The sequence below is a fragment of the Saccharothrix ecbatanensis genome (genome assembly GCF_014205015.1).
Taxonomy (GTDB): Bacteria; Actinomycetota; Actinomycetes; order Mycobacteriales; family Pseudonocardiaceae; genus Actinosynnema; species Actinosynnema ecbatanense.
Genome location: NZ_JACHMO010000001.1, coordinates 3,274,763 through 3,390,105 on the forward strand (window position 1 = coordinate 3,274,763; position 115,343 = coordinate 3,390,105).

The 115,343-nt window shown below is 69.9% G+C and carries 89 protein-coding genes and 3 pseudogenes (2 of these 92 running past the window's edge); 46 read left to right on the plus strand and 46 right to left on the minus strand.

All coding sequences use genetic code 11. The features are described 5' to 3' along the window. Positions 1 to 475, plus strand: partial view of an NPCBM/NEW2 domain-containing protein gene (locus F4560_RS13990; RefSeq protein WP_246478406.1) — the 3' portion only. The gene continues 338 nt to the left of window position 1, outside the view; only the last 475 of its 813 coding nucleotides appear in the window; the start codon falls outside the window, past its left edge; it ends in the stop codon at positions 473 to 475. 207 nt (positions 476 to 682) lie between these two features. Here the strand turns inward: F4560_RS13990 and F4560_RS13995 are convergent, their stop codons facing one another. The 4 genes from F4560_RS13995 to F4560_RS14010 are packed head-to-tail and all read right to left on the minus strand — an operon-like array spanning position 683 to position 4,092. After that, positions 683 to 1,405 carry an ABC transporter permease gene (locus F4560_RS13995; RefSeq protein ID WP_184920203.1) on the minus strand — a complete coding sequence of 241 codons (723 nt, stop codon included), beginning with the start codon at positions 1,403 to 1,405 and terminating at the stop codon, positions 683 to 685. Beyond that, entirely contained in the window at positions 1,402 to 2,313 is a 912-nt protein-coding gene (locus F4560_RS14000; protein WP_184920205.1) for an ABC transporter ATP-binding protein, read from the minus strand. Before F4560_RS14000 ends, F4560_RS13995 begins: the two co-directional genes overlap by 4 nt. Beyond that, the gene (locus tag F4560_RS14005) at positions 2,310 to 3,170 is read right to left on the minus strand and encodes an ABC transporter permease (RefSeq protein ID WP_184920208.1); all 861 of its coding nucleotides are present in this window, start codon (positions 3,168 to 3,170) and stop codon (positions 2,310 to 2,312) included. Before F4560_RS14005 ends, F4560_RS14000 begins: the two co-directional genes overlap by 4 nt. Then, entirely contained in the window at positions 3,163 to 4,092 is a 930-nt protein-coding gene (locus F4560_RS14010) for an ABC transporter ATP-binding protein (protein WP_221483485.1), read from the minus strand. The genes F4560_RS14005 and F4560_RS14010 overlap by 8 nt, the downstream gene beginning before the upstream one ends. Before the next feature lie 156 nt (positions 4,093 to 4,248). Here F4560_RS14010 and F4560_RS14015 point away from each other — a divergent pair, with 156 nt between their 5' ends. Beyond that, a complete protein-coding gene (locus tag F4560_RS14015; protein WP_184920210.1) occupies positions 4,249 to 5,703 on the plus strand; it encodes a protein adenylyltransferase SelO in 1,455 nt (484 codons plus the stop codon). 108 nt (positions 5,704 to 5,811) lie between these two features. Here F4560_RS14015 and F4560_RS14020 read toward each other — a convergent pair whose 3' ends face one another. Then, complete coding sequence (locus F4560_RS14020) at positions 5,812 to 6,522, minus strand: TetR/AcrR family transcriptional regulator C-terminal domain-containing protein (RefSeq protein WP_184920212.1); 711 nt, start codon at positions 6,520 to 6,522, stop codon at positions 5,812 to 5,814. Between the two features lie 269 nt (positions 6,523 to 6,791). On the opposite strand from F4560_RS14020, the gene F4560_RS14025 reads away from it, so the two are divergent. After that, positions 6,792 to 8,435 carry an ATP-binding cassette domain-containing protein gene (locus tag F4560_RS14025; RefSeq protein ID WP_184920214.1) on the plus strand — a complete coding sequence of 548 codons (1,644 nt, stop codon included), beginning with the start codon at positions 6,792 to 6,794 and terminating at the stop codon, positions 8,433 to 8,435. Positions 8,436 to 8,818: 383 nt separating this feature from the next. Here the strand turns inward: F4560_RS14025 and F4560_RS14030 are convergent, their stop codons facing one another. The 3 genes from F4560_RS14030 to F4560_RS14040 all read right to left on the minus strand — a co-directional run bounded on the left by F4560_RS14030 (position 8,819) and on the right by F4560_RS14040 (position 14,272). Then, the gene (locus tag F4560_RS14030) at positions 8,819 to 10,417 is read right to left on the minus strand and encodes an MFS transporter (protein WP_221483486.1); all 1,599 of its coding nucleotides are present in this window, start codon (positions 10,415 to 10,417) and stop codon (positions 8,819 to 8,821) included. Positions 10,418 to 10,643: 226 nt separating this feature from the next. Then, positions 10,644 to 12,458 carry an ABC transporter ATP-binding protein gene (locus F4560_RS14035; RefSeq protein WP_312869302.1) on the minus strand — a complete coding sequence of 605 codons (1,815 nt, stop codon included), beginning with the start codon at positions 12,456 to 12,458 and terminating at the stop codon, positions 10,644 to 10,646. Next, positions 12,455 to 14,272, minus strand: a complete 1,818-nt coding sequence (locus F4560_RS14040; RefSeq protein WP_312869303.1) for an ABC transporter ATP-binding protein — start codon at positions 14,270 to 14,272, stop codon at positions 12,455 to 12,457. Before F4560_RS14040 ends, F4560_RS14035 begins: the two co-directional genes overlap by 4 nt. 189 nt (positions 14,273 to 14,461) lie before the next feature. Between F4560_RS14040 and F4560_RS46545 the strand changes: the two genes are divergently transcribed. The 3 genes from F4560_RS46545 (at position 14,462) to F4560_RS14055 (ending at position 16,202) form a co-directional block, all read left to right on the plus strand. Continuing rightward, positions 14,462 to 14,986: a hypothetical protein gene (locus F4560_RS46545; protein ID WP_221483487.1), complete on the plus strand. Its 525-nt coding sequence runs from the start codon at positions 14,462 to 14,464 to the stop codon at positions 14,984 to 14,986. Between the two features lie 372 nt (positions 14,987 to 15,358). After that, positions 15,359 to 15,775 carry a hypothetical protein gene (locus tag F4560_RS14050; protein WP_184920216.1) on the plus strand — a complete coding sequence of 139 codons (417 nt, stop codon included), beginning with the start codon at positions 15,359 to 15,361 and terminating at the stop codon, positions 15,773 to 15,775. 115 nt (positions 15,776 to 15,890) lie between these two features. After that, on the plus strand, positions 15,891 to 16,202 hold the full coding sequence (locus F4560_RS14055) for a hypothetical protein (RefSeq protein WP_184920218.1): 312 nt from the start codon (positions 15,891 to 15,893) through the stop codon (positions 16,200 to 16,202). 148 nt (positions 16,203 to 16,350) lie between these two features. On the opposite strand, the gene F4560_RS14060 is transcribed toward F4560_RS14055, so the two are convergent. The 3 genes and pseudogenes from F4560_RS14060 to F4560_RS14070 form a co-directional block, all read right to left on the minus strand. After that, positions 16,351 to 17,580 carry an FAD-dependent monooxygenase gene (locus F4560_RS14060; RefSeq protein ID WP_184920220.1) on the minus strand — a complete coding sequence of 410 codons (1,230 nt, stop codon included), beginning with the start codon at positions 17,578 to 17,580 and terminating at the stop codon, positions 16,351 to 16,353. A gap of 267 nt (positions 17,581 to 17,847) precedes the next feature. Next, complete coding sequence (locus F4560_RS14065) at positions 17,848 to 18,264, minus strand: DUF6892 domain-containing protein (protein ID WP_184920222.1); 417 nt, start codon at positions 18,262 to 18,264, stop codon at positions 17,848 to 17,850. Between the two features lie 247 nt (positions 18,265 to 18,511). Beyond that, positions 18,512 to 18,859 (minus strand): annotated as a pseudogene (locus tag F4560_RS14070) (TatD family hydrolase); the annotation flags it as partial. A 202-nt stretch (positions 18,860 to 19,061) separates the two neighbouring features. Between F4560_RS14070 and F4560_RS14075 the strand changes: the two are divergent. Then, positions 19,062 to 19,622, plus strand: a complete 561-nt coding sequence (locus tag F4560_RS14075) for a zeta toxin family protein (protein ID WP_184920224.1) — start codon at positions 19,062 to 19,064, stop codon at positions 19,620 to 19,622. 144 nt (positions 19,623 to 19,766) lie between these two features. Here the strand turns inward: F4560_RS14075 and F4560_RS14080 are convergent, their stop codons facing one another. Next, entirely contained in the window at positions 19,767 to 21,407 is a 1,641-nt protein-coding gene (locus tag F4560_RS14080) for a cellulose-binding domain-containing protein (protein WP_246477795.1), read from the minus strand. Positions 21,408 to 22,398: 991 nt separating this feature from the next. Here F4560_RS14080 and F4560_RS14085 point away from each other — a divergent pair. Further along, positions 22,399 to 23,439 (plus strand): calcium:cation antiporter, encoded by a 1,041-nt coding sequence (locus tag F4560_RS14085; RefSeq protein WP_246478407.1) that lies wholly within the window; start codon positions 22,399 to 22,401, stop codon positions 23,437 to 23,439. Positions 23,440 to 23,453: 14 nt separating this feature from the next. Here F4560_RS14085 and F4560_RS14090 read toward each other — a convergent pair whose 3' ends face one another. Further along, entirely contained in the window at positions 23,454 to 24,308 is an 855-nt protein-coding gene (locus F4560_RS14090) for a DUF3592 domain-containing protein (RefSeq protein WP_184920228.1), read from the minus strand. Positions 24,309 to 24,406: 98 nt separating this feature from the next. On the opposite strand from F4560_RS14090, the gene F4560_RS14095 reads away from it, so the two are divergent. Together F4560_RS14095 and F4560_RS46145 are read left to right on the plus strand one after the other, a co-directional pair. Further along, positions 24,407 to 25,351, plus strand: a complete 945-nt coding sequence (locus tag F4560_RS14095; RefSeq protein ID WP_184920230.1) for an acyltransferase domain-containing protein — start codon at positions 24,407 to 24,409, stop codon at positions 25,349 to 25,351. An 88-nt stretch (positions 25,352 to 25,439) separates the two neighbouring features. Then, positions 25,440 to 26,390 carry a sensor histidine kinase gene (locus F4560_RS46145; protein ID WP_184920233.1) on the plus strand — a complete coding sequence of 317 codons (951 nt, stop codon included), beginning with the start codon at positions 25,440 to 25,442 and terminating at the stop codon, positions 26,388 to 26,390. A gap of 31 nt (positions 26,391 to 26,421) precedes the next feature. Here F4560_RS46145 and F4560_RS14105 read toward each other — a convergent pair whose 3' ends face one another. Genes F4560_RS14105 through F4560_RS14115 form a run of 3 tightly spaced genes read right to left on the minus strand, consistent with a single transcriptional unit; the run spans position 26,422 to position 29,401 of the window. After that, positions 26,422 to 28,212, minus strand: coding sequence for a hypothetical protein (locus tag F4560_RS14105; protein WP_184920235.1), 1,791 nt, complete (start codon positions 28,210 to 28,212; stop codon positions 26,422 to 26,424). Further along, positions 28,209 to 28,883, minus strand: a complete 675-nt coding sequence (locus F4560_RS14110) for a response regulator transcription factor (RefSeq protein WP_184920237.1) — start codon at positions 28,881 to 28,883, stop codon at positions 28,209 to 28,211. The genes F4560_RS14105 and F4560_RS14110 overlap by 4 nt, the downstream gene beginning before the upstream one ends. After that, the gene (locus F4560_RS14115; protein ID WP_184920239.1) at positions 28,874 to 29,401 is read right to left on the minus strand and encodes a histidine kinase; all 528 of its coding nucleotides are present in this window, start codon (positions 29,399 to 29,401) and stop codon (positions 28,874 to 28,876) included. The genes F4560_RS14110 and F4560_RS14115 overlap by 10 nt, the downstream gene beginning before the upstream one ends. Positions 29,402 to 29,673: 272 nt before the next feature. On the opposite strand from F4560_RS14115, the gene tnpB reads away from it, so the two are divergent. The 14 genes from tnpB to F4560_RS14185 all read left to right on the plus strand — a co-directional run bounded on the left by tnpB (position 29,674) and on the right by F4560_RS14185 (position 44,158). Further along, on the plus strand, positions 29,674 to 31,038 hold the full coding sequence (tnpB, locus tag F4560_RS14120) for an IS607 family element RNA-guided endonuclease TnpB (RefSeq protein ID WP_184920240.1): 1,365 nt from the start codon (positions 29,674 to 29,676) through the stop codon (positions 31,036 to 31,038). A 43-nt stretch (positions 31,039 to 31,081) separates the two neighbouring features. Further along, positions 31,082 to 33,010, plus strand: a complete 1,929-nt coding sequence (locus tag F4560_RS14125) for an Hsp70 family protein (RefSeq protein ID WP_184920242.1) — start codon at positions 31,082 to 31,084, stop codon at positions 33,008 to 33,010. A gap of 177 nt (positions 33,011 to 33,187) precedes the next feature. After that, positions 33,188 to 33,712: a hypothetical protein gene (locus tag F4560_RS14130; RefSeq protein ID WP_184920244.1), complete on the plus strand. Its 525-nt coding sequence runs from the start codon at positions 33,188 to 33,190 to the stop codon at positions 33,710 to 33,712. Between the two features lie 14 nt (positions 33,713 to 33,726). After that, entirely contained in the window at positions 33,727 to 35,373 is a 1,647-nt protein-coding gene (locus tag F4560_RS14135) for a hypothetical protein (RefSeq protein WP_184920246.1), read from the plus strand. Then, positions 35,370 to 36,140: an ESX secretion-associated protein EspG gene (locus F4560_RS14140; protein WP_184920248.1), complete on the plus strand. Its 771-nt coding sequence runs from the start codon at positions 35,370 to 35,372 to the stop codon at positions 36,138 to 36,140. The genes F4560_RS14135 and F4560_RS14140 overlap by 4 nt, the downstream gene beginning before the upstream one ends. After that, positions 36,137 to 36,673 carry a YbaB/EbfC family nucleoid-associated protein gene (locus F4560_RS14145; RefSeq protein WP_184920250.1) on the plus strand — a complete coding sequence of 179 codons (537 nt, stop codon included), beginning with the start codon at positions 36,137 to 36,139 and terminating at the stop codon, positions 36,671 to 36,673. The genes F4560_RS14140 and F4560_RS14145 overlap by 4 nt, the downstream gene beginning before the upstream one ends. After that, entirely contained in the window at positions 36,667 to 37,668 is a 1,002-nt protein-coding gene (locus F4560_RS14150; RefSeq protein WP_184920252.1) for a hypothetical protein, read from the plus strand. The genes F4560_RS14145 and F4560_RS14150 overlap by 7 nt, the downstream gene beginning before the upstream one ends. Positions 37,669 to 37,714: 46 nt before the next feature. Continuing rightward, a complete protein-coding gene (locus F4560_RS14155; protein WP_184920254.1) occupies positions 37,715 to 39,238 on the plus strand; it encodes a hypothetical protein in 1,524 nt (507 codons plus the stop codon). 24 nt (positions 39,239 to 39,262) lie between these two features. Beyond that, positions 39,263 to 39,610, plus strand: coding sequence for a hypothetical protein (locus F4560_RS14160; protein ID WP_184920256.1), 348 nt, complete (start codon positions 39,263 to 39,265; stop codon positions 39,608 to 39,610). Further along, complete coding sequence (locus tag F4560_RS14165; protein WP_184920258.1) at positions 39,610 to 40,245, plus strand: WXG100 family type VII secretion target; 636 nt, start codon at positions 39,610 to 39,612, stop codon at positions 40,243 to 40,245. Before F4560_RS14160 ends, F4560_RS14165 begins: the two co-directional genes overlap by 1 nt. A 149-nt stretch (positions 40,246 to 40,394) precedes the next feature. Beyond that, the gene (locus F4560_RS14170; protein ID WP_184920260.1) at positions 40,395 to 41,255 is read left to right on the plus strand and encodes a hypothetical protein; all 861 of its coding nucleotides are present in this window, start codon (positions 40,395 to 40,397) and stop codon (positions 41,253 to 41,255) included. A 56-nt stretch (positions 41,256 to 41,311) separates the two neighbouring features. Continuing rightward, positions 41,312 to 41,854: a type VII secretion system-associated protein gene (locus F4560_RS14175; protein ID WP_184920262.1), complete on the plus strand. Its 543-nt coding sequence runs from the start codon at positions 41,312 to 41,314 to the stop codon at positions 41,852 to 41,854. 179 nt (positions 41,855 to 42,033) lie between these two features. After that, on the plus strand, positions 42,034 to 42,615 hold the full coding sequence (locus F4560_RS14180; protein WP_184920264.1) for a hypothetical protein: 582 nt from the start codon (positions 42,034 to 42,036) through the stop codon (positions 42,613 to 42,615). A 124-nt stretch (positions 42,616 to 42,739) separates the two neighbouring features. Further along, positions 42,740 to 44,158, plus strand: coding sequence for a DUF6924 domain-containing protein (locus F4560_RS14185; protein WP_184920266.1), 1,419 nt, complete (start codon positions 42,740 to 42,742; stop codon positions 44,156 to 44,158). Positions 44,159 to 44,242: 84 nt separating this feature from the next. Here the strand turns inward: F4560_RS14185 and F4560_RS14190 are convergent, their stop codons facing one another. The 4 genes from F4560_RS14190 to F4560_RS14205 all read right to left on the minus strand — a co-directional run bounded on the left by F4560_RS14190 (position 44,243) and on the right by F4560_RS14205 (position 48,484). Further along, a complete protein-coding gene (locus tag F4560_RS14190) occupies positions 44,243 to 45,259 on the minus strand; it encodes a hydroxyacid dehydrogenase (RefSeq protein ID WP_312869304.1) in 1,017 nt (338 codons plus the stop codon). A gap of 9 nt (positions 45,260 to 45,268) precedes the next feature. Further along, a complete protein-coding gene (locus F4560_RS14195) occupies positions 45,269 to 46,165 on the minus strand; it encodes a carbohydrate ABC transporter permease (protein ID WP_184920268.1) in 897 nt (298 codons plus the stop codon). Then, entirely contained in the window at positions 46,162 to 47,013 is an 852-nt protein-coding gene (locus tag F4560_RS14200; protein WP_221483488.1) for a carbohydrate ABC transporter permease, read from the minus strand. The genes F4560_RS14195 and F4560_RS14200 overlap by 4 nt, the downstream gene beginning before the upstream one ends. A 169-nt stretch (positions 47,014 to 47,182) precedes the next feature. After that, entirely contained in the window at positions 47,183 to 48,484 is a 1,302-nt protein-coding gene (locus tag F4560_RS14205; RefSeq protein ID WP_184920272.1) for an ABC transporter substrate-binding protein, read from the minus strand. Positions 48,485 to 48,737: 253 nt separating this feature from the next. Between F4560_RS14205 and F4560_RS14210 the strand changes: the two genes are divergently transcribed. Further along, complete coding sequence (locus tag F4560_RS14210; RefSeq protein WP_184920274.1) at positions 48,738 to 49,808, plus strand: LacI family DNA-binding transcriptional regulator; 1,071 nt, start codon at positions 48,738 to 48,740, stop codon at positions 49,806 to 49,808. Between the two features lies 1 nt (position 49,809). On the opposite strand, the gene F4560_RS14215 is transcribed toward F4560_RS14210, so the two are convergent. Further along, positions 49,810 to 51,564 carry a glycoside hydrolase family 35 protein gene (locus F4560_RS14215; RefSeq protein ID WP_184920276.1) on the minus strand — a complete coding sequence of 585 codons (1,755 nt, stop codon included), beginning with the start codon at positions 51,562 to 51,564 and terminating at the stop codon, positions 49,810 to 49,812. A 279-nt stretch (positions 51,565 to 51,843) separates the two neighbouring features. Between F4560_RS14215 and F4560_RS14220 the strand changes: the two genes are divergently transcribed. Together F4560_RS14220 and F4560_RS14225 are read left to right on the plus strand one after the other, a co-directional pair. Then, positions 51,844 to 53,031, plus strand: a complete 1,188-nt coding sequence (locus F4560_RS14220) for a cytochrome P450 (protein WP_184920278.1) — start codon at positions 51,844 to 51,846, stop codon at positions 53,029 to 53,031. A gap of 76 nt (positions 53,032 to 53,107) precedes the next feature. Next, positions 53,108 to 53,467, plus strand: coding sequence for a hypothetical protein (locus tag F4560_RS14225; protein ID WP_184920280.1), 360 nt, complete (start codon positions 53,108 to 53,110; stop codon positions 53,465 to 53,467). Between the two features lie 243 nt (positions 53,468 to 53,710). On the opposite strand, the gene F4560_RS14230 is transcribed toward F4560_RS14225, so the two are convergent. After that, positions 53,711 to 54,043 (minus strand): hypothetical protein, encoded by a 333-nt coding sequence (locus tag F4560_RS14230; protein WP_184920283.1) that lies wholly within the window; start codon positions 54,041 to 54,043, stop codon positions 53,711 to 53,713. A 590-nt stretch (positions 54,044 to 54,633) separates the two neighbouring features. On the opposite strand from F4560_RS14230, the gene F4560_RS14235 reads away from it, so the two are divergent. After that, positions 54,634 to 55,578: a hypothetical protein gene (locus tag F4560_RS14235; RefSeq protein WP_184920284.1), complete on the plus strand. Its 945-nt coding sequence runs from the start codon at positions 54,634 to 54,636 to the stop codon at positions 55,576 to 55,578. Positions 55,579 to 56,223: 645 nt separating this feature from the next. After that, positions 56,224 to 57,486: an MFS transporter gene (locus tag F4560_RS14240; protein ID WP_184920286.1), complete on the plus strand. Its 1,263-nt coding sequence runs from the start codon at positions 56,224 to 56,226 to the stop codon at positions 57,484 to 57,486. Positions 57,487 to 57,496: 10 nt separating this feature from the next. On the opposite strand, the gene F4560_RS14245 is transcribed toward F4560_RS14240, so the two are convergent. After that, positions 57,497 to 58,741 (minus strand): ATP-grasp domain-containing protein, encoded by a 1,245-nt coding sequence (locus F4560_RS14245; protein WP_184920288.1) that lies wholly within the window; start codon positions 58,739 to 58,741, stop codon positions 57,497 to 57,499. Positions 58,742 to 58,835: 94 nt separating this feature from the next. Here F4560_RS14245 and F4560_RS14250 point away from each other — a divergent pair, with 94 nt between their 5' ends. The 9 genes from F4560_RS14250 (at position 58,836) to F4560_RS14290 (ending at position 68,909) form a co-directional block, all read left to right on the plus strand. Then, positions 58,836 to 60,044: a stearoyl-CoA 9-desaturase gene (locus F4560_RS14250; protein WP_184920289.1), complete on the plus strand. Its 1,209-nt coding sequence runs from the start codon at positions 58,836 to 58,838 to the stop codon at positions 60,042 to 60,044. 26 nt (positions 60,045 to 60,070) lie between these two features. After that, the gene (locus F4560_RS14255) at positions 60,071 to 60,496 is read left to right on the plus strand and encodes a methylaspartate mutase (RefSeq protein WP_221483489.1); all 426 of its coding nucleotides are present in this window, start codon (positions 60,071 to 60,073) and stop codon (positions 60,494 to 60,496) included. After that, positions 60,493 to 61,851, plus strand: a complete 1,359-nt coding sequence (locus tag F4560_RS14260) for a methylaspartate mutase (protein WP_184920291.1) — start codon at positions 60,493 to 60,495, stop codon at positions 61,849 to 61,851. The genes F4560_RS14255 and F4560_RS14260 overlap by 4 nt, the downstream gene beginning before the upstream one ends. Positions 61,852 to 61,905: 54 nt before the next feature. Further along, positions 61,906 to 63,147 (plus strand): ATP-grasp domain-containing protein, encoded by a 1,242-nt coding sequence (locus tag F4560_RS14265; protein ID WP_184920293.1) that lies wholly within the window; start codon positions 61,906 to 61,908, stop codon positions 63,145 to 63,147. Between the two features lie 23 nt (positions 63,148 to 63,170). Beyond that, entirely contained in the window at positions 63,171 to 64,139 is a 969-nt protein-coding gene (locus tag F4560_RS14270; protein WP_184920295.1) for a TauD/TfdA family dioxygenase, read from the plus strand. After that, positions 64,136 to 65,224, plus strand: coding sequence for a mandelate racemase/muconate lactonizing enzyme family protein (locus F4560_RS14275; protein WP_184920297.1), 1,089 nt, complete (start codon positions 64,136 to 64,138; stop codon positions 65,222 to 65,224). The genes F4560_RS14270 and F4560_RS14275 overlap by 4 nt, the downstream gene beginning before the upstream one ends. Further along, positions 65,221 to 66,402, plus strand: a complete 1,182-nt coding sequence (locus F4560_RS14280; protein ID WP_184920299.1) for an ATP-grasp domain-containing protein — start codon at positions 65,221 to 65,223, stop codon at positions 66,400 to 66,402. Before F4560_RS14275 ends, F4560_RS14280 begins: the two co-directional genes overlap by 4 nt. Positions 66,403 to 66,411: 9 nt before the next feature. Then, a complete protein-coding gene (locus F4560_RS14285) occupies positions 66,412 to 67,656 on the plus strand; it encodes an ATP-grasp domain-containing protein (RefSeq protein ID WP_184920301.1) in 1,245 nt (414 codons plus the stop codon). Between the two features lie 104 nt (positions 67,657 to 67,760). Next, positions 67,761 to 68,909 carry an MFS transporter gene (locus F4560_RS14290; protein ID WP_184920303.1) on the plus strand — a complete coding sequence of 383 codons (1,149 nt, stop codon included), beginning with the start codon at positions 67,761 to 67,763 and terminating at the stop codon, positions 68,907 to 68,909. A gap of 36 nt (positions 68,910 to 68,945) precedes the next feature. Here F4560_RS14290 and F4560_RS14295 read toward each other — a convergent pair whose 3' ends face one another. From F4560_RS14295 to F4560_RS14310, 4 genes and pseudogenes are all read right to left on the minus strand, one after another. Further along, positions 68,946 to 69,596, minus strand: a complete 651-nt coding sequence (locus F4560_RS14295; protein WP_184920305.1) for an HAD-IA family hydrolase — start codon at positions 69,594 to 69,596, stop codon at positions 68,946 to 68,948. Between the two features lie 7 nt (positions 69,597 to 69,603). After that, positions 69,604 to 70,560, minus strand: coding sequence for a YdcF family protein (locus F4560_RS44460; protein ID WP_184920307.1), 957 nt, complete (start codon positions 70,558 to 70,560; stop codon positions 69,604 to 69,606). Further along, positions 70,557 to 71,378 carry an NAD-dependent epimerase/dehydratase family protein gene (locus F4560_RS14305; protein ID WP_221483490.1) on the minus strand — a complete coding sequence of 274 codons (822 nt, stop codon included), beginning with the start codon at positions 71,376 to 71,378 and terminating at the stop codon, positions 70,557 to 70,559. Before F4560_RS14305 ends, F4560_RS44460 begins: the two co-directional genes overlap by 4 nt. A gap of 322 nt (positions 71,379 to 71,700) precedes the next feature. Continuing rightward, positions 71,701 to 72,169: pseudogene (locus tag F4560_RS14310) on the minus strand (transposase); the annotation flags it as partial. Between the two features lie 497 nt (positions 72,170 to 72,666). On the opposite strand from F4560_RS14310, the gene F4560_RS14315 reads away from it, so the two are divergent. From F4560_RS14315 to F4560_RS14320, 3 genes are read left to right on the plus strand one after another with little or no spacing between them, the layout of a single operon-like run. Then, entirely contained in the window at positions 72,667 to 73,554 is an 888-nt protein-coding gene (locus F4560_RS14315) for a hypothetical protein (RefSeq protein WP_221483491.1), read from the plus strand. After that, entirely contained in the window at positions 73,518 to 73,853 is a 336-nt protein-coding gene (locus F4560_RS43510; protein ID WP_221483492.1) for a CHAT domain-containing protein, read from the plus strand. Before F4560_RS14315 ends, F4560_RS43510 begins: the two co-directional genes overlap by 37 nt. After that, positions 73,850 to 75,115, plus strand: coding sequence for a hypothetical protein (locus tag F4560_RS14320; RefSeq protein ID WP_184920311.1), 1,266 nt, complete (start codon positions 73,850 to 73,852; stop codon positions 75,113 to 75,115). The genes F4560_RS43510 and F4560_RS14320 overlap by 4 nt, the downstream gene beginning before the upstream one ends. A gap of 6 nt (positions 75,116 to 75,121) precedes the next feature. Here the strand turns inward: F4560_RS14320 and F4560_RS14325 are convergent, their stop codons facing one another. The 4 genes from F4560_RS14325 to F4560_RS14340 form a co-directional block, all read right to left on the minus strand. Further along, a complete protein-coding gene (locus F4560_RS14325) occupies positions 75,122 to 78,862 on the minus strand; it encodes a CHAT domain-containing protein (RefSeq protein WP_184920313.1) in 3,741 nt (1,246 codons plus the stop codon). Beyond that, positions 78,862 to 79,986, minus strand: a complete 1,125-nt coding sequence (locus F4560_RS14330; protein ID WP_184920315.1) for a hypothetical protein — start codon at positions 79,984 to 79,986, stop codon at positions 78,862 to 78,864. Before F4560_RS14330 ends, F4560_RS14325 begins: the two co-directional genes overlap by 1 nt. Continuing rightward, positions 79,983 to 80,630: an SMODS-associated NUDIX domain-containing protein gene (locus tag F4560_RS14335; RefSeq protein ID WP_221483493.1), complete on the minus strand. Its 648-nt coding sequence runs from the start codon at positions 80,628 to 80,630 to the stop codon at positions 79,983 to 79,985. Before F4560_RS14335 ends, F4560_RS14330 begins: the two co-directional genes overlap by 4 nt. 65 nt (positions 80,631 to 80,695) lie before the next feature. Then, positions 80,696 to 81,082, minus strand: coding sequence for a hypothetical protein (locus tag F4560_RS14340; protein WP_184920320.1), 387 nt, complete (start codon positions 81,080 to 81,082; stop codon positions 80,696 to 80,698). Between the two features lie 54 nt (positions 81,083 to 81,136). Here F4560_RS14340 and F4560_RS45570 point away from each other — a divergent pair, with 54 nt between their 5' ends. Next, positions 81,137 to 85,456, plus strand: coding sequence for a hypothetical protein (locus F4560_RS45570; protein WP_184920321.1), 4,320 nt, complete (start codon positions 81,137 to 81,139; stop codon positions 85,454 to 85,456). A gap of 3 nt (positions 85,457 to 85,459) precedes the next feature. Here F4560_RS45570 and F4560_RS14350 read toward each other — a convergent pair whose 3' ends face one another. The 4 genes and pseudogenes from F4560_RS14350 to F4560_RS46550 form a co-directional block, all read right to left on the minus strand. Then, positions 85,460 to 87,418, minus strand: coding sequence for a caspase family protein (locus tag F4560_RS14350; RefSeq protein ID WP_312869305.1), 1,959 nt, complete (start codon positions 87,416 to 87,418; stop codon positions 85,460 to 85,462). Beyond that, on the minus strand, positions 87,387 to 91,970 hold the full coding sequence (locus F4560_RS14355; protein WP_184920323.1) for a CHAT domain-containing protein: 4,584 nt from the start codon (positions 91,968 to 91,970) through the stop codon (positions 87,387 to 87,389). The genes F4560_RS14350 and F4560_RS14355 overlap by 32 nt, the downstream gene beginning before the upstream one ends. Positions 91,971 to 92,655: 685 nt before the next feature. Beyond that, positions 92,656 to 93,042, minus strand: a complete 387-nt coding sequence (locus tag F4560_RS44470) for a hypothetical protein (RefSeq protein ID WP_246477797.1) — start codon at positions 93,040 to 93,042, stop codon at positions 92,656 to 92,658. A gap of 121 nt (positions 93,043 to 93,163) precedes the next feature. After that, a pseudogene (locus F4560_RS46550) lies at positions 93,164 to 93,394 on the minus strand (helix-turn-helix domain-containing protein); the annotation flags it as partial. Positions 93,395 to 94,035: 641 nt separating this feature from the next. On the opposite strand from F4560_RS46550, the gene F4560_RS14365 reads away from it, so the two are divergent. Beyond that, a complete protein-coding gene (locus F4560_RS14365) occupies positions 94,036 to 95,526 on the plus strand; it encodes a PKD domain-containing protein (RefSeq protein ID WP_184920325.1) in 1,491 nt (496 codons plus the stop codon). A gap of 30 nt (positions 95,527 to 95,556) precedes the next feature. Continuing rightward, positions 95,557 to 96,987 (plus strand): PKD domain-containing protein, encoded by a 1,431-nt coding sequence (locus F4560_RS14370; RefSeq protein ID WP_184920326.1) that lies wholly within the window; start codon positions 95,557 to 95,559, stop codon positions 96,985 to 96,987. Positions 96,988 to 97,077: 90 nt separating this feature from the next. Here the strand turns inward: F4560_RS14370 and F4560_RS14375 are convergent, their stop codons facing one another. The 4 genes from F4560_RS14375 to F4560_RS14390 form a co-directional block, all read right to left on the minus strand. Further along, positions 97,078 to 99,192 (minus strand): NACHT domain-containing protein, encoded by a 2,115-nt coding sequence (locus tag F4560_RS14375; protein ID WP_184920327.1) that lies wholly within the window; start codon positions 99,190 to 99,192, stop codon positions 97,078 to 97,080. A gap of 230 nt (positions 99,193 to 99,422) precedes the next feature. Continuing rightward, on the minus strand, positions 99,423 to 102,074 hold the full coding sequence (locus F4560_RS14380; RefSeq protein ID WP_184920329.1) for an LppU/SCO3897 family protein: 2,652 nt from the start codon (positions 102,072 to 102,074) through the stop codon (positions 99,423 to 99,425). Next, entirely contained in the window at positions 102,071 to 102,571 is a 501-nt protein-coding gene (locus F4560_RS14385) for an SUKH-4 family immunity protein (protein ID WP_184920331.1), read from the minus strand. Before F4560_RS14385 ends, F4560_RS14380 begins: the two co-directional genes overlap by 4 nt. A 149-nt stretch (positions 102,572 to 102,720) precedes the next feature. After that, positions 102,721 to 103,704 carry a DUF6492 family protein gene (locus F4560_RS14390; protein WP_184920333.1) on the minus strand — a complete coding sequence of 328 codons (984 nt, stop codon included), beginning with the start codon at positions 103,702 to 103,704 and terminating at the stop codon, positions 102,721 to 102,723. Between the two features lie 289 nt (positions 103,705 to 103,993). On the opposite strand from F4560_RS14390, the gene F4560_RS14395 reads away from it, so the two are divergent. Then, complete coding sequence (locus F4560_RS14395; protein ID WP_184920335.1) at positions 103,994 to 104,521, plus strand: hypothetical protein; 528 nt, start codon at positions 103,994 to 103,996, stop codon at positions 104,519 to 104,521. A gap of 28 nt (positions 104,522 to 104,549) precedes the next feature. On the opposite strand, the gene F4560_RS14400 is transcribed toward F4560_RS14395, so the two are convergent. The 6 genes from F4560_RS14400 to F4560_RS14425 all read right to left on the minus strand — a co-directional run bounded on the left by F4560_RS14400 (position 104,550) and on the right by F4560_RS14425 (position 114,264). After that, positions 104,550 to 104,930 carry a hypothetical protein gene (locus F4560_RS14400; protein ID WP_184920337.1) on the minus strand — a complete coding sequence of 127 codons (381 nt, stop codon included), beginning with the start codon at positions 104,928 to 104,930 and terminating at the stop codon, positions 104,550 to 104,552. Between the two features lie 80 nt (positions 104,931 to 105,010). Further along, entirely contained in the window at positions 105,011 to 105,406 is a 396-nt protein-coding gene (locus F4560_RS14405; RefSeq protein WP_221483494.1) for a hypothetical protein, read from the minus strand. 37 nt (positions 105,407 to 105,443) lie between these two features. Continuing rightward, positions 105,444 to 109,208, minus strand: coding sequence for a GDSL-type esterase/lipase family protein (locus tag F4560_RS46150; RefSeq protein WP_184920341.1), 3,765 nt, complete (start codon positions 109,206 to 109,208; stop codon positions 105,444 to 105,446). A gap of 226 nt (positions 109,209 to 109,434) precedes the next feature. Further along, entirely contained in the window at positions 109,435 to 112,212 is a 2,778-nt protein-coding gene (locus F4560_RS14415; protein ID WP_184920343.1) for an AfsR/SARP family transcriptional regulator, read from the minus strand. Between the two features lie 243 nt (positions 112,213 to 112,455). Continuing rightward, entirely contained in the window at positions 112,456 to 113,076 is a 621-nt protein-coding gene (locus tag F4560_RS14420) for a cysteine hydrolase family protein (protein WP_184920345.1), read from the minus strand. Between the two features lie 150 nt (positions 113,077 to 113,226). Beyond that, positions 113,227 to 114,264 (minus strand): Gfo/Idh/MocA family protein, encoded by a 1,038-nt coding sequence (locus F4560_RS14425; protein WP_184920347.1) that lies wholly within the window; start codon positions 114,262 to 114,264, stop codon positions 113,227 to 113,229. A 73-nt stretch (positions 114,265 to 114,337) separates the two neighbouring features. Between F4560_RS14425 and F4560_RS14430 the strand changes: the two genes are divergently transcribed. Continuing rightward, positions 114,338 to 115,246 carry a LysR family transcriptional regulator gene (locus tag F4560_RS14430; protein ID WP_221483495.1) on the plus strand — a complete coding sequence of 303 codons (909 nt, stop codon included), beginning with the start codon at positions 114,338 to 114,340 and terminating at the stop codon, positions 115,244 to 115,246. Between the two features lie 67 nt (positions 115,247 to 115,313). Here F4560_RS14430 and F4560_RS14435 read toward each other — a convergent pair whose 3' ends face one another. Further along, positions 115,314 to 115,343: the final stretch of a sensor histidine kinase gene (locus F4560_RS14435; RefSeq protein WP_184920351.1), read on the minus strand. Its footprint extends 1,113 nt past the window's final position; 30 of the gene's 1,143 nt are visible here — the last part of the coding sequence; its start codon lies beyond the right edge, outside the window; its stop codon occupies positions 115,314 to 115,316.

Consider the following 115,343-nt stretch of genomic DNA (forward strand, 5'->3'; position numbering starts at 1 on the left):
CAAAGACCACGACCACGCGAACTGGGCCGACGCCAGGGTTTCCTGCGTCGGCACGGCATCCGGCGGCGCGTTCGTCAGCGACCGCGACTTCGAGCCCACCAACGGATGGGGCCCGGTCGAGCGGGACACGAGCAACGGCGAAGTCCAGGCGCTCGACGGCACTGTCCTGACCACCGGCGGCGTCCGCTACACCAAGGGTCTCGGCGTCCACGCCCCGGCGACGGTGACCATCCCTGTCGACGGCGCCTGCCACGGCCTCGACACCGAGATCGGCTCCAACGGCTCGGTCACGTTCGAGGTGATCGCCGACGGTCGGACCGTCCACACCACCCCGGTGTTGCGGGGCGGCCAAACGGCGAACATCGCCGTCGGCCTCAGCCGTCCGGCGTCGCTGACCCTCAAGGTCAACGACGCCGGCGACGGCAAGTCCTACGACCACGCCAACTGGGCGGCCGCACGCCTGTCGTGCGACTGACCCGCAGGTGAGACCTCACGGGCCCGGAACACCACGAACCGGGCCCGTGAGCGCACACCCGAACCGGGTGCCGCCGATGTAGCTGTGGCGCTGTGTGACGGCGGTCGCCCGCGGTGGTCGGTGCGGTCAGGTAGAGCGGGATCGTGCAGCTGTCGTAGATCCGCGCGGCGCGGTCGCCGGCTCGTCCCGATCGACTGACCCGCGGGTCTAGTTCGCCTCGCCCGTCAGCGCGAACGACCGCAGCCGCCGGGTGGCCCCGACCGTGCCCGCCACGACGAACACCGACACCGTGATCAACGCGGTCGACACCGACATCGTCGAGGCGATCAGCGGGGTGTCGCCGATCGCGTCCGCGATGGCCGTCGCGTGCTGGCGGATGCTGAACACGCGGGCGCCGTCGACGAACGACACCAGCAGGTTCTCCCACAGCACGATGTAGACGAGGCCGACCGCGACCGGGCGCTTGGTCATCACGCTCAGGGCGAGGAACAGGGCGCTGTACGCCAGCGCGCCGAGTGCCGTGCCGACGATCAAGCCGACCGCCAGCGTGCCGGAGCCCGCGATCAAGGCCGCGATGGCCAGCGGCAGGGCGGTGGCCGCGGTGGTCACCAGCCAGGCGACCAGGAGCTTGGACAGGATGATCTCCGAGCGCGGCAGCGGCTTGGTGATCAGGTGGGTGATGGTGCCGTCGTCGATCTCGAGGCCGAGCACGCTGCTGCCGACGATCAGCGCGGTCAGCGGCAGGATGACCGCGAGTCCGAGGTTGGAGAAGACCAGCGGGCCCCAGTCGGACGGGGTCACGTACTCGTCCTCCTCGGTGACGGCCAGCAGGGTCAGCCCGATCAGGATGATCGGCATGGGGAGCAGCAACAGCACGCGCCTGCGCCCGAGGAGGGCCCTGGCCGTGAGGCCGATGATCGTCGGGTTCATGTGGTCACCAGGTAGGAGAAGACCTTCTCGAGGGACTCGTCCGAAGGCAGGATCGTGGTCAACCGGATGCCCTGGGCCTTGGCGAGCTTGGCCAGGACGCGGGTGAAGGCGCCGTAGTCACTGGTGTGCACCTGGATGCCCGCCGCGGCGATGCTCACCCCGGAGACCGACGGCTCGCCCATCAGCGCTGTCGCGAGGAGACGGTCGTCGGAGGAGGCGATGGTGAACACGTGCGGGCGGGTGGTCATCAGCCGCCGGATGTGCCGGTAGTCGCCGGAAGCGGCGAGCCTGCCCGACACGATCACCTGCACGGTGCCGGAGAGCTGCTCGACCTCCTCGAGGATGTGGGAGCTGAACACGATGGTCCGCCCCTCCGCGGCCATGCCGTCGAGCAGCTCCATCATGTGCATCCGCTGCCGGGGGTCCATGCCGTTGAACGGCTCGTCCAGCAGCAGCACCCCCGGATCGTGCACCAGCGCGGCGGCGACCCGGCTCCGCTGGCGCATCCCCTTGGAGTAGGTGGAGATCCGGCGGTCCTGCGCGTCACGCAGGTCCACGGTGTCCAGCGCGGCGCGGGCGGCGGCCGTCGGGTCGGGGAGCTTGTGCAGCTTGGCGCTCGCCAGGACGAACTCCCACGCGGTGAGGAAACCCGGCACGCTCTCGCGCTCGGTCACCAGGCCGAGCTTGCGGTACATGGCGGGGTTGGCCCACGCGGGCTCGCCGCCGATCGTGACGGTGCCCTGCGACGGTGCCAGCAGGCCCGCCATCAGGTGCAGCACGGTGGTCTTGCCCGCGCCGTTGGGCCCGAGGAGGCCGGTCAGGCCGGGGCCGATCGACAGGGTCACGTCGTTGACCGCGACCACGTTGCCGTACCAGCGGGACACGCCTGCGAGTTCGACGGTGTTCATGACTTCATCCCCTTGTACCGCCACACCGCGGCCGTCGTGCCGAGCGCGGCCAGTGCGACCGTGACCAGGCCGTACACCGGTCCGTACGAGCCGATCGAGACGAAGCTGACGTCCGCTCCGAACAGCCACTGGTCCACGCCGTTGAGCAGGCTCGTCGGGTCGAGCAGCCCCGCGAGCCGGCCGACCGTCCCGGAGCCCAGCTCGCTCAGGACGGCCGAGATCGGGGCGGTGAGCAGGAAGACGCCGATGATCATGCCGGTGGCGAACACCCGGCGCCCGGACAGGGACGCGATCGGCAGCCCCAGCGCCGCCAGCAGCACGGCGTGGACGGCCGCGGCGACGAGGCCGACGAGCAGCCCGCCGAACTCCTCCAGCACCCCCGCGACGCCGTCGTCGGTGCCGAACGCCATGCCGATGAACATGATCAGCATGGGTGCCGCGAGCAGCAGGAACGTCGCGGTGGCCAGCGCGGCGACCTTGGTCAGCGCGTAGCCCGACCGGCTCAGCGGGCGGGACAGGTACAGCTGCAACAGGTTCGTGCGCAGGTCCACCGACACCAGCTCGGGCGCGACCACGGCGACGAACACCGTCGCGGCGAAGGTGAAGGTGGAGGCGATGCCGACGTAGTCGAGCACCGGCTCGGGCGCCTGGTTGTTGATGAGCACGATGATCAGCGAGGCGATGCCGGCCAGGCCGATCAGCCCGAACGGCAGCACTTTCGCCCACGGGCTGCGGCCGAGGCCGTAGGCGCTGCGGACACTGTGGACGTACAGCGAGCGGGCCGCGTAGCTGGGGCCGAGCCTCGGGCCGGTGTAGCGCTGGTAGCCGATGTCGTGGATGACGCCGGACTCAGACATGGGACACCTCCTCGGCCGGACGGTCGCGGAACAGGTCGGCGACCTGGTGCCGCTGGCGTTCGAGCCGGTGCAGGCAGAGGTCGAGGTCCGCGACGGCGTCCCGGATGAGGTCGTACACCGCGCCGTCCTCCTCGCCGAAGCGGACGGTCAGCACGCGGTTCTCACGGCGCACGTCCAGTCCTCCGGCGGTGAGCGCGGCGGCCAACCGCTCGGCGCCCTCGTCGATCTCGACGACGAGCAGGTCGTTGTGCTCGGTCATCGACGACAGCGTCGCCGAGCGCAGCAGAGTGCCCGCGTCGATGGCGACCAGCGACGTGCAGATCCGCTCGATCTCGCCGAGCAGGTGGGAGCAGACCACCACCGAGATGCCGAACTCGGTGCCGATGCGGTGCACCAGGTCGAGCATCGCCCGCCGGCCCGCCGGGTCGAGCCCGTTGGTGGGTTCGTCGAGCAGCAGCAGTTCGGGGTCGTGGACCAGCGCTTGGGCCAGCTTGACCCGCTGCTTCATGCCGGTGGAGTACCCCCCGATCCGGCGGTAGCGCTCCTCGTAAAGCCCCACGTGCCGCAACGTCTCCGACGCCCGCTCCCGCGCCGCCGCGGCGGGCAGGCCGCTGACCCGCGCCATGTGCGTCACGAACTCCGCGGCGATCATGTCCGGCGGCAGGCAGTCGTGCTCGGGCATGTAGCCGACCTTCGCCCGAACCTGCTCCCCATCGGCGATCGGGTCGAGTCCGAGCACGCGAATCCGCCCGCTGGTGGGCGTGAGCAGCCCCAGCGCGAGCTTGATCAGCGTGGTCTTCCCCGCGCCGTTGACCCCGACCAGGCCGACGACACCCGCCTCGATGTCCAACGTCAAGTCCGCCAGCGCGGTCACCTTGCCGTCGTAGCGCATTCCCAGCGCTGTGGTCTCGATGAGTGGCACACGAGGACCCTACGACCGCTCGATCATCGACACATCCGGCTGACCCCCTGAGTCTGGCGGTCTTCCGACCCCTAGGGGTCGACGGCGCGACGATGTGCCGACACACGGTTCCCTCCGCACCGAGACAGGCCAACGGCACGACGTACCGTGGACCGGGTGAGCACCGCACCGACCGTCACCCTTGGCGACCGCTTCGCCCGGGAATTCCCGGAGATGGCTCTCGCCTGGCAGGCCGAGCAGGCTCCCGCGCCGCGCCTGCTCGTGCTCAACGAGCGGCTGGCCGCGGAGCTCGGGCTGGACGTCGCGTGGCTGCGTGGCGCCGAGGGCCTCCGCCTGCTCGTCGGCGAGCACGTCCCCGATGGCGCGACTCCGGTGGCGCAGGCCTACGCCGGGCACCAGTTCGGGCACTACGCCCCGCGGCTCGGCGACGGCCGGGCCCTGCTGCTCGGCGAGGTCGTCCACGCCGACGGCGAGCCGCGCGACCTGCACCTCAAGGGCTCCGGGCGCACGCCGTTCTCCCGTGGTGGCGACGGCTTGGCCGCGGTCGGTCCGATGCTGCGCGAGCACGTCGTCAGCGAGGCGATGCACGCCCTCGGGATTCCGACGACCCGCGCACTGGCCGTGGTGGCGACCGGCCGTCCGGTCCGCCGCGAGACCGTGCTGCCGGGAGCCGTGCTCGCCCGCGTCGCCCGCAGCCACCTGCGCGTGGGCAGCTTCCAGTACGCCAGGGCCACCGACGACGTGGACCTGCTGCGCCGCCTGGCCGACCACGCGATCGCCCGCCACCACCCCCGCGCCGCGCTGGCCGAGCGCCCTTACGTCGCGCTGTTCGAGGCGGTGGTCGCGGCCCAGGCCGCGCTGGTGGCGCGGTGGATGCTCGTGGGGTTCGTCCACGGTGTCATGAACACCGACAACATGACGATCTCGGGCGAGACGATCGACTACGGGCCGTGCGCGTTCATGGAGGCGTTCGACCCGGCCACCGTGTACAGCTCCATCGACCACGGCGGGCGTTACGCCTACGGCAACCAGCCGCGGGTGGCCGAGTGGAACCTCGCGCGGCTCGCCGAGGCCCTCCTCCCCCTGTTCGCCGACGACGAGGAGCAGGCGATCGCCCTGGCGGTCGAGGCGCTCGGCACGTTCCGCGGGCGGTACGACGACTCCTGGTCGGCCGGCATGCGGGCCAAGCTCGGCCTGCCCGACGACCTCGACCACGCGGTTACCGGGCCCTTGGTCGAGGAGCTGCTCACCCTCCTCCAGGACAACCGCGTCGACCACACGTCGTTCTACCGCCGCCTGGGCACGGCGGGCAGCGGGCCACCCGCGCGTGAGCTGTTCCTCGACCTCGCCGCGATCGACGGCTGGCTGACCCGCTGGCGGGCCCTCGAACCGGACGTCGCCGCGATGAGCCGGGTCAACCCCGTCTACATCCCCCGCAACCACCTCGTGGAAGAAGCCCTCGACGCCGCGACCGAGGGCGACCCGCGTCCGCTCGAACGACTCATGGACGCGGTGACCGCCCCCTACGACGAGCGTCCCGGCCTCGACCGCTACACCGAACCCGCCCCGAACGCCTTCGGCGCCGCTTACCAGACCTACTGCGGCACCTGAGGTCCGCGCGCAAGGCACTCAAAGCCTCGTTCGGTGAAGAGGCCGCGGGCCGCAGCTCGCGTGTCCACACCTCCACCGCGCCTGCCCCAGCGCTTCTGCCCGTTGTGCTCACTCACCCAGTTCCCCCTCGCGCCTCCCCCTGAGGCCGTCCAGCATGTAGTCCAGACCTCGGCGGAACAGGTCGTCCCAGTCGGGCGAGTCGAGGTGGTCGTTGACCGCCAACGTCGGGTACGCGTCAGCGTGTGCGCGGATGTGCGCGTGCGCCGCCGACTGGAGGCCGGGATCACCGTTGCGCTGCCATGTCGACTGGGTCAACGCCGAACCGATGACGAAGTTGGCCAAGCCGTGCGTCGCCGCAGCCAACGCCGCGCCGGTGAAGCCCGCGCGGGCGAGCGTCGCCTGGAGGAATTCCGTGCGCGCCAACACGTTCGGCCCCAGCATGGGCCGACCGAGCAGCGCAGGCGACCAGGGGTGGTGCAGCATCGTCGCGCGCCAGTCCAGGATCAACGCCCGCGTGGCGTCGACCCAGTGGGCGGTGGCCGAGGGCAGCGGCACGTCGGCGAAGATCTCGTCGACGGCGAGGTCGAGGACGTCGTCCTTGGTCTTCACGTGCCAGTAGAGCGTCGGCGGCGCCACCTCCAGGCGTTCCGCCAGCTTCCGCATCGTCAGCTTCCCCTCGCCCGCGGCGTCGAGGATGGCGATGGCCGCCTCGATGATCCGGTCGCGGGACAGCGGTGGCGTGTCCCGGTACGTCCGAGGGGCGCGGAGCCACACCTCCCCCGGCGCACGCCCCGGTTGATCCGGGTTGTTCGTGTCCATGCCGCAACCCTAGTATGTTGATCGGGCTCTCGAACAACGTTCGGGAGGACTAACAAAGTTCAACCGGGATGGGACGCATGCGCACAGCAGACCGGTTCACCCCCGGACCGAACCGGTGGTGGGTACTCGCCACCGTCGGCCTGGCCCAGTTGACCCGCACCCGGGCACTAGCGGTCGCGGTGTTGGCAGCCTGCGCGGTCGTCGTGTGGTTCGTCCTCGCCCCGGGTCGCATGGTCGCGGTTCTCCCTGAGGGTGCGGAGGTTCGATAAGTGGCACACGTGGAAGCGTCGGAGCTCACCTACACCCTGGGTGACGGCCGGACCCTCCTGGACGGCGTCTCGTTCCGGATCGGTGACGGGGCCACCGCCGGCCTCGTCGGCCCCAACGGGGCGGGAAAGACCACGCTGCTGCGACTCGTCAGCGGCGAGTTGCGCCCGACGTCGGGTCAGCTCGCGACCAGCGGCGGCATCGCCTTCATGCACCAGTTCATCGGCACCGTCAACGACCGCTCGACCGTGCGCGACCTGCTGCTCGGCGTCGCGCCTGACCGCGTCAAGCAGAGCACGGCCGCGTTGGCCGACGCCGAGGCCGCCGTCGCGGAATACGACGAAGAAGCCACCCAGATGGCCCTGGCACAGGCCATCGCCGAACACATCGACGCGGGCGGCTACGACATCGAGGTCGTCTGGGACACGTGCACGATGGCCGCGCTTGGCCTGCCCTTCGAGGAAGCGGCCTGCCGCAACGTGAACACCCTGTCCGGTGGCGAGCAGAAGCGACTGGTGCTCGAAGCGCTCCTGCGGGGTCCCGACGACCTGCTTCTGCTCGACGAGCCGGACAACTACTTGGACGTCCCGGGCAAGGAGTGGCTGGAGGACAAGCTCCGCACGAGCACCAAGACGATCCTCCTGGTCTCCCACGACCGGCAACTGCTCGCGAACGCCACCAACCGGGTCATCGCCGTGGAGGACCGCGACGTCTGGGTGCACGGCGGAAGCTTCGCCACCTTCACCGAAGCCCGGAACGAGCGCATCGACCGGCTGGACGAACGGCGGAAGCGCTGGCAGGAAGACCACCGCAAGCTGCGCAACATGGTCCACACGCTGCGCCAGACCGCAGCACGGAACGACTCGGTGGCCTCGCAGTACAGAGCGGCGCGCACGCGCTTGGCCCGTTTCGAGGAAGCGGGCCAGCCGAAACGCCCGCCGAAGGAGCAGAACATCAGGATGAGGCTGACCGGCGGCCGGACCGGCAAGCGCGCCCTCGTCTGCGAGCACCTCGCGCTGACCGGCCTCACCGCGCCCTTCGACCTGGAGGTCTGGTTCGGTGAGCGCGTGGCGGTGCTGGGCGCCAACGGTTCCGGGAAGTCCCGCTTCCTGCGTCTGATCGACAACAGATCCCCCGATGCCGATCCCGCCGCCGACCCGGTGCCGCACACCGGGACCGTCACGCTGGGGTCGAGGGTTGTCGCGGGTCACTTCGCGCAGACGCACACGCGTCCCGATCTGCACGCGCGCCCGGTGGTCGACATCGTCATGCAGGACATGGCTCTGGAGCGCAACGACGCCATGTCGGCGTTGGCCCGCTACGAACTCGCCCGATCCTGGCACCAGCCCTTCGACACGCTGTCGGGCGGGCAACAGGCGAGGTTGCAGATCCTGCTGCTCGAACTGGCGGGCTCGACCCTGCTACTGCTCGACGAACCCACCGACAACCTGGATCTGGCCAGTGCCGACGCGCTCCAGCGCGGTCTGCACGACTTCACCGGCACGGTGCTGGCCATCACCCACGACCGCTGGTTCGCCGCCGACTTCGACCGTTACCTGTACTTCGCCTCCGACGGGACCGTCCGCGAGGTCGACGCCCCGGTCTGGGGCTCCACCGAGACCAGCGGCCCGGAAACGCCGGGGTGAAAGTGGTTCGTTTCCAGGCTCAATTCGAGCTCGGTCACGTCGGTCACGAAACCGAGCGCGTGGTTGACCCGGATCATGTGGACGTTCTCGGTCCCGGTCGAAGTCTGGAAGCACTCCAGCTCAAGATGTTCGGCCACCAGCCACTCGGCCATCGCCGCTTTAATCGCGAATCCGAGGCCACGGCCCCGGTGGGCGGCAAGCACGGCGGTCGATCTCCTGGCAATCCGCGATGACGCGATAATATGCGGCGAGGTCCGCCGAGGTGGCGGTGCGGCTTTGGAACGTCTCGACTTCAGCCTCCATCAGTACCACTCTCCTCCGTCGTGGGTGGGAACGTCCGGTCGACAGTTTCCCGGAGACCCGCGCCACCGAATCGGGCTCCATCACGTTCGTGACGCCTGGGCGGCGGTCATGGCCTCGGAGCCGCGGGCCTCTTCGTGGTCCGCCCCAGGCCCCGGTATCGGACTGCGCCTCTTCCCGGCGCCAGGCAAGGCGACGAGCAGAACAGCCGCTCCGAGGAGCGTGATGACCGCGATCCAGCCCGCGCCGACGTGCATAGCGTGGATGAACGCGTCATCAGCAGCCTGAGCAAGGGTGGGCCGGTTAGTGGCGGTGGCGACGTGGCGGGCCTGCTCGGCGGAGATTCGCGCCTGATCCCGCACCGGACCGGGCACGCCCTCCAGCGAAGGTTCGATCGCACGTCGGTACACGATCGACAGGATCGAGCCGCCCACTGCGATTCCGACCACGCTGCCGGTTTGGCGCACGGTGTTGGTGATGGCCGATCCCGCACCGGCCCGGTCCAGCGGCAGGTCGCCGATCAGCGCGGCCGTGACGGGGCCGATCACCATGCCGATTGAGAGGCCCTGCACCAACAACAGGATCTCGATCCAGACGAGCGGGGTTTGCAGTCCGAGAAACCCGTACCCGCCCATGGTCAGCGCAGCCACGGTCAGCGCCGGCACGGCGACCGGGCGTAGCGACAGACGGCGGACCAGTCGCGTGGCAAGGGGCGCTCCCACGAGCGCGCCGAGTGCGGTCGGGATAGTGGCCAGACCCGCCTTCATCGGCGAGAACCCGAGCGCACCTTGCAGGTAGAACGCGTTGTAGAAGGTGATGGCGGCCACTGCGAAGAGCAGCAACCCGAGCGCCACGTTGCCGCCACCGAATGTGCGTTGTGCGAGCAGTCGCGGATCAAAGCTGGGCGCCTTGACACGCAGTTCGACGAGCACGAAACCGGCCAGCAGCACCAGGCCGACAACGATCGGCGCCCAGACATCGGCACGACTCCACGCAGTCACCTGCCCCGCCCGGATCAGCCCGTAGGCCAACGCCACGAGCCCACCGATCGACAGCAACATCCCAGCGGGGTCCAGTGGCCGCAGGGTGGGACTGCGGAAATTCGGAACCAGCAGGGCGAGCCCGATCAGCGCCAGTGCCGCGACCGGGACGTTGATCAGGAAGACCGAGCCCCACCAGAAGTGATCGAGCAGGAACCCCGCCAGCACCGGTCCGATAGCCATTCCGACACCGGCCGACGTCGAGAAAATGCCGATCGCGGCAGCCCGTGCGGGGCCGGTGAAGGTCCACATGAGGATGGCCAGCATTGCGGGTGTGATCAGCGCGCTGCCCACCCCCATCGCAGCTCGAGCTGCGATCAGCTGGCCCGCATCGTTCGCGTACGCCGCCCACAGCGACGCCCCGGCGAAGATCGCCAACCCACTGGAGAACACAGTCCGATGACCGAACCGATCGCCCAATGCGCCTGCGGTGAACATCAACGTGGCGAAGGCCAGGGTGTACGAACCGGTCGCCCACTGCAACTCACCGGGATCGGCCCCCAGTCCACGGACCGGGTCGGCAAGGGTCTCCAGCGCGGTACTCAGGACAGTATTGTCCAACCAGATCAGCAGGGAACAAACCATAAGAACGGCAAGAATCAACTGCTGCCTGAACTTAGGCAGCGTCGGAGGCGTAGTCATGAACACCTTAGATATCGATCAGCGAGAACCCGAACGACCATAAGCCGCCCTCCGAGACACTGTCAAGCTCACAGTTTCCAATCAAAACCGTTGCGCCCGAACGGATTATGTGCCCTTTTCCGCGCTTGCAGAGTGAACAAATTTGTGCCCTCTGGCAGATTTGCCAACTGAAGAATTTCATAACTTCCGGGGGTTGCGACCGAGCGGCCTCGTGACCTGGCACCCGTCAGTTCCGGTCCCCGTCAGCGCTGTCTGCGTAAGCGCGGGCTTGGAGGCGGCGCAGTTCGGCGTACAGGCCGTCGCTCCGCATCAGGTCGTCGTGCCCGCCTGCCTCCACGAGCCGACCGCCCGCCACGACCAGGATCAGGTCGGCCGAGCGCACCGTGGAGAACCGGTGCGACACCAGCAGCGTGATGGCACCGCTGCGCGCAGCTGAGCGGCGGGCCTGTTCGATGTAGCGCTCGAACAGGGCGTGCTCGGCCTCGGCGTCCATCGCCGAGGTGGGTTCGTCCAACACCAGCAGCAGTGGTTGCTCGCGCATGAACGCCCGGCCGAGGGCCAGTTTCTGCCATTGGCCGCCGGACAGCTCTACGCCGTCGCCGTAGCTCTTGCCCAACTGGGTGTCCAGACCGTCGTCGAGCCGCGCGAGCAGGTTGTCCGCACGGGCGCGGTCGAGTGCCCTGAGGACCGCTTCGTCGGCCCTCGTCGACGCCAGGGCAGCCAGATCGCCAACGCCTACCGCCTCGCGGGCCGTCAGCTCCCAGCGCACTGCATCCTGAAACCCTGCGGCCAGCCGAGCCCGCCACGCCGACGCCGGTATGCGGTCCAGGTCCACGCCGTCGACCAGGAGCTGCCCGGCGGACGGCCGGTAGAAGCCGCACAGCAGCTTCACCAGCGTCGTCTTGCCCGCGCCGTTCTCGCCGACGATCGCCACGGTCGAACCCGCCGGCAGGTGAACCGTCACGTCCCGCAGCACCGGATTGGCGTCCTCGGTGTAGGCGAACGTCACGTCCACCAGGTCGATCCCGTGCCGCAGCCGCTCGGGTGGCCGCTGGTCCTCGGGCTCGGCGGGCGCCGCCTCCACCGCGGTGAGTTCGTCGAGCCGGCCGAACGTCGCGGCCAGCCGTTGAAGATCTGCCACCGACGACACAGTGCTCGCCACCTGCTGGTTGACCTGCGCGGCCAGCGTGATGGACAGCACGACGTCGCCGACGGTGCTGCGGCCCTGCACCGCGTCCCGCACCACCAGCAGCACCCCGCCCGCGTACGCGGCGGCGAACACGACCTGTCCCGCCGCACGCAACAGGCCGGCACCGGCGTGCGCACCGGCCAGGCCGCGCGCCGCCTCACCCCACAGCAGGCGGTGGCGTCGCAGCAGTTCCTGCTCCATCCGGAACACGCGCAGCTCGCTCGCCGTGCCCGCGTCGGTGGTGAGCTTGAACAGGGACGTGGCCAGCCTGGTCGGTTCGGCGGCCCGCACCTTGGCCCGGTCGAGGACGCGTTCGGCGCGGTGGCTGGTCAGCAGTGGGACGACGGCCAGCGGCAGCAGCACTAGCAGCAGCGGGTTGAGCCCGGCGAGCAGCACCGCCGTGATGCCCATCGCGAGCACCATGCCCGCGATGCCCAACAGCGCGTGCACGGCCGTGTTGAACCGACTCAGGTCGCGCAGCACCAGGTCCAGTTTGTCGGCGTGGTCGGCACGTTCGTGCGCCCGCAGGCCGCGCGAGTCGGTCGCCGACGCGATCAGCCGCTGGTCGAGTTCGAGCAGGCTCAGCTCGGACAGCTCGAAGTAGGCGATGTGCGCGAAGTGCGCGAGGTTCAACCCGGCGGCGAGCCCGACCGCGACCGCGACACCGGCCAGGACGGCGGCCCGCCCGTCACCGGCGATCACGGCCTCGGTGAACCGCCCCAGCGCGAGCGCGGTCAGGGGCATCGCCGCCGCGCCGGACAGCATCAGCACCACCGCGACGAGGGCCTTGGTCCTGCTCTGCCGCCACGACACAAGGAACACCCTCGTGCAGCTCGTCATGAGCGCCTTCACGACCGCATCCCCTCGTTGAACCGGTCGGCCTGGAGCCGGAAAAGCCGGGCGTACCGGCCGTCGGCGCGCATCAAGTCCTGGTGCGAACCCTGTTCCAGCACCCCGCCGTCCTCCAGCACCACGATCTGGTCGGCCAGGCGCACGGTCGCGAACCGGTGTGAGATCAGGATCGTCGTCACGCCCCTGGTGAGGTCGACGAACTCGTCGTAGAACCGGGCCTCGGCGCGGACGTCGAGGCTGGCGGTCGGCTCGTCGAGGACGAGGACCGAGGCTCCGTGGCGCACGGCGAACAGCGCACGTGCCAGCGCCACCCGCTGCCACTGCCCGCCGGACAGATCCACGCCGTCGCGCATGTGCGCGGCCAAGGGCGTGTCGAGGCCCAGTGGGAGACCGGCGAGCACCTCGTCGAGCCCGGCTCTCCGTGCCACCTCCTCGATGCCCACGCGGTCGTCGGCGTGCTCGACCGCGCCGAAGCCGATGTTCTCCGCGATCGTGGCCTCGTAGCGGAGGTAGTGCTGGAAGATCACACCGAGCTGACGCCGCCACCTCGCCACGTCGACGGTCCGGATGTCCACGCCGTCCACGCGCACCGCACCGGTCGTCGGGTCGTGCAGCCGTGCCAACAGCTTCACCAGGGTCGTCTTGCCGGCGCCGTTCAGCCCGACCACCGCGGTGCACTTGCCGACGGGGATGTCCAGGTGGAGGCCGTCGAACACCGGTCGGGTGCCGCCGGGATAGCCGAACCCCACACGGTCGAACCGGAGGAGCGACGACGGTGTCGGCGCGGAGGAGCTCCCCGGCTGGTCGAGGTGCCGGGCCACACCGCGCTCGAATGCCGCGGCGGAGGTGAGCGCGTCCATCCCGAACTGGGTCGACATGTCCGACTCGGGGTAGGCGTCGCCGAGCCGGGACGCGGCGATGGTCGCCTGGAGCACCAGCGCCATCTCGGTCAGCGTGAGCCCGCCGCGCGAACTCGTCAGGCCCAGCACGCCCAGCACCGCGGATGTCACCAACAGGCCGAACGCCGTGTAGCGCAGGTACGGGGCCAGGTAGACCTGCCTGCGGTAGGCCCATGTCGGCACCATCCAGGCGAGGTACGCCTCGCGGTAGCGCTCTCCCAGCCACTCGGCCAGGCCGAAGACCCGGGTCTCCTTGGCCACCGCGGCGCTGGTCGACAGCTCACGCAGGTACCACGTCCGGCGCCGGTCGGGCAGGTGCCGGCGCAGGAGGTTCGAGTACTTGCGCAGGCCACCGCGCTGGCCGTAACGGAAGGTCATGGTGGCGACGACGACGCCGAGCGCCGCGAGCCACGAGAACAACACGCCGATGGCCACCGCGAAGCCCACCAGCTGGAGGTACCTGGCGAGCAGCGCCAGCAGACCGGCGTACGCGTCGCCCGGTCCCTGCCACCCGGATTCGAGCCGCTGCTTGGCCTCGCCGAGCTCGTCGAGCAGGGCGGCGTCCTCCAGCGGGGCGATGCCGGGGCTGCGCAGGGACGCCGACATGAGCCGGTCGAACGCGTACCCGTCGACCCGCCGCGCCACCACCTCGCCGAGCGCGAACTGGGCGGGTGCGAGCACCTGTTGCGCCAGCAGCACGGCGGTGGAGCCCAGGAACACCGCGACCAGCCCGCCCCAGGCCGGGGAGTCGACGCCGGAGCGCACCGCGTCCGGAATCCGGCCGATCAGGACGCTCGTCTGGACCACGAAGGCCACGGGTAGCAAGCCAAGGACCGCGTTCACCGCGACCAGCGCGACGACCAGCGGCATACCGGCGTGCGGTGTCAGCTTGGCGATCTCCCACCGCGCTCGCACGGCGGCAGACCACGCGCGCGTCGTGCGGCTGATCAGGGAGTCGGAGACGTGTTCAGGAGAGGTTGTCGGCACTAATGCCGCCCTTCCGATCCGGCAGGAGCCGCGGTGCCGCGGTCTGCTGTAGAGCGGATCTTCATGGGTTTAACCGGTTGAGTACAGTGATTTTCGGACCTCTCAAGTGCCGTCCCCGTGGCGGACGTCCTCCTCGCCGGATTGACGGCGGAGGGCTTCGACGTGGACGTCGTGCACGACGGCTTCGACGGCTACTGCCGGAATCCGGCGAGTGCACCGTGCGGGGCGAGCCGGTGCCGTTGCAGCCCAGGGCTGCGGGCGCTGCTGGAGGTGTTGCTGCGCAACCGCAACCGCGTTCTGTCCAAGGACCGCATCCGCAACGCGGTGGGGCTCGAGTCGCCGACCGAGACCAACACTGAGCCAGTTCGTGGAGACCAGCTACGCCTCCGACCTGCTGGACTCCGGCGAGGGATCGGTGTCGGCTACCTCCTGAAGGACAGAGTCGGGGACGTGCGGGAGTTCATCTCCACCCTGCGCAGGGTGGCGGCGGGCGAGACGGTCTTCGACCCGCAGGTGGTGCGCAAGCTGCTGAAGCGCAGCGGCACTCGGTGTCGTCGCGGTCGAACGGTGTCAGGTTCTCGATCAGCGAGTCGTTGGGCGAGGTGGACTCCGACGCCGTCGATGTTGCGTCCGCCGTGTTGAACTACGGTGCTGCCCCTTGTGCCTGCCGATAACTCCACCCGTGCAGGTCAAAGCCGCGCGGAGCTCGAGAAGCCGAAGTGCTCGCATTCGCGTTGCTGCGCTGCTGCGCTGCTGCCAGATCCCACCCCAAGCAGCCCGGCCGCCCACGGACCATCCGGCTCCTGGTGCTGCGCTTGGCACGAGAGAACCCCACGTGGGGCTGCCGCCGCATGCACGTCGAACTCCTCGTACTCGGCATCAAGATCGAAGGCTCCACGTTTCGGTCTTCCTCCGCCCACAGGCCAACGGGCTACGACGTCACCACCACGCTTGACCCCGGACCTGCACATACCGGCGAGACCGCTCACGATCGGCGGCCGGCACGATGGCGCAGTGAACGCGACGACCCGAACCCTGCGTTTGATCGGGTACTGGCTCGGTCCTGAGGCGCCCGGGTGGCCGGACGTTCGGACGTTCGTCGATCCATCACTCGATTCCGCGCTGCGCGATCGAGCGGTGGCCTACCTTCGCGGCGGGAGCGTGTTCGTCGCTGCCGCCGGCACCTCGCTTTGCCGCATCTGCGGACAGATCAACGGTAGCGCGGAGTTGACCGATGGCGTTCGCTTCGTCTGGCCGGAAGGGCTCGCGCACTACGTCGAGGCGCACAACGTCAGACTGCCGGCCGAAGTCACCGCCGCGATGACCATCGCCCCGCAGCCGGTGGACGTCACCGATTTCGAGCGCTGCCTGCTCGACACGAACGAACTGATCATCGACGCAGACTGGTGGCGTGACCTTCAGGGGCACTGAACACTGGCGTGCGGCAGATCGGCGGACAGAGGTCGTGGCGGAGGAAGCGGGTCTGCCGACGGTTCCGCTGGGGTGAGCGCCCGCGGAGCCCGGTGAGTGAGGCACGATCCGTGCCATGAGCGGACCGGACCGGCTCTTGCTGCTGTGGGAAGAACACGTGCGGGCACCGTTCCCGCCGCGCTTTCGCGGTCGGGACATCGACGGCGAGGACATGGTGGTGCTGGACTCGGACATCGCGGGCTGCGTCTCTTCGGCCTTGTCAGGGCACCTCGACGAGCGGCGCCACCGCATCCTCGTCAGGTGTCTTGTGGCCGTCGAGAAGGTCCTGCCGTTGATCGGCGACGACGAACGCGCGTTCGAGTACCACGAGCGCTTGCGGGAGATGGCCGGGTTGGTGGTCCGACTCTGGGACGCCAAGACCGAATAACGGCAGCGGGCCAAGCGCTCATGCCGATTACAGGGTGCTCGTGACGCACGACCGAGCCGGACCTCCGAGCACACCGGACAGTCGGTGGAGCAGATCACCATCGACTTCGACGGGACGGCTGGTTCGCCGGGCCGCCCGAGGCGGTGGCCTACGGCTTGGCCGAGGAAGTGATCGGTGGTCCGGCTGTGGCCCCGGAGTCCGGCACCCCGGCGTAGTCGGGCAGCTCGACGCCGTTGACCGCGCGCCCGACCAGCTCCATGAACCATTCGCCGGCGAAATCGGGGCTCGGCTCGGCGTCCGGCCCGGGTACGTCGCGGCTGCGGGCGTTCAACCGGCCGATCTCCTGGTTGGCCTCGACGAACGAGCGCATGCGCGCCTCGTAGCGGGCGAACCCGGCGGCGGGATCCCACCCGGCGGCGGCCAGTTCACCGGCCAGCAGGTACGCGCCGACCAGTGCCAGCCCGGTGCCCTGTCCGGACATCGGCGACGAGCTGAACGCCGCGTCCCCGAGCAGCCCCACCCGTCCGCTCGACCAGCGGTCCATCACCACCTGGGCGACCTGGTCGAGGTAGAAGTCCGGGGTGTCGTCCAGGTGCGCGAGGATGTCCGGAGTCGACCAGCCCAGGCCCGCCATCCGCTCACGCAGCAGAGCCTTCTGGGCCGCGACGTCACGGTAGTCGACGTCGAAGTCAGCCGAGGCGAAGTAGAACATCGCCATCGCCCGGGTGGCGTCCTGGATGGGTCGTAGGAGGGCTGAGCGCCCGGACTCCTGATCCTGGTACTCGAGCAACCACCGGTCCAGCCCGAACTCGTTGGGCACGCTGTAGAAGGCCAGCACGTGCCCGAGGTGGCGGAGGAACCGCTCATGCGGCCCGAAGACCATCGCCCGCAGCGCCGAGTGCAGCCCGTCGGCCCCGACCACCAGGTCGAAGCGCCGCCGGTCCCCGCCCGCGAAGACCACGTCCACCCCGTCCGCGTCCTGGGTGAGTTCGGCGATCCGGTCGCCGAAGACGTACTCGACACCGTCGCGGGTGTCGTCGTAGAGCACCCGGGACAGGTCCCCGCGCAGGATCTCGATGTCCGCGATGAACCCGTCGCCACCGTCGTCGTTGGCACGGAAGGTCTCCAGCACTTGCCCGTCCGCGTCCACGGTGTACGCACCGGCGGTGTCGGTGCACGCCGCGCGAACCGCCGCGTCCAGCCCCATGCGCCCGATGACCTCCTTGGCCACCCCGCGCGCGTCCACCGCCTGCCCACCGGGACGCAACTCGGGGGCCCGCTCCACCACGGTCACCTCGGCCCCCCGCCGACGCAACCAGTGGGCCAGCGCGGGCCCCGCGATGCTCGCCCCCGCCACCAGAACCCTGATACCGCTCACCGCGCCCCCTGCTCACCGGTCCGGATCTCGGTCCGAATCCTACGGTGATCCGCGGCCGCGGCCGGCGAGTCACCGGCGGTTCCGGCTCGCCGTCCGCGAGCGGCCCGCAGTCCGGCACCTCGGCGGGCTCGTGCTGCGACGGCGGTCCACGCCGCACGGACCCGCGTGTTCAGCGACAGTTCGCCCCATGGCGGACACGCGCTTACTTGATGCGGTCGAGGCGGTCGGTGATGTCGTTCAGCAGTGTCGGTGATGTCGTTCAGCAGTTCAGAGCCAGTCTGCCTCGATTCCGCGGGCACGCAGCATCTCCAGCGCCTCCTCGTTGCCCGTGTAGAGCAGTGTCATCGACTTCAGGTTGGGAAAGTGCCGCAGGTCGGCGAACTCGTCGACGTCGAACAGTCCGTCCTCGCCGTCCCAGTTCGGCGCGATCTCGAGGTAGATCTCGTTGCCGCCGTCCATCTCGATCTCGGTGATCTTCTCCGCAAGCTCGACGGGGACCTCGAGCGCCTCGAAGTAGGCCAGAGCCTCAGGCACCGCCTCGACGCTCCCGGCGTCGTAGGCGAAGCCCTGCTCGGCGGCGTACTCGCGCAGGTCGAACCTCGGCAAGAGGTCCTGGTTGTACATCAGCTCTTGGACGACGGCGAGCTTGAAGTTGGCGTCGGCGAAGGGAATCGGCTGGCTCATACCCGAACCGTATAGGCGGCGATGACACCGCCATCCGGGACGTCATCGTGTTCTTGGCCCACCCGGCGGCCGGGCTGGTGACGGTGGCCTGCCCCATCACGGTGACCAGGACATTCTCGGCGGTGGTGAGGACTGTTCCCCCGTAGGTCCCTACCTCGACGTGCGGTGTGGTGTCCGCGGTGCTCGCATCACGGTTGGCAGCACGTCCGTGGTGGAGTGCGCGGCCAATGGGTGCGGCGGTCCGGGATCACGACCCGCCGCGCAGGATCGAGTTGCCCGCGAACGTGCCGTGCACTTCGGTGTCGTCCATCGCGAGCCGCCCGCTCTGCCCGTAGAACGTGATGGGGTTGAGCCAGAGCACCTTGTCCACATCGGACTGGTCGAAGCCTGCGGCGAGCATGGCCCGTCCGGTGCGGTGGGTCTTGAGCGGGTCGGAGCGGCCCCAGTCTGCGGCGGAGTTGACCAGGATCCGATCGGTGCCGTGCTCACGCAGGATCGCCACCATGCGGTTCTCGTTCATCTTGGTGTCGGGGTAGATGGAGAACCCGAGCCAGCAGCCGGAGTCCGCGACGATCGGCGCGGTGACCTCGTTCAAGAGGAGGCGGTGAGCTGGTGCCGCAGGCAGGCACGGCGGCCAGTACGAGCACGGCCCGCACTCACCGGGCCTGGTGATCCTGGGCCAAGGCGTCGAGCCGGCAGCGTAAAATCGACGCCCGGTCGGTGTTCGTCGACCGGAATGTCCGATGACCGCCACGACGGACAGGGGCACGCATGGACTTCTTCCGACTGTGCGCCCGATGACGCCCGACGGCAACCGCAAGCCGACGCTGGTCGTCGTCGCCGGCCGTCCGGGATCGGGCAAGACGACGCTGGCGCGTTCGCTCGCGCAGACCCTGTCGTGCCCGCTGGTCTCCCGCGACGAGATCAACGAGGGCGTCTACCAGACTTTCGACCACGATCCCAAGCTCCTGACCAAGCAGCACGCGGCCGAGGTGGCCTTCAGCGTGTTCTCCGACGTCATCGGGCTGCTCGTGTCCCACCGCGTGACACTGGTCGTCGAGGCCGCGTTCCAACACCCGCGCTGGCATCGGGTGCTCGAACCGCTCGTTCCACTGGCGGACATGAGGATCGTCCACTGCACGGTCGATCCGCTGCTGGCGCGGCAACGGGTCGTCGACAGGCGCTCCGCACAGCGGAACCCGCGCCGCACCGAACAGGAGCAGACCAAGGACGCGCACACACCGGCCCCGCGCGCTTTCGAGCCGCTGTCGCTGCCCGTGCCGTCGATCCACGTGTCCACAGCAGACGGCTACGAACCGGGCATCGACGAGATCTTGGCGTTCCTGCTGCACCGGTAGGTCAGGCGGTCCGACCAGCGCAGCAGCTGGAAGGCGCTTACCGGCACCGACGTTAGGTGACCTGCTCGGGCCCGGTCGGGCGGGTACGAGGTCGTACCCGCCCGACCGGTCACCCGCCGTGCGACACCGCCAGTCGCGGTGTGGTTACAGCGTTACGGGCTTGCCGCCGAGGGTGACGGCGAGGCGGCCGTCGGCGGCGTAGGACCAGGCCAACGCGCCGGAGTAGGACGCGCACCGGGAGCCGTTCGTTCCCATCCAGAACTGGTTCGACGTGTCGGAGTTGCCGACGATGCGGTCGTTCGTCCCGCTGCCGCTGCGGCAGGACGTGTTGTTGCGGAACACCGACGAGCCGCCGTCGAACGTGTAGTTGCGCTGGGCGTTGTCGATGCTCAGGTTGTTCGACACCGCCATCGAGCCGAGGTTGCGGTTGTAGGTGAAGCCGTGTTTGCCGTTGTCGTAGGCGATGTTGCGGCGGATGATGTGGTTGACGCCGATGTCCTCGCCGCCGAGTTTGTAGCCGTTGCGGTCGCCGTTGCCGGCTTGGCCGCCGTTGCTCAGGGTGCCGTTCTCGTAGGCGAGGGAGTCCTCGATGGTGACCGCGCCGATGGGGCCGGTGTCGGTCTTGGTGTAGAGGTCCCAGCCGTCGTCGATGTTGTTGTGGGCGACGGCGTAGCGGAAGACGTTGCCGGGGCCGGAGGTGAGCTTGGCGGCGAAGCCGTCGGCGTCCTCGCCGTCGGAGTCGGCGTTGTCGTGCGACTCGGCGCTCAGGACGAGGTTGTTGGCCGGCCACTGGTCCTTGGGCGTGGTGGAGAGCATCCGGGAGAGCTGCAACCCGGTGTCGCGGTTGAAGCGCGTGATGGTGCGTTCGAAGATGTTGTTGCTGCCGCCGACGAAGATGCCGTTGTCACCGGCCCGCTCGACCACGATGCCGCGCACGTGCCAGTAGTTGCCGTTCACGGCCAGGCCGCGGTTGGCCGGGTCCTCGGCCTGGGCCGAGAAGTTGAGCACCGGGGTCTCGCCGGGCTGGGCGTACAGCTTCTTGAGAGCGCCTGAGGCGCCGTTGTTGCCCTGGGCGATGGTGACGGTCTGCGAGAACGGGTAGTTCCCGCCGCGCAGGAAGATCGTGCCGCCCTGGGTGACCCGGGTGATCGCCGAGGTCAGCGTCGTCGGATCGGCCTGGGTACCGGTTGCGCTGTCGCGACCGTTGGGCGCGACGTACAGCGTGCCCGTGGGCGGGTTCGACGTCGTGGTGGTCGTGGTGGTCGTGGTGGTGGACGTCGTCGTGCTGGTGGACGTCGAGGTCGACGTCGACGTAGAGGTCGACGTAGAGGTGTCGGTGGGCACGCCGGTGCAGACGACGCCGTTGAGCTTGAACGAGGTCGGGACAGGATTGGAGCCGGTCCACGAGCCGTTGAAGCCCGGCGTCACCGACGCGCCCGTGCCCAGCGAGCCGTTCCAGGACGCGTTGCGCACCGCCACCGCGCTGCCTGACTGGGTGAACTCACCGCCCCACAGCTGCGTGACCTGCTGACCCGCGGCGAAGTTCCACTCCAGGGTCCAACCCGACACCGCGTCACCCAGGTTGGTCACCGTGACGTTGGCGCCGAACCCGCCCTGCCACTGGCTCGTCACGGTGTAGTCCACCCGGCAGCCGGCCGCCGCCCCAGCACTCGTGCCACCAGCAGCCACCATCAACGCCGACACCGCCACGGCGGACGCGGCAGCGGCCACAGCCGTGCCCCAGCGGGCCGATCGGGTTGTGCGCCTGACCATGCGCGGATTCATGCATCGCCTCCTTGCGAGCAGGGACCGGAACGTCCGAAAAATCCACCCGGAGCACTCCTCCGAAGAATTCAACCGGACGTTTCCCGGACTTCCAAGAAAATTCACGGGCATGAACACCGCCGAATACCGACGGTGTTCCGTTCGACCTGTTCACGATGCGACTGGGCGCATGTCGGAACCCGACTTCGCCGCCGACTCGCGAACCCTGCCGTCCACCTCCGGTGATCACCACCCGAAGAGATGACGCAGGACACGAGGGCGGTGATTTCGCGCCGCGTCGGCATTGCGGACCGTCACCGCATCACCGGACTGGGTGAACCCACGCCCCACAACTGCGCAACCTTCCGCCCCGCTGTGAATGACCACTCCAAGGTCCAACCCGACACCGCTCACCTATGCACAGACTCATGCGTCGCCTCCTTGCGAACAGCACTCCTGCACAGCGGTCCCACAACGACGCGGACCACCGCCGACTGGCGGAAGTCAGCAGTGATCACCAGGACCTGGGAACGCTCCCAGGGAGCATGGCGCAACTTTTCGAGAATGGCAACAAAATTCACATTTATGAACGACCGGCGTCGCTCCGATCGAGAGTGCGAACGGGTCTGTCAAACGAGTGGCTCTGCGCGTCGGCGGCAGTCGGCGTGTTCCTGTTCGGTATTGCGCTCACCTGCGCCACCTTTTCCGCGCAATCGGCCATAGTCGGGCTGGACCGACTACCGCGTCGGCCATCTACGTCGGAAAACACCTGAGTCCGTTATCATGGGAACATGATCTTCGGATACGCGCGAGCGTCGACCGCGGACCTGCTCGGTGCGCCGCATTCGCCGGCGCACGGCCACCTCGGCCGCCTCCCCGCCGGCGCATCGGCATGAGCGGGCCCGAAGGAACCGATCCCACCGAGGTGCAAGCCTCATCGACGACGCCGGAGCGTCGAGGTCGGGCTTTCGCGGACTGGCGGTTCGTGGCACCGCCGGTCGCCGTGGCGGTGATGGCCGCCTCTTGGGGCCGCGATGTGCCCTCGCCGTTGCTTGTGGCCATCGCTCTGGTCCTGGGTGCCGCAGTGCTGGCCGCGGTGCATCACGCCGAAGTGGCCGCGCATCGCGTCGGCGAGCCCTTCGGGTCGCTGCTGCTGGCCGTCGCCGTCACGGTCATCGAGGTCGGCCTGATCGTGACCCTGGTGATCGCAGGGGGCACCGGTGCGGCCTCACTGGCCCGTGACACCGTCTTCGCCGCCGTGATGATCACCTGTAACGGAATCCTGGGCCTGTCGTTGTTGATCGGCGCCGTGAAGTTCCGGCTCGCCGTGTTCAACGCCGAGGGCACCGGCGCTGCCCTGTCCACCGTCGCCACCCTCGCTGTCGTCTGCCTCGTGCTGCCCACGTTCACCACCGCCCGGTCCGGGCCCGAGTTCTCCCCGGCGCAGCTGACGTTCGCCGCTGTGGCGTCGCTCGTCCTCTACGCCACGTTCGTCAGCACCCAGACCGTGCGCCACCGCGACTTCTTCCTGCCCGTCACCAGCGATGGCGTGGTCGTCAACGACGCCGACGGCGACGACCACGCCGACCCGCCCACCAACCGCGCCGCTGTCACGAGCGTGGCGCTGCTGCTCGTCGCGCTCGTCGCGGTCGTCGGCCTGGCCAAAGTGCTGTCCCCCGCGATCGAGGAAACCGTCAGCGGTCTCGGCCTGCCGCACGCGTTCGTCGGCGTGGTCATCGCCTTGCTCGTGCTGCTGCCCGAGACCCTCGCCGCAGCCAACGCCGCCCGCCGCAACCGCATCCAGGTCAGCCTCAACCTCGCCCTGGGCTCCGCCATGGCCAGCATCGGCCTGACCATCCCGGTGATCGCCATCACGACGATCTGGCTACCCGGGCCTCTGCTGCTCGGCCTCGGCGCGAACCAGATCGTCCTGCTCTCGATCACCATCGTCGTCGCCACCCTGACCGTCGTTCCCGGTCGAGCGACCCGACTGCAAGGGCTCGTCCACCTCATCCTGCTCGGCGCGTTCCTCCTCCTTGCCGCCAACCCCTGACCGAGAAGCCCCAGTCAGGAGAAGAGGATGAACCCGCCCGCCACCACCGTGACCAGGCACAGGAAACCGCCGAACAGCAGTGATCGGTTCGCATCGGACGACGAAGCGAGCTGAGCGTTTTCCGGGCTGTCCGGGCGGTAGACCAGTGGCACCTGCGTGCCGACCGTCACCGATCGGCTCGGGCTGCTGACGACGACCTGGATGCGGCGGTGGTTCCAGTCGGGGAACTCGACCACGGTCTGCCGCTCCTCCTCGTCCCCTTCACCGAACACCCGTACGACCGTGCCCGTCGCGGCAACGCCGTCCCCTCGCAATGCGTTCAGCGATCGGAGTCGGCGGATGCCGTAGCCGATCATGAGCACACCGGGGAACTGTATGGCCAGGGCGACGAGCCACGTCATCGCCGAGTCGGCGTCGGGGCTGAACAGGGGCGACTCGGACGACTGCGGCAACACACCGGTCACCAGCAGCAGGCCGAGGGCCAGGAACACGGAGCACACGAGCGCCCCCAGAACGAGCGAACCACGTCGTGTCTCCGACCCGGCCAACCGGGCTTTGCGGGGGTCGTCCGCGAGGTAGGCCACCGCGACCTGGTTCCCCAGCGGGACGAACTTATTCTGCCCGCCCCAACTCGGGCTGTACTGAACCGGCCGCCCATGCCGGTCGGAGAACTCGATCACCGGGCGGTCGACGCTGCCCGACCCGCGCAGGTGCCCCGTGACGGTTCCCGTTGTCCGGACGCCGTTCCGGCGCAACCGCGCCAGCAGCAAGAACTCCCGGCAGATCGCCCAAAAGCCCAGCAGCGCGACACCCGTGAGGATTACAGCGAACACCTGCAACGAGATCCCCTCCCCCTTTGCACCCATCATGCCCAATCCGGCCGTCCGGCGCGGGAAGTCCGGCCGGCGTGGCGGTATCGGCCCGAGCGGGATGGGCGTGAATCCCCCTGGCAGGTAGGGTCGTCCGCGTGGATCTGGACGACACCGCCGCCCGGCTCGGAGTACCCGTCGAGGACGTTGAACGCGTGCACCGGCTCGCCGGCGACCGACCGTCGGCTCCGCTGCCCGCCAAGGCCGACGCGCCCGCGATCCTCGACCGGCTCGCGGTGCGGCCGGACGACGCCGCCGAGATCATGGCGGGCTGGCCCGACCCCGACTCTCCACTGTGGACCCCCGATCTGCGCTGGCTGCTCGACCGCTCGATCGCCCTGGTCCGCGCCGATCTCGGGGGCCACGCCTGGCTGCCGCCCGGTCCGGAGCTGCCGCGCGAACGCGGCCCCGCCTGGCGGCATCTCTACGTGTACGCGTACCTGGCCCTGGTCGACGTCGTCACGGCGTACCACCGCGACCACGGCATCGCCGAAGCCGTGTCGTGGACGACACTCGCGGACCTGGGCCGCAACCTCGCGGTCGACCGGCGGATGCACCGTGAGGGCTGGCCGGTCATGCAGAGCTGGCTGACGCTGCACGCGCGCGGCAGCGTCTACGAGCTGGGCCGGCTACAGCACGAGCGCGGCGACACCGCCATCAACCTGCACATCCCCGAGGCGGGGCCGATGACCCCGGAGGCGGTCGCGGCGTCGCTCGACGAGGCCCGCGCGTTCTTCCCGCGCCATTTTCCCGACGAGCGCTACACGGCGTTCGCCTGCGGCTCTTGGCTGCTCGACCCGCAACTGCGGGAGTACCTGCCCGAGGACTCCAACATCGTCCGTTTCCAGCGGAGGTTCGAGCTGGAGCCCTACGAGAAGCCGGAAGGGCTGGACGCCGACGTCGAGGTGCTGCGGTTCGTGTTCCGATCCCTGAGCACACCGCTCGACCAACTGCCGCGCCGCACCGCGCTCCAGCGCGCGGTCGTCGACCACCTCAAGGCCGGCCGCCACTGGTACTGGCGCCGCGGCAGCTTCCCGATCTAGGCGGAACGGCGCCACGGGCGTCCCCAAGAACCTGATCTTCGCACGGGCAGTGCGGGACCCCGGTCTCGTGACTGGGTAACGTCGACGCGTGCGCACCCGGGAACGGCGCGTAGCCGAGGCGATCACGGCCTACTTGGCGCGGGACGGACATGATCCGCGCGCGCTCGCCCGTGTGGTCGGCGAGGCGCTCGGTGCGACCGGCTGCGCGCTGATCATCGACGGGCACCGCTACCAGTGGGGCGACGGCGGTGGGTCGTGGCGGGAGCACGACATCGGCTACGGCGGCGCGGTGGCGGGTGTTCTGGCCGTTGCCCCGGAGTCGGTCGGTTCGCTGTCCGCGGTCGCTGCGGTGCTCGGTGCGCCGGTGGCGGCCCTGCGGCTGGTCGAGGAGACCGATCGGTTGCGCCGTGACGGTGACGCCGCGGCGCTGGTGCTGGCCGACGAGCGGTGGCGGGCGGCGGCCGAGATGGAGCAGGAGCGCCGCGGCCTGGAACGGGACCTGCACGACGGCGCGCAGCACCACCTGGTCTCGCTGCGCATGTCGCTGGCGCTGGTCGAGCACGCGATCAGCACGGGTGCCGGCCGGGAACGGGTCGCGGATCTGGTGGCACGGCTGGACGAGACCGAACGGGTGCTGGTCGACACCGCGACCGGGATCCTGCCCGGCGCGCTGGTGGCCGGCGGTGTCGCACTGGCGCTGCGCACGGAGCTGGCCCGCCATGACGAGGTGACGCTGGACAGCGCGGGTCTGCGTCGCCGTTACCCGGTGCCGGTCGAGTCGGCGGTCTACTTCGTCGTGCTGGAAGCGGTGAACAACGCGCGCAAGCACGCCGAGGGCGCGTGGGTCACGGTCACCGTGCGGGACGGCTACCGGGGCTTGGAGTTCACCGTCGCCGATGGCGGGCCGGGTTTCGTGATGGCGACGCCGAATGCGGGCTTGCCCAACCTCACCGCGCGTGCCGCGTCGGTCGGTGGTGTCGTGGAAGTCCGATCGGTGCCGGGGGTGGGCACCACGGTCAGCGGCGTCGTCCCGTTCTGACCGTTCTGACCGTTCACGCCGTTCTGACCGTTCACGGGGTGAACAGGCCTTCGGCGGTGCGCACGAGGACCTCGCAGGCGACGCGGTCACGGCCGCCGGACGCGGGGTGTTCGGCGTGCGCGCGCCAGCGGGTCACCTCGTCACGGGCCCTGGACCTGATCTCGTCGGTCGTGGCCCCCTCGGGCAGACCGAGCCTGCTGCGCGGGTCGACGCCGTCCGCGCCCAGCAGGCGGGCCGCCGAGGAAACGACGCCGCGCAGCAGATCACCGCGTTCGAGGTCTTGGAGCAGGTCCAGTTCGGCGAACTCGTGGGCGTCGACGCCGACCCGTTCGACCGCCCAGCGCAACCGGTGGTCGCCGGGTAGTGCGCGGACCAGCTCGGTCATCGCCGCCACCGCCCGGCGTGCGGCGATCGCCGGGCCATGTGCGGCCATCGCCGAGACCAGCACGGCATCGACGCCACTGAGGGGACCGTCGTCGGCGAGGAACTCCTCGGCGGGCACCCGGTCCGCGGGCGCGTCGACGACCAGCACGGCGACACCCCGCGCCGCGACGGTCTCGGCGGCAACGGTCTGCGCGGCGACACCCCGCGCGGCAACGGCCTGGGCGGCAACGGTCTGCGCGGCGACACCCTGCGCGGCGAACTCCGGGTCCGGCCCGACGACCGCTAGCCGGGGCGGCATGGTCAACCGCTCTGCGACGGCGTCCCACGCCGCCCGCTCCGGCAGACCTTCGGTCGCTGTCTGCCCCTCACGCACGAGGTCGCGCACCTGTCGGTAGATGGCGCTGCGTGCCACCACCGCGGGGTCGAACCTGGTCACCGTGACCGGCTCCGTCCGCTCCGCGAGCCGCACGGTGACCACCGCGGATCCGTCGACGACCCCGCACGTCATCTCCCCGCCTAGAACCGCGACCCGCTCGATGTCGTGGCCCAGCGCGGTGAACAGGTCGTCGGCGGTCAGCGGACCGGCGGCCGTGACGCGAGCCAACAAAGCGTCGTCGCGGCCGAGGGCCACCGTGACCGCTTGCGCGTGTTCCCGGCCCGCCAAGAGGTTCAGCGCGGACGCGACCGCGTGGTAGAAGCCGGACTCCAGTTGCCAGCCCACCCGCGGCCCGAGGTCGCCGGTGAAGCCGACCGGGCGGGGCAGGGTCGCGGCCAGCTCCTCCAACGCCGCGCGCGCACCCCGGTCGGGCAGCATCGCCGGGAACACGCCGCGCACCACGCTGCGGAAGTCGTCGATCAGCTCGTCGAGCGCCTCCTGGGCCGCTTCGAGCCCGGTGCCCTCCTCGGCGACCGCGCGCAGCAACGTCCGCACCCCGGCGAGGTCGCGCAGGGTCGTCGTGGTGATCGCCCCGACCAGCCGTTGCCGCTCGAGGTCCCGGACTCGCGCGAGCCGTGTCCGGGCGGTGCCGAACTCGGCGCGCAGTCGGCGTGCCCGCAGGTCCGCCGCGTCCCGGTCGGCGCGCAGCCGCTCCAACCGAACCGCCGTGCCGAGCCAGACGGCGGTGTCGCGGAGCATCGCGCGCGCCTCGTCGTCCCACCGGCTCGGTGCCATGACGAACACCGATCCGCCGCCGTCGACCCGGGCCACGCCGACGGCGTCGACGACGCTGGACACATCGGGCGGCCACGACTCGACCACGACGTGGGTCCGCCCGGACGGCACCGCGTAGGCGACCTCGCCGCCGACGCCCTCGGCGAGGTTGCGGACGAGCGCGGCGGTCAGCAGCTGCGGGGGCTCGGCGGCGGCTACCTCGTACGGCGCCCGGTAGCCGGACATGAGCCTGCGCAGCCTCGGGACCAACGCCCGCCCGCCGTTCACGAGACCGGTCCGCCGATCCGTCCCGTCTGGAGGTAGGCCAGCACCGCGAGCACCCGGCGGTGGTGCACGGTGGCGTCACCGGGAAGGCCGAGCTTGGTGAAGATGGCCGCGATGTTCTTCTCCACGGCCTTGGTCGAGATGAACAGCTCCCCCGCGATCGCGTTGTTCGCGCGGCCCTCAGCCATCAGCCGGAGCACGTCCAGCTCGCGTTCGCTCAGCGCGGCGATCGGGGTGTCGGCGTGCCGGGCGCCGCCCTGGACCAGCCGCTTGGCCAGGACCGGCTCGATGACGATCTCCCCGTCGGCGATGCGGTTCAGCGTGTCGCCGAGGACCTGCACGCCCGCGACGCGTTCCTTGAGCCGGTAGCCGATCCGCTCGGAGCCGATCTCCAGCACCCGCATCAGGTAGTGCGTCTCGGCGTAGTGCGACAACAGCAGCAGGCCGATCTCGGGGCGCAGCGCGCGCACGCGTTCCGCGGTGACCAGCCCGCCTTCCGGGCCGGGTGGCATCCGGATGTCGAGGACGGCGACGTCGACCGGGTCGTCGGCGATGGCGGCGACCAGCGCGTCGCCGTCGAGGTAGGAGCCGGCGACCTCGTGCCCGGCCGCTTGCAGCAGCAGCGCCAGGCCTTCCCGGAACAGCGCGCCGTCCTCGGCGATCGCTACCCGCATCGCAGCACCGCCCGGTGCTCGCGCGGCGGCGAGCCGCCTGGTTGCCGGTCGGTGATGTTCACCCGGATGATCCGCCGTCCCCGTACACGCACCCGCACCACGCTACCGGGAGGCAACGTGGCGAAGTAGTCGGCGACGAGCAGGCCGGCCCGCGACCCGGTTTCCGCGTCGAGCGCGCCGCGCGGAAGGTCGAGCAGCAGGCTCAGCCCCAGTCGTTCGGCGACGGCCAGCAGTCCGGGCCCGAGACCGGCGGAGGCCAGCACGGGTGGGTAGATCTCCGACCCGACCTGGCGCAGGTGGTCCACGACGCGCTGGACCCGGTGTTGTGCGGCGGCGAGCTTCGCCTCCACCTCCGGGTCGTCGACCAAGGCCGAGATCATGCCCAGTTCCAGTGCAAGCGTCGAGATCTCGGACACCGCACCGTCGTGCAACGTCCGCTCGATGCCGTGGCGCAGTCGCGTGGCGGCATGGTCGGGTGGCCGGAGCGCCCCCGCCAGGAGGGCACCGGTCCGGCGCATCCAGCGGACCACGCAGTACACCCGACCAGGCTCGTCGCGTGGCGATCGCCGGGGCAAGGGTGCTGCCCCTCTACGCGGGTAGGGCTGTCCCCACTACCGATCTTCGCCGGTCTGTGATCGGCCCGCTGCGCGCTGTGATTCACTATGCGCTTCGTGGGGTTTCAACTACTCGCGGAAATGCGAGCGTTCGTGGTCGAATTTGTGGATCTGTGACTTCTGTTGACAGGCCGGTCGCCAGCGGGGTGGGAACGTATGTTCGGTAGCCTGGTCGGATGGCTTCGGTGATCCAGGCGTTCCGGTTCGCGCTGGATCCCGCTTCGGCCCAGGACGCCGTGCTGCGGTCGCATTGCGGTGGGCAGCGGTACGCGTTCAACTGGGGGTTGGCGCGGGTGAAGGCGAACCTGGACCAGCGGGCTGCCGAGAGGACCTACGGGACGGTCGCGGACGGGTTGACGCCGTCGGTGTCGTGGTCGGCCTACAGCCTGCGCAAAGCCTGGAACCAGGCCAAGGACGAGGTCGCCCCGTGGTGGGCGGAGAACTCGAAGGAAGCCTATTCGTCCGGTCTGGTCAATCTCGCGACCGCGCCGGGTAACTGGGCCGACTGCGGGACGGGCAGGCGGAAGGGCCGCCGGCTCGGGTTCCCCGGGTTCAAGGGGAAGCGGTCCGGCCTGTCCTGCCGGTTCACCACCGGCGCGTTCGGCCTCACCGACCGGGACCGGCGGCACGTGAAGCTGCCCCGCATCGGACTCGTGCGCACCCACGAGTCGACCCGCGAGCTCGCCCGTCACGTCGAGCGCGGCACCGCCCGAATCCGCTCCGCGAGCGTGTCCCACCGGGCCGGGCGGTGGTTCGTGGCGTTCTCCGTGGAGATCACCCGCGCCGACCCCGCGCCCACGCGGCCCGACACAACGGTGGGTGTCGATCTCGGCGTCACATCGTTGGCGGTGCTGTCGACCGGCGAGACCGTCCCGAACCCACGCCACCTGGAGTCGGCGCTGCGGGAACTGCGTCGCCTGCAACGCCGGGCCGCCCGCCGCGTCGGCCCCGACCGCCGCACCCGCCGGCAGCCCTCCGCCCGGTGGCGCAACACCCAGGCCCGTATCGGCCGTCTGCACACGCAGGTCGCGAACGCCCGCCGGGACGGCCTGCACAAGCTGTCCACCCGCCTGGTGCGCACTTACGGCACGGTCGTCGTCGAGGATCTGAACGTGTCCGGCATGACGCGCAACCGGCGGCTGGCCAGGCACGTCGCCGGGGTGGGTATGGCCGAACCCCGGCGGCAGATCGAGTACAAAGCCACATGGTCGGGTGTGAACGTGCACGTCGCCGACCGGTGGTACCCGAGCTCCAAGACGTGTTCGGCCTGTGGCGTGGTGAAAGCCAAGCTGCGCCTGTCCGAACGCGTGTACCACTGCGACGCGTGCGATCTGGTCCTGGACCGGGACCTCAACGCCGCGCGCAACCTCGCCGCGCTCGCGCAACGCGAGACGTCCTCCCCGAGTTGCGGGGCGACGGCAAACGAGCCCGATGGAAACCCACGTAAGACCCGCACCACGCGGGCAACGGGTACCACCACGGGAAGACCCGCACCAACCGATGCAGGCCAACGCCGACGCCGCAAGGCGACGGCTGCCTGAACACAGTGGACTCACGTTGACTCACACTTCAGGTAACGGTGTCGTGCGCTACGCGGTGGGGATCGATCTCGGCACCACGTTCGCTTCCGCCGCGGTCTCTGACGCGGCGGGGACGCGGATGGTGCCGCTGTCGCCGGAGATGGTCGTTCCGTCGCTGGCCTACTGCGCGCCGGACGGCACGTTGCTGACCGGCACGGCCGCCGCGGACGCCCCCGCCGATCCCCAGCGGCTGGGTCGCGGGTTCAAGCGCAGGCTCGGCGACCCGACACCGCTGTTGCTCGGTGGTCGCGCCTACACCCCGACCGCGCTGATGGCCGCGCAGCTGCGGGCCGTGCTCGACCAGGTCACCGACGCGATGGGCGGTCCGCCGGCGTCGATCGTGCTGACCTGCCCGGCGATCTGGGGACCCTACCGGCGGGAGCAGTTCGCCGAGGTGCCCCGGCTGGCGGACGTCACGGACTTCCAGCTGGTCACCGAGCCCGAAGCGGCGGCCACGCACTACAGCCGCGAACGCGCGCTCGGCGACGGCGAGGTGGTCGCGGTGTACGACCTCGGCGGCGGCACGCTCGACACCACCGTGCTGCGGATGCGCTCGGGCGGCATGGAGATCCTGGGCACGCCGGAGGGCTTGGAGCACCTCGGCGGCATGGACCTCGACGACGCGCTGTTCGCCCACCTCGACGAGCGGCTGGACGGCGCGATCGGCCGGCTCGACCCGACCGACCCGGCGGAAGCCTCGGCGCTGGCCCGGATCCGCGCGCTGTGCGTGCACACCAAGACCGAGTTGTCGACCGAGCCGGACGTCGCGCTGACCGTGCCGCTGCCGTCCCGGCCGCGCGAGCTGACGATCACCCGACCGGAGTTCGACGCGGTGATCCGGCCGTCGCTGGAGCTGACCGTCGGCGCGCTGAGGCGCACGGTCGCGTCAGCGGGGTTACGCGACGACGAACTCTCCGCTGTGCTGCTCGCGGGCGGCTCGTCCCGGGTTCCGCTGGTGCGGCAACTGCTGTCCGAGGCGTTCGACAAGCCGGTACGGGCGGCCCACCACCCGAAGTTCACCGTGGCGCTCGGCGCGGCCGCGCTCGCGGCACGCGCACTGGCCGACCCGCAGCCGGACCACTCCCCCGACGGCGTCGACACCGCGCCGTCGACCGAGCAGCAACCCCGCCGGCCGAAGCGGCTGGTGCCGATGGCCCTCGCGGCGCTCGCGGTGGCCGCCGCCCTGGTCGTCGTCCTGGTCACGACCACGAGAACCACGACGACCGCCACCACCACGACACCCACGGCGACCACGACGACCACCCCGGTCACCACGACCACCGAGGCGCCGCCCGAGTCCCGGTCCACCACACCCTCCCCGGTGTCCACGAAGAACGCCCCGACCACGACCTCGGCGCCGGCGGCGGCTGCGCCATCATCCGCGCGGTCCGCGGCACCACCCCCGCCGACCGAGAAGAAGGTCTACTCCGAGCCGCCTCCCAAGGCGATCAAGCTCCGCAACGAGGCGACCAACATGTGTGTGGGGATCCGCGGCGCCGACGCGGGCACACCGACGAACAACGTCCTCAGGCAGTCAAGGTGTGACGAGCACCCCGACGCCAACCAGAAGTGGTTCTACACCGTCCCCCACTCCAAGGCGGGACCCAATGGCAGCGACCTGCTGATGTTCTCCCACATCCACGACGCCAACGACAACGCCTGGTATTGCTTCGACCTGCCCGCGTTCGGCCGGCAGCCCGCCGGGACCAAGGTCGTGGTGTCCGCCTGCAACGGCAACCTGAACGACAACCAGCAGTGGTGGCTGGACCGGGACGCGGCGAGCGGCACCGTCCGGATCCGCAACCACGCCGCCGACGGCCGTTGCCTGGCGCTGGAGCGCGACGAAGCCTGGCCGGAGGGCGCACCGGTGACGATCGAGGAGTGCGCCGACAGCACCTCCCGCTGGTTCATGGTGGAGACCTCCGGGCCCTGACCGCCCGAGCAGTGTCGACCGACGACCCGGGCGCCACCCCCGCTCCGCTGCGCCGTAGGGATATCCCTACCCACGAACGCGGGGCAGCACCCCGACGTTGAGGGATGACCCCAGCGACTTCCCCGCCCGACAACGGGACGCTGTGCCTACCAAGGCAAGGCGACACGGGGAGTCCAGGTGATGGTCAGCATCGGCGAGGCGGTGACCCTCGAGCGGAGGATCGCCGCGGTTGCCGCGATTCGCGACAACGTGGTGGCGGGCAGGTTGTCGCTCGACCCGGAGGCGGGCGACAAGATCCTGTCGATGTTGCGCGACCAGATGGACCGGGTGGACGCCTGGTTGCGGGGGACGCGGCAGCTCGCACGTCGCGCGCCGCTGGGCCGCAATCCGGTCGGGCAGGCGATGGCGGTCAAGTTCGAACACCGGGCGGGCGCCGCCGACGGCAGCCTGTCGTTGGCGGGCGTGCTGACGCCGTACCGCCTCGTGCTGGCAGAAGCCCACGCCGCGGTGGACCAGGCCATGAAGCTGTACCGGCGGACCGAAGAGGACCAGATCAGCAGCTTCCGGCAGTTGGCGGACGGGAGCGGCCCGTACCTCAGGCCGACAGGCCGCGTCGACCGTCTCGTCGACGCCCACGCCCCGGAAGCGGTCCCCGGCGGTACCCGCATGGTCACGCCGCGGCCCATCAGCCCCGACCAGTGAGAACGGACAAGCGAATGGCACATCAGAACGTGCCCGCCGAGGGCCCGATCGCCGTGGTCAGTCCCCACCTCGACGTGGCGTTGTCGGAGACGTGGAACTGGGCCGCGTACGACCACCGCACGCTGTACGAGTCGGTGCACGTCGACAACGACCCCGGCCAGGCCGGCGTGCTCGCGTACGAGTGGGTGGAGTTCGGCACGGAAATGGCCGATTCCGCCCAGTTGATGCGGGAATGCCTCGTCGCCGGCGAGGACGGCTGGCAGGGGGAGTCGGCCGAGTCGGCCCGCGGTGCGATCCGCGAGCTCGCCGACTGGAGCGAGGTCGCCGCGCTGACCGCCGCCGGCCTCGGTGATCGGGTGGCCGAACAGGCCCAGATCATGGCCGAGGCCAGGGCCGCCATGCCGGAACCGGTCGACTTCGACTGGCACGCCATGCTCACCGACGGCTTCGCGGGCAGCGGCATGGCCGGTTTCACGGCGGCGCTCGTGGACGTGAAGATCAAGAGCGATCAGGCGACCGGGGCACACCACCACGCGATCCTCGTGATGGCCCGCATGGAGGAGCAGTCCCGTGCGGTGGACACCACCTCGCCGTGGTTCACCCCGCCGCCGGACCCGGTCAACGGCAGCACCCCGACGCTACGGCGGTACAGCAAGGCGGAGGACGTCGAGCTGTCGACCTCCTCGGAGCCCCGCGTCCTCACGAGGGTGGGAGCACCCGCCGGAGAGGCCACGACCGGCGTGCCGAACGTGGGCGGGTCGGGCGGAGGGCTGTCCGAGAACGACCTTCGGCCGGCGGGGACCACGGCGCCGACGGCACTGGTGGCGCAGGGAGTACCGGCGGCGCAGGGAGGACTGGGGGTACCGGCGGCTCAGGGAGGACTGGGCGCACCGGGGGCGCACGTCGGACTACCGGCGACGCCGCCGGCACCGCTCGCGTCGCCGGGTCAGCCGGGGCAGGTCCTGATGCCACCGCCCTCCGCACCCAATTCCGCCATGCCGAGGAACCTGGACGTCTACCAGCCCGGTGGCACGTCGCCGCAGGGTGTGCTCGCCCCGTCCGCGTTCACGCCGCCCGGCGGTCCGTCCGCTGTGGACCAGCACCGGCAGGGTTGGACGGCGCCGCAGAGTTCGGCGGGAGGGCCGCTCTTCGGCACGGGGGAACCTGGTGGCCCGATGGGCTCGACGCCGAATCGGGACGGGTACCGGCCGGGCGGGACGTCGCCGTGGAGTTCGAGGGGTACGGCGAATGTCCCACCGCCCACTACCGCGATGCCGCCGAACGGCGCTGGCGGTGAGGGCGGCCGGGGTGGGGCGGGACCGCGGGGTGGGATCAACGTGCCCGCCGACGGCGACCCGCGCAACCGCATGCCTTACGCCCCACCCAACAGCGGCAACGGTGGGACGGGGCCGGCGCTCGCGAGGCCCGGTGGTCCCGGGATGCCCGGTGGTTCCGGTGTGCCCGGCACGGCCGGGATGGCGGGAGGCGGAATGCCGGGCGTGGGAGGCGCCGGCCGTGGCCAGGGCGCCGAGGACGAGGACCGGAAGGCCAAGTACGTCGGTGGTGAGCGGTTCTTCGAGGTGTCCGACGCCCACCTGCCGCCGTCGGTGATCGGCGGCAAGGCGCCCGGGGAGCAGCAGGGTCAAGGGAGCTGGTCGTGATCGCACCGGATTTCGTGCTGTCGGCCCGCGAGTTCGACATCCTCTGGGATGGCCTCGGCCTCGGGCCCAAGCCCTACCCGCTGGACGTGCCCAGCGTCGGCAGGACCCTCGCGGAACGCGCCGAGGCGGCCGAGCAGGTGTACCGGGACCTCGCCGAACGCGGCCTCGTGACCGGCCGGGAGCCGGACGAACGGTTGGCCGGCCAGTTGCGGCTGCTGGCCCGGCACGATGTTTCCGTCGACGCGGTGGGCCACATCGACGGCCCGCTGCGCGCGGTCGCGGCCGGCGACGGGCAGCACGGCGTGCTGGCGGCGTTCGGCGAGGACCAGCTGTGGCTGGTCGGGATCCGCCCGACCGCGCTCGCCGCGTCGATCGTCGCCGTGCTGCCGACGAACCAGGCCGGTCCCGGCCGCTCGCTGTCGGTGCCGTACCAGGCGATGGCCGCCGCGGTGAAACCGACGACGGACGACGATCCGCACGCGTTCGCGTCCACCGACGACGAGCACGCGCGGATCACCATGGTCAAAGCCGGACTGTCCACTCGGGACGCGGCGGAGCTGGCCGAACTGGCGGGCGACCGCCGGGCCGGTGGCCAGTTCGGGGTTTCCCACCGTCAGCGGCGATCCCCGGTCGTCGTCACCTGGTTCGACACCCTGAGAGGCCGCTACCTCGGGGTGCGGGACGGGGAATGGGTGAGCTTCACGCCCGCCGACAACGACCGCCTCACCGCCCGTATCGACCGAACACTCAACGAGGTAACGCCATGACGACAGCCAACAGCAGCCCTCCGATCGGTTCGACGGAGTGGCTGGAGGACCTGCAACACCGGAGCGCGCAGCTCCAGGAGAACATCGACAACTCGGTGGTCACGCTCAGCTCGCGGGACGAGGCGGTCACCGTCACGGTCGGCCCGAACGGCTCCCTGCACGACCTCAGCCTGGGCCACCGCGCCGCCGCCATCAGCCACACCCAGCTCACCACGCTGATCATGAGCACCGTCCGCGACGCGCAGCGCCAGGTGGCGGCACGGGTGTCCGAGGCGTTCATCCCGTTCGGCCACCCGGAACTGACCGAGCAGACCAAGAACCTCATCACCTACCTGCCGCCGGAGGACACCCCGGACGGCGCCGCGACCGCCGACGGACCGCAAGACAGGTTCGTCCCGGAGGAACTGACCGAGCCGCAGGCCCGGCCACCCGCACCGGCGCCGCACTCCCCGCCGCTCCCGACGCCCTCCGCCAGGGCACCCCGACGCCGCCCGGCCGAGGACGACACCGTTGACGAGATGGAGCCATGGTGACGACGTTCGACACGAAGCCGTCCGCGAGCGCACCGGAAACGTCCGGCGGCTCGGGTGGCTCCGGCGGCACCGGCGGGCCGGAGGGCCGGTTCGCCATCGAGATCGAGCACCAGGTCACCCTGCTGAGCAACGAGGCCAAGCAGGAAGGTGTGCCGATCGTCGGCCACGTCCTCGAAGGCATGGACAACGTCGGTGACGGCGGCGGCCCAGTCGCTGATCCGTTCGCCCAGTTCTTCTCGTCCGGGTTCGGCTGGATGATCGACAAGGTGGGTTTCCTCCGCGACGCCATCGACGAGTTGGACGGTGACGCGGCCGCCGGGCAGACCGCGGTGGACTCGATGAAGCAGGCTTCCGAGAGCCTGTCCTTCATGGCGCGCGGGCACCAGGCCGACATCACGTCCCTCCAGGACTGGCAGGGTGATGCCGGTGAGGCGTACCGCGCCAGCATGAAACAGCTCCACGAGGAAATCCTCGGCCTCATGCACGTCGTGCACGGGTTGGGCACGTTGACCGCCGTGACCATCTCCATGGTGATCACCCTGCGGAAGATCGTCCGCGAACTGGTCGCCACCGTGCTGGGCGCCATCGTCATCATCATGCTCGCCGCGGTCGCGGCGGCGGTCTGGACGTTCGGCACCTCGATCGCGGTCGGTCTCGCCGCGTCGATGGCCGCGGCAGCGGTCACCGCGGTCGAATCCGCCCGCCGCATCACGATGCTGATGGACGCGCTCGGTCGGCAGACCGAGCGGATGGTCACCCTGGAAACCATCGCCGAGGAAATCGCCGACTCGCTCAAGCGGTACGAGAAGGCCGCCGGGCTCTCCACCACCCAGAGTTCGAAGGACTCCGACCCGCAGCGCTGGAACAGCTCGCGCGACAAGGCCGACGAGATCGGACAGGACACCTCTGGGCGTCTCGGCGCGGTGACTCCGGACGCCCGGCGCGAATTCGACCAGCAGGAACTCGACCAGGCCAAGCAGGAGCTCGGCCGGTGACGCGTCCGACCGGACGGAGTGACGTGAAAGGCTTGGAGGACAGGGCATGGGCGCCGGTTTCAGCGTAACGGGCGACGAGATCAACGACTTCGGCAATCGGCTTTCCGGGTCGTCCGACGTGGTGAGCACGGCGGCGGCCACGTTGGGCGTGATCGAGGTCCCGCCGGACATGTTCGGCCCGGCCGCCCGCAATCAGGGCTTCACCGAGGCGATGGCGCAGACCACTCAGCGGATCACTGAACTGTTGGAGCGTGCCGCCGAAGCCGTCGAGAACGCCGCCGTGGGCACCAAGGCCACCGCGGCGGACTACGAGGCGGTGGAGGAGCAGAACGCCATGGGCTTCGGCAACATCGAAGGCGGCGAGCTGCCGCCCCCGTTGCCCGGTGGTGACGGCGGGTACCCGGTGACCGGCGGCGGCACGGGTTACCCGATGTCCGGCGACGGCGTGTACCCCGTGGATCCCATGATGACCGGCGGCGACGGCATGTATCCCGCGGATCCCATGATGGCGGGTGACGGCACGGGTTATCCGATGCCCGGCGAGGACATGCTCTGGGCGGAGGTCCCGACCGGGGGTTCCGGCGCTCCGCCCATGGGCAGCTTCGTGCCGCCGGAGATGACCGACCGGTCGTCGATCAAGCCGCCGGCGTCCGGTGATATGGGGCTGTCTTCCGCGCCGCCACCGTCGTTCGTGCCGCCACCGGTGCCACCGCTGCCATCAATGCCCGGCGGAACGTCACCGTCGTCCGCACCACCACCCACGTTCGTGCCCCCGCCGATGCCACCGCTGCCATCAATGCCCGGCGGAACGTCACCGTCGTCCGCACCACCACCCACGTTCGTGCCCCCGCCGATGCCGCCGCTCCCGTCAATGCCCGGCGGTACGAGGCCGTCTTCCGCACCACCACCGACGTTCACACCGCCACCGTTCACGCCGCCGTCCACGTCCGGCCGCACCGTGCCGGCTTCCGCGCCGACGCCGTTCACGCCTCCCCCGTTCACCCCGCCACGACCGCAGGTGCCCGTCACACAGCTCCCCGGTGCCACCCTTCGCGGAGACCAGTTCCGCCGCGTCCCCAAGATCGAGGCCGTCCGCAATCGGCTCGACACCGACCTGAGCACCACGCGCCCGACGACCGACCGGACCCTGCACAAACTGCTACCGGTCAACCCGCCCGACCTGTTCACCCGTAGTGGCGGTGGCGGTGGCGGCGGTACCCCACCGGTCTCGAGCTTCGGCATCGCGTCCGATGGTGGTTTCGGCGGCCCACCGCCGCCCGGTCCGCCTGCCACCTTCAGCAGCCTGAGCCCGGCGCCGCCCAGCGCCGGGCCGGTTCCTCCCACCGGAGGACCACAGGTCGGCATGCCCGGTGGTTCCAGCGGCCCGCCCCCGGCAGGCATGCCCTTGGGCGGCACGGGTCCCGGTGGCGGCCAAGGCGGCGACCAGGAGCGCAAGACGGCCTCGTACATCAAGGGCGAGGACCTGTTCACCATGACCGACGTGAACCCGCCGCCCCCGGTGATCGGTGACACGCCACCGCCCACGCCCACTCCCCCGCCCGCCAACTAGCCCGACCGCGAGGACGACCGCACCATGACCACTTTCGAACCGGGGCCGACCCCCGGCACCACACCCGGTTTCGACGTCGACCTCACCGCGTTGGTCACGCACCAGCAACACCTCGGCGCGGTCCTCGAGCAGCTGGCGGACGCATTGCAGGCCGCGTCCGGCACGCACCTGCCCGAGGAGGCATTCGGGCCGTTCGGCGCTCCGCTGGCGGCGGCGATCAACCCCACTGCCGAGGAGGCGCGGCGCGCGTTCGAGCGGGCCGTCGAGTCGGTGGGCGCCCATCAGGACGGCATGCTCCGCACCGTTCGCGACTACGACGAGGTCGAGCGTGCGAACGCGGACATGCTGCACATCCGCGAAGTGGAGTCGTGATGACGGAGCTGACGACCACAACTCCCCCACCGACCAAGGGACTGCGCCGCGCCGACGAGCTCCGCGAGATCAAGGAGTCGGTGCGGCGCAACGACTGGGCGGACCCTGACAGCGTCGTGGTTCCCGGCGGCACGTCCGCGCTCGGCCCGGCCCCGGATCCGGTGGACGCGTTGTCGAACACCAACATCCCCGGCCTGCTCGACCAACTGCGGCCGTTGCGCGATGCCCAGCAGTGGTTCGCCGGGGACCCGGCCGCGGTCACCGAGTACGCGGACAAGTGGCAGCGCGTGGCCGACCTGGCACGGGAAGCCGGCACCCGCTTCGACACCAGCGTTCGCCGGCACACCGCGGACTGGGGCGGCGAGGCGGGAGTCCGGTACCGGGAGAACGCCACCACCCAACAGGACGACCTGGACCTGGTGGTCGAGGCGGCGGAGTCGATCGTCGCCCTCGTGACCGCCGCCGGAGACATGGCGGGCAGCTCCCGCGCACAGATCCAGGAGTCGGTGACGCACTGCGTCAACGACATCATCACCCGGCTGCCCGACTACTACAACGTGCTCAACTCCGGCCACCCCGCCGCGCTGAACCACGTGCTCGCCGACGTCGCCGCCATCGTGGACGCCTGGGCCTGACCTCACCGAGGAGACCTCCGTTGCCGCCACCCGCTCGCCGCACCACCCCGCCGCCCAGCACGAATCGTCGTAGTCGGTCGTTGCCCCCGCCATCCCGATCGAGCGGGCCGGTTTCCAGTCCGCAACGCGCATCGTCACCGCCGCCGCAGATGGGCAATCCCGCGCACCGGCCGATTTCGCCGATCGCGCTCGGTGCCCAGCGCAACGCCAGCGAGCTCAACCGGACCGGTCAGACGGTGCAGCAGTTGCTGGGCAACACCACTCCGCGACCGTCCCCGTCCACCACCCCACCACCCGGGCGACCTGCCACACCGCCGATCCCTCCCCCACCCTTGCTATGGGGCAAGACGGACCCGCACGGGGCGGACATCGCGTTCACGTCGGACCGGGTGGAAGTTGTTACGCTGAGGGGCAAGAACGGAAAACCTGTCGGCATATCCTTCCCGACGAAGGCAGACGACGCGGTCGAATTGCGAGAATGGGCGCGCGTACATCGGAACAGTGATAAATCCTACGTTCCCAACTGGTACCCCGGCAAAGAGGACCTACCGAATTCCAGTGTGCGTGCTCCGTGGCACGATCCGCAGAACCCGAAGGTTCCGTTCTACGCGCATGCGCACGCGGACCCTCACCGTTTCCAGGTTGGCGTCCGCAGGAACACGGGCCAGCCGGGTCACCCAGTCGTCGGCTACCAGTCGGTCGACATCAACGGCACCACCCACGGGCAACTGCTCCGCGAAAACAGGCGTTTTCAGCAGGCGTCGCAGAGCGACCCGACGCTACCGGTGGTCTACCTGTCGTGCCGGAGCGGAAGCCCTTATGGTAGCGCGGCCGCTGATTCAGCGAATGTCCTTCACGGTACGCACAGTGGCCACGGTACGCACAGTGGCAGAGTCTTCGCACCGACCGGCGAAGGTGTCCGGATTTGGGATCCCGGCGAATCGTGGTACGGCGTGAAACCGGGAAAGCACAACGGAAGAACGTTCCGGGGAGAATTTCGGGAGTTCTGACGGTTATAGGCTGGAGTGATCCGGGCTACCTTCGCGAGGAAGAGGTGGTGTGAGCAATGATGGATCAGGAATCGTCCCCTTCCGGGCATGACGACTGGGCCGTGCTGGTCGATCCCGGATGGCGGCCAGGCTTCCCGGACGACCAGCCGCCGGCCCGGGCGATGGTGGGCGGCTGGCCACTGGACGAGCAGGGCAACCCGGGGCTGTTCCAGCCCAACCCCGACTTCGTGCCGGCGAACGCCGACTCGCCGACCGATCCGGTCGACGCGGTGCTGCGACTGATCAACCGGGGTGAAGCGGACGTGGACGCGCTGATCCCGACGATCCGGAACGCCGTGCTGGAGGTCGCCGTGTCCGAGGACGGCCGACTCCTGACCGGGCCCGCCCCCGATGGCGCGCCCTGCGTCGCGGTGGCCACGGCCGCCGTGCACCGCAAACGGGTCGGCACCGAGCACTGGGGCCAGATCACCGCCGACCAATTGGTCCAGGTCCTGCCGGAGGACACGGACATCCTGCTCAACCCGGACGGCCCAGCCTCCATGCGGCTGGTCGCGAGCGCCATGCGCGCGAACGTCGAGCAGGACCCCGGCGCACGCTGACCAGCCCGTCCACAACCTGCTCACGGCCGCTCAAAGCGCGGTCGACGTTGTGTCCAGCGGCATCGGCACCACGGCGAGGTCGTGATGTCGGTGCGCACGCTGTCCACTCCACCTTCCGCAACCCAACGTTGATCGTCGCCTGAATCGGCGACCTCGCCGATGATTGAGAGGAAACACCAGTGGAAACCACGGACGAGGTCGCACGGCTGATCACCGAATGGCGGGCCGGTGTCACCGAGCAGGCCCAGCGGTTCGACGCGGCGCGCCGCGCGATCGATGACGTGTCGGTGACGGAGACCGCCGCCAGCGGAGCCATCGTGCTCACCGTGGCGTCCTCCGGCATCCCGACCGACCTGCGGCTCGGTGGCGACGTCGACCGGATGAAGCCGGACCAGATCGCCGGCCAGATCATGGTCTGCCTGCGGCGCGCCCAGGCGCGGTTGGCCGACCGGGTTGGCGCGGTCGTCGCCGACACCATCGGTGACGCCGCCGGCGGCCAGGCCATCGCCGAGGAGTACCACAACCGCTTCCCGCCCCTGTCCGATGAGGCCGGCGAGCCGCCGTCACCGTTGGCGGAGAATCTCGGTTTCGGACTGTCCGACATGGACACCGAGCCGGCACCACCCGCCGCCACGGCCGTCCAGGACCGGCACGCACGACCAGGACCTCCGGCAATGGCCGCGTCCGTCACCCCGGCCAGGACGACGCGCCGCGCACCGGGCGACAACGACGACGAGGACTGGGAGGCGCCACTGTGGTGACCGCTGGGATCCTCGTCGAGCTGCCGGTCACCCCCGCCGCACTGGTGACGGCCGGTGCCCGTTCGGGCAACCTCGACCGGACTGGTGACACCGCGACAGGTCGTGGCTACCGTGGCCGATGATCATGAGTGCCGAGCACGTCTCGGACGGGAAGATGTTCAGGAAGGACGACGTGCCCATGACCGGCGGACACAGGTTGGGTGTTGGCGAGAGCCTGCGACGGCAATCGCTGACCTCGCTCAACGACGCTTTCACGCTCAAGCACTTCGGCGTCGACGAGCTCATCCTGGTGCGCAACCACGATCGCGAGCCGCTGTGGTGGTCCAGCGACTTCCACCCCGAGGACTGGTGGCAGAAGCGCTCGGGCACCGGGGTCAGTGACGTCACGCTGCAACCGGACGGCAACCTCGTCGCGCACGACGAGGACGGCACCCCGTTGTGGTCCACCGGCACGGCGGGCAGCGGCGCCGAGCTGCTGGAGGTCCGTGACGACGGTGACGTCGTCCTGCTGGACGGCGCCGGCGACATCGTGTGGCACACCGACACCGCGACCGCGGACGTCACGCTGCCGCCGTTCCCCGTGGCACGCGGCGACCACATGCTGGTCGGGCAGAGCCTCGCCGACCAGAGCCTCACCTCCCCCAACGGCCAGTACGTGCTGGTCCACGACCGCCGGCACGGCGGCACGTTCCTCTACGGGCCACAGGGTCAGATCACCAACTGGTACTACTCGGTCCCGAGCACCTACCCGGATTCATTCGGCACCCGGCTGGTGCTGGAAGAGGACGGTCTGTTCCTGCGGTGGTGCAAGGACGAGATCAACGGTGAGGACGTGCGTGGCCTGCGCAAGGCGTGGGACAGCCTCACCACACCTCGATTCCCGTTCCACCCCAAGCAGATCGTGGTCCGCGACAGCGGCGATCTGGAGATGCTGGACGCCGACGGCGAAGTCATGTGGCGCAACGGGTACACACGCGACCATGCCAAGTTCGCGCGATCCTCGAACCGGCCGCGGGCGAAGACGACCCGCAAGTCCGCCCGCCGGTCCAAGGTTCCGGCGGGCACCCCACGGCTGCCGCCCACCGACGAGACGGTGCCCTTGGTGCGCACCGACTTCTCCGACAACGAAGCCTGGGCCGCCACCTGCGCTCAAATCGCGTTGCCACGACACTTCTCCGAAGACGACATCTTCACCGCGGACGTGGAACCAGTGGACAACGCCGCGTACGCCGGATTGACCGCCGCACAACTCGTCACACTGGTCCCCGCCGACGCGGAGTGCGCAATCCTGCTGGTCGCCGACACCACGACCATGGAATCAGCCGAACACCACGTCCTGGTCGTCGACCTCGACGATGACGACATCGACAACCGCGGTCGCACCTTCCGCGCGACACCGCCGGCCATCCCGGAGATCGAAACCAACCTGTCACTGGCCAACATGGACTGGGAGTACTTCGCCGACTCCGCGGATGACGACGGCGTCGTCCGCCCGATGCTCGCCGAAGTCAGACCCAGCGGCGTGGACACAGCCGCTGACTAACCCCGCGTTCGTTCTGCTCCTGAGCCAGTGACGCGGTCGCCGTGACCGTGCCGGCGGTGAGGCGAGCCTGAGGGCAGACGCCTGTCACGCCGAGCGGTCCAGGACGTCGGGCTTGACCCTGTGGGCCAGGGGCAGACCACGGGACCAGCGGTCGAGTTCGTCCAGTGCCAGTGCGGTCATCCGGCTCAGCTCGTTGCCCAGCGAGCCCGCCACGTGGGGAGTGAGCGTGACGTTGGGCAGGGTGAACAAGGGCGAATCGGGTGGCAGGACTTCGGGTTCCGTCACGTCGAGCACGGCGTGCAACCGACCCTGGCGCAACTCCGCGACCAACGCGTCGGTGTCGATCAGGGAGCCGCGCGAGGTGTTGACGACCGTAGCGCCGGTGGGCATCAGGGCCAGCCGGCGGCGGTCCAGGAGGCGGCGGGTCTCGGGCAGTTCCGGCGCGTGCAGGCTCACCACATGGCACTGGCGGACCAGTTCGTCGATCCCGACGACGGTCACGCCCAGGGCGGCGGCCTCCGCCTCGGTCAGGTAGGGGTCGGTGACCAGCACCTCGAAGTCGAACGGCCGCAGTAGCTCGATCACCCTCCGGCCGATCTTGGACGCACCGACGATGCCCACCCGCCGGTCGTAGTTGCCCAGCCACGGGAACAGCGCCTGCCAGTCCTGCACGACACGGGTCCGGCGGTAGTGCTCGGCGATGGCCGGTATCCGCTTGTTGCCCATGAGGATGGCGGCGACGGTGTACTCGGCCACCGGCAGCGCGTTGGCGGCGGCGGCCGACGACACCGCGATGCCGCGTCGCCAGCAGGCGTCGGTGACGTGGTGCTTCACCGAACCCGCCGCGTGCACGACGGCCCGCAGCCGGGGCGCGTCGCGCAGCACCTGCTCGTCCACCGGCGGGCAGCCCCACCCGGTGAACAGCACCTCGGTGTCGGCGAGTGCGGCCTTGGCCCGGTCGGTGGTGAAGTCCTCGACCACCAGGGTGGGGTCGACGTCGGCGAGTCGCACGAGCCGGCGGGTGGCAGGCTCGTCGAGCAGCCACCGGGCCACCCGCTGCTGCATCGCCACCAGGGTCCGGGGACGGGGGTTGGAGGACACGCGCGCTCCCTACTTCACGGCGCCGGACGTCATGCCGGCCCGCCAGTGTCGTTGCAGGGACAGGAATGCGACGAGCACGGGGACGACCGCCAGCAGCGCGCCGGTGATGGTCAACGGGTAGTACTCGGGCTGGGTGGTCACCACCGCGTGCCACGCGTACAGGCCGAGGCTCAACGGGTAGAGGTCCTGGTCGGACAGCATCACCAGGGGCAGGAAGAAGTTGTTCCAGATCCCGGTGAACTGGAACAGGAAGATGGTGACGAACCCCGGCATGAGCATCCGCAGCGAAATGGCCCAGAACGTGGTCAACTCGCTCGCGCCGTCCACCCGCGCCGCCTCCAGCACCTCGGCGGGCACGTACCCGGCGCTGAAGATCCGTGCGAGGTACACGCCGAACGGGTTCACCAGCACCGGCACGAACACCGACCAGAAGGTGTTGACGACCCCCAGCTCAGAGGCCAGCAGGTACAGCGGCAGCGCCAGCGCGGTGCTCGGCACCAGCACGCCGAGCAGCACGAAGCCGAACAGCTTCTCCTTGCCGGGGAACGTGAACTTGTCGAACACGTAACCCGCCATCACCGAGATGAACGCGCCGATCCCGGCGCCGCCCACCGCGTACAGCAGGCTGTTGACGTACCACCGCAGGTACACGCCGTTGTCGGCGGCGGCCAGGTTGGCGACGTTGTCGAACAGGCGGAACTCGGTGAGCGTGAACGGGTTGCCGTACAGGTCGCCCAGGCCCTTGGTGGCCGAGACGAGCAGCCACGTCAGCGGCAGCACGGTGTAGGCGGTGGCCAGCACCAGCACGGCGTTGACGACGACCTTCGACGCCCAGGGTGGTCGGCGGCCCGGCGTGACGTCGGGGCGGACCGATGCGGTGCGGGTGGTGAGGTCGGTGGCGGTCATGAGTGGCCTTTGCGGTGTCCGAAGCGGGTGACGACGAAGGACAGCAGGCCCGCCCCGACGGCGATCAGGATGGACGCCGCGGCTGCGACGCCGTAGTCGCTGCGCCGGAAAGCGGCGTCGTAGGCGTACATGTTGGGCGTCCAAGTGGTGTTGACCGCCGGGTTGGCCCCGTGGAGGATCATCGGCTCGGTGAACAGCTGGAGTGCTCCGATGATCGTGAACAGCACGGTCATCACCACCGCGGCGCGGATCATCGGCAGCTTGATGCTGACCGCGGTGCGCAGCTGGCCCGCGCCGTCCATCGACGCCGCTTCCACCACCTCGCGCGGGATCGCCTGCAACGCGGCGTAGAAGATGACGACGTTGTAGCCGACCCACTGCCACAGCGTGATGTTGACGACCGAGCTCAGCGCGTGGTCGCTGCTCAGGAAGTCCCACGACAGCCCGGAGTCGCGCATCGCCGACACCACCGGGCTCAGGCCCGGCGTGTACAGGTACAGCCAGACGATCGCGGCGATGATCCCCGGCACCGCGTGCGGCAGGTACAGCGTGAGCTGGAAGAACCGCTTCGCCCTGGCCAGCGTGGAGTCCAGCAGCAGGGCGAGCACCAGCGCGCCACCGACCATCAGCGGGATGTAGACCACGATGTAGCCCGCGATCACCGCGAACCCGTTGCGGAACGCCGGGTCGCCCAGTGCGTGCAGGTAGTTGCCCAGACCGGTGAACAGGGTCTCGGCGCCGCCGAACCCGAGCCCGGACGCCTTCTCGGTGAACAGGCTCAGGTAGGCGGCGTACCCGATCGGCACCACCAGCGTGGTGACGAACAGGACGAAGAACGGCGCCAGCATGAGGGTCGCGGCGCGGGTGCCGTGGAAATGGGCGCTGTGTGCTCGGGCGCTGTGGGATCGGACGCGGTGGGGCCGGGCGCCAGTGGGTCGGACACCGTGGGATCGGGCCATTGCTCCTCGTTTCGACGAGCGCGCCCCGGCGGTGGAGAGCCGGGGCGCCGCGAGCGGATCAGGGGCCGACGTTGAGGCCGCGCTTCCGCAACTCCTCCACTGTGGACTTCTGGGCCTGCGTGAGGGCGTCCGCGAGGGAGCCGCCGCTGGTCACGGTGCCGAAGCTGTCCTTGAGCGCGGAGTTGGTCTGGAACATGCTCGGGCCCCAGGTCCAACCCGGCTTGACCTGCCCGGCCGCCGCGGTGAACTCCGCGTAGGCGTCCTGGCCGCCGAAGAAGGCCGGGTCGGAGCTCTTGGCCGCCGCCGGCCCCAGGTCCGCCGCCGCCGGGTACATGGTGGACTTGGCGACGCCGATCCGGGTCGTCACGGCTTTCTCGTCGGTGGTCATCCAGGTGATGAACTTGACCGCCGCGTCGACCTGCTTGCTGTCCTTGCCGACGGCGAACGTGCTGCCGCCGTACATCCCGCCGGCCGGCTCGCCCCAGTGCGGGAGCGGCGCGACAGCCCACTTGCCCGCCTGCTCGGGCAGGCTGTTGCGCAGCGCGCTGCCGGCGCCCCAGGACGCGCCGAGGTAGCCCACCGTGCCGCTGCTCTTCAGGTCGGCGTTCCACTCCTGGGAGAAGGCGCCCTGCACGCGGACCAGGTCGTCGCGCACCAGGCCTGCCCAGTAGTCGGCCACCTTCTTCGTCGGGCCGTCGTCGATCGAGACCTCCCAGCGGTCACCGCTGGTGCCGAACCACCGGCCACCCGCCTGCCAGGCGAACGACGCGAAGTGGCCGGGATCGTCGGGGAAGAACGTGCCGATCCGGGAGGCGGGCGCGGCCTGCTTCACCGCGGCGGCGGCGGCCCGGTACTCGTCCCACGTGGTCGGCAAGGCGATCTTGTTCGCCTCGAAGAAGTCCTTGCGGTAGTAGAAGACCATCGGGGAGGCGTCCAGCGGGACCGCCCAGGTCTTGCCACCCAGCTCGGTGAGACCGCGGATCTGCTCGGGGAACTCGCCCTTGACGCCCTCGACGGCCTTCGTGAGGTCGGCCAGGCTGCCCTGGCTGACGAAGTCGGGCAGCACCGGGTACTCGATGTTCATCACGTCCGGCGCGTTGCCGGCTTTCACCGCGTTGCTCATCTTGGTGTAGCCGCCCGCCGCACCGGCGGGGATCTGCTCGAACTTGACCCGGACGTCGGACTGCGCCTTGTTGAACGCGTCGACGACCTCGGCGGAGCCCTTGGTCCACGACCAGAACGTGATCTCCGCCGGTCCGCTCTGGGCAGCCGGGTCTTGGCCTCCGCCGCAGGCGGCCACCAACGACAAAGCGGCGGTCGCGGCCACCGCGCCGAATTTGTTCCAAAGCTTGTCTCGCATGTCGCGCTCCAAGGTCGTCGAGCAGTGGCGCAAGTCTCAGCCGAGCCCGAGGGGCAAGTCAAGACAAGTTCGATCAAACGAGCATGAACGAACATCCGGCACCATTTGCGCTGTTCACAGGTGCGCAAATGATCAGCCCGGTGGTGCTGACATTCGGCCTGTGCGCGAGATCGGTACCTCCTTGACCGCCTCAGGCGCTATATGATCCCTGCACGATCGTTTGATCGGTCGAACGCGCACCTGGGGAGCCACCATGCACGCGACCCGACGTCACCAGGCGATCCTCGTCGCCGTGCGCCGCGACGGCAGCGTGCGTGCCGGTGACCTCGCCACCCAGTTGGGTGTCTCGCCCATCACGATCCGGCGCGACCTGGCCGAGCTGGAGGAACGCGGCGAGGTCACCCGCGTCCACGGCGGCGCGGTGCTGCCGAGTTCCGGACCGCTGGACGCGCCGGCCGGACCCCGGGTGACCGGGCGGCGGCCGACGATCGGCATGGTGATCCCGGCCGCCAGCCAGTACTTCCGCGAGATCGTGGAGGGCGCGCGGCGGGCGGCGCAGGCGCGGGACGTCAAGTTGGTGCTCGCCGTGTCGGACTACAACCTGGACGACGACCGGTCGCACGTGCAGCGGCTCCTCGACGCGCGGGTGGACGGCCTGCTGCTGACCCCGAGCGAGCCGTTCGCCCGGCTCGCCCCCGCACTGGAGTGGATCGCCGCGCTGCCCATCCCGGTGCTGTTCGTGGAGCGGTCGCACGACCCGATCGAACACCTGCACCCGGTGGAGTACGTCTCCTCCGACCACCAGCACGGCGCGATCCAGGCCGTGCGGCACCTCGCCGGCCTCGGCCACCACCGGGTGTCGCTGCTGACCTGCACGTCCCCGACCAGCGAGTGGATCTCCAGCGGCTACGACGCGGCGGTGGCGGCACTGGGCCTGGCGGTGGAGGTGCCCAGGGTGGAGAACCGCACGCACGGGGAGATCAGCGACCGGCTCGACGCCATCCTCGACCAGTTCACCGCCGAAGGCGTCACGGCCGTGATCGCGCACCCGGACAACGTCGCCATCCAGCTCCTGCAACGGGCACGGCAGCGCGGCCTCGTCGTGCCGGACGACCTGTCGGTGATCGCCTACGACGACGAGTTCGCCGGGCTGGCCGACATCCCGCTGACCGCCGTCGCGCCGCCCCGGGAGAACGTCGGCCGGCTGGCCGTGGAGTTCATCCTGCGCAAGCTGCACAGCGCCCACCCGGACCGCGCCGAGCTGCACATCAGGCTGCTGCCGCACATCGTCGTGCGGTCGTCCACGGGCCCGCCCCGGCCGTAGCTCAACCGAGGTGCGGTCCCGGCGCCACGGCGATCGAGCGGTCGTTGTCGCCGGGGTGCAGCTCGAGGACGACGACGTCGTTCACGCCCGGACGCAGGACCGGCCGCGGCAGGTACAGCGTCACCTGCGGACCGACCTCCCAGAACCGGCCAAGGTTGAAGCCGTTGACCCACACCACCCCCTTGCCCCACCCGGCCAGCGACAGGTACGCGTCGCGCGGCTCCTCCACGTCCAGCGTGCCGCCGAAGAACACCGGTCCGTAGCCCGCGCCCCCGCGCTCCCACGGCAGGTCCGGGAGGTGGGTCAGCGGGATCGGTGTCGTGCGCCAGCCGTGCAGGAACTGGCGTTCGTGCAGCACGCCGCCGAGCACGCCCTTGCGCTCGCCGAACAGCGGACCGTAGTTGATCCGGCCCATCGCCTCCACCAGCAACTCCACGTCGGCCGGCCCGGCGACGTCGACCGCCTCCGCCCCTCGTCGGTCGGCCAGGCCCTTGCGGGCGAACGTCGCGCGCTCGACGCCGTCCACGTACAGCTGGGCGCGGTCCCTCAGGTCCGCGACGCGCAGGGGAAGCGCGGGCCTCGGACCCGGCAGCGCCGCGCGGTGCAGCAGGAAGCCCTGGTGCTGACCGACTTCCTCGAAGCTCGGCACCTGCGGGCTGGAGGTCTCCGTCCCGCCGACCACGTCCAGGACGTCGAACAGGCGCACCGACTTCGTCATGGGCACGGTCCGCGGCGCCAGCGGGTCGGGCGCGGTGGCGGGCGGCGGTGGCAGCGGCGCGTACCTGCCGATCACCTCGCGGAACGCCCAGTACTTCTCGGTGGGCCGGCCGGCCTCGTCCATCGGCGCGTCGTAGTCGTATGAGGTGGTGGTCGGGCGGTAACCGCCGTCGTGCAGGTCGCCATCGGCGTTGGCGCCGGCCCAGAACCCGAAGTTCGTGCCGCCGTGCGCCATGTAGATGTTGACCGACGCGCCGGAGCCCAGGATCTCGGCCAGGGCCGCGGCGGCGTCGGCGGGGTCACGGGTGGTGTGCCGGTCGCCCCAGTGGTCGAACCAGCCGCACCAGAACTCCATGCAGAACAACGGGTCGTGCGGCCGGTGGGCGCGCAGCTCGGCGAACTGCTCCTCGGCGCGGCTGCCGAAATTGGCCGTGGCGAGCACGTCCGGGACCACGCCGCCGGTCAGGAACAACGCGCTCGCGCCGTCCGAGGTGAACAGCGGCACGTCGACACCCCGCGCCACCATGCCGTCGCGCAGGTGGGCGAGGTAGGCCGCGTCCGAGCCGTAGGAGCCGTACTCGTTCTCCACCTGGACCATCACCACGTTGCCGCCCCTGGTGACCTGGTGCGCGGCCAGTCGGGGGACCAGCACGTCGAACCAGTGGTCGACGGCGGCGAGGTAGCCGGAGTCACCGCACCGCACCGGACCCTCCAACCAGGACGGCAGGCCGCCGTTCTCCCACTCGGCGCAGATGTACGGGCCTGGCCGCACGATGGCGTCCAGCCCCGCCTCGGCCGCTCGTTCCAGGAACCGCTCCACATCGGCGAGCCCGTCGAAGTCGTGTCGCCCCGGCGTCGGCTCGTGCAGGTTCCACGGCACGTACGTCTCCACGGTGTTGAGGCCCATGGCCCGCGCCACGGCGAGCCGTTCAGCCCATTGGTCCGGGTGGGTGCGGAAGTAGTGCACGGCGCCGGACAGCACCCGGTGCGGTCGACCGTCACGGAGGAACCCGTGAGGTGCGACGGTGAACTCGGTCATGACGCCTCCGCGATCGGCGTGGTGTTTACCGACTGCGAGGATCGTTCGGCCCGAGGACGTTCAAGTCAATCACCGCACGATTGTTCGATCAGAACCGAACATCCGGACCGGGCGGGGCGACCGTTCACCAGTCGAGTGGTGTCGCTTCTCGTTCGGGTTGTGACCGGCCCGACGGCGGACATTCTCACGCTCGGGGGGAAGTCTCAGGTGACCGGAGACGTCCGCCCGAATGTCCAAGCAGTGCACGGAGGGCGTCCAGTTCACGAAGGGCATCGCGTGATGAGGCTCGGGGACAGGCGCCGGTTGCGGCGCGATCCGCTGGAGTACGTCGAGGACCTCCGTCGGCACAGCGCGACGGAAGTGATCCTGTTGCCCGGGGGCGGTTGGTTCCTGGGCGACGCGGAGCAGGCGCGGGCGCTGTTGCGCGACCAGGAGTTCAACGCCGGACGATCGGGGTTCTTCGGCGATCTGCTGCCGACGCGGTCGGCTCAGGTCGAGGTCGGCCACGCGGTGCGCGACGTCCTACGGGCTCACCTGCCCGACTACCGCGCCGCGTTGGCCTCGGCGGTGGCCGGGCTGCCGTCGGCCGACCGGTGGCCCGCGGCGGGGAACCGGCTGGTGTACCGCTGTCTGGCAGACCTGCTGCTGCACCCCGGCACACCGGCCGGAACGCGGCGGTGTGCGGACCGGGCCGCGGATGCCGGAGTGGTGTTCCGCGCACCGCGGGTCTGGCAGCGGGCGCGAGCCGAGGTGGCGCGTGCCAGGGTGATCGCGGCCCTGACCGAAGAGGTGCGGTGCCGTGGGCGACGACGCGTCGGCGAGCCGCGCGACGTGCTGGACGCCCTGCTGGGCGCGTGCCCGGACGATCTGGCCGACCGGACGGTGGCCAGGGTGCACCTGATGATGTCCCGAGCCGTCGCGGCGCCCGTGGCGGCCTCGCTGGCCTGGTCGGTACTGCTGGCTTGCCTTCACCACACCGCCGGCTCCGACTGGCCGTGGCCCGCCGACCGGATTGTGCGGGAGGCGTCGAGGTACCGGCCGATCCCCTGGATGCTCCGCCGCACAGTCCTCTACCCCACCACCCTCGGGGGGACCTCCTTGCGCGCCGGCGACCTTGTCTCGGTCAGCCCGCATCTGCTGCACCACGACCGGCACCGCTGGACCGACCCCGACGCGTTCCGTCCGGAGCGCTGGGAGCAGTCCGACGGGCAGGGCCCCTACATCGCGTTCGGCGCCGGTCCCTTCGCCTGCCCTGGCGCCTCGGTGGCGCAGACGCTGGTCACCGAGGCGCTGACCGCGCTGGCCGAAGGCACCCGCCTGACCGTCACCGGTGGCGACACGCGTCCGGTCATGTCCGAGGGCATCGTCCCCCGCCCCTTCACGCTTCACCGCGGGCGGATCGAACAGGCACCACGACACCGGAAGGAGGTGAACGACCATGGCCACGATGCTGCGACGCATCTTTAACACCAAGCCGGAACGCCGTTGGTACTGGTACTAGGTGGTACTGGTACTAGGCCGACGGATTTCCGACCCGGCCCCGGTGACCCGGGCGATCTTCGACATCCCCGATCACCGGGGCCGGCGGGTATTGGGAGCACCAATTGAGCCGAGGCCGACCGAGCGCGCGGTCCGCCGCGACTGGCCCCAGGTGATCACCGCCATGACCGCGTTGGGCGGGCTGATCTTCACCGCACTTTCCTTGCGCGCCACCCGGGAACAGATCAAGGTCGCCGAGCAGGGGCAGATCTCCGACCGGTACGCCAAGCCCGTCGAGCTGCTCGGCACCCCCGGCCCTGAGCACTTCCAGGTGCGGCTGGGCGGCATCTACGCGCTGGAACGCCTCGCCGCCGACTCCCCACGAGACCAGTACGACGCGACCACTGTCGGGGCTTGGTGGTGAGTCAGAGCACGTCCGGCGTGACGATGCCGTCTCGACATCGCGACACGTCCAGACCGGCCGAGAACGGCCGAGAACGGCGCACCGTCCACGTCGCGCCACCAGGCGGTCCAACAACCGACGACGGCCTGGTTCTCTGCACGGTCGGGACCCCGGAGGGGAAGGAGGTGCTCGGCGGGCGTCCACTGTGGAATGAGGAAGTGACGGGCGTCCGCGGTCGTGTTGCAGCGCGCCGGTGACAGCCGTTCACAGCTGACGGCGACCTCGACCCCGCAGTCGAGCGCGGAGCGCGGCGTACCGGGCCCCGGTGCCCAGGTGCCGCTCCCGTCGGGCTCGATCGCGGCCTTGCCGGGCGGCGTGGCGGCTGCGGCCGGATGACGGACCGTGGACGTGCTCGTCGCCCTCGAACATCCGCCGCCGATCGCGTTCGAGTAGTGGGACGTGGATGCGTTCGCGGATGAGCCCTGTCGGTGTGCGGACGGCGGGCAGGCCGCGGTCGTCGACCACCCACAGCGCTTCGCGGTCGATGCAGGACGCGGGACGTTCGGCGGGCAGGACGGTACGGCGGAGTTCGCTCATGGTTTCCGTGGACTCCAGTGCTCGTGCAGGAGGCGTGGTGCGGCGCATCGCCTCGGAACCAGTGGTGTGCGGCCGGCACCGATCACACGGTGCGGGCTTCGAGCGGCACGGCGGAGGGCGGCGGGGAGTTGCTCGAACCCGCCGTCGGCCTCTCCGGTCGTCACTGGTCACTGCTGCATGTCGGCCATGATGTTCATCCTGCCGACCGCCGGTCAACGGGTTTTCGGGATGCTCCCGGCTCGACCCGGCCGGGAGCGGCACGATCTCCGACGACACCGTGGCCCCGATGGGCGTCGGTGACGCGGGATGGATCCGCAGCTGTGCGGTGTGGGCTTCGGACGGGCGGGTGAACTCCGGCGACGTTCGGGGGTGGGCCGGCGGCGTGGTGCGACGCTGGGCCTCCAGTCCGCGACCGGTCATGGAGAGGTGCCTGGCCCGTGACGCCTGAACGCCGTACGCGACCAGAACTGGTGGGGCCAGGGCGCGGCCGGAGTGCGATCTTGTCCACCACCAGGTCGCGACGGGATTCGGTGCTCAACGCCACCGGCTTGAGCCACCCGGCTCGACGCCCGAGCCGGCATCGTCGAATCATGGTCGCCGCGAGGACTTCCAGAGCCCCGCTGTTTCTGATCTCGGGTGCCGTCGCGCTCGCCTTGGCCGCGTGGTGGCGGTACGACGCGGCGTTGCCCTCGTTTCCGGTCGTCGGGGAGCCGGGCACGGTGTCCATGGTCATCTACGGTCCCGCACGGGACGTGGACATCACCCTGCTGGTGACAGACAAGGGCCACCTGAGGATCGACGTCCTGGCGACGTTCGACCTGGACGAACCGGCCCGGCCTGCCATCCCGCCGTCCCGGTGCGTTCAGATGGTCGTGCAGTACAGCACCAGCAGTCCCGTACCGTCACAGACCAGCGAGATCTGCCTGCCGCAACCAGCTGCTGGTCTGTCGACCACCCGGGGCCTCGGGTCGGTGTTGATGGAGGTGACCGAGCCGCTGGTGGTCAGGAGCGGCTCGAGCACCGTCGTGCGCATGCCCCGGTTGAGCCCGACCTGGTTCGGCACGGATCGGGAGTACGAGGTCGTGTACGAGGGCGCCTTCGACCGGAATGACCAGGCGAGCGAGGACCAGCTCAAACAGGAGGCGTTCTCGCCCGATTACCGGGGCCCCGGTCTGCGCTGGGTACGCGAGCAGCAGGTCGCGAACACGCCAGGCCCCGAGCCGGGCCCCTATGGCACTTTCACCGATGTCCCGACCGAGAAGGCGGCGAGCCGGTTGTTGTTCTGGGCCGGTCTGCTGGGCGGCGGCGCCCTGTCGCTGCTGGCGTGGGCGGGCGATCTGACGCTCGCGGGCCGGGCCGAGCGACGACGTGAGAGGGAACACCAGGCGGAGGACGAGGCCCACCGGCGGGAGATCGCCGACCTGGCCGCGCAACGTGTGCTGGCGGGTTTGGACGAGCGGTTGCAGGCGGCGGCCCAACGGGACAGCTGGTTGCGTCGTCTGGCCCGGTGGGCCGGTCACAGGGGTCGAAGATAAGCTGGGGCGAACGTGCTGTCGCCCAGAATTCCGACGGCGATGCGGCACCGGACGTCGAGCCAGAGTCCCCATCCACCCACCGTGTTGAGTGTCCTCATTGGACACCGCTTCGCGACCTGGAAGGGACGGCGGCCATTCCATCAAGCCGCTGCAGACGCGACATCGGTCCCAGACGTCATCCCGGTGGAGCCCACGTTGTCTCCGCTGGAGATTGAGGTTCAGGCACTCAAACTTCGCGGACCAGGAATCTCCTTCCAATCCCTCCCGGCCCAGTGCCAACGCGATCGCCAGATCGCACACGATCTCGCCCTGGTCGTGGACCGCCGTCTGCGCTCGCCACCGACCCGGCACCGTCGACATCGCCCGGTCCGGGCCGGTCCTGCGCACGGTCTCGACCAGCAACCTCGACCAGCAACGTAGCGCCGGCCTGCGACACCGCTCCCGTTCCGACGGTGTCGACAATCGACGATGGATACGACCCGGTAGGCTTGCTCACCAGAAAGGTGCTCCTGAACTCGCACGGACAAAGGCCCTCGGCAAGCCGTGTCCTTGCAGCTCAAAGTACCTTTCTCGATGATCCGGCCAATCTCCCGCCATTCCACGTGAAAGCAGCGGGTCAATGCGCACAAGTGCGCAGGGGGTGTCATGCCGCGCGGGGGTAGGCGACGGGACTTCGGGCTGTTGTGGGCCGGCGAAACCGCCAGCAAGGTCGGTTCGGCCATAACGACTGTCGCCTTGCCACTCGTGGCCGTGGGGCACCTGAACGCCTCGACCTTCGAGGTGGCCATGCTCGGCGCGGCGGTGTGGTTGCCGTGGCTGGTGGTGGGTCTACCAGCCGGCGCCTTGGTGGACCGGTTGGCCGGCAAGCCGCTGATGGTCTTCTGCAACGTCGCCTCGACGGTCCTGCTGACGAGCGTTCCGGCAGCGGTCGCGCTTGACGCATTGACGTTCCCGCACTTGGCGTTGGTCGCGTTCGGAACAGCCGTCGCCACGGTGTTCTTCTCCACCGCCTACCAGCGCTTCCTGCCCTCGGTGGTCGATGTCGACTTCCTGCCCGCGGCCAACGCGCGGATGCAGGGCAGTGAGTCGGTCGCGCAGGTTGTAGGGCCGTCCCTCGGAGGACTGCTCGCCGCGGCCTTCGGCGCAGCCGCCGGGTTGGCGATCGACGCGATGACCTTCCTCGCGTCCACGGCGTGCCTCGTCGCGATCCGCACCCGAGAACCCGTCCGGAAAGCACCTGCGGAGTCGTTGCGCAAGATTCCACATGAGATCGCACAGGGCCTGCGTTATCTCCTGCGCGACCCTTACCTTCGGGTCATCGCCGCCTTCTCGGCCTCCACCAATCTGGCAGGCAGCATGCTCCAAGCGGTGCTGGTCATCTACCTGGTGCGAGACCTGGGTCTGGGCGAGTGGACCGCGGGCACCGTGCTCTCCCTCGTCGGCGTCGGCGGCATCGCGGGCGCGGCGGTCGCGACACCGGTGGCCAGGCGGTGCGGAACCGCACGAGGCCTGCTGCTGTGCCAACTGTGCTCCGCGCCGTTCGCCCTGCTCATGCCACTCGCCACCCCTGGAGCCGGACTGGCTTTCCTCGTCGTGGGAGGGGCGGTGACCACGGCGGGTGTGATCGCGTTCAATGTCGTCTTCGGCGCGTTCCGAGCCACGTACGTGCCTCGCCACCTCCTTGGCAGGGTCGTGGCCAGCACCCGTTTCCTCAACTACGGCACAATGCCGATCGGCGCCCTGCTCGGTGGCATCGTCGGTACCGCTCTCGGTGTGCCCGCGGCCCTCTGGATCTCGGCCGCGGGTACCACCGCCGCAGTGCTGATCCTGTTCATCGGACCGGTCAGCCGGCAACGGGACCTGCCGGCGGGGCCCGCGGCCGCCGAGGATGCCGTCCCCAAACCTTGATAGCAGCGGCTCACGGCACCGGCCGCACCTGAATCCCGATCGCCTCTACCGCTGTCTGAGCGGTCGCTGCCGCTTCGCGGGGTCCGGGTCCAGTCGTCACCACCGAACCCGACCGGTCCCAGGAATGGTTGACCACACCGACTGTTTCACCAACCGACACTGAGACGTCCACGGCTTGAACACCGTCAAGCGCGCGCACCGCCTCGACGCCCGTCAAGGCAACGACTTCGCCGGGCGGCGCGTGTAGGAACCGAATCGCGGCGGCCCGGGTGGGAAGTGCTCGGGCGGCCGGGATTCCGCCGCTGAGCAGCACCAGCAAGTCCTTCAGCAACGAGCCGCCGTAGGCCAAGTCGATCAGGCGGTCGATGCTGTCGCCGGGCAGCCGCGCGGCGCACTCGATCAGGTACGGGTCGTGTGGCGAGACCAGCATCCACTCGGCATGGAGCACACCGGTGTCGAACCCCACCGCCTCGATCAGGTCACGCATCGCCTCCTCCAACCGCCCGGTGACGGAGGCCGGAAGGTCCGCCGGGACCGTATGCCCCGTTTCCACCGGGCGGATACCGGACAGGACCTCCTTCTCCGTGGTGTTGGTGAACAGCATCGCTCCGTTGCGCACCAATGCTTCGACGCTCACCTCCACGCCGCGCAACCGCTCCTCTACGAGGAAGCGGCTCGGCAGTGGGCGCTGGGGCCGGCGCTGCGGCGCGTCTTCTCGCACGCACCGCTCCCACGCGGTGTCCACGTCGTCGTCCGGGCCGAGGAGCTGCACTCCGAGGCTCCCCTGCCGGTTGGACGGCTTGAGCACGCATTCCCCTTTGTGCTCGGCGCGGAACCGCAGAACCTCATCTTGATGCGATACCGCACGGAATACCGGTTGCGACATGGGCACTTTCGCGCACCGTTCGCGCAACCTGAGTTTGTCACGCAATGTCAACGCGGCGCCAACCGTGGCTCCCGGCAGGCCCCACTCGTGCGCGAGAACCGCCGCAGCGACGACGCCGTACTCGTTCATCGGCACGACGGCCCGCACACCCGGCGGCCGAGGCACCGCGGCGACGATCGCGCGCGGGTCGTGCTCATCCTGGACTGGCGCCTCGATGAAACCCGCGACAACGGTGTTTGCCGCAATGTGCTCCTCGACTCGCCGCGCCGTCATGATGTCCGGTTCTTCGACGACGATCACCGAGCCCGGCGGACAACAGTCCGCGAGCGCTGCCAGGGCGTCCTTGTTGAAGCCGACCAGCACATACATGACGCACCACTCCCCCTGGGTTGCCACCGCTTGGTCAAATCTGTAGCTTGCTTAGTGGTTGCATGCACATTGTGCACGGGGGGAGCGAGCAACCATGAGCTTATCCGACTCTGCCGACTTGCGAACCGGTCCGGACGAAGCCGAGGTCCGCGAGCGCCTGCGCGCTCTTCCCGGCTTCCTGCAACTGCCGCTGACTTACTTGATCGGCAAACCCCATGTGGGACAACGGGGTTTGCGGCTAACACCGTCCTTCCACCTGCTGGCGGGCCTCTTCTCCACCGCTCTCGGCGTTACGGTCAGCGCGTCGGCGCTCCTTCTGGGCATACCGCCATGGTTCATCGGTATTCCACTCGGCTGGGCCATCACTCTGCACGGCCTGCGCAATTTGCGCATGATGATCTTCCACCAATGCGCGCACCGGAACATGTGGCGGCACAAGAAGATCGACGCGAGGGTCGGGAAACTGCTGGCCTGCGCGCTGGTAGTGCAAAACTTCGACGCCTACGCCGCCGAGCACGTGACCGACCACCACGCCGCCCATCACATGACCCTGCGTGACCCGACCGTACAGGCGATCCTGCTGGGATTGGGACTGCACCCCGGGATGTCCCGGCGGGCGATGTGGCGGACGCTGGTCATGAAGCTGTGCTCACCGGTGTTCCACGTTCGCTTCACCGTCTCCCGGATCCAGTCCTACTGGATCGGCGGATCAGTCCGGTCACGTATCGCCCTGGTGGCCGGGTGGGCAGCGATGATCGCATTGACCACCACAACCGGGACCTTGCACGTCTTGGCGCTCGCCTGGATCGTGCCGCTGACGGTGTTCTTCCAGATCAGCAACACCTTGCGCTTGTGCGTGAAGCACACCTTTCCCGCGAGGGACCACACGGCTACAGGACGCGAGCGCTTCGCGGGTCTGACCAACGCCATATTCCTCTGCTCCTACCCGCCGCCGGCCGAACTGCCCGGACCGCGTCGCGCGATCGGCTGGCTGCGGTGGTGGGCGGCAACGGTGTTCGTCCACTTCCCCAACAGGTACCTCGTCCTCACCGGGGACACCGTCTGCCACGACTACCACCACCGAAAGCCGATGGCACGGGACTGGCCCGACTACGTGTTCGCGCGGCAGCGCGATTTGGAAGCGGGCCACCCCGGATGGCCGCCGTATACCGCAGCCTGGGGACTGCGCGCCGCGATCGACCGCGTGTTCAACTCCCTGAGCTTCGCCGATCTCGACGTATACCGCCCAGAACTCGTCAATGGTGTGACCCGACGACAGCTCTTCGCGGCGTTCGACGACTGATCGCCATTCTACGCAGGGAGATCGCCATGCCCCGCCTCCGAAGCACAGTGATCGTGGGCGTCGCCGCCAGCGACGCCCACGCTGTTGCGAACATCCTGATCACCGAATCACTGCGGAACAACGGGTATCTCGTGGTGAACCTTGGTGTCTGCACACCTCTCCGCGAGTTCGCTGACGCCCAAGCCGCCCACTCCGAGGCGATCGCGGTGGTGATCGGCAGTGTTAACGGACACGCCTACGACGACCTCGCCGACCTGCCGGCGTTGCGCCTGGACGGGCTGCTGCACTGCCCGGTGGTGTTAGGCGGAAACCTGTCCGTCGGCAGCACGAAATCGTCGAAGGACATCACCCGACTCTCCCTGCTCGGAGTCGACCACATACTCGACTCGGTCCACGACCTCCTGCCGCTGCTCGACTCGCTGGCGCGTAAGACGGCCCAGGTGTCCGCATGACCTTTGCCGGCATCACCGTGATCCCCGATCTGGACGCGCCCGACCTTCCGTCGTGTGTGGACTACACGAAGACTTTGAGCAAGAGGGGAACGCACGAGCTGTTGGCTGCGGCTCGGGAAAGCGGCCAGGTTCTTGTTCAGCCTCGATGCGGCGTGGGCGACCATGGCCGGATGGTGGCCCTGCTGCGCGAACTGCACGAGGGTGCCGAGCCCGACGTGTTGTCGGTGACGATCGACGCGCACACCCGGCTGTCGCGTTTCGCCGAGGCGGAACGGGCACTGCACGAGGATCCGTCCAGGCTCAACGGCTATCCGCTGGTCGCTCATGGGTGGCGGCGAGGCCGAGAGCTCAACGAGAGCGTGCCCGTGCCGCTGGAAGTGCGGCACGGCAGTCCCGACCCGCGACAGCTGTTCGTCGTCGCCATCGCCTCTGGCATCACCTCTTTCGAGGGTGGCGGCATCGCCTACAACCTGCCCTACGTCAAGGACGTTCCACTGACGGCTTCGCTGCGCGCGTGGCAGGAGGTCGACCAGGCCTGCGGGCTGCTCGCACGACACGGGGTGATCGTGGAGCGGGAGCTGTTCGGCACGCTGACGGCGGTCCTGATGCCGCCTGCGCTGTCACTGGCGGTGTGCGTGTTGGAGGCGGTACGTGCCGCGCAGGCGGGTGTGCGCTGCCTGACCATGGCGTACCCGCAGGGTGGCCACGCCGTTCAGGACGTCGCCGCGCTCACCAGCATCCCCGTGCTCGCGGCCCGCTACCTGCCCGACCACGTCGAGGTGTACCCCGTGCTGCACCAGTTCATGGGGCCCTTCCCTGCCGACCCGGCGGTGGCAGACGCTCTGATCCTGTACGGCGGCTTGGTCGCCAGATGGGGCGGTGCGACGAAGGTCGTGGTGAAGACAAACCAAGAAGCCCACGGCATCCCCGACGCGGCGGCGAACATCCGCGGCATGCGCACGACCCGCGTCGCGCTGTCGCACCTGATGGACGGGTTCGGAGTCGATGACACCGCGGTGCGACAGGAACGCGAATGGATCCTGGGCGAGGTCGCTGAACTCGTCGACCCGTTGCTCGCCGCGCCCGACCTCACCGAGGCCATCACCACCGCGTTTCGCTCCGGCAGGCTGGACGTGCCCTTCAGCGCCAGCGTGCACGCCCACTCCGCGGTGCTGCCGGTGCGCGACCCCGCCGGTGCGATCAGGATCGGTCGGTTCGGCTCGCTGTCGCTGTCCGAGCAGACCAGGAAACGGCACCGGGCTCTCATCGGCGCCGGCGAGCCGGGGGACGACCGCGCCACGTCCATCGCCGCTGTCACCGCCGACATCCAGCGCTTCTCCGCATACGCGCCGTAGGAGAAAGGCAGAACTCTCGTGGCTATCGCACAAGCAGATCACGACAGCGGACACGTGATAGTGATCCACCAGTGGGAGGACCGCTACGCCGACTACGAGACGTACTTCGACCACGACGCTCACCCGGTCAGTTACATCGTCACCCCGGTCGGTGCGGGCTCGGTGCCCGCCGGCGCAGCGGCCGAGGTCGTCGTCGTAGACCGCACCAGCGACCTCAAGGTCATGCGCGACACCGTACGAGGACTGGTGGAGCGGTTCGGCAAGCCCCGCGGCATCGTCGCACTGAAGGAGAACGTCCTGCCGGTGGTGACCGCCCTACGCGCGGAGTTCGGCGCGGCGGGCAGGCGGGCCGAGGATCTTCGACACTTCCTCTACAAAGACGTCATGATCGAACGGGTGCACGAGCTCGGCCTACCGGTTCCGCCCACCGCGTCGGTTTCCGGTGTTGCCGACGTGCTGGCCTTCGCAGGTGACCACGGCTGGCCGATCGTGGTGAAGCCGACCCGGGGCAGCGCGAGCGAGGGCGTGCGCGTGCTGCGCCATCCGGACGACCTCAGCGATGTGCCGCTCGATGCGCAACCGATGCTGGCGCAGGCGTTCGTCCCGCATCCGATCATCGTCGTGGACGGGGTGTGGCTGGGTGACCGGCACGGGCCTTGGCGGGTCGCGCGGTACCTGGAGAACTGCCTGTCGTTCCGGCACGGCACTCCCCTGGGCATCGTCGAGTTCGACGACCCGGTCGTTATCGCCTCTGTGGAACGGTTTCTCGACAGCCTGCTCCCGGGGTTGTGCGCGGAAACGTTCGTCTATCACCTGGAAGCGTTCATGGTGCAGGAGCCAGGTGCCGGTGCCCCGAAGTTCGTCTTCCTCGAGATCGGCTCCCGGGTGGGCGGCGCCGAAACCCCGTTCCTGTGGCGGGAGGTGCACGGTTTCGACCTCATGGCGGTGGAGTCCCAGTTGCAGCTCGGCATAGAGCCCCGGATCGCCCGGGACGCCGCCGACACCTCGGAGGTCGCCGGGTACCTGTTGATGCCCGCGCCGGAGCAGCGGCCGTGTCGGGTGGTGGCGACGACGTCGATGGCGGGCCCCGGCGGGCCGTACGCCGAAAAGGTGCCACAGCCCGGAGGGGTGATTCCGCTGTCGGAGGCGTTCTACGAGCACGTCGGTGGCCGCTTCCGGTTCCGCGGCAGGACCACCGCCGACGTGGAGGCCGCGATCACCAAGGTGGCGGCAGGGTTCGACATCAAGACGGTTCCCATGACCGGTGACCGGAACACCACCCGGGGGGAAGCATGACGGAGATCATCTGTCGGGACATCGTGACCGACGCCAGCGCATGGACGGCGGCCGGCCTGCGCGAGCAGGACTGGCTCGTCGAGCTGACCCGTGACCAGGCCACCGAGCTCCTCACCGTCACGCGCCAGGTCGCCGACCTCAAGCCCACCGATATCGGCCGCGCGGACTTCGTGTTGCGGCTGCTGGGTCCAGTGCTGGCCGACCAGGTGCGGGAGTTGGAACACGGTCGCGGTTTCTCGGTGCTGCGCGGACTGCCGGTTCACGGACTCGAAGACGCCGAGGTCGAGCGGATGTTCATCGGCTTGGGCGTGCACCTGGGTCGGATCACGGCGCAGACCCGCACGGGCGAGATCCTCAACCATGTCCGCGATGTCGGCGGTGACAGCACCGCGCGTGGCTATACCAGCAGGTACGGCCTCCCGTTCCACACCGACGGCACCGACCTGCTGGCACTGCTGTGCGTCACGCCGGCGGTATCCGGCGGGCTCAGCAGCGTGTCCAGTTCAGTGAGCGTGCACAACCGGATTCTCAGCGAGCGGCCGGAACTCCTCGGCCTGCTCTACAAGGAATACCTCTATGACAAGCGCGGCGCGCAGGAAGAGGGCGAGAGCCCGTACTACGCGAACCAGATCTTCGGCTACTTCGACGGCAAGCTGGCGTGCCGCTACTACAACCGCGGCCGCGTCGAGTCCGCCCAGGAAGTCTCCGGCATCGCGCTCAGCCCTGCAGAGCGGGCCGCGCTCGACTTGTTCGAGGAATTCGCCGCAAGTCCCGAACTCAGGTTGGACGTCGATCTGCGGGCAGGCGACCTGATGCTGATCGACAACAACGTGGTGCTGCACTCGCGTACCGAGTTCTCCGACAGTGAGTCCCAACGCAGGCATCTGATGCGGCTGGCGGTCAACCCGGACCGGCAACGCGTGTTTCCCGAGGGCTTCGCCAAGTACCGCGAAGGCTACCCGGTCACCAGTCCGGTCGGCACGCCCAAGTGACGATCGTCGACCTGCGCACCCACCGCCGGAGCCTCGTGCTGCCGCGACCGTTCGTCACGGCCAAGCGCACCGTGTCCACACTGAACTCGGTGTTCGTCGAGGTGGTCGACGACAAGGGGTGCAGCGGCTGGGGCGAGGTGGTGCCGAACCTGCGTGACACCGGGGAGTCGTGGGAAGGTCTGGAGCCGGTGCTGCTCGGCCCGCTGCGCGACATGGTCCGCGGCGCCGATCCCGCCGCCTACGACCAGTTGTGCGCGCGGCTCGAAGGCATCGTCGCGGCGAACCAGGGCGCCCGGTCCGCCGTGGACGTCGCCGTGCACGACCTGCGCGCCCGCCAACTCGGTATCCCGCTACGGCACCTCTTCGGCGGCACGCTCGACCGCCTCGACACCGACGTCTCGATCCCGTTCGGCACTGTCGACGCCATGGTGGCCCGGGCCGTCGAGTTCGCCGCGACCGGGTTCCGCGCGGTCAAGATCAAGGTGGGCCAACCGGGCCGGGTCGACTTCGACGTCGTCACCGAGATCGCCCGGGCGCTGCCCGCAGGGGTCGCGATCCGGCTCGACGCGAACCAGGGCTGGTCCGCCAAGCAGGCCCTGCGCCACATGGCCGACTTGGAGCGAGCGGGCGTCGACGTCGAGGTGTTGGAACAGCCGGTGCCGGCGGCCGACCTGGACGGGCTGCGGTTCGTCACCGAGCGGGTCACCGCCGCGGTGATCGCCGATGAATCCGTGGCGAGCACTCGCGACGTGCTGGAGCTGATCCGGCGCGAGGCCGTCGACGGGTTCGTGCTCAAGCCGAGCAAGCTGGGCGGGTTGCGGCCCGCACGGCGTGCGGTCGCGCTCGCCGCGGACGCAGGAAAGTTCTGCATGGTCAGCACCGTGCTCGAGTCATCCCTCGGGGTGACGGCCGCAGCCAACCTCGCGGCGGCCTGCCCTGACGTGATCACGCACGTCGACCTCGACGCAGCCGTCTTCACCGGCACGCAGGGGGTTCGCGGCGGCATGGTCTACGACGGCGGTCAGGTCGTGCTGCCCGACGAGCCAGGCCTCGGCATCAGCGGTCTCGACGGGGCACACGGATGACCAGGACGGTAGTGATCCTCGGCAGCAGGGCCAACATCGTGCGCGCCGCAGTAGACCTCGGCGTGCACGTGCTGTGGATTCGCCCACCCGGCGCGGGCCCGGTCGAAGGGTTCACCGGACCGGTGGACATGCGCGAGTGCGACCTGGCGGACTACGCGGGCGTGCGTTCGCTCGTCCTCAAGGCCAGTCGGAGCACCGAGGTCTGCGGTGTGTTCTCGTTGACCGAGGGCGGCCTGCTCGCGACCGCTCGCCTCAACGCGGAACTCGGCCTGCCGGGCAACCGCCCGAAAGCGGTCGAAGCGCTGCTGAACAAGGGCCGGATGCGCGCGGTGATGGCCGAGGCGTGCCTGCCGGAGGTGCGTCACCGCCTAGTCCGCGATCCTGGTGAGCTGATCGCCTTCATGGCGGAGACGGCCGGCCCGCTGATCCTCAAGCCACCCTCGGACACCGGCAGCAGGAACGTCTTCCGGATCTGCGAGGTCGCGGACGCCGTGGCGGCATTCGCCACCGTCGGCCCCGTGCCGATGTTGGCAGAGGAACTGCTGGTGGGCCGCGAGATCAGTGTGGAGGCGTTCAGCGCAGACGGTGTCCACCGCGTGATCGCGTTCACCGACAAGTCGTTCCTGGCGGAGGACAGCTTCATCGAGATCGGCCACACCATGCCCGCCGTGCTCGGGGCCGCGGAGCGGACGGCTGTGGCGCGTGCCGTCGCCGACCTGCTCACCGCGGTCGAGGTCGACCACGGTCCGACCCACACGGAGGTGGTGCTCACCGCCGCCGGACCGCGGGTGATCGAGTCGCACACCCGCGTCGGCGGTGCGGGGATCGCAGAGCTGGTGCGGCTCGCCCACGGGGTCGACCTGGCCCGGCTGACAGTGGGCGTGCCGCTGGGTTTGGCACGTCCACCGGCAGCTTTCCCGGACGCGATCGGCGGCGCGGCGAGCCGTGCCGTGCTGCCCGCTCCCGGCGTCGTCACTGCCGTCCGCGTTCCCGACGACCTGCCGCCGATGGTGTCGGTCGCCCTGGACTGCCGGGTCGGCCAAGTGATCCCGCCCCTGTTGTCCGGAAACGACAAGAAGGCAGGCGTGGTCATCGCGTCCGGTGTGAACGCCACCGAGGCTGCGACCATCGCCGAGGCAGCGGTCGCCCAGATCACAGTCCGTACCGAGAGCAGATAGGAGGAGAACATGAGACACAAACGGGTGCTCGTGGTCGGGTGGAAACGACCACTGCTGCAGAAGGCGAAGGCGCTTGGCGCCGAGGTCTGGTTCGCTCAGCACCCCGGCAAGTACCGGCCGGATGTAGCCGATGTCAGCGATATGATCCTGCTGTGCGACTACACCGACCAGGAGTCGTTTGTGGCACTGGTCGCCGATCTGCACTCGGTCCGCCCGTTCGACGCCGTGGTCGCGGTGGCCGAGGACGCTTTGCTGCCCACCAGCATGGTGGTCGACCGGCTCGGTCTGCGCGGGGCGTCCGCCCGGACCGTGCGGCTGCTCACCGACAAGTGGGCGATGCGCCAGATCCTCGCCGAGTCGGGCGTCGACCCGGTCACCGCCGCCCTCGGTTCGACCGGCGCGGACCTGCTCGCGTTCGGCGCCGAGTCGGGCTATCCGTTCATCGCCAAACCTATCGCCGGCTGCGGCAGCTTCGGCGTGTCCGAAGTAGCCAGTCCCGAGCACGTGCCAGGTGCGCTGAGCGCACTGGGCGGCAGGCGATTCATCATGGAGGAGTTCCTCGACGGCCCCGAGATCAGCGTAGAGACATTCAGCTTCGGCAGTCGTCACGTCGTCCTCGCCATGACCGAGAAGCACGTCGGCAACGGTTTCGTGGAGGCCGGCCACACGGTGCCCGCCGAGCTCCCGCAGGACCTCGTCGACGAGGTGCGCACGCTGGTGGAGCGGTTCCTCGACGCCGTGGGACTGTGCGACAGTCCCGCTCACGTCGAGGTCAAACTGACCAGGCGCGGGCCCCGGATCGTAGAAGGGCACAATCGGCGTGGCGGCGATCGCATCAACGAACTCGTGGAGCACACCTGCGGGATCGACATGGAAGCCTTGACCCTGGCCTGGGCACTGGACCTCACCGAGCCGCTGACCGCCGGCCCTCGCCCGGTCGGCCAGGCAGCCATCCGGTTCCTCACCGCCGCGCCGGGCGAGGTGCTGGAGGTGGCCGGGATCGACGCCGCCACAAGGGTTCCGGGTGTTCACGCCGTCCAGGTCTCGGTAAAGCCCGGTGACAACATCGGCCCCGTGGAGTGGTCGGACGACCGCCCGGGCTACGTAATCGCGGTCGCCGACCACGACGCTGCGGAAGTGTGCGCCCGCGCCGCGGATCTGATCCGCATCCACACGCACCCGATATCCGGAACCGGACGATCGCAGACCCTTCCCACCCGCGGTGTCGATCAATCACCCCTCTTCGGCTATTGAACCAGGACGTTGCGCAATGATATGGCGTCGATTCAACACCGGTCGTATCGGTCGCCGATTCGGCAACAGCTACGCCGCGCGGTTCCCGAAGGGCGGAATAATCAATGCGTGCGCTCGGTCTGTCCGCGATGCCCGGTGCGCGGTCGTCGCTGGCACTGTTCTTCCTCATCGGAATCTCGCTGTCAAGTCTAGGTCCGCTGCTGCCGCTGTTCGAACAACAGTCGGGCGCTGGACCGTCGAGTTCATACCTGGTCATCTCGGGCTATTTCGGCGGTTCTCTTCTCGCCATGCTGGCGCTATCCCGAGGCAGGCTGGCGGGCAGCGGCGCGATCCGGTTCGCCATCGTCGTGTACGCGGTCGGCTGCGCGGGCCTGTTCTTCTCCCCCGACCTGCGACTGTCGGTGCTGTGCGCCTGTCTGAGCGGGTTCGGCGCGGGGCTCGGCAGCATGAACGTGAACATGGCGTTCGCCCGCCGGCGCAACGGCGTGGCCCTGGTCAACCTGGTCAATGCGGTATTCGCGCTGGGAACCGTGGCCGGTCCGCTGATCGCGAGCTTGTCCCTGCGAGCCGGTGCCGCGCACGGGTTGTTGGCCGTCGCCGTCATCGCGCTGGTGTGCTTCGGCGCGGCAGCTACGGCGACGTGGCCGGACGAGGTCTCCGAGCGGCGTGATGACGCGGAGCGGTCCGGCGTGCCGCGCCGTGCGCTCACTGGTTTCCTCCTGCTGTACCTGTGCTACGGCGGTGTGGAGACGGGCATCGGCAGCTGGGCGGCGGCACACCTGGTGAGCCAGGGCAACACCGCCGCCGACGCCGCCGTGCTCGTCGCGTGTTTCTGGGGCGCCACCGCCGTGTCGAAGGCGGCCACGGTGGTCTTCACGCGCCGCTGGTCGGCTCCCGTCCTGGTGGTCGGGGGACTGGTCGGGGCCGCAGGCGGTCTGGTGCTCGCGGCGGTGCCGCACGCCGCGGTGATCGGATACCTCGTGACTGGACTCGCGCTCGGGCCGGTGTTCCCGACCGGCCTCGCATGGATCGCCCAGGCGGGCGGAGGAACGAGGCTTTCCGGGGCCGCCGTGCTGGCGTCGATGACCGGCAGCATCGTCTTTCCTGCCGTCATCAGCAGACTCGTGGTCACGGGCTACATCGCGGCGGTGCCGTTGCTGATCGCCACCATCGCCTTGGGCGGTGCGGCCGCAGGAGCCGCGACGCGCGCCGCCAGAACGTCACGCGCAGTCCCGCCGGCCGACCCACACTGAGTCAATTATGTCCCGCACCTGCCTGCGGGCCGTGCATCACCGAACCTCCTCCACTTCCAGGAACAAGCCCCGCGTGGTCCCGTGGACGCACACCGTCCGCAGGTCCTCCACCCAGCCCGCGAGTTCATCTCCCAACGCCCTCGTCGCCGCACTGACCCCGACGCACCGCATTCCCGCCGCGTCTGCGGCCCGGACTCCCGCGACGGCGTCCTCGAACACCAGGCACCGCTGCGGCGCGATGCCCAACAGTCGGGCTGCCTTCAAGTAGCCCTCAGGATCGGGCTTTCCACGGACTACGTCCTCGGCCCCCACCAGGTGAACCGGCACCGGCAGCCCGGCCGCCGCCAACCGGCCGGCCGCGACTCTGCGGGTGCCCGAGGTCACCGCCGACCAAGACCCCGCCGGCAGAGCCGCGACCAAGGCACCCGCACCCGGCACTTCGCGCAGCCCGGCCAGGAGGTGCTCCTCGCGATCTGCGATCCGCTGTGCCTCGGCTTCCGCGTCCAGAACTGGTGCCACCAGGCGGATGAGGTCGACATCCCGGCGTCCGTGTGAGAGTGCGACCACCGAGTCTGGCTCCAGACCCGCGTCCGCGGCCCACTCCCGGAGCACGCTCTCGATCAACTCCATCGATCCGACCAGAACCCCGTCGACGTCGAACAGCACTGCGTCGCACTCGATCCGCACCTGGGAATCACGTCCCCTCTGTCTCAGGAAACCGCCAGACCCTGTCGCCGCCGGAGACCGGACGGGCGGACAGTCGATCCGGGCCGAACAGCATTGTGGCGGCGACGGTGCTGCTCAGCGCGGCGATGTCGTGCCGCCGCAACCGGTCCAGCATGGCCGGGTCGACCAGGCTGTGCCGGACAGCCCGGACTTCGGCGGCGGGCAGCACCTGGCCAAGGAGGAAAGCAACGCGCTCCGCGTGGTAGTCAGAGGTCACCACCACAGTGCGGCGCAGCGGGACACGTCCGGCGAGGTCGTGCAGGAACAGCACGTCGTCATAGCTGTGCCGGGTCTCCAGCCGCGCCGCCACACGTTCCGCCGACACACCGCGGGCAGCCAGCCACGCTCCGCTGTAGTACCAGTGCGGTCGCCTCGTTGTGTTGAACTGGGAACCGAACCCGCCGGTCAGCACCAGCCGCGCTGCTGGATCGCGCTCGAGTTCCGCGACCGTGACGGCCAAGCGCTCAAGGGCCATCGGGCTGAGCGCTCCGTTCCCATCGTTGGGTGCCGCGAGGACCGCCACCACGTCAACCGGATCGGCGTCCGTCGGCGGTTCGGGCTCGCGCGGCGCGCCACCGAACCCGTCGGCAATGCGCCGCGCGTACGTGCGGAAACGACGCCCCGACGCCGCCCGATGCATCCGCGTCCAGTCGCCTTCCAGGTCCACTCCTCCGGACATGACGACCGACGACCCGGTCGAGCGCCCCGACGCGACGGCGTCGAGCGCCGCTGCGGGCACGATCGCCCGGCATGTGTGGTCGGGGCGCTCCCCCTGCCACCACCCGCTCAGGTCGCCTGCTCCGAACACCAGGCCGAACGCCCCACCTCCTGGGACCAGCACCTGCACGCCGGCGCCGGTGTCCGCTCCGCCAACCGGCAGCAACCGATGCAGGACCGAGGTGTAGCGGTCCACCACAACCCTCACTCGTCGGCGAACCTGCGGTAGGCCAACACGGTGCGCTCGAAGTCCTCGTCACGGAACTCCGGCCGCCACCCCAACTGCTCCCAACCACGGCCGCCCGCCACGAGGTCCGTCTTGGTCTCGCCCTTGCGCATTGGCAAGTGCTCCACCCCGGCCTTCGACCCGGTCACCTCCAGCACCTTGTGGGCCACCTCGTTGACCGTGAACGCTGTGCCCGTGCCGCCGTCGAACACCTCGCGGTCGCCGAACTCGCACGCGTCGGCCAGCATGCGGCCGAGGTCGCCTGAATAGACCAAGTCGACGGTCTGTTCCCCGTCGCCCCAGATCGGGATGGGGACGCCGCGCCAACCCGCGATGGCAAACGTGGGCACGATCTTCTGCACGCCGTAGTGCTTCTGTCCCGGTCCGAAAGCGTTGTAAGCGCACACGTGGCTGACCGGCACCTGGAAGTTCTGGTTCCAGGCGTAGGCCAGGTTCTGCGCGCAGAGCTTCGTGGACTGGTAGACGTTCTGCCACACCTGGGGCATCGTGATCCCCACGAACCTGGCCCCGTTCTCGCGGCACGCTTCGAGCACCCGATAGGTGCCCTTGACGTTGACGTCGATCGCCGTTTCCACCATGTCGAACAGCTCGTCCGTTCCCAGCACACCCGCCAGGTGGATAACGGCATCCGTGCCCTCCAACACCGCCGGGAGCTTGTCGTCAAGGATGTCCACGCCCGACGCGCGGTCCACCGAGACCGTCGTGTGCCCCTCCCGCTCCAAGTATTCGACGGCGTACCGCCCGATGAAACCGTCGCCACCCGTCACTGCAACATGCATAGTCTCCCCCAATTCATGCAGTTGAATTCGGGGTGCCTTGGAACAACAACTCGCCTGACTATGCGACACATTGCGATAGAATGGTCCAACCGACCGCGAACCCGACCCGCCACCATTCCCCCGATCCATTCAGGCGAGCGACCCCAGCACCCGCTACCCAACATACCCGGCGATGCCGATTCGTCAACCTACAAGGCGCTCATCATGAGCAGAACCGAGTCACATCAAGCCACCTCGAATGGAATAGTGATTCCACCCCGCTACCATGGCGTGGCACTCCGTCAGGCCGCCGCAGAACGGGACTGATTCAAGATCAAGATCGGCGTTTGCGTTGGTAGAAGGTGCGTGAGGGGCCGTCGGCGCGGATGCCGCAGAGGGCGGCCGAGTAGAACACGCGGCGCAGACGTCGGTTGTAGCGTTTCGGGCGGTGCAGGTTTCCGGTGACGCGGCCGGAGTCCTTGGACACGGGGACGAGTCCGGCGTAGGAGGCGAGACGGCCGGCGCCGGCAAATCCGGACAGGGTGCCGCCGGTGCCGACGATGAGTCCGCTCCAGTGCCGGAAAGACACCGGTGAGCAGGTCGCGAAGACGGTTGACTCCCCGGACCCAGTCGGCCATGAGGTCGGTCCGGTGGGAGGTGAGCCGGGTCAGCTCGGGGATCAGCCCGTCGGGTGTGGTGACCTCGGTGAGGTCGGAGCGCATCCGGGCGGTTTCGGCGATGATCCGGGCGCCCTTGGCGTCGGCCTCGGCCTCTCCGCGGAATACGCCGGTCATGCGGTTGACCACCGGCCCGGCGTCGACGAGGCGAGAACCCGAGAAGCAGCTCGATCTCCCATCCTCTGACTGCTGCTCACGCGCTGCACTGGCGCGAAGTCCTCTGACACCCCCGAACTCGACCTGCTCGGCGCCCTGAACGACACCCGCAACTTCCGGTTGTGACCCGGCAGGCCCACCTGATTGGCCCGCACACTGGTCCGCCGAAAGGCGATTGGAGTCTCCCTACAACGGTAGCGATGTTCGCCGAACCCGGGACTGCGGAGAAGTTCAGCGGAGGGTATTTGTTCACGGGTTCCCCAGTCGAGCCGGCAAGAGCCGACCGCGGCACAGGCCATGAGCGAACTACTTCGCGATCCGCCGACTACGGCCGGATCCTGGCCGCGCTGAGTCAACACCCCCGGGCCGTGGAGATCGCGCATGGCGTCCGGGCGGAGGCTATGCGGTTCCTGCTGGAGCACGGCGAAACGCCGAGGCCGAGGTGATCCGGTCCGAGCATCTGCGCAGGAGGAGCCGTGGCTGAGCCCGAGGACCGACTGGCAACCGCACGCGCAGTCGTCACCGATGCCATCACGGCGACTTGGCGCCAACTCGCCCGACGGGGTGAGGTCATCTCCGAGGAGGTACGTGACGCGGTCCTCGCGCTGATGGTGGAACGCAGTCCCCGCGCCAAGTTCCGCATGATCGCCGAACGGTCGGAGTTGCTGACCCACGAGGCGGAACGGCTCGTCGACAGCGCCGCGGTCTTCATGCGCCACACCGGAGCGAATGACTACGGAACGTACTTCGCCAGTCACCTCGCGATGATCAGGGTTGTGCGGCGCGGTGAGTACGATCTCGAACAGGTCCCCGAACGGGCGCCGGCCCAGCTGCCCGAGGACTGCGGAACGCCGGACGCCGCCGAGTGGGTCGCGAAGGCACGGGCGCTGAAGGACGAGCGGCGAGCGGAAGAAGCGAGGGAGGCGTTCACGAAGGCCGTGCGGCAGGCCCGCGCCGAACGGAACCCGGTGGTCGAAGCCGAGGCGGCGCTCGGCCTGTTCGCGTCGCTCCCGAACATCCGCGGGGTACGGGGCCGGAAGCTGGAGCACGCGGAGCAAGCCGTGCAGGCCTACCGCCGTGCCGCAGACGTGGAGGGCGAGTGCCACGCGCTGGTGGCGATGATCACCGTGCTGACCGACGTACCGGATCCGCAGCGGCTGGCAGTCGCGCTGAACCGACTGTCCACCCTGGACGCGGACAGCGCCCGGTGGTGGCGCGAGTACTCCACCACGATGCACTCCGGTGACCTCGACCGCACGATCAGCGGCCTGCGTTGGTGCGTCGACCACGCCGGGCTGTTGGGCTACCACGGGCGCGCGAACCGGAAGTGCTGTGGTACGGCGAGCTGGCGCGGTACCGGCTGAGGGCCCGGCTCTTCGTGCTCGCGGCGTGCCACGCGGGTACCGGCTCGGTGGAGTTCGGCTCGGAGTACGTCGGCTTCCCCGGCGCGTTCCTCGCGGCAGGCGCACGTCAGGTCCTCGCGCCGCTGTGGGCGGTGTCCGACACCTCGACCGCCCTGCTCATGCGGCACTTCTACACGGCGCTCGCCACTCCGGTGTCGCCGGCGGCGGCGTTGCGCGAGGCCCAGCAGCAGGTAGCGGCGAACCCCGCCACCGCACACCCGTACCACTGGGCGGGTTTCCAGCTGTTCGGTGCCGCATGACCGGGGCGCGGGACCGCGACATCGAACCACCGGCATCGGCCACCCGGGTCGCGTCCTGCCCGGAGTTCCAGATCGGCTTCTTCTTGGAAGAGGTCTTCTGCGCCTACGTCGAGTGGCCCGGGGTGATCACCCGGGGTCATCCGGAACCGGAGGTCGCGCGGCTTCAGGACATGGGTGGCTGGGCCGCCGACGAACTGCGCGGCCGAGGCGTGGACCCGGCCCTGGTCGACCGGTTCGAAGAAGTGCTGGCCGGGGTGCCCGGCACGGGAGACGTCCCCGACCGGTTCGACGAGCAGTGGGCGCACGAGCTGGAGCGGATCAGCCAGTGGATCGAGACCTTCATCGGCGTGGCGCGGAACGCGGTCGGCTCCCGGCGTGCTCGCTACTTCGACTTCGGGGTCATGCTGAGCCGCATCGGCGTCTGCGCCCGGACGCTGCGGATGGCGGACTTGCTTCCGCCGGAGATGGACGGGCTCCGGTCGGCGACCAAGGCTCAGTACCAGCCAGAGCTCGCCCGCGCGGTCAGGGTGCTCCTGGCGTTCGTGACCGATCGCAGTGCCGCCCGGCCACCTGATCCGGACCAGCACGAGCTGGACCGTGCGGTCGACGACTTCGCCCGCTACGCGGTGACGTGGTTGGCCTCCGACGACGATGCGGAGCAACTGCACGGGCGTGGCAAGGAGGTGACCTTCGCCGCCGGGATGCACAGCAGCGACGCGATCTCCCGCCACGTGATTCGACGCAAGTACCCGGAGCCACTGCCCGAGGAGGAACGGATCCCGCTCGCGGTGCCGCACTCCGACGACGACCGCTTCCACCTTCACGCCCTCTGGCAGGAGATCAGAACGCCTCGGGGCGACGATTCGGCGCGCTACCACGAGATCCTGCGGGATTTCGTGGAGCTGACCCGGCGCGTCCTCGGCCCCGTCCACCCGTTGACCCTGCACATCCAGGTGGACTTCGCCTCGTCACACGTCATGGTCGGCGACCCGGACACCGCCGTCCTCATGCTGCTCGACATCGCCGAGACCGCGTTGCGGCACTACGGGCCGACACACCCGGAGCGGTACCTGATCGTCGGGAACGTCCACTACTGGCTGCTCTTGTGGAACCCTGCCCTAGCGCGACAGCTCTACGAGTTCCCGTTGAAGTCCTTCGCGCTGAGTGACGAGGACTCGGTCTCCGAAGCGCTGCGCCGGCCGCGCGCGGTGATCCGCCAGTCCCTGGGGCTCGACGACGCCGACCGGCCGCCGGCGGAATGACGGCGATCAGGGGCCGATGTGGTGGTAGCCGATCCAGGCCGCGAGCGGGTGGTCGGAGCGCACTTCCCTGAGCACTTCGGTGAGGCACCGCGCGGCGTCCGTTGCGGTGAGCCGTCCCGGTGCGCGCAGCCGCTCGTACACCATTCCTGCGACCAGGCGGGCGGTGCTGTCGCCGACGGAGTTCAGGTTCGCCACCACGTGGCGGAAGCCGGCGACGTGGAACGCGCCCGCGAGGTGGATCGCCTCGTCCGGCAGGTCCGCGCCGCCGATTCCGCTCTCGCACGACGACAGGTAGGCGAACTCGGCGGTCGAGAGGTCGAACCGGGCCAGGTCGATCGCCGCCAGGCCGCCGTCGTGCAGGTCGAGTCGGGTCTCGGCGGGGTGGCGCAGGTCCTGGCTGCTGTGCCCGGCGTAGTGCAACCACGAGTGCCCCGACACCGCCGTGCGGACCGCCGTCACGGTCGCCTGCGCGGAGTCCAGCACGCTCCTGACCGTGCCGAGGGACGCGATCTCGTCCAGCGCGTGTGGCAACGGTGTCTTCCCGGGCGTCTCCGGCATTGCGACGGCCAGCACGTCCGCCTCCACCTCGGGCCGCGCGCGTGCGGTGAGGAGCGCGCGCAACGTCGGTGTGTACGACGAGACGACCTGATCGAGCACACCGGTGTCGGACAGCGTCACGGGGTCGTACCACTGTGCCGCGTGCAGTGGGAGGAGGCCGAACGGTCCGACCGGGCACCACCACAGCCGGTCGGCGCCGTCGACGACGGCCAGCACCTTCTCCGCGACCGAGCGCCACAGCCACTCCAGCACGGCGCGGAGCCTGCCGTTCACCTCGGCCCGCTGCTCGCCCGGCAGGCCGTAGTAGTCGCGGACGCGCACCACGGTGTCCAGGTACAGCCGGGCGACCTCACCGGGGTCGAGCCGACCGAGCTCGACGACCTCGATCCGGCCGTCAGCGATGACCAGCGCGTCGCACCGGCTCGACGCGGCATTCACGACCACGACCGGCCCGTGGTCGCCGACCGCCCGGAGTCGGTCGAACGACGGTGCGCGCAGGAAGTCCGGGAAGCCGTCCGCACGCACGGACGCGACCAGGCGGTCCCACTCGGCGGCCAACGCGGTGCGCCGGTCCGCGTCACCGGTCGAACCGTCCAGCGCCGCTCTCAACTCGTCCAGCCGGGCGGTCGTCGCGGGTGGGAGGTCGGCCCGGTCGCGGCGGACGCCGACAACCTGGTTCCACAGCACGGAACGCCCCTGCTCCAACAGTTCTACCGCGCACTCCGGCACACCGGCGGAGATCGCCGCGGCAGCCGCCTCCCCCGCGACGGCGCCGAACCTCGTCAGCAGGAGTTCCTGGTCACGGCGGCCCAGACCTCTCCACGCCAGCGTGTCCAGCAGGTCCACGGCGTGCCCGTAGCCCTCCACCGCGGCCACATGATCGCCCACCTCGCCCATCAACTCGCCCCACGCGCGGGCCGCCGACGCGCGGATCAGCACCGGAGCGCCCACCTCGGCCACCGCGCGGCGATAGGCGTCGTGGGCGGCACCCGGGCCGTCCGGGTCGGCGAGCCGCCGAAAGCGCGTCGCGTGCGCGTTGCCGAGGTTGTACAGGTGGGTGGCGGCACGCCGGTCGCCCGGTGGTGTGCTGTCGACGGCGTCGTCCAGGGCCGTGATCGCGGCGTCCATGGTGGCAGGTTCGCCAGTGACCTCGTACTGTCGGAACAACGTGGTGCCGAGTCCGCCGAGGTGGGTCGGACGGTCGATGTGTCCCAGGTCGAGCGCGTCCAGTGCTTCGCGCCGCAACGCGATCGCCATGTCGAGCAGTTCCATGTCACCCGTGCGCCGGTGCAGGTCCACCAGCCCTGAGCTGAGGTTGCCCTGCCGGCCGGGCAGGGACGGATCACCGGGCGCGGAGGCGTGGACAGCCGCGGCCAGCGTTTCGACGGCCTGCTTCAGGACTTCGTCGCGGCGCTCCACCTCGAACCGGGCCGACAGCGCGTTGCCCAGGTTGGTCAGCGAGTGGGGGCGGTGCGGGTGGCCCTCGGCGGCGGCCTCGACGGCGTCGCGGTGCACGGCGATCGCCTCGTCCAGCGACGGCGTGTCGCCGGTGTGCTCGTACCGGCGCATCAGCACGTTGCCGAGGTTCGTCAGGTAGGCGGCGCGTCGCGGGTCGAGCGGCTGGTTTCCGTCGACCGCCGCGCGCGCCACCCGGACCGCCGCGTCGATTGCCGCCACGTCGCCGGTCAGCTCGAACCGGGTGCCCAGTGCGGTCGACAGATTCGTGGCGTGGACCGGGTGGTCGGCATGCCCTGGTGGGGTCTCGTCGACAGCCGCCTCGGCGATGGTGAGGGCATGGTCGAGCAGGTCGGTCCGACCGGTCCGCCCCGCCATTTCGGTGAGGGCCATCGCCAGGCTCGACAACAGCTCCGGACGGCTGGGGTCGCCGGGTTCCAGCGCGTCGACGGCGTCCTGCGCGGCCTTGGTGGACTCCTGGAGCACGAGGAGGTCTCCGTTGCGCCGGAACGCCGTGCGCAACAGGGCACTCCACCCGCTCAACACCCGCGCCGTCCCGGTCGGCAGCACGCGTTCGTGCTCGTGCAGTGCCTCGGCGAGCGCGTCTTCGTCACCGGCGTGCTCGAACGACAGCCTCAGCGCCGCGGTGAGCCCGGTGGTGAACAGAACGCGGTCGGGGCTCGTGTCGGGCACGGCGGCGACCGCCGACCGGTAGTGCGTGACCGCCTCCGCCAACGCGTCCAGCGCGCCGGTCAGGTCGAACCGCTCGCGCAGCGCGTTGGCCAGGGCGAACGCCTTCCGCGCGTGGTCGACGCCGCCGTCCGCCAGCGCGGCGCGGAGCACGTCGACGGACCGTTCGACCACCTCGACGTCGCCTTTCGCAGCGCCTCGCAGGCGCAGGGCGGTGCCCAGCCCGAGCAGGCAGCGCGACCGCTCGGGGTGGCCCGGGGGTGTGCTCGGCAGGAGGTCGGAGAGCATGGTGAGCGCGTCGTCAACGAACCCGTGACCGCCGGTCCGATGGTGGAGTTCGATGAGCAGGTGCCCCAGGTTGCACGCGGCCACGACGCGGACCGGATGCCCTTCCGGCGTCGAGCCGACTGCGTCGCGGAGCAGTTCCAGCGCGCGGAGCCCGTCTTGGACGCCGCCTGTCGCGGCGTACCGACGTAACAGCACGCCGCCGAGGGCTCCGGCAGCCATCGGGTTGGCCGGTGCGAGACGGGTCGCTTCCTTCAACACGGCCACCGCGCGGTCCAAGTCCTCCCGGTCGCCCTGCCACTCGAACGACACGCGCAGCCCGTCGCCGAGGTTGACCAGGTAGAGCGGCAGGTTGTCGGTGGCGTCGGTGGCGGCGATCTCCAAGGCGGTGACCGCGGCCGTGAGCACTTCCGGATCTGGGGCGAGATCGAGTCCGCGAAGCAGGGCGACGCCGAGGAACAGGTGGCAGTTCGGGCGGTGCGGGTGGCCGGGTCCGGTGCGCTCGGTCGCCTCGGTGAGCAGGTCCAGCGCGGTCCGGAGGTCCCGCGGGTCGCGGCGCAGGTGGAAGCGCAGCGACCACGCGCTGCCCAGGTTCCCCTGCCGGGCCGGGCGCATCGGATCGTCCTGGGCGGTGGCTTCCAGACCGGCGGTGAGCAGCTTGATCCCCCGGTCGAGCGCCTCCTGGTCGCCGGTCGCCTCGGCGGCCTGCAAGAGCGGGGCGGCGGCGGCGGTGAACGCGCGCGGGTCTGGTTCGGTCATCAGCGTTCCGGGACGTGGATCCAGGCGGGCTCGGTGAACCCCTTCTCCGGCTGGTCCACCGTGGCCGGGTGGAACGACTCGGGAATGAGGTCGCCGTAGCCGTGCGCGATGACGTCCCGGTAGAGCGAGTCGGGCACGATCAGCGCCAGGTCGGCCCGCGGTGTCGTGGCCAGCGCCCGGCGCAGCGGCGCGGAGTCCAGCATTCGGTGCACGGCGATCGCGGCGGTGCCGACCCACCCGTTGGGCACCGCGCCGATGGTGCCCCGGTGCAACGCGACCCGGATGCGCAGCCTGGCGTGGTCGTTGAGATCGGCGTTCGCGCGTCGCAGTGCCGTGCCGAGGCCCGCCACCAGACCGGGGATTACCGCGGTCTCGTCCAGCCCCGTGGGCAGGACGGCGAACTGCCCGTCGCCCGCGTTCTCCACCCGCACGGCCGACTCGTCCACACCCGCGAGTTCCCGTGCCATGCTCAGGAGTTCGCGGAACCGCTCCTGGGCACGGGCCGCTTCGGGGTTGCGGAACCGGCGGTAGTTCTCCACGTCGGCGGCCAGGCACAGACGAACGGTCGGAGTGGTCGACGGCACGGTCCGAACCGGACGGCCGACCGGCGCCCGTCGGTCCGCGGGCAGCGGCTCGGTGAACACCCACGGCCGCTCGACGCGGGCGTGGCGGATCCTCCGCAGCGGCACCACAGGCAGGAGCGGACCGGTCAGCGAGGCGTCGAGCCGTACCCGCACGGCGAGCACGTCGACACCGTCGGGCACGTCCAGCGCAGCGGTCGCGGTGAAGCGCCGCACATCGAGCGCACGGTCGTTGAAGCCACCGAGGAACCACCCGAACGTGCGATCGCCGAGGCCGGAGACGGCCACCGGCACGCCCGCGTCGCACCACAGGTCCACCGGCCGGATCCGGTTGTCATCCAAGCCGACGCGCAGGAACAGCGCGGTGTGACGCCACCTGGGGAGCAGGTCGCCGAGTTCGACGCGGACCACCATCCGCACCCGACCGTTCCCGTCGACGTCGAGGACGGGCCGTCCGACGGCCGCCGTGGTCACCGGCCGAACCCGCGTGCCGCCCGCCGACCACCGCCGCACGGTCATCTCGCGCGGTTCGAGCGCGGTCATTGGACCGGGGGCAGGTCGGCCCCGGTGCGCCGGGTGCCGACGAGGTAGGCAGTGTGCGGCGCGATGAGGGAGTGCCCGGCCCGTCCGTGCACGATCTCCGCGGCGGTCGCGCTGACCACCGTCGACACCCCCGGGTCGACGCTCAGGGCCACTACCGCCTCCCTCAGGCGTTCCGAGGCGCCGCCGGTGACCACCAGGTCGTGCACCTCGAACAGGCGGGCCTGGCGGTAGTCCTTGCCGGACACCGGGTACGGGCCTTCCGACACCGTCCGCACGTGCGCCAGGCCGACCTCGCGCACCCGGTCGCCCAGGTCGGGGAAGCCGACCTCCGTCAGTTCCTCGGTCAGCTCCCGGCGCAGGCACTCCTGGGCGTCCTCCCGGTAGGCGCCGCTGGCAAACCACTGCCGGAAGCCCGCGAACGAGCGCAGTGGCAGCACACCCCGCAGGTCCGCCCGCGTGCGCACGCCGCGCGAGCTGTGCCGCTCGGGTTGGAAGCCCAGGTGTTCCAGCAGTTCGACCGCGGGCGGGAAGTACTTGAACACGCCGCCGGGCGGTGCATAGGCGCCCGGACGGGAGGAGGTGTGGAACAGCACGAACCGGTCGTCGTCCCGGATGCGCAGCAACGCGCAGTAGGAGATCCGCACGGCCCGGCTGGGTCGTGCACTGCTCGGCCGTGGGCCAGGCCGGAAGACCAGCGAACCCATACCCGCTACCCGCTCGGCCGCATGTCCGCCGCGAACAAGTCGCAGCTCGGTGACCGCCCGAGCACCGGCGTGGCCAGCCGGTCGCACACCTCGTCCGGGCACACGTGGTCGGACGCCTCCGGTGCCGCCGACCACGGCCGCCACGGCCGGTCGGAGTCGCCGTTGCGCGACCCGCCGGACTCCTCCGCCGCACGCAGCCGCTCGATGTCCGCCAGCAGCACGCGCCACTCCGGCAGCGCCCGGGTGCCGGCACGTGTGCGCTCCACGAGCCGGGTCAGCCGCGCGCGCAACCCGAACCGGTTCGCGTCCCGCAGGATCTCCTGGAACTCCGCGCAGATCCGCGCCCACTCGGCCGCATCGCCCATCCCGCTCCCACCCATGTCGAGTGCCACCGGGTACCACCCTGCCGGCAGACTCTACGTTCCGCTCCGAACGGGGGTCCTGTGGTGGACGTGGAAATAACCTTCGCGCCCGACATCAACCTCACGGTCCGCAGAATTGCGGAAATACGGACGGCATTGCGCCGGATTCCGCCGCGCCCGCTGCCCGGCGGGTGGAGCGTCACGCCCGACCACATCGAGGTGACCGGGCTCATCGGCGGCGGTCTCAGCGGCGCGGTGGTCGCGCAGGTGCTCCTGCACCGCGGCGACCAGCAGCTGCGCCGGATCGCGAAGATCGCCCCGGCAGCCGAGATGATGAGGGAGCTGCGGAACTACACCGACATCGTGCAGTCCCACGTCAACGCCGTCTGCGCGCCGATCGACGCCTCGTCGGTGCCCGCGGACGGATCGTCCGACCAGCTCGAAGCGCTGGTGTACGACCACGTGGCGCAGTTCGCGGGCAGTCCGGACACCGAGGCGATCACGTTGGAGGACCTTGTCCGCCACGGCGACAGCGATCGCGCCGTCCTCGCGGTCGAACGCCTCTTCACCGGCATGGCGTCGCCGTTCCACCAGCGGACGGCGCTCCGCAAGCACAAGTCGCTGCGCGACTTGAACGCGACGCTCGGCCCGGACATCGTCCTCCGCGCCGGGGAAGTGGACTGCGACCACACGTTGGGGGAGGAAATCTTCCAGACGTCCCTCGGCGCGGACGGGGTCGTGGCGGGCAGCGGGATCAGGCTCAAGGACGTGGAGTGGTGGGCAGGGACGCCGCTCGGCAGGCTTGAGGACATCACGGTCCTGCTGGAGGGCGGTGACCCGGGCTCGGTCGTGAGCGGTCACGTGGTGCGGACGCGGTTCGACTGGCACGCCGAGCGCATCGCGGGCGCGTTCGGCAGCTTCACGCGCGTTGGCGGTGCCCACGGCTCTGACGACTGGGTGGTAGCCGACGGGGTGCGGTGCGGCGACCCGTCCGCAGGTTTGCGCAAGGCGTTGACCGACACCAGGTTCGGTCGCGCGCTCACCGTGGTGCACGGCGATCTCAACCCGCGCAACGTGATGGTGGTGCCGGGCGGCGACCAGGTGATCCTGATCGACTACGCGCGCACGGCCGAGGAGCAGCCGGTGCTGGTCGACCCGGCGTGGCTGGAGGTCTGCCTGTTGCGCAACGTCCACTCGGAACTGGGGTTCGCCGAACTGTTGCGGCTGCAACGGGCGTTGGGGCTCGCCGGCCGGCTGCTGTCGCTGGGCTGCGCCGCCGACGACGTCGGGACGGCGTGCGCGGGCGTCGTCGGGGACGGGCCGGTGTCCGCCGCGTTTCGAGTGCTGTTCGCGATCCGTGCGCAGGCGGCGAGGGCCTACCCGTTCCGGGACGAGTGGTGGGCCGCGCACGCGGCGATGCTGCTGCTGTGCGCCCACCGCACCGTCAAGTGGGACGACGATAACCAGACCGACGCGCGGTTGCGGGTTGCCGCCGCGGTCGCGTCCGTGGCGGGCGAGTGGCTGGCCGACGCCGGACCGTTCACCCATTGGGTGGATCTCGAACCGGTGTTGCACGCGGTCACGTCCGTGCTCCGCCCCGCCACCTCAGAGGCGGTGGGGTTCGTCTCCGCACTGGCGGCGGCGGTCGGTCCATCGGTCGCCGTGGACGACCTGCGCGACCAGGTGCTGCGGAACACGCGCCGGGAGGAAGCGGGCCGGGTGGTGATCGGCTTCGCCGACGATGCCGTCGAACTGGTCGAGCTCGACGGCGACGCGGTCGGCCCGGAGGGCGGCGAGTTCGGTCAGGTCTGGCGGCTCGTGGCCGACCGGATGGAGTGCACCCTGGTCGCCGAGTCGGGCGGGGGCAAGACCACCGCCATGCGAGCGCTCGCGTACCGGATGGCGCTGGACGTGGTCGGCGAACGCGCCCGAACCGCGCTCGACGGTCCGATGCGGATGGTGGCGCACGTGGACGCGCGGGCGATCGCCGACCGGGGCGACGACGCGCTGCCTGAGCGCGCCCTGCTCGTCCTCGGCGCGGCGCACCTCGTCGTGGACGACTTCGGCCTGCTCCCACCGCCAGCACGCGCGCGGGTCGGCCGCCGGCTGCGCGAACTCCGCCGCCGCTACCCCCGCACGCCCGTGGTGGTGCTCGAACGCGACTCCGACCACGCGCCGCCGATGTTTCCCGAGGTGCGGATCCGACCGCTCACCCCTCAGCAGGTCTACGACCACATCGAGCGACTCGTGGTGCTGCGGCGGACGCAGCCCGCGTACGGCCGGCTGCTCCTCGACCGGCTCCCCACCACCTGGCCGGAATCGCACCGCGTGTTGCAGCTTCCCGCCGGCCTCGCGGAGTTCATCCGCATCGGCCACATCGCGCTGACGAGCGCGGCGGTGTTCACGGCGGGACTCGGCGAGGAGGAGAAGACCGGTCTGCCGGCCGTCGCCGCGCACGTTCTCGACGACGGCGGTGACGCGAGGGCGTTCCGGTCGCGGGCACAGCTCGACCACTTCGCCGCGCTCGCGTTGGACCGCATGTCCGATCACGAGGTGCGGCTGCGGGCACGCCGGTTCCGTTGGCGCGAGTCCTGCCTGCTCGCGGTGGAACTCGCCGGCACGGGTTCCAGGATCACCCAGGCGATCGTCACCGAGGCGATCGACACGGACCCGCCGTTCGCGGGCGCGTTGCTCGCCCGGCTCCGTCACCCGCCGGCCGATCTGGTGTCGCGCTTCCTCGTGGCGCAACGGGAAGTGCTGGACCAGGACTGGCGCAGCGGCGCGGAGGTGGACCGCGCGGTGCGGGCGCTCGTCGCGTTCGGCAGGCCGGACGCCTACCACGTTCTGGTCGAGACCGGGTCGTTCAACGGGATGGCGGCGCTCCGCCGTGGCATGCGCCCCGGACCGGACCGTGACCGGGTGGACGAGGCCTTCCGGCAGGTGGCGGCGCCGGCGTTGGACCCGGTGGCGTCGGATGGCACGAAGGTGGCGGCGTTGCGGGCCGTCGTCGGTGTGCCAGGGCTGGAACTGTTGATCGGCGAACTGGTCTCGGACCCGACCTGGGCGGTGGCGGACGAGGCGTGGACTGCGTTGTTGCGCCTGGGCTCGGCGGTGCCGCCGCGGCTGCAGGAGGCGTACGTCCACCACCTGCGTGACCGGCTCGCCGCGGTCGAGGCAGAGCTGCCGCGCACGGCCGTGGTCGCGCGCAAGGTGTCATTGCAGGACGAGCGCGTGAATCTGCTGCGGCACTTGGCCGATCCGGAGGCCTTGCTCGAACGGAGGTTCCGCTACGAGATCGCGGACGAGGTGGCCGACTCTCTGCACGGCCTTGGCGCGTTCGTCGGCGAAGTCGACAGCGTGTACGGGCTGGCGGACCTGCCCGTGCGCGAGGCGGAACTGATCGCCCACCAGGCGCTGACCGAGCACGCGGACGCATTCGTCGCGGCGGCGTCAGCGACGTCGGGTGAACACCTGCTGCTGATCGCCGCCGCCGCGCTGCCGCACGCCGGGAGTGCCGCGGTGCCGCATGTGGTCCAAGTGGTGCGCGACCTCGTCCCCGTGGTGGAGGAGGACCGGTTCGAGGGGTGCGCCGCGTTGCTGAACGCCGTCGCGGTGGTGGACGCGGCGGAAGGCGCCCGGCTCGCCGAGACGTGCGCGGAGACCCTGTTCGAGCGGAACGTGCGGGGCAGGCTCACGTGGCCGTGGTCGACCTCGATCGCCCGTGCCCGTGCCGGGTCGACCGGGCTCGGCGCCCTGGCCGCGGACGACTTCCACCGCGACGGAAGGCGGCCGAACGAGGTGCCCGCCGAGCTGGACGGCCTGGTGGAGCACAGCGCGACCCCGCTGTGGGCCGTCGCCGTCGCCACGGCCGGTCTCACGGAGGCACTCCCCCGGATCCGGCCGTTGGTCGCGGAGTACGCCGACCAGGCACCGGTCCTCGTGAGCAGCCCGCGTTACGGCGTGCTGGAACTCGCGCCGGCAGCCGACATGCTGTCGTCGGTCGGGTACCTGGCCAGGCTCGCGCACGACCAGGGTGAGCAGGAGGCCGAGGTGGCGAACATCGTGCGCCTGCTGCACGACACCGGTCTCGACGCGAAGCACTCCAGCCTGCGCGAGGCCAGGCTCATCGGCGCCGGCTACCTCGGCGACTGGGTTCCGCTGGTCGAGGCGTTGGACGACGGTGAACGGCTGCGGGTGGCGGCCGCGCACGCGGTGAGCCAGTGGACACCCGGTCCGGCCACCCCCACCGCGTTGCGGGAGTCCGTGGCGATCGCGCAGTGGCTGGCGGACCGGCTCGCCGACCCTGGCTTGTCCCGGTCGGCACGCGAGGTGCTGGTGGCGCTGACGGACGTCGTGGAACAGCGAGCCGGCGCACGGGCCGGCCGAGGCGTCGCCGGTCCGTGACGGTCAGTGGGCGCAGGCGTCGCCGCCCGGGCACAGCGAGAACGTCAGGTTCCTGATCAGGAACCGCACCGCCGCCGGGTCGACGCCACCGACGTCCCGCCGGCCCGACCGCAGGATGTCGGCCAACTCCTCCGACGCCGACCGGGGACGTCCACGGTGGCCGACGCCGTCCTGGGTGAGGCCGCGCAGGTCTTGAGGGCTGTCCGAGAACACCGCGAGCAACGTCTCGAACCGCGCGGACCCGGCCGGCAGGTCTCGCGGCCACGTCAGCGGCAGCCCCGGCTCGTGCCCACCCGGCTCGGCGCCCAGCGGGCGCGTGACCCCGGCGCGAAGCTCGACACCCGAGGGTTCGGTGCTGTTCAGGATCGTCACCCGGCCACCGACACCCAGGTCGACGACGTTGGCGTAGACCGGCTTCCCGTTCGCCGCGCCGTTGCGCACGCGGATCCGCAGCCGCTCGCCCACGTGCACGACCGGGTTCTCCGCCGACAGCGACCGACCGCCGACCACGGTGACGGCCAGCTCGACGGGGGCGTCGAAGTCGCCGTCGTCCGCCCGCAACGACAGGTCACGCAGCCGTGCCGCGGTGACCAGGTGGCCGACCTCCCGCCGGAGGCGGTCGACACCCAGGCTGTCCACCGCCCGCCGGTCGGCGTGCAGCGCCCGGCCCGCGGCGTCCTCCAGCCGGTAACCGCCATCGGTGAGGACCACGGTCGCGAGCTCCCCACCACAGGCCGTCCCGCCCTGGTGCACTTCGACAACATCCGCCAGTGCCGTCATCAGGTCGACCGGCGGCGGACCGGAGAGGCTGTCCACCCGGACGACCTGCTTCGACCGCCTCGGCTCGACCCGCCGGGCGACTACGCCCGGCGGCACCTCCGCGCCGCCCTCCACGACCAAGTACGCCGAGCCGCCGCTCACCACGTTGACCGTCGCCCGCACGGCCTCCGCTCCCCCGACGCGCTCGACCGGAACCAGCAGCAGGCGCTCACCGCGCTCCAAACCGTGCAGGAACGCACCGTCGACGCGTGCCTGTCCGGTAAGGAGGTCGACGCTCACCGGCAGGGTCGGCGAGGCAGCCTCCGTGTCCTCGGTGAACACCACCCGCTCCACCGGCCCCTCGATCTCCGGGCGCTGTGACGGGTTGAGGTTGAGCACACCGGGCCGGATGCGATCCGCCACGTCGTGCCACGTCGTGTGCGGCGTATCTGCCAGCTCGGCGACCAATGCGGCGGTCAGCAACCCGTGGACCCGCCCCAACCGGGGCGAGTGGCGTTCGTGGGCGAGCTGGCTCTGGCTGCACGCGAGGACTCGGACCGCGTGCGGGTTGGCGTCGTACCACTCGGAACCCGGGTGCGCCGCCCTCAGTCGGCGGAAGTCCTCGGCCGCTGCCTGCCTGCGCGCCTCAATGCCGCTGCTCGGCCACTTCCCGGTCCTGGCCCGCGCTTTGAGGCCGGCCTGAGGCCAGTCGCGCGACATCCGGCCGGAGAAGCAGCAGTCGAGGATCGTCGTGACGTTGGTCGTGCGCAAGGAAAGCCGCCATTGCAGGACGCTCAACTCCTCCGCGAGCACGCCGCGAAAATCGTCCTCCGTGCTGTCGTCGATGTCAGTCGGCTGGATGAAGCGGAACTCTTCGTCGCCGTTCTCGTCATCAACGAAGAGACCGCCGTGCCCGGCATAGAAGAAGACCGCCGCGTCTCCCGGTCGGCTGACCCGCACCAGTCGGTCGTAAGCGTCGAGGATGCCCGCGCGCGTCGCTGTGGACCCTCCGATCCGGACGACGTCGAAACCCCTACGCCGCAACAAGGACTCGACAACCTCGGCATCGTTGTTGCAGCCGGTCAGGCCGCCGACCTCGCAGGCGACGACAAGCGCGCGACGCGCTCCGCCGGGCTGTCCACCTGATCGCCACACCGGCCGCCTCCTCGTTTCACGGGCGTAGCACGAAACCACCTGGATCACCCTGGCAGATGAACGCGCCCCAGTAGTACGGGTGCGGCCGTTGCCTCCTCAGCTCCAGCTGTGCGTGTCGCAGAGCGGCAGCCCGTCCCTCACCGGCCACGATCCGCCGGTAGAAGTCGGTCATCAACGTCTGCGTCTCGTCATCAGGCACCCGCCACAGGCTCATCACGACCGTGCGTGCCCCGGCCGAGGTGAACGCACGGCGCAGGCCGAGCACGCCCTCACCGACGTGGTGGCTGCCCAGACCGGTCTCGCAGGCCGACAGGGTGACCAGCTCGGTCCCGGCCAGATCCATCCCCGACACGTCCTCCGCGGTGAGGATCCCGTCCTCCGCCTCGGCCGGCAGCACGCCACCGGCCAGCCAGGTGTTCGCCCCGGCCAGGGCGAGGCCGGAGTGCAGGAACGGGCTGTCGCGGGCGTTCGACAGTCGGCCGAGCAGCGGGGCGGCGAGGGCAGCCGGCGCTGGGCGATCCCGCTCCCGGTCGGTGTCCGGCAAGAAGTAGCCGTGGGTGGCGATGTGCAGGACCGTCGGGCGCAGGCAGGACTTCGCGGCCGCTTCGGTGGCGGCGGCCCCCATGAGCGGGCGCACGCCCAGCAGTGCGGCGACCGCCCGACCCTCCCGGTTGGTGCCGTGCAGCCGGTCGAAGCTCAGCCCGGCCTGGCGCAGGCCCCTGGTGGTCCGGTCACCTGGATCTCTGGACGTACCCGATGCGGACAGGTCGAAGTCGGGATCCGCGATGACCACCGAGGCCGTGCCCTCTCCCGTCGACGGGGTCGAGACGCGCAGCAGGTCGCGTCCGCATCCGAGGTAGCTGATCTCGTAGTCGTCGATGAGGCGACGGTCGGACGAGACGGGCAGCACCTCCCAGGGCAGGCGGGACATGTCGCCGTCCGGGCAGAGGAACAGGCGGCGGGCATCTCCGAGAGCCGGGCGGAGGGGGTCGAAGACCGCAGCTCGCAGGGCGGTGCCCGCGTCGAGTTCGGCGGTGTCCGCAGCCGGTTCGTGCGGCACGAGGTCGCGGGCGGTCCCCGTCCCGACGGCCTCGTCCCGGTAACCGGCCACCAGCCGATCGATCTTCTCGGCGTCCCCGAGGTCGATCAGCCGCAGACCCTCATCGGGCCGCAGGATGAAGGCCCAGTACCGCATCCGCGTCCTGGCCGGGTCCTGGCCCGACTTCGGGACCGTGAACGAGAGCAGCCCGAAACACACGATCTCGACCAGCGCCGAGCGCGGCGGCAGCAGGGACCGCAGTGATCGCCCGCTCAGCTGCCGCACGCGTTGTTGCAGGTGTGTCGCGGGAACGGCCCGTGACAGCTCGGCCTCCAGGCGTTCCTTCTCCTCGGTCCAGGCGACGAGCACGTCCAGGTGGGCCCTTTGCCCTTCCGGCCCTGGACCGCTCAGCGTCTTGCGGGCGATCTTCTCCCGCAACGAGCGCACGTGCGCGATTCTCGGCTCCAGGTCGGAAACACCGCCCACCCGGATCTCGTCGCGCACCGACGCCTGCGCCTCGCCCGAGAGCCCTTTGCGGCGCAGGACCAGGTCAAAGGCCTGCGCGACCTCGTCATCAGGGGCGCCGAGGGCGGCCACCAGGCTCAGCAGGGCGGACAACTGCAAGTACTGGCGACCGAGCCGGTTCACCTGCAGCCGCTCCGAGGCGGTCGCGAACGCGTCGAAGAGCAGGCGCGAGTGGACGTGCTCAGCTTCCATCGTCAGGGCGAACGCTCCGCGTGTGTCGCCCTCCAGGGCGTGCAGCACGCCCAGGTTGGCGACCACTGTGGCGCTGAGCGGGTGCACAGGTCCGACAAGCCGGTCCAGGGTCGCGCGGCTTTCCAGCAGGACGCCCCGTGCCTCGTCGAACCGCCCGGTCATCATGTAGGCGTTGGCGAGCAAGCCTGCTCCCACCGCGCGACCAAGGCTCTCGGCCCGACCGGCGTTCCGGCTGATTTCCAGCGCGGACCGCAACTCGGACTCGGCGTCCTCGTACCGCTGCTGCTCCAGGTACAGGTGGGCCAACGCCTGACCGGCGGTGGCCAGATCCGGATGACCCGCGGGCAGCACCGCCCGGAAGGTCTCCTGCGCCTGCACGAGGCAGTGCTCGGCCCGCTCGTACTCGCCGATCTCCATGAGCATTCCGCCGAAGTTCTTCAGCGTCCGCGCGTACTCGGGATGATCCGGCCCGAGTGACTCCCACATGGACCGCAGCGCCGCGTTGCAGAGGAGGATCGCCCGCTGGGTATCGCCCATCTCGCGGCAGACCTCTGCCAGGTTGGCCTGCACCTGTGCGTATTGCGCGTCCTCGGTGCGGTCCGCGAGCCGAAGTTGTTCCAGCGCGTCGAGCAGCACCGGCTCCGCCAGTTCGAACCGCGCGAGATCGGCGTGGATGTTGCCGAGGACGTTCAGCGCACCGGCGACCAGGAACCGGTTGCCGTGTTCCTGTCCTTTCGCGACGGTCACCAGGTCGCTCAGCACCTGCTCGGCCCGGACCAGGTCTCCTGCGTAGTAGGTCACGAGGCCGACGTTGTAGTGACTTTGCGTCCGCTCCGGGGAGTTCTCCTCCAGACCGGCCGCCAACCGCAGGCTCTCCTCGGCCAGGCCGGCGGCCTCCGCGATGTCCTTGCGCGCGAGCAGATCGGTCGCCTTCGCGTTGATCTCCTGGACCCGCGCCGCCAGGTCGCGATCGGACGCACGCGGGGCGGCACGCAGGATCCGTCCTGCCATCCAGGCCTCGAAGCAGTCCACACCGGAGGCCGCGCAGGCGCGCAACCCGGCAACCGCATCGTCACCGCGACCTTCGACGAAGTGCCGCTGGGCCGCGTAGTAGAGCAGTTGACAGGCTTTCTCGTCGTCGGCCGGCCACTCAACCTCGGTGGCTCCGGTTCGACCCAGCGTCAGCGCGATGAGCTGGAGCTGCCACGGGTCGGCGACGAGCATCCAGAGTGCCACCTGGAACTCCGGCAATCCCCGTGTGCTGTCGGAACTGCACATCAGGAACATCTGCAGACCCTCGTGCGTCGTGTCCTGCGCGTTGAGGAGGACGGCCAGTCGCAGTGCCTCACCGTACGAGCCCTCGGCGAAGCATTCGGCGAGCTCGCCGAACAGCCGCTGGTAGGAAGGAGAGCGCCAGTCCGTGGCTCCACCGACAGGTTCGGGGTCGCCGTCCGCCTGCGGCAGACCCGACCAGATCAACTGGAACAGCGGCGCCAGACCAGGGATCGGGTGCAGCGCGTGAGGGCCGCTGCCCGGCACTGGACGACCTTCGGGCCGCAACCGCGCCATCAGCCGGTCCGAAGCCTCCTGCTGACCGGTCGCCTGGTAGATCCGGAGGAGGGCGCTCAGCGTGATCAGTGAATTGGGATGGCCGGTCCCCAGCTTCCGCTCCGTGATGTCTGCGGCCTGGCTCAGCAGCGGCTCGGCCTCCGCGAAGCGACCCTGGTCCAGGTACAGGTGCCCGAGGTTGTTCAGGCAGGACGCGTACGTCGGGTGATCCTCGCCGATCCGGTCGCGGTGGTGGTCCAGGGCTTGGTGGTACAGCCGCTCAGCACCGTCGGGATCGCCCTTCTTCTCCCGGACGATCGCCAGGTTGCCCAGCGTCATGGCGTACAGCCCGTCGTCGTCGTCAGCAGGGTCGACCAGGTCCAGGACCCGCTGGAACAGCGGCTCCGCCTGATCGAGGTCGCCGCGGTCGGCCTCCAGCTGGGCGAGGTTGTGCAGCACGGTGGCGTTCTTGCCCCGATGCTCCTCCGAACGGCCCCAGATCTCGGCCGCGGACCGGTAGAGCGACCTCGCCTCGTCCAGGTCGCCGCCGGCCTTGTGCAGGTAGGCGACGGTGTTCAGGAGGTTCGCGAACTCGGCGTCGACGGCGTGGTGCTCACGGGCGAGCCGAACGGCGAGTGGCGCCAGTTCCATCGCCTGTGACACATGACCGGCGGTGCTGAAAGCGAGCATCAGGGTGTGCAGCCCCTGTACGAAGCGCGCGTCGTCCTGCCGGAAGGTGCGCCGCGCGAGATCGTAAACTTCTTCGGCGACGCGAATGGCTTCGCCGGGATGGCCGTGCCGCATCAAGGCATGTGCGCGCTGGTTGTGGAAGTCGAACGCCTGCTCGGCCGTCCCCGTCGTGTCGGCGTCCGACAGCGCCGCCAGATCGATCTCGGCGAGGTTCCGCTCCACGCAGTCGGCGTCCTGCTCGACGGCTCCGCGCAGACAGCGTTCCGCCTCCGCCTGCCGACCGGTCGCGAGAAGCCTGGCCCCGGCGTAGTAGAGCGCCTGGCAGCGGCGCTCCGCGTCCGTCGCGAACGGCCAAACGGAGTCCAGGGTGTCCTGGCCGAACGTCAGCCGGATGAGGGACTCCTGCCAGTCGTCGGCGGCGAAATCCAGCATCAGGCGAGGCAACTCCGCCAAGTCCCGCGATTGTCCGAGGCGTTGCAGGCAGATCGCGATGAGCTGGTAGAAGACGAGAAGCCGGGGCGGTCCATGCACCGGGAAGTTGCTGATCGCGGTTTGATAGCAGGTCACGTAGTCACGGGCCGCGAAGGCCGCGAGGCAGTCCGGCATGCGAGGGTCGTCCGGCTTGTCCAATTCTCGGCTCCGGTGTCATCGTCGCTGTCTGCGCCCGGGGTTACCGACACAGACGTGCAGCGCTGGGCCGAGATGCCCGCGCAACTTGATGGTCATGGACTGCTCGCCGCCGTGCTCGTGGAAGTCGCTGAGCCGACGGTCTAGCGGGATACATCCCGGTCACGACCGACGGCCAGTCGCACGGACGGCTCTCCGCTGAATCGCTCGTGCGCCGCTGTCGTTCAACGCGCGGATGATCTCCGGGCGTTCGGCCGGAGAAGTGCCGCGTAGTGCGATCATGAGGCCGAGCACGCGCCCGGCCACAACACAGAAAGTCACCAGCGTGCCCACTGTCCCTACCGCTCCAAGGCTCGACCACATGGTCACCTCCCGTCAACAGTGAAGCACCGATTGGCCTGCTCACACGTCATCTCCCTTGGGAGGGACACAAAAACTTCGGCGACCGCACCTGTAGTTCGTAAAGTGACGCACCACTCTGCGTATACGATGGGAGGTGCCGGTAGCGGCTACTCGTTAGCCGACGACGGCTATCGCTCTCATCGGCCCGTTTTGGCCGGCGACTATTCCAACCCGGTCCGCTCAGGCTGCCCGACCCACTCGCGCGGCCCGGCGATGTGCGGCGATCCCGGCCACCCAGAACCAGATGCCGTCGACCAGCGGGTTACCGCCAGCTCACGTCACAACTCGACATACGTCCAACCAGAACGGCCGTCGTAGGCGGCGAGTAGGCCAGCGTGCCGCCACGGGAGTACTCGGATTCCACCCGCATCGGCCGATGGACACCGGCGGGCAGCGTGTCGTAAAACCGGTACCGGGCCGGCACGCCGGGTTTCTCGTCCGCGCTGAGCACGAAGTCGTCCTCGCCCAACGGATCGCCATCCCAGACGCGGGCGTACAGGTCGAGCACCCGGGCCGCCTTGACCGCGAAGTACGGGTCGCGCGGAATGATCCACGACCGGTGCTGCCACGGCTTGATCGCGTCGGCGGCCGGCCACCGCCGCACAGTGGATGTCGACACCCGCTCGCAGACACCGCGCGACCGCCTCACGGGCCGGCTCCAGGCAGCTCCACCGCGCCAACGGCACGTCGCCCTGCGTGGGCAGCTCGCGGGCCAGTGCCTTGACCTCCGCCACGACCGCGGCCTCCCACTGCGCGGCCGGTCCCGGCAACCCTTCATGGCAGCGCCACTTGCGCCACTTGCGCACCGTGTCCTCAACGATCCGCAGTTCGCGGGCGATGCCGGCGTTGGACCGCCCGTCGGCGGCGGCCGACACGATCCGCGCCCGCAGCACCCGGCGATGCTCGGCACGGCCACTGCGCGCCAGCGCTTCCAGTGCCTGCCGATCCGCCGTGTCCAGCATGACCACATACGGGCTTCGTGCGGCCACCAATCCACCCATCCCGATACCGTCTATTGAAATGGACGGTATCGGGCAGGACCGCAGCCATGGCCTCTCCCGCCCGAGGCGACCAAAGTCTCGCCGCGCCAACGCCTGCTGGCCCGTACCGGGAACGCCGGCCGCAACTGGCCACTGTGCGGATCTGCCACCACCTGGGGCTTCGCCATCTACCGCGCCAGCCACGACGACTACGAGAACTCGATCCTGACCAGCGAACACCCTCCGGCACACCACAGGAAGCACTCGACTGTGCCTGCGGGCTCTACCTCAACGACATCACCGCGTGGCGACTGCCCGACCGGGTCATCACCGCGCTGCGCCATCAACGACTGAGCCAACCCGGCGACGACCTTGTCTTCCACAGGCACGACCGCAGGCCGCTGCGCCCCCGAGTACTTGCTCCGGCACTTCCACCAACTCGCCGACGCCGCAGAACTACCCAGGATCCGCGTCCACGACTACGACTCTTCGCCGCCACCATGCTCGACTCGGTTCCAAGTGATCAACCGGCGGTTCGACAGTGGGCTGAACGGCGTATTTCGGGCAAGGTGTGCAACACATCGTCGCCCCGGATGTATGCACCAGGTGGACGCCCGTCACAGGAGGTGTGGGGGCGCAGGGGACTTTGGGGGAGCTTTCGCATGCCCATCTTGAGATCGCTCGCGGTCGTCGCGGCCGCGTTACTGGGGACGCTGGTGCCGGGCGTGGCACACGCGGCACCACCGGACAACGACGACTTCGACGCATCGACGCCGATCACGGCACTGCCGTTCACCGCACAGCTGGACAGGACCGAAGCCACCAGAGCACTCGACGATCCGACCAACTGCGTGGGGTGGCCCGCGGAAGGATCTGTCTGGTTCCACCACACCACGACCGAGGACGGAATCGTCCGCATCGACACGGACGGCAGCGACCTCGACGTGAAGCTGTCGGTGCTCATCGGCAGTCGAGGCGACCTGCGGTCCCTCGGGTGCAGCGGTCCCGGAGGCCCGCTGACGCTGCGGGTGACCGCGGGCCAGACGTACTACTTCATGGCCGCCGATGGGTACAACGGTCGCGGGGCCAGGCTGAACCTGAGCGTGCGGCAGATGACGCCCGTGGCCAACGACAACTTCGCCGACGCGCAGACGGTCACGTCGCTGCCGTTCAGCGCACCACAGCCGGACTTCACGCTCGCCGGCGCCGAACCGGAAGAGCCTTGGGCGACGACGTGCGCCGGTGTGCGAGAAGGCGCACCCACCGTCTGGTTCACCTACACACCGACTCGCACGGAGTCGGTCCTCGCCCACGTGAGGGCGAACAGCATCGGCCCCGTCCTGTCCATCTACGAAGGCTCGTCCTTGCCGGAGCTCCGGTCGCTCGGGTGCACGGAGGGCCACTCCTGGAAAGGCAAGGCGTTCCGGCTCGTTGCGGGCACGACCTACCACCTGCAACTGCAGTACAGCTTCTACAGCTCTACCGAGGCCACCATGGTGCTGGCGGAGGCGCCGCCGCTGGAGACGGAGGTTTCTCCCAGCTCGTCCGGTGAGTGGTCGATCTTCAACGACATCGACTTCAGGCTGTACCACCGCAACGACTACGACCAGCCGGTGACGACGGAGTGGGACTTCGGCGACGGCACGAGCGTGCCGCCGAGCACCGAGAAGCAGGCGGTCCACCGCTACGCCAAGGACGGCAACTACACCGTGACCGTCCGCTCCACCTCCGAGGACGGCCGTGTCGCCACCGACACGACCCCTGTTGTGGTGAAGACGCACGACGTCGGAATCGCCAAGTTCACCACGCCGTCCTCGGCGCGGGCAGGGCAGCAGAAGCAGATCTCCGTGCAGGTGTCGAACACGCGCTATCTGGAGAAGGACACCACGGTCACGTTTTACAAGTACGGCGAGTGGGGATGGCAAGAAGTCGGCCTGATGAAACTGGACGTGCCGGCGCACCCGACCCGCAAGGTCACCTTCCCGTTCGCCTACACGTTCACGCAGGAGGACGCGGTCAGGGGCAAGGTGACTTTCCGCGCCGTCGTCTCCTTGCCATACCCGTCGCGGGACGCGCTGCCGCTGGACAACGAGGTGATCTCCACCGCCACGACCGTCCTCCCGGCGGCCACCGTCACCGCTCACGTGAACTGATCAGGGGGAACCATGTTCAGACGGGCAAGCTTGACATTCATCGCGTTCGCCGTGGTCGCGGCGCTCGCACCCGCCGTCGCCCACGCGGCGCCGGCAGGCGACGACTTCGACTCCGCCACCGAGATCACCTCGCTGCCGTTCACCACGACGATCGACACCACCGGATCCAGCAAGGCCGACGACGACCCGAACCCCTGCTACTTCTGGGGCGAGGGTTCCGTCTGGCAGAAGTACACGGCGCAGAGCGACGGGCTGTTGCGGGTGGCCGCGCGCACGGACGCGTGGGGCACGATGCTCGCCGTCTACACAGGACAGCGCGGCGCGCTCGACCTGGAGCCGAGCGCCTGCGTCCACAACGGGAACTACACGGTGCACGCCGAGGCGGGCACCACGTACTACTTCATGCTGGTCGAGTATGGCGGGAGCGCCGCCGGCGCGGTCTCGTTCACACTGCGCGAGACCACCCCGGAGCCCAACGACGACCGGGCGGCGGCCACGGTGACGAGCGTGCCCGGCGACCACCAGGCCGACCTCACCCGCGCCACGGCCGAGCAGGGCGAGGTGCCACCGAGCTGCGCTCCCGAGGCAACCCGGTCGGTCTGGTACCGCTACACGCCCGCGTACGCCAAGTTCGTCCAGGTCACCTCGGTGCAGGCGATCAGCGTTCACCGCGCGGGCGATCTGTCCGAAGTAGACTGTTCGGCCCCTCGCTCGACCGCGGTGTTCCACGCGGCCGCGAACGAGAGCTACCTGATCAGGATGGCCGCCTCCCCCCAGGCGACCGACGGGTTCCAGGTCAGTCTGCGAACCGCCCCCGACATCGTTCCGCACACGACCACGTGGCCCCGAGTCCCGAACGTGCTCAGCGACACGACCCTCGGCGCGTCGTCGGGCGACCCGATCTACCAGCCGGTCGCCAGCGGCACCATCGATCTCGGTGACGGCACCGTCATCCCGGTGACCGGCAACAACGTGACGCACCGGTTCACCAAGGACGGCGACTACCGCGTCACGACCACGGTCACGACCCCCGACGGCCGCACCGGCACAAGCGTACGAACGCTCAAGGTCGAGACGCACGACGTGTCGGTACCCGCGCTGACGGTGCCGACCTCGGCACGGGCCGGCCAGAGCAAGCCCGTCAAGGCGTTCGTAGCCAACATCCGTAGCGAGGACGACGTCACCGTCACCTTCTACCGCGTCGGCCAGAACGGGGAGAGCGACAAGGAAATCGGCCGTCTCACGCAACGGGTTCCGGTCTCGCTGACCGGCACAACCGAGTTCCCGTTCGCCTACACCTACCGGCCGGAGGACGCGACCGCGGGCCATGTGACATTCCGGGTGCGCGCCGAGGTAGCCGGCTACGGCTGGAGCGGCGACGACAAGGGTGACGACAACGAGGCACGAGCCACCACCACCTCCGTCCGACCCGTCGCCACCATGAGCGCGCGAATCGAGTAGTCGAACCGGTCGCCCTACCCGGCCCAAGAAAGTCCGCTGGACCACCCGGCGGAGGGCCGGGTAAGGGCCGTGCCGCCGCGCCGGGCGTTCTCACGTGACTTTGGCGTCTTTGCCCCGACCGCTGGCCTCGTCGCCGTACGGGTTATCGATTGTCGGACGGTCCTTGTAGACCAACGAGTTGCCGTGTGTGGCGAGGCGGGCCAGGTCGACGAGATCCCGGTAGGGCATGGGCGGGTCCCGGCGGAACCGGCGGGGTTGGTGCGAGCGGGCGAGATGGCGTTGCAGCCGTGCGTGGCGGAACTGGTAGACGGCGCCGTTCTGCCTCAGGACACCTCGTCGATGGGCGTCTTCCAAGAAGTCCGCCGGCCTTCGGGGCGCTTGATCGGTCAGTGGCAGCCACACGCAGGTCAGCAGTACCCATTGACCCCAGGCGGTGCCCGCGAGTCCGCTCCACAACGCCCGGTCACCAAGGAAGATCGTCATCACCATGACGCAGAACCCGAGCTCCTGGCTGCGGCCCTTCACGATGATGAGCAGCGCGGCGACGAAACCGAGTCCCAGTACCAGGAACTTGGCGAGAGCTTGGAGGATCGTGTTCGTCCGGTCGGCATCCCTGAGGCTCCAGGGTGCGACCACGGTCGTGAGGTCGACCCGAGTCCGCCACCTCGGCATCGAACCGTTCACGACCAGGAACACAACCGCGACAGCGATGGCCGCGATGACCACCCAATAGTCCCCACCGGACGCCAGGTGAATGGCCGACCACAACCCCAGGGTCGCCGCGGACATGACCACGGGGCCTATCCGCACGAGGGTGAGCATCCGGAGCAACCCCGGGAACACCCGGTGGGCACGCGAGGGGATGCCGCCGGTTCCAAACCGTCCGGCCAGGTAGCCGTACCACGCGCCTCTGCCGGATATCAACATCAACGGGACCACGAACAGCGTGTACACCATGGTCGGCTCACCCCAGGAGTCGCTCAGGATGAAGGGGAGCACGGGAAGGGTCAGCAGGCAGGCGAGCACGGGTTCGAGCGCGCCGATCAACGCGAGCCACAGCGCCCGGGTCGGCCCCGACACTGCGTCTCTGAGTCGCCACCACTCCAGGTCCCGTGTGCCCCAGCTGGTCATGTGCCATGCGAGTGCGGACAGATGGCGCTTGGACACCTCGGGATCGCGTGCGGACGTGCCCGGCGGCGTATCACCGTAGGCGACCGGGACGAACGTCGAGAGCAGGTGGTCCTCCAGAGCCGGGACATCGGCGTACCGCGTGGAGTCGAGGAGTTCCAGCGGGTCGTGGTCGATGGTGTCGCTGTAGATCGTCCGAGCCAGGGAGAGCATCAACGGCGTGCTCAGCACCGCGGTGAGATTGACTGCGGCAGGCGTGGGCGGTGAGTCGTGCAGGTGCTGGAGCACCGGTTCCCAGACTGTGCTCGCCGACGCGCCGGGACGGGTGCTGCGGGGAAGGTAGTCCGCCACGTCCGAAAGGCCGAGCGGAGCCAGTTCCACGCACGCGGCGGCGGTGACGACATCGGTCGACGCGACGGCGTCGGCGTACTCCTGCACCCGGCTGGTCATCAGGAACCACGCCACCGTGCGGTTCAGCGCGAGTACGGCTGGCGCCCGCAAGCCTGGTGCCATCTCGTCGAAACCGTCCAGAACCGGCAGCACGAGACCGGCGTCGAGGAGCGCCCACGCGAGCGGCAGCCCGGTGGGAGAGGGCTCGGCGAGCACCGGGTAGTCCTGCGCCAACCGGTCCGCCAGCCAGTCGCGCAACGACCGTGCCCGGGGGTCCCACGATCCCAGGTCGAAGACCGCCGGCACCGGATCGGCGCCCGTTCGCGCGTCGAGCATGTCGAGCACGAACCTCAACGCCAGCACGGTCTTGCCGGATCCCGCCGGGCCGAGCACGACGAGGCGTCCGGACGGCACGCGCCGAAAGACCTCGACGACCTCGTCCAGGCGGCCGTCCAGTCGCAACGCACCCGCCGCGCCCCCTGCCGGACTGCGACGGATGTTGCTCCAGTGATCCGACAATCCCTCGACTGAGGTGTGCCACCGAACCGACAACGGGAACGGATCATGAACCCGCCGCAACTCCTCCTCGCGCCGCCAACGCACGGCGACATCACGCGCCAGGAGCGCGGCGGCGTCGAGGAGGGCGTCCCGACCCGTGGAGTGCACGACAGTGAACGACCCGTGCACCGTCCCAGCCTGGATCACCGGACCTTGCACGACGCCCGTCGAGGTGTTGTCGACCGATCGCCGCGAACCCGGTCCTCCACGATGACGTCCCACACATCCCCCAATGCGCCGGAAACGATCTGGTTCAGAAGCTATCGCCCCCACGACCGACGATCTCCGCACTACGAGGGTCTGTCTCGTGGTCGGTGTCTCCGGCGTTGTGCGCCACCGACGACAAGTGGACGTGGTGGTTACCGGGCGTAGGGGCCGAGGCCGATCAGGCAGTGCACGGTGCTGCTGATCGGCACTCCGCCGCGGGTCCACGTCACCGAGTAGGTGTACTGGGTCTCCGGCACGGCGTCGCACCGTGACATGTCGGTGGTGCCGTAGAAGGACTCGATCGAGCGGTAGTGCGCGTCGGGACTGGCGCAGTCGACCACCGACACACCCGACGCCGCGGTCACGACACCGGTGTCGGGGATGACGCCGCCGAAGCAGGTTCCGGGCGTCTTCGGCGGACGCGTGACCGACGTGACCTGGTGCGGCGGGTTCTGCGGCAACGCGACCGGCACCGGCGGAGGGGCCTGCCCGGTCGCCGGTGTCAGCAGCGTGGCCGGGTGGGCGGGGCCGGGCCAGTTCACGAACCAGATCACCGCACCCACCACGACGACGAGCCCGACCGTAGTCTTGATCGCCAGGGGTACGCGGCAGATCCGGACCTGGAACGCGTGCCCCTCCGGGCCGGTCAACGGGTCGCGGTCGCTGCTGCCCGCCGGCACCTTCACCTGTACCCGGTCACCCATCACGTAGGCGTCGGTGGTGGTGCCGACACGCGCTTCGCCACGGTCCACCCACACCCGCGCGGGCCGCTTCCGCAGCCGCTCGACGCGCGCGCCGACGATCCCCCGGAGGAACAGGAGCGCCACCAGTCCGCCCACGGCGATGCCGGCCCACGCCCACTTACCCAGCGTCGTCGGTTGTTCCGGGACCGTGGCCAGCACCTCCGCGGCCTGCGGGGTGCCCCGAACGCCGAGCCAGGCATGACTGGAACCGTCGGTCGCACGGCGGGTCGCCGAGTCGAGCGCCGCGGCGGCCACGTCCGGCCAGCGGGCCCGCAGGGCGTCGTCGTCGACCTCGGTGAACGGCACCTGGCTGAAGTCCACGCCGCCGTAGACATAGGTGTGGGTGACGATGTACTCGCCGCGCTCCTCCTCGTGGGAGACGTTGAACTCGCCGTTGGTGTAGGAGGCGACGTACTCGTCGAAGACCTGCCGGGGCGACCACGGCTCCCGGGCGGGCCAGGGCAGCGCGTCGCCGCGGTCCACGTACCCGGCGTAGGTGGTGACCCGGCGGGAGCTCAGCTCCCGGTACCAGGCGGCGGCCACCCGGCTCAGGTGCACCCGCCGCAGGTCGGCGTACTCCGGCGCGCTGTCGACGGCCTTCTGCACCTCCGGCAGGATCAGTTCGCGGTAGACCCGCTCGTTGTGGTCCATCACGTCCTGCCCGGCGGAGCCGCACGCGGGGCCGTCCTGCCCGAGGTCGCGCCGGTACTCCGACTCCAGCTTCACCTCCAGCGGAGCTTCGAGGATGTGGACGCTGTCCTCGCCGGAGTGCACGGTGGCGGGCGCGGGCACGATCCACTGCCGGAACGACAGGCACACCTGCTGGTCCGGTCCGGCGCGCAGGCGCTCCCAGAACTCGGCGCCCAGTTCGGTATCGGGGTGGATGAGGCGGCCGACGCTCCTCTTCAGCTCCAGGTCGGCGCGCAGCAGCACCCTCCCCGCGTCGGTGGCGGCCAGGGCGGGGTCGATGATCCGGTCCGGTTCGGCGGGGTTGAGGTTGACCCAGAACTTGTCCGGGGTCAGCGACAGCCACACGAAGAACGCGTCCGACGCCTGCGCCAGGTTCGCCCGGCCCGCCTCGTGGCCGGTGTCCCGCGGAGCGACGGCGCCGCGGGCGGAGTAGCGCATCCCCTTGTCGGGCCCGGGGTCGGCGAGGTGGCGCAGCTCCACCGTGGACAGGTCGATGCCACCGGTGTCGCCGGGCGGCGCGGGACCGTGCAGTGCATCCACGAGTGGTCCTGCGTGGGGTTCGGCGGCCACGGCACCCGGCACGACGGCGCTGAACGCCTGTTCGGGCACCGGTCCGATGAGCGAACCGCCCGCCCGCCACGTCTTGAGCGCCTCCTTCAGCCGGCCCATGCCCTGGTCCGCGATCTTGTGATCCTGCGCGATCGTCGCCTCCGGTCCCTGGCTGCCGTCCTCCACCGCGACCGCGTTGTGGATCTCGACGTTGTAGTAGGCGACGGTCATGTTGGGGAACATCGGAGGTTCCGATGCCGTCCCGCGCAGTCTGTTCCAGCAGTCGATACCCGCGGTCACGCAGAACTGGCGCTCCGACTCCACGACCGTGACCAGGTGGTCGACTCCCCGCAGCAGCGTCCAGGACTTGAGCAGCGGCTCGGCGTGGAAGATCCCGCTGTCGTCCGCCGGGAGCTCGAGGGTGCCGAGCCCGTCGCCTCCGACACCCGACGACTTGAAGCTCTCGGTGCGCGGTGGTTCACCGTCCCGGTAGACGTCGAAGTCGATCGTCGCGTCCGCAGGGCGGGTCTGCCGGTTGAAGCTGGCGGTGACGACCGCCGTGCGCACGCCGTCCTGTTCGAACAACACCACGACGACGTTGCGGCCGGGAGTCACGTCGGGGTGGTTCCTGCGGTACATCTGGATGTACTTGCTGTAGGCCGAGGTCCCCCATTGGACCTGGACGTACCTGATGGCACCGGCCTGGACGTTGCCCGTGCTCGGCTGCGCCTGGGCGGTGTCGGGTCGGGCCAGCACAGCGGAGGGCGCGCCCAGCAGTGCCAGCAGTGCCAGCAGCAGGCCGAGCAGACGACGGGAGGTCATTCCGACGTCGCCGCGTCGAAGTAGCCCTGCCACGCCGTCGAGGGCGCCAGTGACGGCGGGTCCAGGTCGGCCAACTCGGCGCGGAGGTCCTCGACCCGCCGCAGACGCTCTGAGGGGGGCGCGTCCCCGAAACCGCGGTACAGCTGGTCGAGGCGACCCAGGGCGTGCAGGAACAGCGGCAGGCTGGAGTTGATCAAACAGGGCGCACCCGACTGCGCCCTCCACACCGACCCCGCGATGACGTCGACCACGATGGGCACACCGTGGTCGGACCCCAGCACGGCGAACTCGCGACCCCCGGAGCGCACCGGTGGCTGCGGCGGCAGGTCGTGGAACCGCGCGTGCCACGGGTTGTCCGTGGGCAGCCCGACCGACTCGACGAACTCCCGCAACGCGGGCGGCAACGCCGGGTGCGGCGCATCCGGCGGCACCGGCCGCAACCTCTCCCCCCAGGCGCTGCGTGCGCGTTCGACCAGGTCCGAGTCCACAGCGAACACAGCTGTGCCCCCCTTGTTCACCGTGTGATGAAACCCCCTGGGCACAACGATAGGACTGGAAGAGCCCGAGTCCGAGCCCTCGCCCGGTGGATCACGCTTTCGGGTTACCTAGTGCCGGCCATCGGGCTGCGAACACGGGCACAACGGACTCACTGCAGGACCAGCGGCGCGAGGGCCGGCGCGACGCTCAGTTCTCCACGCAGCAGGGACAACTTCAGCGGGGTGTCCGGTGGCAGCTCCCGGCGCAGATCGTCGGAGATGTAGTCCATCGTGGCGATGCGCTCGGCGTAGTCGAGGAACCGGTGGCACCCCACGGCCCGCACGTCGGCCGGGCGCGGGGCGTCGAGCACGTCGGCCAGGGTGAAGCCCCCGGCCGCGGTGGACTGGATGACCTCGACGGCCGACAGATGACGCATGGCTACCCGTTCGAGGAACAGCAGGCACGCGAAGTGCCGGTACAGCACGTACTCCGACGCGCCGGTCCACTTCGACGACTCGCTGGTGGCCAGGAATGCCCGCCAGAACGGCACGCCGTGCGCCTGTTCCACCCGGCGGGTCAGCTCCGCCGACACCACCCGTTCGAACACCATGTGGTGCTGCATCCCGCTGAAGTGGTCCACTGGACGCCACCCCGGCACCAGGCGGGCTGCGGCGCTCAGCGCCGAGTGGCGCAACGGTGCCGCGGCTCGCGTGCCGTTCACCCAGCGCAGCGGATATCCCATGGGCAGCCGTGCCCGGCCGTCGTGATCCACGAACGACACATCGGCGACGAATGCGATGTCGGCGTCGACGACCAGCACGTGATCCGGCGCGTCGGCGTCGAGCAGGTCGAAGCAGCGCAGTTTGAGCAGCTGTTGGAAGTACCACGACGCGTTGGGGTGAGGTGAACCGGCGGCCCGCAACGCGTCCCGGATCTCCCCGATGCCCGGCTCGATCGATGTCTCGTCCAGCCATCGCACGCGTTCATCGGCCGCCGTCACCGGGAACCGCGACACGACGTGCACCGCGCGAACGGGGTTGCGGCAGTGGCGCAGCACGGAATCCAGGCACAGCCCCACCTCACCCGCGTCCTTCGGCGCGATCGGGATGACCACGTCCAGTTCCGGCAGGCTCACATCGACGGCAGACGGCACGAGGTCATCCTCATGTGGCCACGGGCCGCACGCACCGCCGATCAGCGGAACCGCGTCATGTGCCGGGGCCGGTCCTCCACGTCATGCGCCGTCCTTGCTGCACCCCCGCCCGCTGCTCGTCGCGTCGGCCGACGACCAGGCACGGTGCCACCTCCGAGCGCCGACGGGTGACGGGTTGCGATCGTGCCGTAACGCACCGCAAGGCCGGGCGATATGACCTGTGGCACTCATCGAGGTCCGGCTCGACCGACTCGGGCGACGCCGGTCCGACACCAGAGAGGTCTCACGGATGAACGGAAGCAAAGCCGCCTTACGAACCGCCGCCGTCTGCCTGGTCGCCACCGCGACGCTGTCCGGCGCGGCGCCGACGGCGCACGCGGCAGTCGAGCAGTCCTGCCTCGTCAACGAAGTGGTGGCCTTCAGCGAGCCTGTGACCAACACCCCGAAGACCGTCACGGTCACCGTTCAGGGCCAGCTCTTCAACTGCACCAACGGCTCCGCCGCCACCGGCGCCTACACCGAAACCGCCACGCTGCCGAACTACACCTGCACCTCGCTCTTCTACCAGGGCAGCGGCACCCGCGTCTTCACGTGGACCGACCCGGCCGTCGCGCCGAGCACGTACTCCTACAACCGGACCTCCAGCCGGGTCGGCGCGAACATCGTGATCCTGCTGTTGGGCTCGACAACGTCCGGCACGTTCACCGCAGAACCGACGAAGATGCAGCTCACGGCGCTGAACCCCGATCCGATCGCCTGCGCGACCACGGGGATTTCCCATCTGACGCTCCTGGGTGTCCTCACCGTGGGCGTCTGACCGAGCGCCGACGACCAGTCGGCTCCCGTCATCCTGGGCAGATCGGGTTCCCGTCCAGGTAGTACGTGGGGCCTCCCTGGACGTCCATCTTTCCGTAGAGGCACGAGGGTGCTGCCTTGTCGTAGAAGAAGATCCAGTCACCCGCCGCGGCCGGCAACCACGCGCTGTAGGAGGTATCACCGGCGTAGTACCACCAGGCGAGCCGCACGGTGACCGGATCGCCGTCGTACTTGCGGTACGACAGCGTGACGAGACTCTCGCCCTCGCCGGAGCCGTCAACGCTCATGCAGAAATTTCCGTTGCCGATGTCCTGGCAGTAGGTCTGGGCGGCGGCGGTTCCGGTTGCCGTCACGGTGGCCGCGGCCGTCAGGGACAGGGCAGCGGCGAGCCGGGCTGTCTTGGAGAACATGGGTCTTCGACTCCTCTGATCATTTTGCGACTAGGTCAACGAACCGTGGGACGGATCGAGGGGAGACCGGGATCCAGGCGTCAGCAGATCGGGTACTTGTCCAGGTAGAACTCAGGGCCGCCCTGAACCTCCAGACCTCCGCCGTAGCAGTCGGACCCGGTCCGCAACTCCCGCCATGAGGTCACCTCGCCCGCCGCGATCGTCCGCCAATCGCTGCGGACTTCCGGGGGGAAGTTGCGTGGCTGGTAGAAGAAGCGGACCGTGGCCGGGTCGCCGAAATGCTTCTCGTACCACATCGACACCACCTCCGTCGGCTCGCCGGGCTCGCCGGTGTCGTCGACGGACATGCAGACGGTGCCGTTGCCGATATCCGTGCAATGGCCGTCGGCGGCGGCGGTACCGCCCGCCACCGCGGTGGCGGCCACGACGAGCGGTAGCACAGCGGCCAGACGGGCCGTGATTCCGGGCATGGTCATGTACTCCTCGATCGAGTGCGAACGAACGCAGGTCGTGTCAGATCCCCAGTTCTCGTAGTTTCTCGGAGTAGGTCTCGGCGAGCAGGTCCACCCCTGCCCGGTTCGGGTGGAACGACTGCGCGGAGTGCGGCACCAGGTCGCTCAGCGGCCGGTCTCCCGGTGTCTTGTCGAGGATGATCGTGTTGATCGCCTTCGACGCGCTGCAGATGCGCCTGCCGGTGAACCGGTCCGTCGGATCGGCGAAGTGCACCCGGTCTCCGGCCGCGGCCACCGCGGCCTGCACCGCCTCCCGCATCAGGCCGGCCATCTCGTTCAGCCAGTTGCTCTCCTGCTTGCTGATCAGCCCGGTGCAGTCGGTGTCCGGCTCGAACATCGGCGCGTACCCCAGCACCACGATCCGCGCGTGCCGGGCCGTCAGCTTGATCTCGTGGAGCAGGTCGGTGATCGCCGGAGTCACGCCGGTGCGCAACCGTTTCGGCAAGGCCACCTTGAGCGGTTCCGTGTCACCGGCGAGAGTGCTGTCGAAGCAGTAGTTGACCGCATCGGTGATGCACTTCGTGATCACGTCACTGAAACCGGCGTCGTTGCCGCCGACGGTCAGCGAGACCAGGGTGGTGTTCTCGTCGAGGAAGCCGCGGTCGAGTTGGGACACCTCGCGGAACATCCCGGGGCCCTTGGCCCTGATCTCGTGCGTCCGCGCGCCGGAGCACGCCAGGAAGTGGAAGTCCACGTGCGGAGACCGTTCCTCGACGAGCGTGCGCACCGGCACGTCGCCCAACGAGCTCAGCCTGCCCAGCAGCGGCCAGCCGTCCTTCGAGCGGTGGCACGCGTTGCGGTGCACGTTGTCCCCGTTGTTGTCGGTCTCGCGGTAGAAACGCTCGCCGGTGGCGCCACCGGTGCCCTCACCCGAGGAATAGGAGTCGCCCAGTGACACGATCTGGTGCTCGGGCTTGCCCGGCAGCGGTTCGAAGGCGATGGCGTCCCAGGCCACGTCCTCGATGCCGTTCCACGCCTTCTTCGGCTTCGCCGGATCGGGCTTGTTGTCCTTGGTGATGTTGTCGAGCGACACGCTCGGCACGCCGGTGAACTCGAACACGCCGAGCGACACCCAGCTGTGCTCCTGAGTGCGCTGCAACAACACCCGCTCGTTCGGCACGGTGCCGTTGCCGCGGTCGACGCGGTAACGGGCTTGCTGCGTGTGTGCCCCGTGGTCGGGCATGTGCACGAGGACGCGTGCCCACCCGTTCATCGGCCGGTTCAGCCGCCATGTGCCGGTGACCTTCAGCTTGTCCGCCGGGCCGTTGGTCCACGTGTGCGCGAACCAGAAGTGCGCGCCGTAGCCGCCACCGATCTGGTGCGTGTCTATTTTGGATGGATAGGAGCCGTCGCCCGCGAAGGTGAACTGGAAGGTTCCGGAGTTCGGCGCACGCACGCACGACGGGTTGCTCACCGGCGCGACGCCATCCGGGACGTCGTCGATCACCAGCGCGTTGGCCGGAAGGCCCGCGTCCGTGCCGGTGCCGCACCGCGGCGGATAGCTCGAGCCCCTCGGTTGCCTCGGCGCGTCCGGGTTCAAGAATCGCAGCATCTCCTGGCCGCACCGGTTGTTCTCCTCCACCCAGCAGTCCTTCCACTCGATGGTGCCGTTCGCGAGTTTGCCGCCGACGCCGAAGTGCACCCAGCACCGCAGGTCGTACTGCTCGGCCGCGTTCCGGTGGTGGCACGGACCCGCGGGTTCGCCGATCACCTCGGGATCCGTCGGCTCGACCTTCGTTCCCCACCTGCAGTCGTTGTCGTAGACGGGCGGCTCGTTCTTGCAGAAGATCTGCGGGGGCGGTTGCACGAAGTCACGGGCCTGGTCGTCGAGCCACCCGCCGCCGCGGTAGCCGGGCACCGGCTTGCCCGGCGCCTCGAAACCCCACACGGGGTACGCGGCGAACCCCATCACCTTCTCCGGGTAGGGCCAGCGCTGCGGTGTCGCCAGGTCCTTCGGGTCCTTGCCGAACGGGGTGCGGTCAGCGGCGTAGCGCGGGTTCGCCGGGTTGTTCAGCCAGCCGAGACCCCAGGCGCCGTTCCTGCCCTCCTCGAACCGCTTGTCGTAGGCGTGAAAACCCGAGTTGTAGGCCCACACCACGTAGAACCAGCTCTCCAGTCGCCTCGGGTTGCCGCCGTTGACCTTGAACCTGGCCAGCTCGTTCCACTTGCGGTGCAACAGCTGCAGGCCGGCGGCGAGGTTCGCCTCGTAGCTCGTCGCGATCGCGTGCTGCTGCTCGTACGGCAGCGCGACCTCACCCGGCTTCTCCCTTCCCTTCATGCGCATGCCGTCCGTCATCTGGGTCATGCCGTATCCGCAGTCGGCCTTGTCCCAGCGGATGTCCCACTCGTTGGCGGGGTTCTGCGCGCTGCCGACGAAGCGGCCGTAGTAGTTGCCGATCAACGGGTTGCCGGCCTGTCCCGGCATCACCGCGCGCCCCGCCTGCCACAGGTTCGACTCCTGCGCCATCACGCCGAGCAGCAGCTGGGCGGGCACCTGGCCACCGCGCTCGAGTGGCGGCAGCGGGAACATGCCCTGCGCCGGCAGCCTGCCGTACACGGCGTAGTTCGCTGCCCACTCCACCTCCCTCGGCGTCGGCTGGTACACCTGGACTGCCGGGTCGTTGCGGGCGACCGAGCACATCCGTTCGGCCTCGACCGTGTCGTGCGGCGACCCGGCCGCGCGCGACTCGGGTGCACTGCCGACCGGCGCCGGCGTGCGGCCGGAGCCGGCGTTCGGCGAGACGTTCCGCGCCGGGTGCACCGACGACTCGGTGCTCCTGCCGGTCGCGGGCACCCGCACCGTCAGCTTGACCGGCTGGGCCTCGGTCGGTGTGACCAGCTGGTCCGCGGGGCGCGGCGGCGGTACGACGACACGGCCTGTGGTCGACACCGTGGCGTCTTTGTCGTCGGTGAGCACGACGGCGTCCCGGGCCTGGACCTGGTCGGCCTTGCCGGTGAGGAACACCGTGCCCTGTGCGGAACTCGCGATGCCGAGATTCCGCAACCCTCCGGTGGCGAGGGTGGTGGTCTTGGTGTCGTGCACCCGGCGCACCGTCGCACGGTCGCCTTCGCGGTCCACGAACACAACGCCGCCATCCGCATCCGCCCGGATCCGGTGCGGTACGGACGACGCCTTGGCAAGTCGGCTCCGCTTGCCGTCCTTGCCGACCTTGACCAGCATGTTCAGGTCCGCGGCCACGATGCCGTCCCGCGTCGGCGTTGCGGAGGTGAGCTGGCCGGGCACGTCGATCGGCGCGGCTGTCGTCGCGCTCGCGGCATCCAGCTCCAACAAGCGGGTGCGACCGAGGTCCTCCGTGCCCTCCTGGGTGAGCACCGCGGTCTCGCCCGTGCCGCAGCCGGGGTTGAAGTAGGCGAGGCTGGTGTGCACCGGCAGCTTGGTGACCTCGCCGGACGTCAGGTGCACGACAGCGGTGAACCCACCCCGGCCGGTCAGGTCCGGTTCGTTGGTGAACGTCCTCGGCGCGTACACGACGACAGCGCGGTCCCCCGAACCGGTGACGCACGCGTTGCCGATCCACCGGTCGGTGTCGAACCCCGGCTCGGACAGTGTGGCGGCGGTGCGCCACGCGTAGCCGTCGCCCGCGTCGGCTACCAGCACGTGGAAGCCGTCACCGTCGCCGGACGTGGTCCACGCCCGGTCGCCGGAGGTCTGCCAGCCTGAGCCGAAGACGCCTTCCGGTGTCTCTGGTGCGGCTGACGCGGTGATCGCGGTGATCGTCGAAAGCAGCAGTGAAGCTGTGAGCACGGCCGGAATCGACCGTTTTCCGTCCCGTCGCACGTGTCTCTCCTGGTGGTGAAGGGATGTGCCCGAACGATGCCCCACACACCCTGCGACAACCCCGCCGAGAACTTGAATCAGCAGGTCCAGCGGTCGCGCGACCGTTGCGCCGGCCGAGGGGTGTGACGATCCTCGGCGTTGTCGCGCCGCTCGAGGGACGGGCGGACCGCCTCCGTCCAGACCTTCTACCCGACTACCGACTGACGCCGGTGTCCAAGAGCTTCGATTCGATCTCGGCAGCGTCAGGGTGGGCCAGCGGTTCGAGGACCTCGAGCGCTCGCGTCCACGCTCGGCACGCCCCGGGCTGGTCGCCCGCTGCCTGCAACGCGTCGCCGAGGTGGTCGAGGCTCTTCGCCTCCAGGTAAGGGCTGCCCAGTTCGCGGAACAGGGCGAGTGCGTCCCGGTAGCACCGCGCGGCCTCGGTGTACTGGCCGAGGCCGTGGTGCGCACGTCCGAGGCAGTGGAGGTTGTGGGCCCGGCCGTCCCGGTCCCCGATCCGGTCCAGCAGCAGTTTCGCTTCGGCGCAGTGGGCGAGGGCTTCCGCGTGCTGGTCGGCCTTGCCGTGGTACCAGCCGATGGCGGTGAGGATGAACGCCTCCCACACGCGGTTTCCCGCCTCGCGGCACAGCCGCAATGCCTTGCGGGCGTGCACCAGCGCCGTCGTGTTGCGCTGACGCAGGTCGTAGGCCGAGCTGAGGGAGAAGTGGGCGACGGCCATACCGGTGGTGTCGTGCACGCGCGCGGAGAGGTCGAGCGCCCGTCGCAGGTGCTCCAGGGCTTCGTCCTGGTTGCCCAACAGGATTTCGGCCCTGCCGAGCAGGTGGTGGCTGGTGGCGCGGGCGACGTCGTTGTCGAGGCGGTCTGCAGCCGCGAGCGCCGTGCGCTGGGTCTCGGCGCGGTACGCCCAGTGCCCTCGCCTGCTCAGGTACGTGCTGAGCACCCACGGCAACTGCCACGCGTGCACGTCCAGGCGCGCGCGGGCGGCTTCCGCCGTCGCGGCCAGCAGCGTGTCGTGCTCCGCGGTGAACCACTCCACAGCCCGGTCGTAGTCGGTGACGGGCAACTGCGCGACGTGCTCCTGCGCCGCCGTGAGTGTGATCGGCGGCCAGTGCGGCGCCAGGTGTCGTTCAGCGGCGAACCCGGTGTGCAGGTAGAAGTCGAGGCACCGGAGCAGCGCGGTCCGCCGGTCGTGCGCGCTGTCCTCCGACTCGGCCAACTCGGCCGCGTACGCGCGGAGCAGGTCGTGCGAGCGGAAGCGGCCGGGGCGGTGCTCGTCCACGAGGTGCGTCCGCGCGAGCTCGCCCAGCAGGGCACGGCCGCGCGAGGCCTCGACCCCGGCCAGCGAAGCCGCGGCGAACAGGTCCGCGTCGGGGCCGGGGTGCAGGCCCAGCAGTCGGAACAGGCGGGCTGCGTCGGGGCTCAGCGTGCGGTACGACGACGAGAGCACCGCGCGCACGCCCGATGTCGTGCCGTCACTCTCCAGCACGTCCAGCCGTGCCCGTTCGTCCCGCAGTTCGCCGGCCAGCGCGCTCAGCGGGAACGTCGGGTTGCCCACCGCGCGGCCCGCTATCACCGCCAGGGCCAGCGGCAGCCGGGCGGAGTGCGCGACGAGCTGTGCCACCGCGTCCGGTTCGGCGGCCACGCGGTCCGGACCCACTCGTCTGGCGAGCAGCGACACCGCCTCCGACTCGTCGAGCACCGTGAGGAGGACGGGCACGGCTCCCTCTCTGGCGACCAGGCAGGAAAGCCGGTCACGACTGGTGACCACCGCGAGGCAGTTCACGTCACCCGGTAGGAGGGGCCTGACCTGTTCGGCGTCGTAGGCGTTGTCCAGCACCACCAGCACCCGTCGACGGGCCAGCAGACTGCGGTACAGCGCGGCCCGCGCGTCCACATCGGTCGGAATCTGCTCCGGTGGCACGCCCAGCGTCTCCAGGAGGCCTTGCAGCGCGTCCGCCGGGCGCAACGGGCGGCCCACCCGGTCGAACCCGCGCAGGTCCACGTACAGCTGCCCGTCCGGAAACGTCCCGGCCTCGCGGTGCCCCCAGTGCAGTGCCAACGACGTCTTGCCCGATCCGCCGGCGCCCGTCACCACGACGACGCCCGCGGCGGCATCGCGCGCGTCGTCGAGCAGGTCGAGTTCGCGGGTGCGGGAGACGAACCACGGTGACGCCGCGGGCAACTGCCGAGGCACCGGCCCCGGTGCCTCGTCCTCCCGCCGTGCGGAGGGAATACGCGGCACATCCGAAGCGAGCATCTGCTGGTGCAGGCGTTGCAGCTGATCGCCGGGCTCAACCCCGGTGTCGTCCACGAGCCGTGCGCGGAACTCGCGGTACTGTGTCAATGCCTCGGTCCGGCGCCCGCATCGGTACAGGGCGAGCACGTGCTGACCGGCGATCCGCTCGTCGAACGGGTTCGCCGCGGTCGCGGTGGCCAACTCGGCCAGCAGTTCGTCGTGCATCCCGAGGTCCAGTGCCACGTCGTAACGCTGGACTTCGGCGGTGAACCGCTCTGCCAGCAGTCGATCGCGCACCGACGCCAGCCACGGACTGTCCAACTCCTCGAACGGCACGCCACGCCACAGCCGCAGGGCGCGGTCGTACAGGGCCAGCGCTCGCCGCTCTTCCGTCGCTTCGCGAGCTTGCCCGAGCAGGCTTCGGAACAGGTGCAGGTCGACGGTCCCGGCATCGACGTGCAGCACGTACGCGCCGCCCCGGCGGGCGATGTCGAACCCCGCGACGTCCCTCAGAGCGGTCCTGAGTCGACTGATGTAGCTGTAGAACGCGTGCCTGGCCCGGACAGGGGCCCGCTCACCCCACACGCGGTCGACGAGCTGATCGGTGGTCACGGTCCGGCCGGCCTCGATGAGCAGGACCGCGAGCACGCACCGCTGGCGGGCGTGCCCGATGTCCAGATCCCGTCCGTCGACCTGAACGCGGACGTCGCCGAGCAGGGCGAACTCCACACCCACAACGCCCCCCTCGCTCCGCCCGAACTCCTTCCCCCACCTGCCGATTCAAGGTTAACGCGGTGAACGTGCAGGAATCATCACTCGAAGTAGTGGCGCTGAGGCCGGTGCTCGTCCCGGCTCGAACACGGACGGTGGCGCCGACCGCGACACGAACGCGACGGCCGCAGGCGACGTCCACACAGGAGGCGCGCATGAAGCTCTGCCGTCCACGCGCCCGACATCACCGAGCTGCGCGGCGCCTGCTCAGCGAGCCGACAGGGCCGCGATCACGTCGTCCGCCGTGACCGGCACGGAGAACATCGGGTAGTCGAAGCGGAGCGCGTTGTCGTGCTCCTCCTGCGAGGTGGCCGCGACGCAGTCGGTCAGCGTGACGACCTTGTACCCGTTCTCGTAGCCGCTGCGCATCGTCGACTCGACGCAGCAGTTCGTCAGGAACCCGCCGAGCACGAGGGTCGTGATGCCCTTGCTGCGCAGGATGAAGTCGAGGTTCGTGCTGGCGAACGTGTCCAGCCCGCGCTTGCCCTCGATGACGATGTCGCCGTCGCGCGGCGCGAGGTCGTCCACGATCGCCGCGCCCCAACTGCCCTTCACGAACGCCTTGCCGTCCACCACTCCCTTGAGGATGCCGTACGGGTGGGCGGAGATCTCGTTGTAGCCCTCCACGAACGAGATGGGCGCGTGCATGACCGTCACACCGGCCGCGCGCGCCGCCTCCACCAGGGCGACGGTCTTGGGCAGCATGCCGGTGCTGCCCATAACCCCGCTGACCGCGCCGTGCAGCACACCGCCCTCGCTGGTGAAGTCGTTCTGGTACTCGATCAGCACCACGGCGGTCGTCTTCGGGTCCAGCGCCAACTCGGTCATCGGGCAACTCCCACTGCTCGGCGGCGATCGCGGGATCGATTCAACGGCACCGCAACCGCGCCGGCAATGCGACGTACGGGTTCACTCCCCCGCTCGTGAACACACCCACCGGCGGCCTCGCCCACTTCCCCGGCACACCGGGCATCGCGTTCACGAGGCCGCTGCGCTGATCCGGGTCACCGGCCCAACCAGATCGGCTGTTCCGACATCGGCGTGGTGGAAGGCTTCGACGACCGTTTGCACCCGCAGGGCCGTCTCGAAGTCGGCCAAGCAGCGCGGGTTCTCGCCACGAACGACGTCCGCGAACAGCGAAAGCCGGGTCGCCTCGGAACCCCGCGGTCCCACCAGGGTCACCGGTTGCCACCCGCCGCCATCGGACACCAGCAACTCACCCCAGTTCCGCAGCAGGTACGAGCGGCGGGTTCCCCACAGGATCCACTCGTAGAGCTCAGGCCCCGCAACACCGGAGAACGCGGACACGTGCACGGGAACCTTGCCCGCGCGAAGGAACCCGCGGGCGGCGACTTCGCTCGCGCGTGGATCGGCGAACGGGGTGTCGATCCCGACGTCGACCGGGTCCAGCGGCCCCAGCAGGCGATCGGTCAGGTACACGAAGTGGGACAGGACCTCGCGAACGAACCCGCCCTGGTCCCGGCCCGCGAGCCACGCCGCACCCGCCTGGAACTCCCGTGGCCACCGGGGGAACGACAATCGGATGTCGATCCCGCAGACCTCGCCGACCTCGCCCGCGGTCAGACCGCGCTCGACTTCGAGCACGGCGTCGCGGTCCGACAGCGCGAAGTTCACCGCGCCGACAGCACCGCGCTCGGACGCCGCCCGCACCATCCGGCGCCCGTCCGCCAGGCTGATCGCCAGTGGTTTCTCGCAGAAGACGGCCTTACCCGCCCCCATCGCGGCGATCGCGAGATCCGCGTGGAACATCGGCGGGGTGGCGATGTAGACGGCGTCGACATCCGGCGACTGGATGATCTCCTGCGCGTCGGTCGTGAACGTGACGGCCGGATGTGCGGTCCGCACGCGGTCGATGGCGGCCGGATCGATGTCGGACGCGCGGACGACGGTGTACTCGGGATGGGAAGCCGCCGCGGTGAGCATCTCGACGCCCATCGCGCCGAGCGCGACGATGCCGAGGCGGAGGGGATCGGGCCGGTCTGTCCGAGATCGCATGCGCCCAGCCTCGACGGGGCGGCCGGTAACGTCAATCTACAATATCCGAATGGGACCGTTAAGCGTTGACTTCATGGATGACCTGCGCCGGCTGCGGGTGCTCCGGGAGTTTCGCGAACGCGGGAGCATCACCGCCACCGCGGCAGCCCTGCACCTGACCCCGTCGGCGGTATCGCAGCAGGTGGCCAGGATCGCCCGCGACGTCGGTTTCGAGGTGCTCCAGCACGTCGGACGGCGGGTGGTGCTCACGCCGCGGGGACACGCGCTGCTCGCCCACGCCGACACCGTCTTCGCCGAAGTCGAACGCGCTCGCCACGAGCTCGATTCGTGGGATGACAGCGTTCGCGGAACCATCGCGATCGGCGCGTTCCCCACCGCGATAGCGGGCCTCCTCCCGCATGTGCTCGACCGGGCCCGCGACGAGCTCCCGAACGTCAAGATCACGGTGACCGAGGCCGAGCCGCCCGCCCTGTTCGACGAACTCGACGCGGGACGTCACGACATCGCGCTCGCGGTCAGCTTCACCGGCTCACCCCCCGCGGGCGACCCGCGCTACCACCGCGTCGACCTGGGTCCCGACGAGCTGGACATCGCGCTGCCGCCCGGCCACCCGCTGCTGGGGCGGGAAGAACCGGCGCTCAAGGACTTCCAGAACGACTCGTGGATCATGGGCGACGGCCAGGGCTGCTGCGGCGCCATCACCGCCACGGCCTGCGCCGCGGCCGGCTTCACCCCGGACGTGGCGCACCGGACCAACGACTGGCAGGCCCTCGCCCAACTGGTCGCCCACGGCCACGGCGTCGCGCTGATCCCCCGACTCGCCCAACGCGACCTGCCCGGCGCGATCACCATCCGCCAGGTCACCATGCCCCGCCCACAGCGGTGGCTCTTCGCCGCGGTGCCCGAAGGCGCCCAGCACTCGCCCCTGATCACCACGACACTCGACCTGCTCACGTCCGTGCGGAGACGAGCGGCGCCGTGAGTCGAGCCCGGTGGCCGCGATCACGCCTGGCAGACGGTGCGCCACGATGAGCATGCGGATCCGGCTCTCACGCATGGTCGTTCCCCTTCGGGATGCG

Excerpts from the sequence above, each read along its gene's own strand:
- F4560_RS13995 (WP_184920203.1), bottom strand. The coding sequence starts at position 1,405 with ATGAACCCGACGATCATCGGCCTCACGGCCAGGGCCCTCCTCGGGCGC.
- F4560_RS14000 (WP_184920205.1), bottom strand. The coding sequence starts at position 2,313 with ATGAACACCGTCGAACTCGCAGGCGTGTCCCGCTGGTACGGCAACGTG.
- F4560_RS14005 (WP_184920208.1), bottom strand. The coding sequence starts at position 3,170 with ATGTCTGAGTCCGGCGTCATCCACGACATCGGCTACCAGCGCTACACC.
- F4560_RS14020 (WP_184920212.1), bottom strand. The coding sequence starts at position 6,522 with ATGGACACGAACAACCCGGATCAACCGGGGCGTGCGCCGGGGGAGGTG.
- F4560_RS14030 (WP_221483486.1), bottom strand. The coding sequence starts at position 10,417 with ATGACTACGCCTCCGACGCTGCCTAAGTTCAGGCAGCAGTTGATTCTT.
- F4560_RS14055 (WP_184920218.1), top strand. The coding sequence starts at position 15,891 with ATGAGCGGACCGGACCGGCTCTTGCTGCTGTGGGAAGAACACGTGCGG.
- F4560_RS14065 (WP_184920222.1), bottom strand. The coding sequence starts at position 18,264 with ATGAGCCAGCCGATTCCCTTCGCCGACGCCAACTTCAAGCTCGCCGTC.
- F4560_RS14075 (WP_184920224.1), top strand. The coding sequence starts at position 19,062 with ATGACGCCCGACGGCAACCGCAAGCCGACGCTGGTCGTCGTCGCCGGC.
- F4560_RS14080 (WP_246477795.1), bottom strand. The coding sequence starts at position 21,407 with ATGAATCCGCGCATGGTCAGGCGCACAACCCGATCGGCCCGCTGGGGC.
- F4560_RS14085 (WP_246478407.1), top strand. The coding sequence starts at position 22,399 with ATGGCCGCCTCTTGGGGCCGCGATGTGCCCTCGCCGTTGCTTGTGGCC.
- F4560_RS14090 (WP_184920228.1), bottom strand. The coding sequence starts at position 24,308 with ATGATGGGTGCAAAGGGGGAGGGGATCTCGTTGCAGGTGTTCGCTGTA.
- F4560_RS14110 (WP_184920237.1), bottom strand. The coding sequence starts at position 28,883 with ATGCGGGTAGCGATCGCCGAGGACGGCGCGCTGTTCCGGGAAGGCCTG.
- F4560_RS14115 (WP_184920239.1), bottom strand. The coding sequence starts at position 29,401 with ATGCGCCGGACCGGTGCCCTCCTGGCGGGGGCGCTCCGGCCACCCGAC.
- tnpB (WP_184920240.1), top strand. The coding sequence starts at position 29,674 with ATGGCTTCGGTGATCCAGGCGTTCCGGTTCGCGCTGGATCCCGCTTCG.
- F4560_RS14135 (WP_184920246.1), top strand. The coding sequence starts at position 33,727 with ATGGCACATCAGAACGTGCCCGCCGAGGGCCCGATCGCCGTGGTCAGT.
- F4560_RS14145 (WP_184920250.1), top strand. The coding sequence starts at position 36,137 with ATGACGACAGCCAACAGCAGCCCTCCGATCGGTTCGACGGAGTGGCTG.
- F4560_RS14150 (WP_184920252.1), top strand. The coding sequence starts at position 36,667 with ATGGTGACGACGTTCGACACGAAGCCGTCCGCGAGCGCACCGGAAACG.
- F4560_RS14155 (WP_184920254.1), top strand. The coding sequence starts at position 37,715 with ATGGGCGCCGGTTTCAGCGTAACGGGCGACGAGATCAACGACTTCGGC.
- F4560_RS14160 (WP_184920256.1), top strand. The coding sequence starts at position 39,263 with ATGACCACTTTCGAACCGGGGCCGACCCCCGGCACCACACCCGGTTTC.
- F4560_RS14165 (WP_184920258.1), top strand. The coding sequence starts at position 39,610 with ATGACGGAGCTGACGACCACAACTCCCCCACCGACCAAGGGACTGCGC.
- F4560_RS14170 (WP_184920260.1), top strand. The coding sequence starts at position 40,395 with ATGGGCAATCCCGCGCACCGGCCGATTTCGCCGATCGCGCTCGGTGCC.
- F4560_RS14175 (WP_184920262.1), top strand. The coding sequence starts at position 41,312 with ATGATGGATCAGGAATCGTCCCCTTCCGGGCATGACGACTGGGCCGTG.
- F4560_RS14185 (WP_184920266.1), top strand. The coding sequence starts at position 42,740 with ATGAGTGCCGAGCACGTCTCGGACGGGAAGATGTTCAGGAAGGACGAC.
- F4560_RS14195 (WP_184920268.1), bottom strand. The coding sequence starts at position 46,165 with ATGACCGCCACCGACCTCACCACCCGCACCGCATCGGTCCGCCCCGAC.
- F4560_RS14200 (WP_221483488.1), bottom strand. The coding sequence starts at position 47,013 with ATGCTGGCGCCGTTCTTCGTCCTGTTCGTCACCACGCTGGTGGTGCCG.
- F4560_RS14205 (WP_184920272.1), bottom strand. The coding sequence starts at position 48,484 with ATGCGAGACAAGCTTTGGAACAAATTCGGCGCGGTGGCCGCGACCGCC.
- F4560_RS14210 (WP_184920274.1), top strand. The coding sequence starts at position 48,738 with ATGCACGCGACCCGACGTCACCAGGCGATCCTCGTCGCCGTGCGCCGC.
- F4560_RS14215 (WP_184920276.1), bottom strand. The coding sequence starts at position 51,564 with ATGACCGAGTTCACCGTCGCACCTCACGGGTTCCTCCGTGACGGTCGA.
- F4560_RS14220 (WP_184920278.1), top strand. The coding sequence starts at position 51,844 with ATGAGGCTCGGGGACAGGCGCCGGTTGCGGCGCGATCCGCTGGAGTAC.
- F4560_RS14230 (WP_184920283.1), bottom strand. The coding sequence starts at position 54,043 with ATGAGCGAACTCCGCCGTACCGTCCTGCCCGCCGAACGTCCCGCGTCC.
- F4560_RS14235 (WP_184920284.1), top strand. The coding sequence starts at position 54,634 with ATGGTCGCCGCGAGGACTTCCAGAGCCCCGCTGTTTCTGATCTCGGGT.
- F4560_RS14240 (WP_184920286.1), top strand. The coding sequence starts at position 56,224 with ATGCCGCGCGGGGGTAGGCGACGGGACTTCGGGCTGTTGTGGGCCGGC.
- F4560_RS14245 (WP_184920288.1), bottom strand. The coding sequence starts at position 58,741 with ATGTATGTGCTGGTCGGCTTCAACAAGGACGCCCTGGCAGCGCTCGCG.
- F4560_RS14250 (WP_184920289.1), top strand. The coding sequence starts at position 58,836 with ATGAGCTTATCCGACTCTGCCGACTTGCGAACCGGTCCGGACGAAGCC.
- F4560_RS14255 (WP_221483489.1), top strand. The coding sequence starts at position 60,071 with ATGCCCCGCCTCCGAAGCACAGTGATCGTGGGCGTCGCCGCCAGCGAC.
- F4560_RS14260 (WP_184920291.1), top strand. The coding sequence starts at position 60,493 with ATGACCTTTGCCGGCATCACCGTGATCCCCGATCTGGACGCGCCCGAC.
- F4560_RS14280 (WP_184920299.1), top strand. The coding sequence starts at position 65,221 with ATGACCAGGACGGTAGTGATCCTCGGCAGCAGGGCCAACATCGTGCGC.
- F4560_RS14285 (WP_184920301.1), top strand. The coding sequence starts at position 66,412 with ATGAGACACAAACGGGTGCTCGTGGTCGGGTGGAAACGACCACTGCTG.
- F4560_RS14290 (WP_184920303.1), top strand. The coding sequence starts at position 67,761 with ATGCGTGCGCTCGGTCTGTCCGCGATGCCCGGTGCGCGGTCGTCGCTG.
- F4560_RS14305 (WP_221483490.1), bottom strand. The coding sequence starts at position 71,378 with ATGCATGTTGCAGTGACGGGTGGCGACGGTTTCATCGGGCGGTACGCC.
- F4560_RS14320 (WP_184920311.1), top strand. The coding sequence starts at position 73,850 with ATGACCGGGGCGCGGGACCGCGACATCGAACCACCGGCATCGGCCACC.
- F4560_RS14325 (WP_184920313.1), bottom strand. The coding sequence starts at position 78,862 with ATGACCGAACCAGACCCGCGCGCGTTCACCGCCGCCGCCGCCCCGCTC.
- F4560_RS14330 (WP_184920315.1), bottom strand. The coding sequence starts at position 79,986 with ATGACCGCGCTCGAACCGCGCGAGATGACCGTGCGGCGGTGGTCGGCG.
- F4560_RS14355 (WP_184920323.1), bottom strand. The coding sequence starts at position 91,970 with ATGCCGGACTGCCTCGCGGCCTTCGCGGCCCGTGACTACGTGACCTGC.
- F4560_RS14365 (WP_184920325.1), top strand. The coding sequence starts at position 94,036 with ATGCCCATCTTGAGATCGCTCGCGGTCGTCGCGGCCGCGTTACTGGGG.
- F4560_RS14380 (WP_184920329.1), bottom strand. The coding sequence starts at position 102,074 with ATGACCTCCCGTCGTCTGCTCGGCCTGCTGCTGGCACTGCTGGCACTG.
- F4560_RS14395 (WP_184920335.1), top strand. The coding sequence starts at position 103,994 with ATGAACGGAAGCAAAGCCGCCTTACGAACCGCCGCCGTCTGCCTGGTC.
- F4560_RS14400 (WP_184920337.1), bottom strand. The coding sequence starts at position 104,930 with ATGTTCTCCAAGACAGCCCGGCTCGCCGCTGCCCTGTCCCTGACGGCC.
- F4560_RS14405 (WP_221483494.1), bottom strand. The coding sequence starts at position 105,406 with ATGACCATGCCCGGAATCACGGCCCGTCTGGCCGCTGTGCTACCGCTC.
- F4560_RS14420 (WP_184920345.1), bottom strand. The coding sequence starts at position 113,076 with ATGACCGAGTTGGCGCTGGACCCGAAGACGACCGCCGTGGTGCTGATC.
- F4560_RS14425 (WP_184920347.1), bottom strand. The coding sequence starts at position 114,264 with ATGCGATCTCGGACAGACCGGCCCGATCCCCTCCGCCTCGGCATCGTC.
- F4560_RS14430 (WP_221483495.1), top strand. The coding sequence starts at position 114,338 with ATGGATGACCTGCGCCGGCTGCGGGTGCTCCGGGAGTTTCGCGAACGC.